Raw genomic sequence first — 80845 nt, forward strand, 5'->3', positions numbered from 1 at the left:
TCCCGTTTTAGGACTTTCGGTATACACCAAAGGAAGAGTAACAAATCTTCCACCGTCTTTGGGCCAGGACATCAACGTAGGAAGTTCATACAAAGAATCTAATGTGTTTTCAAGAACGGGAGCCGAACTAACTCTTTTGAGGCCCACCTTCAAGGCTTGAAACGCCACGTTTCTCAAGTCCCAAATTTTTGCTGGTGTAGGAGGAAGAATGTGTTGGATTGTAGTTGCAATTTTTTGAATGAATCGCACTGGGTCTTCTCCGAATGCAATCTTCATTCTTTTTTCAGAACCGTAAAGATTGGTTACTACACTAAAACGAGAACCTTTTACGTTTTTAAAAAGAATCGCCGGACCTCTTTTAGCGACAACCCTTCTTTGAATTTCAGCCAATTCTAATATTGGATCTACTTCTTCTTCAATAATTAGAAGTTCATTTTGTATTTGTAATTCTTTTACAAACTCCGAAGTAGATCTAATTTTCATAATTTAAGTTCCGGTTGTTTTTTATTTTTATTTCTGAGTTTAATTAATTTACCAGAAATGGAAGAAGGAAATTCTTCTTTGAGTTCCGACTCGGGCACCCATTTAAATTCTATGTGTTTCTTTTTTCTCAGACTTCTTTCAACTTTAGAAACGTTTTTCTCATCTAGGTCTGAGAATTTCAATCGAATCCTATGATTGGTGATCGAATGTTTTGTTTGAAGAGAATTTGAAACAATTCTGGAATTATCAAATAATTCCTCCACCCATTCGTCCTTTTCATAGGGATGTTTTCCTTCTAATCGAAAAGGCAAAGAATAGATCGTTTTAAAAAATCTTCGAGTTGTATATTTCACTAAAAGAACTTTATCCTCCGATTTTAAAAAAAGAAAATTGAGATCTAAATCTATCCAATTGTCCACGGACTTAGAAACAGGGATTTCTTTTTCTTTTCCTGCAGCTCTTGCTTCACAATGATTTTGTAATGGACAAGCGGAACAATTTGGAATCGGAACACAAACGAGCGCTCCTAATTCCATCACGGCTTCGTTATGATCACCTGGAGATTGTGGAGTTAAAAATTCTTTCGCTAAATCCGCAAGAGTTTGATTAGTCGAAGTTAAACCAGGATCGGACTCGATCAAAAACAATCTAGATAAAACTCGTTTTACGTTTCCGTCTAGAACTGCGTGAGGTTTTCCATAAGCGATCGATAAAACGGCGGAAGCGGTATAACTTCCTACTCCCGGAATTAAAAGTGCCTCTTCATAATTTTCAGGAAAACGGCTTTCGTATTTTTCTACAAGAAGTCTCGCTCCTTTTTTTAAATTTTTAGCCCTAGAATAATATCCAAGCCCCTTCCAATATTTCATCACCTCTTCTTCTGAAGCTTCGCTCAACGAATTCGGATCTGGAAATCTTTTTAAAAAGGTTTCATAAATCGGAAGCATTGCGGTGACTCTAGTTTGTTGAAGCATGATCTCGCTCACCCAAATTCTATATGCGTTTTTATTAATTCGAAATGGTAGTTCTCTTTTATTTTTATGAAACCAAGAAAGTAAATTTTTTCTAAGTTCTATGATCCGTTTAGGATCGATTGAGTTCGTATTGAATTCCACTGTAACCCTAATTTAAAAAAAGAATCATTTTGAAAAAGCCAATCTTCAACAACTCCAAAATACGATTTCTTCAGGCGTTGATTCTAAAATAGATCACGTCTCCGTCCTGAACGATATATTCTTTTCCTTCAATTCTAAGTTTTCCCTCTTCTTTTACTTTTGTTTGAGTGCCTGCCTTGTTCAGATCTTCGTAACTCATCACTTCGGCTCGGATAAAACCTTTTTCAAAATCGGAATGAATCACAGAAGCTGCCTTAGGACCAGTGCTGTTGAAAGTAGTTGTCCAGGCCCTGACTTCCACTTCTCCGGCGGTAAAAAAAGTGATCAGGCCTAGAAGTTTATATGCAGTTTTGATCATACGATCTAGACCACTTTCTGTTTCTCCAATTTCTTTGAGAAATTCGATTTGTTCGTTTCGATCTAAACCGGAGATTTCTTCTTCAAAACGACCACAAAGAATTACAAGCTCTGCGTTTTCTTCTTTTGCCATTTGTCTGATCTGATTTAGTAAAGGTGTATCTTTTTTGGCAGCGTCCTTGTCCGCAATGTTCGCCACATACATAACTGGTTTTAACGTAATCAATTGAAAAGACTTGGCGATCTTTTTTTCCTCGTCTTTTAATTCGGCGAGTCTTGCCGGTTTTCCCGCTTTTAAAAGTGTTAAGATTTTTTCAAGAACGGAAGTTTGCTCCTGCGCTTCTTTATTTCCGTTCTTGGCGTTTTTTGAAACCCTTTGAAACTGTTTATCCGCACTGTCTAAATCCGCAAAAATTAATTCCATGTTTACGATGGAAGCGTCCTCTACTGGATTCACTTTTCCGTGAACGTGAGTAACATTTTCATCTTCGAAAGCGCGCACAACGTGACAAATCGCATCTACTTCTCGGATATGGGAAAGAAATTTATTTCCAAGGCCTTCTCCTTGACTGGCACCTTTGACAAGTCCGGCAATGTCTACAAATTCAATGATTGCAGGAACTACCTTTTGAGGTTTTGCAATTTCGGCCAGTCGATTCAGACGTAAATCCGGAACTTCTACAATTCCTTTGTTGGGTTCGATGGTACAAAAAGGATAGTTTTCCATCTGTGCACCCGCTTTTGTAAGGGCGTTAAAAATAGTGGATTTACCAACGTTGGGAAGACCTACAATGCCGCAATTCAGACTCATGCGATCCAGATTTTCCGGAATAGGCGAAAAGTAAAATCGTTATTCCAGTTCCCAGGATTTACCGGAACCGTCGCTATTGAGAGAAAAACTTTCTTGTCTGAGACGAATCAATCTGTCCCCTCGAAAGAAAAAATGTAAAACCGAAATTCCATTTGGAATCTTAGCAGACGTACAACCAATAGAATAAATTCCATCATTAAATCTTAAATCCTGTGGAAAATCCAAGAATTGAATCCAAGTATCTTCTTCCTTTTTTCGTGTAAGTAAATCTTCAGGAGTTTTTTCTGTGATGAAAAATAGAATTGGACTCGATTCCGGAAAAATCGCCAAATTGACGTTTGTTGAAAACCAAAACTTTAAGGAATCAAAATTTAATTCAAAAAAATCGTGTTTAGCCGGATCGTTTACAATTGTTTTTTGAATTCCTTGTGTTTGAAAAGTTTTGTTGGAAATCGAAGGTTCTACTTTTTTTTTCTCGGAGTTGTTAATTGTAGAAATTGATTCTTTTTTAGCAGAACCGGATTGTTTTCTTTTACCCTTGTTTTTTTTAGAACCTTTGGAAGATTTTATTTTTGGATTTTTATTCGATTTAGAGAAATCGTTATTAGAAACTAAGTTTTCTTGAGAAGATTCATTCTTTATTTTGGATTCTGTTTTTGATACATCTTCATGTTCAGAAACGGTATTTTCCTTTTTAGGTCGATCTTGTATTTTAGAAGATTCGGTTTTTAAAACATCCGAAGATGGAACAACTGATTTTGAAGTTGAAGAAGAATTTGGAGAAATATTTTTCTTTGTTATATTCAAAAAACGTTTTTTGTTTTTTGTCGACTTTACGGCTTTAGATTTCTTTTGAGAATTTGTCTTTTTTTCAGATTTTTCGATTTCTTTTTTCTCTTCTACAAAGCCGATCCAAGGAACCGTATCGTTTGAAAAATTCTCCGGCATTTTTTTGGGAAAAATATATAGATCGTATCCGTTTTCTCCGGCGAGTTTCAATTGTTCCGTAGAAGTTTCTGAAGAAAAAGCGCCGTAACCTACAAAATACGCGGTTCCGTTTTCTTGAATTCTTTTGTTTTTGAGTCTTTTAAAAAATAAAGAAGTGGATTTATAATAACGCGGTTTGTCCGTTTGAGAAGAAGGTTTACAAACGAATACAACACTGATAGGACGATCTTTAAGCCCGCCCCCTTCCGAAAATACATTCTGAAAATAGAATATACTTACCACCAAAAAGATCGTAAAAACTTTTGTGAAAACGTTTTGAAACATCCTAAGTCAATCGATTCCTACGGATTTCAATAGAGTTTGCTCAAATTTCAGATAATTTTTTTCTTCTTTTTCTTGAAATAACGCATAACGTGTTTTGTATTCAGAATCTTCTTGATAAAGGGCATCTTTCATTTCCGAGAGATGAGATTCTTCTTCTTTCAGAATCGCTTTTAAACTAACCGGAATTCCGTTCTCTTCTAGAATTTGATCGTATTCTTGGTATAAAAAATCCGCTCTTTCTTCAACGAGGTGGGTCACGTAAAGATAGGAAAGAAAGGATCGTTTTTTACCTTTAAAACCAGATGAATTTAAGTTTTTTAAAACCATTCCGTCCAGTCTTTGAAAGTATAAGAATGCGGAAAAACCGCAGTGTAGGTTTCCCATTTGATAATCAGGACAAGTACCTGGAGAAATTCTTTCGCTCATTCTTTTAAAAAAATGGGCGTGTCTAGTTTCTTCAGACGCGTGTCTAAGAATCATTTCTCCTACTGCAAATCCGCTTTGGGTCGCAAGAATTTTCCTAGAGCCGATATGTTCCAAAAAGGAAATGGTATTTAACCATCTGGAATGTATTTTCTGGTCTTGTATAATTTTTTTAAGAAAGAAACGGATGTTTTTTGTAGATAGAGAAAGATTTGTCAAAGCGGCTGTCATAGACGTATCCTTTTTTAAAGGTCGGAAAAAATCATCGCTTTTTAGACTTTCTTTCCGATTTTATGCAGGAAAAGAACTTTGGAATTTTAAAGGTCATGAATCAAACTCTAACATCTCTGAAGCAATATGGAAGTCTTATTAAGTTTTCTCATACATTATTCGCGCTCCCTTTTGCGGGAATTGCGTTTGTTCTATCTTTTCTAAAAACACAGGGGCGATCCTTATCGGACTGGGTTATTCTTTCGATTCTAATTTTGATTTCCATGATATTCGCAAGATCTGCAGCCATGGGTTTTAATCGAATTGTAGATACGGACATAGACTCAAAAAATGAGCGTACTCAAGATAGAGAAATTCCAGCAGGTAAAATTTCAAAACGTTCTGCTATTTTGTTCGTTGTTTTATCTTCTTGCGGATTTTTAATCGTGAGTTGGTTTATCAATCCTATGGCGTTTCTACTTTCTTTTCCTACCTTGATTATTCTTTTAGGATATTCTTTGGCAAAAAGATTCACTTGGTTTTGTCATTTCATTTTAGGTTTTTCGATCGGACTTGCACCACTTGCAACTTGGGTAGCAGTCCGAGAAGAAATCGTTTGGGAACCAATTCTTTGGACAATTGGTCTTGCATTCAATCTGGCTGGATTTGATATTCTTTACGCCCTACAAGACCAGGAGTTCGATCAAAAAGAAGGACTTTATTCCATACCTGCAAAATTCGGAAGAAAAACTTCTCTTAGAATTGCAATCGCGAGTCATATCCTTTGTATCTGGTTCTTATTTATGGCCGGATTTGTTTCCGGACTTGGATTTATATTTATAATATTTTTAGCAGTTACCTCGTATTTTCTTTTTCAAGAACATAAAATTGTTAGAGCCTCTGGAAATAATTTTTTTCCTCCTAAATTTTATCAAATTCATTCTTACATTTCTTTAATACTATTCGTAGGATTATTGTTTGATCGATTTTTCTATTTTTTATTTTTAGGAAATAAGATTTTATGAACTTCTCGATTAGACTTGAACTTATTTCAAAACTCTAAAAACGACAAAAGATCGTTTGTTATATTAGAAATCTCTATAAAATGCAAAGATAATAATCCTACTCGGAACTACATAATAAGGTACCTATTTAATAGTTAACACTTTAATCATGTGAATTTAGAGAAAGAAAATCGGGGCGAATAAAAAACTCAATGTTGCTTCTTAAACGTAAGCAAACCACTTTCCAAACTAAAGCGTCTCACTCTCTGAACTCAATAGATTGATTTCTAATATGTGGGAACTACCGCAAATCACGATTTTACGAATCAATTTTTAAATTGTAAGAACTCATACTCTTAGAAAATTTTTTCTCGTTTTCTTATGTCGAACTCATTTGAATTAGAAGTAGAATTTTAAGTATTCTAATAGCCCTGAATAAGCTCCTTTAGATGCTTTGGGTTGATAAATTTTGTAGGAATTTTGGTAAAATGTAGGAACTCATACAAAAAAGTAGATCAAAAAGGACACAGGTAAAATCTAAAATCGTAGGAACTACCACGTTTTCGTAAAAATCCCCCCTCAATTTTCAGTACCATTTTTACATGCCTTTATAGTTAACGATCGTCCAATCAAATTTTTGTATAAAAACCATAATTTTGCGATCATCAAATAAAAATTCATTTTATAGAGGTTCCAATAATTTTTTAATAAAAGATGTAATAGTTCCTACATTTATTCAAAATAGATCCATCAGTTCTTTTTAAAACCGAATCTAACAAACCACTCATGTAAAAAGGATTTACAATAATTTTATACTTCTAGAAACTTTAATCTTAGTTTGTAATAGTTCCTACATTGGATGATTTTACTGAGAATCATATAAAAGAATACCCGATCTTTTTACACTGAATACGATAAGAAATCAAGGTATTACTAGTAAGATAAACTTGTTTCAAAAGTTAGAATATGAAGATCTACTTCAAAAAAACCAACAATCCCGAATTAGAAGTAATTTTTGAGAACTCTATATCTTTAGTAAAATCAACCGTTAATTTTTACTACTATTTTTATACATCCGAGTATTCAATTTTATAAAGATCAGTATTACAAATTCTAAAAATTGAAAATCAAAAAAATTAAAAATGTAGACCAAAGAATTTTAAAATTTCTGCATATAATGAAGAGATAAAATGAAACTTGTTTTAGGAATAGCGGGAGCCAGCGGCTCCATTTACGCGGAAAGATTTATCAAAGCACTTTTTACGATCGAAGGAACTACTTTTTTAGTCTGCAGCAATGCGTCTCTTAGGGTTTTCCGAGAGGAAATGAGATGTAAGGTTTCTTCTTCAAAAGAATTATTAGATTTTATCGTTTCCAAATATAAGATTCAAACCACTCGTCATAAATTTGAAATCCGTAGTTTTACGGACATAGGAGCGGACATAGCCTCCGGTTCCAATTTTTGGAAGGCGATGGTAATCCTTCCCTGCTCTATGAAAATGATTGCTTCAATTAACGCCGGTTTGACGGAAAACTTAATCGAAAGAGCCGCCGACGTCACTTTAAAAGAAAGAAGAAACCTTATAGTAGTTCCAAGAGAAACTCCCTACAATCGAATTCATCTGAAAAATATGTTGGAACTTCACGACGCAGGTGGAATCATTCTACCTGCTTCTCCGGGATTTTATCAATTGCCTAAAACTCTGGAAGACTTAGGTGATTTTATCAGCGAAAAAATTTTCAAACTTTTAGGTATGGAACTGAATCTATATCCGCCATGGACTCCTAAAAACACAGAAGAATAACTCTTATTAGGCGAAGTATTCTATGTCGTGAATTTTCTTCTTAAGTGTGGATGCGTCTTCGTAGTTTTCTTTTGAAATCGCATTGAACTTTTGAAGATAAAGTCCGATCAATTCCTCTCCGGTTTGTCCTGGTAAAGAAAGTGCCTTTTTGAAATTATCTAAGTCGAACTCTGGATGTTTCGTCGAAAAGTTTTCCACTAGCTGATCCATTTTAATGAGAGATGCTTCTCTCGCAATTCCAGTAGATCTTCTAATTTTAAGAGAAAGATTTGCGAGTACATCTAAATATTCTCGAACACCACTTTCTTCTTCCGGAAAATTGACCTGTCCTCCGCCAACTTCCCGATTCTTACAAATTTCTACGTATTTGATCACTACACTATTGAACTGATCCATTCTTTCCTGAATGTAATCGTTAGAAGCTTCTTTAGATGCAGGCATCTCGAAGTCTTTAATTTTGATCACGTCGTATTTCTCTATATTTTCCGATATGACCTTTTTTAATTCCTCATAACTTTCCAACGACACAGGAGGAAATGTTACGACAGGAAAATTTTCCCCAATTTTTAGAAAGCTCACAACCACGTTAGACGCGATTATCTTTCCTCCGGGGCTGAGAGGGTTTTCACCAAATACATTACAATATACGATTAAATTACCTGTTGGGTTTTTCTCGGATCCCTTTTCAAATTTCAAGGTCCACCTCCCGTCTCTCTATGTACAACAGACTCCAAAGCGTGTATTATTCCCACTTTTTTATTTCTTCATTTAATTTATCGAATATGATTCTATAAGCTTGATACACAGGTCCGTTTTTATCCTTGAGTATTATAGGCTTACCATCTTCTCCTGCATTCATAATTTCCATCGTAAGAGGAATGCCACCAAGAAAACTTGTTTCGGATGATTCTGCCAACTTCTGACCACCACCTTTACTAAATATGGCAGAAGAGTGGCCACACTTAGGACAAATGAATTCACTCATGTTTTCAACGATTCCAAGAATAGGAACTTTTACTTGAGAAAACATTGCGGAAGCTCTGGTCGCGTCTAACAGAGCAACGGATTGAGGTGTAGTTACGATCACGGCTCCGTTCAAATCAATCAACTGTGCAAGAGAAAGTTGAACGTCTCCGGTCCCAGGTGGAAGATCTATAAATAAATAATCCAGTTCATCCCAAACGATGTCGTATAAAAATTGTTCCACTGCTTTTCCAAGCATAGGCCCTCTCCAGACCACCGGTTGTTTTTCATCGATTAAAAAAGAAAACGAAATCAGTTTGAGTCCGTCTTTTTCCAAAGGATAAATTTTATCTTCTTCTGCTTTTAATGCAACTCTTCCGTTGATTCCAAACATCTTTCCAACGGATGGCCCATAAATGTCCGCGTCTAAGATTCCAACTTTGTATCCGAGAGAAGCCGCCATTGTAGCGATATTTACGGTCACGGTAGATTTACCTACTCCACCTTTACCCGAGCCGATCGCGATCACATTCTTAACTCCAGGAATTTTATTGGAATCGTCCAGAACGAGTTTAGGATCTACTTCAAATTTAATCTTTACTTTTCCGACTCCTTCCAGTTTGGCCAGGGTCTGACGAATCTGTGCTTCCAGACCAATTTGAATTCTTCTATCTTGGTTTGGAGTTTTAAGAAGTATATTCGTCTCTCCTTCTTGTATGTCGAGAGAACCGATCATACCTAAAGATACAATATCCTTCTTTAGTTCGGGATGTTTGATTTTAGTTAATTCTCTTTGAATTTTAATCGTTTCAATTGTTGCCATTCTATTCCTTTTCCGAATAGGAAACCAGAGGGGCTTCCGTAAACTTAGACCTTTTTAAATTGTAAGTATATCTTTGAATTTTAACTTTCTGTTTTTGAATTTCGATAAGATGAAAACCACTTTCGTGTTTTGCATCCGGAAGACGAGTACTAGATGCGGAATTGATCACGTAATAAGGCAATTCTTTCCCGGGAAATTTTACCCAGTTCGTATGAACGTGACCGTGTAGATAAAGAATAGGTGGTCGTTCTTTCAATAAAGAAGCTACTTCTTCCCTATTTAGCAATTTATGATGTACTGTTTCTTGTTTATCGATCGGATTCCAGATCGGATGATGACAGACTAGAATATAGTTTGTGATTTTTTTTTCGGAAAGAAATTTTTTTGTTTGTAGAACAACTTCCGGGTGAATTCGGCCATGAGCATTTAAAACTGAAAGAGGAATGCTTGAATCCCAACCCACAAAGTGAAGATTTTGAATCTTCTTGATTCGAATATAACTTTTGTTATACGAAATAGATTCTCCAGAAAGTTCGGAGAAATATTTTTCATATAAGGCATTTTCTCCCGAAGATTGTTTTACATAACGATCGTGGTTTCCAGGAATATAAAAAACTTTTTTTAAAGGGAGTTCGTTTAATATTTTTTTGGCTATTTTAAATTCTTCTTCGTGAGATACGTTAGTGAGATCTCCAGATACTACGATCGCATCCGGATTGATCTCTTGAACAAAAGTCAAGATAGAATCCCAAACTTTTCTAGGATATTTATTCTTTCTTCTAAGATTATAATTTAAATATCCCACAAACATCTTACCCTTAAGCTGAAAGAATGGGAGCGAAGTCGGAAAGTGTAAGTCTGATAGATGAAGAATTTTCATTCGGATTCAGAAAGTTCCAAAATTCCCAACACTTCACCTTTGCGAACAATAGATCCTTTCTCTTTTATAATTTGCGTTAGTGTACCTTTCACCGGGGACTCCATTGGAAAACACGCTTTATCGGTAACTAGCTCCAAAACCTCTTGACCTTGTTCTACCAAGTCACCGATCTTCGAATTCCAGTGAACCAGTTCTATCTTATCGGTATCTCCTAGATCCGGTGTGATCAATTCAAAAATGTAGGATTTTGATTTCATAGTTAAAACAAACTTGCGTAAAAGACTTTGTACATCAATGATACCTAAAAAACTCGGCGGGGATATATGGCAAACCAGAAAACGGCGCTTAAAGGCAACGAGATTCTGAAAAATATCGAGGTTCTTAAAAAGAAAAAATTCTTTCATCTTGAACTCAAAGGTCTTACCAAATCCACTCGAGACATTTTATCCGAGCTTGTAAACGGAATTTTATCGGAGATAGAAGCCAATCCGTTAGCAGGTTTTCATCTATTCAGCGGACTTATGGAAGCTTTACTCAATGCAATTAAAGCTAATATTCGACATATCATTTTTAGAGATGAACTTCTTAAAAAATTAGAACAAGGAGAATCCAGTCGTCAAGACGCGGAGGCACTTCTAGAAATCATCATGGAAACTTCTTTACTTAGGGACGCAATGCATCGTTATATCGTTCCAGAAAAAGTAAAAAAACAAGTACAAAGTGTTTTATTTTTAGAAGATAAAATTCGTACCAAAAAGAAAGATCTTACAGAAACAGAAAAGGCTTTTCTAACCGATGTTAGAACGAAAATCGAAAAGTACAACATGAATATTTCTTTGAAAATTCGTATTACCTCGGAAGATTTGAGTTTTCGTATTCGAAACGATTCTCCTATTCATCACTTAGACTTTCAAAGAATCCAAGAATCCAGACTCAAACACAAAGAACTTTTTGATCGTGGAAATTCTGCAGATTTCTTCCGTCCCGAATTTCTAAATGAAAAAGAAAGTGCAGGTTTTGGAATTGCAATGATAGACGAAGGTTTTTATTCCATCGGTCTCAATCCTCTTGATTTACTTACAATTACTTCTGGTGCAAGAACTACTACGGTTTATATGAAATATCCAATAACCGGATTGAAAATGGAGTTTTGATTTTATTATAAAATCGTTATTTATTTTTACTAAAAGTTTATCCCAAAACCTATTTTGTACATATTAGCCGCGAGATAAAAATAACACATGAAATTAGAATCAGATCTCCCCTAGATATAGAAACTTTTTCATCCGTTATTATCGAAAGACGGATAACCACGCCAATTGATAGAATCATATTAGAGTTTTTGAAGTGGAGTTTAGTTGTTCTTGAAAAATTGCCAAAGAAGTGTTGATTTAAAACAAAAAAGATGGAAATAAATAGATTTTAAAAGATTAACTCGAATATCCCCCATTGTTTCTTTTGTAGCTTAAATTCTCGTAAAACTCTCTTCACTAATCATATGATCTATTTCGAAATAGGTTCATTTTCGTTTTTCAGTTATTTTTTTATTTTTCACCGGGTTTTCTGATTCTTACCGGTGATTTTGTTTTTTAATATTTCTCATTGGATAGCATTTTATTTACATTATTCGGCATTTCGAACCTTTTTCAGGAACGACTAATTAACGTTATACGCCATTTTATCATTTTCTTCTCAGAAATAACTAATTAAAACCTGACGTTAATAGACAAGTTCTTTAAAACCGCCTAACAACCGTTAATTTTAGATTCGTGAGGTTTTCGAAAGAAAAACGAACCTATTTAAAGTACCTTCCGAACTTTTTGGAAAGTATTCGTGCTCTTTTTTCCAACGATAGTTCTCCGGCATTGGAAGCAAGATTGTAGTCCTGGATTAAAATCTGTTTGGTAATTGCGGTTTTTGCTTTTAAGTTTTTTTGTATGAATCTCATCGGATCCATTTTTGCTAAAAGTCTCAAAAAACCTACCGATGCCACCCTGTTGATCCAGGGAACGTATTCGCCTTTGATAATATCGGATTTGATTTCGAACGCGTCGAAATGTAAGATCCCGATTCCCCAAAGTATGCAAGAAACTAAAAGACCTATAGAGGAAAGGGAAGGTTTAAAAATTCCTAAAAGTGGTAAGAAGTAGGTGAATATAACAGTACTGTGTAAAGATAATACCGCGCCTATTAGTACGAAGAATAATCTTACCTTAAAATCCCCTCTACAAACGAGCATCTTGCGAGTAACCGCGCGGATGGATAAAACCATCCAAAAAACTAAATACAAAACAAAAAAATGATAGTTTGCGTTGATGTCATATATGAAATTCTCAGGGTCTTTCAGAGTCGCCATTCGTTCCGATATACAGTTAAAGGAAAAATAACACAAACCAATGAATGCTATACAATACGCCCAAAATGGTATCGGTTTTTCCGAATATTCAAATTTTGTACATAGGACATACAAAGTAAAAGGAGCAAATGACATCGGGATAAAATTAAGGTTAAGCGCTAAGTTTCTGTACTCAATGGGTAATAACGTACGAAATCCCTGTATCAATAACCATAACGACAAATGTAGACTTAGAAATAAAAAATATTTCTGGGCTTTTTGATAAGACTTTAACCTGAATACATATATTCCAAATATTAGATGCAATATTCCCGTCGATACAGATAACAACATATTGAAATTTACCCCTAATTTAATTTCCATTTCAACTTAGATTTCTTGGTTCTTTGAACTGAAATACGAACTTCATAGAAATGGATAAACCTCTTAGTGCAATCATTTTTTTGATCATTTATATTTAAGGCTTATCTCAAGACCTGTCCCAATAGAAACGAGAGACTGAGTTTTACAAATACTCACGCAACTCTTACTACTCGGACGCATAAAAATGGCAGCAAAAACTAAGAGGGTGATTTTACAAATACGCGGAAGTCTTCGTAAAATTACGCCGAATCTGAAATTGTTGAGTTTTTTGAAGAAGATATAATATTCTAATTTTTGAAATAAACTCTTCATAGTATTATTTTTATACATCCAAGTAGTCAACAATAGAAAACGACATAAACTGCCAAACGAAGTTTTCCGGGGAATTCTATTTTTTATAAAAACGTATAAAAAAATTTGTTTTGCAATTTTAAAACAAATTCTCTCAGAGTTAGATTTTACATTGATACATTCCCAAATTTTATGAAAAACAAATTTCACAGATCCATTTTCTTTTTAGTTATATTTCAAATTACATGCAATTTGTATGTAGGTGGTGCACATATAGACGAATCCGGAATCGATTCTTCTAAAACCGTTACGAAATACGAATGGACACAACGTATGGTTGAAGCTTATTCAAGCCGATATACTTCTTGCGGATTTGACGTTTTTAAAATGGAAGAAAATGAATTTTATACGCTCGTTAGTTTGTTAATTTTAGGGAGTAACGAAGAATATAATGGAATCTCGTTTTTTGACATGGGAAAAAATCTTGATGATTTATATCTATCTTTTAGTTCATCTAAAATACATTATTTCTATAAAGATTCTTTAGAATATTGTACCCAAACTATATTGACTAGCCCATGTCAATCAAATCCGCAAGACCAAGCTAGTTCTTTATATCTTGCGGTAATTCGAAGTTGTTTACTAAATCCGGGCAATTCTGCAAACTTCTGGGAAAAAGGATATGGAAATTGGTGATTCTTCCTATTTCTGAAACGCAGCAAAATGTAGTAATTTTTCTTAGAACAATTTACCTTTTTTTAATACATCTTGATTATTAAATTCTTATAATATTTTTCCATATCAAAAACATTACTTAAATATATAATAAAATACCAATTTTTTGTACTCAAATGAGTTTTCTAGACAAAGGCTCTGGTATCTTCACTATATGGTTTTTAAGTAAAATTTTAATTTTTAGAACGATCAATTCTATAAATTTTACCGCTGCCGAAATCACTTAGATAAACTTTTCCAGCCGCGTCTTTTCCAAAAGAAGAAATGAGCAAAGGCCATTTTCCTAGACTATAGACCTTTTTTGCAGGTTGTGTGGGATCGTCCGGAAGATCCAAGGCCCAGATTCTACCAGACACAAAGTCTGCAAAAATATATTTTCCATTTAGATCCGATATTAGAGAATTAGAATATACGTAACCGCCGGTGATCGATTGACCTTCTTCTCGACCATATTCGTAAATCGGATCGACCAGTCCCTCTTGTTTACAATTCCGCTTGGGATCAAAACAATGTGAAGCTTCTTTAATATTCCACCCATAGTTTTTTCCTCGTTCTACGATACTAACCTCTTCCCAAAGATCCTGACCCACATCTGCAACGATCAGCCTTCCCTTAGGATCAAAACTATACCTCCAAGGATTTCTAAAACCGTATGCAAACGTTTCCGGGGCACAGCAAGAATCATTTATAAAAGGATTGTCTTCCGGAATTTTATAACCTTTTCCATTTTCCGAGGAATTAACATCGATACGGAGCATACTTCCCAGTAAAGTTTTAGGATTTTGTCCGTTTTTTTTCGGATCATCCTTCCAACCTCCGTCTCCCCAAGCTACATATAAATAATGATCCGGACCGAAGGCGAGTTGTCCCGCATTATGATTCGAATACGGCTGGGCTACTTCCATGATAATTCGTTCCGAAGTAATTTTAGATTTATCTAATTCTTTAGGAGAAGAAGCGATCCATTCGCTTACACGACTTGTATCTTTTCCGTTTACTTTTAGAACATAGTTAAGATAAAATTTACCGTTCTTTAAAAAATCGGGATGAAACGCCAAACCTAAAAGCCCTTGTTCAGACTCGGAAAGAACATTCAAAGTCAATAATATTCCGGTTTCATTTTTACGAACCTTTCCCCAACGAAGGATACCTTTTTTTTCCGTAACTAAAAAAGTTTCCGTTTGGCCGGGAGGGAACTGAATATCTGTAGGTTGTTGAAATCCTGAAGAAACTTCTTCGAGTGAAATGGAAATTTTTTCTTTGGTTACGTCTTTACCGGAATAAATCGACTGTAAAAGATTAGAATTCCCTTCCGCCTTATATTTGTCAGGTGCTCCTAAAACTTCGACAAGAGTTTTTTGAACCCATTCACAACCGTTTGAAAAAACAAAAAATGTAAATAAAAAAAAGTATATAGAGCTTTTTTTCCAGCCAAAAGAAATTCTATGACTCAGTTTAAAAATTTGAGTCGTTTGGTGAATATTTATCTGCAAAGATTTCAAACTTTTATTGAATGATTCAAAGAAGAATAGAAATTCTTGAAACATTTTTTGGATCACACTTCTCAATCGTTTTAGACCAAATGGAAACCGCTGAAATGACAGGTTCGAAATTTTACTTGCCTTGATTCTAATAAACCAACAAACAGAAAATTGAATTTTAAAAAACATAACGTCATAGAATTTTATTTTTCAAAGAAGAGTCAAATCAAATTAAGAAACTTTTGTATTCTTAGAAATCGGGGAAGTATTAAAATTCAAAAGGTTTAGAAATAAACTTTAAAAACCTCTTTGTAAGTCGGGAAATCTTGATAGTAAGTTATTCTAAAAAACATTCATAATAAAAAATTAGTTTCATAAAAGCTTGCTTTATTGCAAAAAAATGAATATGAGAACTATCTTATTTTTAAGAAACTAATTGGATTTCATAAAAATTCTCAAAAACAAAGATCAAATTTTTTATATGATCGCTACTCTGAAATTATAAAATTAAAAATTCAGTATATTAGAAAAATTTGTTTAAAGAATATACTGACTCAGGTCTTTATTTTGAATCACACCTTGTAGGCGATCGGTAACGTATTTACCGTCAATCCTTACCTTTCTCTGATTTTCCGGAAGATCAGGGCCTTCAAAGCTCACTTCTTCAAGAAGGCGTTCTAAAATTGTATTGAGTCTTCTGGCGCCGATATTTTCGTGTTTTTCGTTCATATCATAAGCGATTCTTGCAATTTCCTGAATTCCTTCCGAAGAAAATTCCAACTGAATTCCATCGGTAGAAAGTAGTGCCTCGTATTGTCTTGTAAGAGAAGAACGAGGTGCGGTAAGAATTTTTTCAAAATCCTCTCTGGAAAGTTTTTCGAGTTCCACTCGAATCGGAAATCTTCCCTGCAATTCAGGAATGAGATCAGAAGGTTTTGTCATGTGAAACACTCCCGCCGCGATAAATAAAATATGATCCGTTTTTACCGGACCGATCTTTGTGTTTACCGTAGCCCCTTCTACAATTGGAAGAAGATCTCTTTGAACTCCTTCTCTGGAAACGTCTGCTCCACTCTTTCCTTCTCTTCCAGCAATCTTATCGATCTCATCTAAAAAGATGATTCCCATTTCTTCTACTCTTCGAAGTGCTTCTCTTTGTACTTTATCAGGATCGAGAAGTTTTTCCGCTTCGGATTCCTCTAAAGCTTTGAGGGCTTCGGGAATTTTAAGTTTCCTTTTTTTATTTTTTTTAGGAAGTATATCTCCTAAAACGTTTTGAAGCTGGTTGTCAAGATCGTCCAAATTTCCCGCACCAAAAACTTGAAGCATAGGAACCTGAGATACACTCGGATTTGGAAGATCTAATTCTACTTCCTGATCATCCAACTTTCCGGCTTTTAATTTTTTTCTCATAAATTCCCTGGTTTCTAGAAAATGAGTCTTTCTATCCTCTTCTTCCGTAAACTGAGAAGAACCTGTAATTTGATGAGTAGAACCGTGTTTATTTTCTCCCGGAAACGGAAGTAAAATATCCAACAAAACTTCTTCCGCTTTTTGCTTTGCAGTTTCTTCCACTTTAGTTCTAAATTCTTGTTTTACAAGATTCATAGAAATTATGGCAAGATCACGAATCATAGATTCTACGTCTCTTCCAACATAACCTACTTCCGTATATTTGGTAGCTTCTACTTTTAAAAAGGGAGCGCCACAGAGTTTGGAAAGTCTTCTTGCAATTTCAGTCTTTCCGACTCCAGTGGGCCCTATCATGATGATGTTTTTAGGATAAATTTCCTCTCTCATTTCCGGATCCAGTTTTTTACGTCTGGTTCTGTTTCTAAGAGCAATAGCCACTGCCTTCTTTGCATTTTTCTGACTGATAATATGTTCGTCTAGTTTTGCTACGATTTCTCTAGGCGTGAGCTCCTCTTCCGTTGATGATATAAGTTCCTGGTCTGTTAGATAATTTGTCATGTTTTTATTTTAAAAAATTTCTTCTAAGGTGATATGATCGTTCGTATAAATACAAATATCCGCCGCGATCTTCATTGAAGACTCCACAATTTCTCTGGGAGAAAGATTGGTATGATCGTAAAGCGCACGAGCAGCGGCTAACGCGTAATTTCCACCCGAACCAATCGCGATCACTCCTTCATCTGGAGAAATCACGTCTCCCGTTCCGGAAATCAAAAAAGATTCCTCCTTATCGGCTACGATGAGAAGCGCTTCTAGTCTTCGAAGCATTCTATCCGTTCTCCATTCTCTTGCAAGTTCTACAGCGCTTCTAGAAAGACTTCCTCCAAATTCCTGGACCTTCTTTTCAAAAAGTTCGAAAAGTGTAAACGCGTCTGCGGCTGATCCCGCAAAACCGGAAAGAATTTTTCCGTCATAAAGTCTTCTGATTTTTTTAGCCGTGTTTTTCATAACGGTGTTTCCCATAGAAACCTGACCGTCTCCTCCGATGGCTACTTTTCCGTTTTTTCGTACACAGAGAATGGTTGTAGAACGAATTTTATTTTCTGGCATGTGGATGGGCCTTTCTATAAACCTCTTTGATTTTTTCCTTACTCACACTTAAATAAATTTGAGTTGTGGAAAGAGAAGAATGTCCGAGCAATTCTTGCACCGCTCTAATCTCCGCACCGGCATCTAGAAGATCGGTCGCAAAAGTATGTCTAAATTTATGGGGTGTGATCGTTTTTTCCCAACCCATTTTTTTTCTTCTTTCATTCAAAATATATCGAACCCCTCGAGTCGTCAGTTTCTTTCCTCTATGATTCAGAAAAATTTCCTCTACATCCGGAAAAGAAACGTTTCTATATTCCAAATATTTTTGTAAGGAATTTACTGCTTCCTTGCCAAAATATACAAACCTTTCCTTTCGTCCTTTCCCGAGAACTTTAAGAACCGTTAAGTCCTTAGAAAGAGAATTCAGTTTTGCATTTACAAGTTCAAATACCCTAAGGCCGGAAGAATATAAAACTTCGATCATCGCCCTATCTCTGATCTCCGAAATTTCGGAAGCATTTTCTGACTCAAATTCCAGGATTTCTTCCGTTTCGTTAATTCTGAAATTTTTAGGAACTTCTTTTCTAACTTTAGGAAAACTGAGTTGAGTGGCCGGATTGGATTTTACTAGATCCTCTCTCAAAAGTACTTTGTAAAAGGTTCTAAGTGAAGATAATTTTCTACTTTGAGATCTGCGGTCTATCTCATGTTTTTTGGCGAGATGTGCAAAGTAAGATCGGATGTCCACCGGTTCGATCTGAAAAATATCCAGTTGTTCTTTTTCACAAAATTCAAAAAAAAATTTCAAATCAATACTATAAGCGTTGATTGTGTTTTGTGAATAGTTCTTTTCGATCTTTAAATAGTTTATGAATTTCTTAGCCGTTTCATTTAAAGATTCGGAAGAAAATTCTGGAAATAGGAAAGGATAGTCACCCAATGGAATTCTCCATATAATCATTTCTACAAAAGAACCGAACCACTTTACAACTTCATGAGATTCAAAACGATAAAGATTTTTTTAAAAATCCTAAAACAATGATCTTACAACCAAATTTCATCATAAAATCGCCGTTTTACGACCATCGTATTAAAAATCCATTTTATAGAAGTACAAATCTCTAATCTCATACCCAGTTTTACAAAAGTAAAAACGATTCCTTCTTACTGATTATCGGAGAGTTTTTGAAATCCGTTTTTTCTTTCTCGAATCCAATCCGAGATTTTTTGCAAAGAAGTTTTAACAAGTTCTGGAATTTTTTCTTTTTCGTTCGGAAGAAAATTGGAAAGCACGTAATCCGGCACTTCTGAAGTGATGGAAGGTTTTCCGACCCCAAACCTAAGCCGAAAGAATGTATTGGTACCCAATTTTTCTACTATGTTTCTAAGTCCGTTATGACCAGCGTGTCCGCCTCCGCCTTTCAATTTCAATTTACCGAACTCAAAATCGATTTCATCATGAATGACTAAAATGTTTTCGGGGAGGATTCCGTTTTTTTTAGCGATTTCCGCAACTGCCTTTCCGGAAAGATTCATAAATTCTAAGGGTTTTAGATAAAAAATCGTAACTCCATCTTCGTCGGTTCTAGCTAAAGAATATTTGGAATTGGTTTGATAACTTCCGGAAAAAGAATCCAAAAGAGAATCCAAGATCACAAAACCGATGTTATGCCGGTTGTGAACATATTTTTGGCCTGGATTTCCAATCCCTACCAATAATAGTTTTAGATTTGCCATGGTTGCAGAATTTGATTGAGCATCTTTTCAGTTGCATGAACCGCTGCAACCGTTTGATCCGGATGAACTCCCATCGTTTTGAAAGTCTGATCTTCATCCAAATTGCTCCAAGTGATCCTAGTTTCTACCAGCGCGTCCGTTTTTCCACCGGGTGGAATCCTTACTTCGTAATCTATCAACTTAGGAATGCTAATACCGAGGCGATTTGTAATTTTAGTAAGTGCGTTCATAAACGCATCATACCCTCCGTCTCCTTCGGAAATTTCCTTATGAATCTTTCCTTGATATTCTAATTCGATCTGTGCGTGAGGACGAATTCCGATTCCGGAATGAATATTACAAGATTTGATTGTAAGTACTTTTTCTCCGGTTCTTCCAGAAACGTCTGCGATGATAAATGGAAGATCTTCAGGAGTTACCAGTTTATTTTGATCTCCTAATTCGATCACTCTTTCTAAAACCTTTTGTAAAACCACATCGCTTAAAACCATTCCGAGCTGTTTTACATTTTCGGAAATACTTGCTTTACCTGCGAGTTTGCCTAACGCGTAACTTCTTTTCCGGCCGAACCGTTCAGGCAGAATAGGGTTTGCGTATAAATTCCCTTTTTTGTCGCCGTCTGCGTGTACTCCAGCAGTTTGAGTAAACACGTCTTCTCCTACGATCGGTCTATTTGCAGAAATTCTTTTTCCGCTGAATACTTCTACAAGACGACTTGCTTCTGTAATTGCAATTTCGTTTATGTTCGTTTTAGAGTTAGATTTATCATGAATCGCGGTTACGAGTGCTTCCAGCGGAGTATTTCCGGCTCTTTCTCCTAGACCGTTCATAGAAGCGTGAAGACCTTTGACTCCGGCACAAATCGCCTGAAGACTATTTGCTACGGAAAGATCGTAGTCGTTATGTCCGTGAAATTCAAAATGAATATCCGGATATTTTTGAACGAGTGAGTCCACTCCTTGAAACGTCTCTTCTGGTGAAAGAACACCTAACGTGTCCGGAAGAAAAATTCTTTCTATGTGTTCTTTACTTAGATGTTCTACAAGTGTTTTGACGTAATCTGGACTGTTTCTAAAACCGTTGGACCAATCTTCTAAATATACGTTTATTTTAAGTCCGTTTTTGATCGCATATTCTATTACAAAAGAAACGTCCGTAAAAAATTCCTTCGGAGTTTTGCCCAGTTGTTTTTCTAAATGATGAAGAGATCCCTTGGTCAAAAGATTCAAAACCTTAGCTCCGCTGTTTTTCATCCAATCCACAGTTTTATTCCCGTCTACAAAACCTAAGATTTCGATTCTTTCCGTGAGCTGTTCCGTTTCGGCCCATTCCATGATTTTTTGGACCGTTTCAAATTCTCCTTTAGAAACTCTTGCAGACGCAATCTCTACCCGATCTACATTTAGTTTTTGTAATAGAAATTTTGCGATATTTAGTTTTTCGGAAGTGGAAAAACTGACCCCTCTGGTCTGTTCTCCGTCTCTCAAAGTTACGTCTAAAATTTCCAATCGAGTTTCTACTTTTGTCATCTGAGATACCTTTTGAGAACGTCCTTATCGGGACCTAATATTTCGACCAACGTGGAACCCGGATTAGAAATCCCAAACCGAGAATAATCTACTTCCTTGAGAAAATCGTGTGATCGAATCGTATCCAAGGTTAGTTTTTTGAGAATTCCTTCTCCGATACCGTGAACGATTTCGATCAGAGTTTCTCCGGCTAAAAAAGCTTCTTGGATTTCCTTTTCTAATTTCCATTGTGCTTCTTCAAATCGAAGCTTTCGAATATAAATCGTTTTCGCTCCTGAATATCCAAATTTGACGGATTTTTTTTTCATACAATCCGAGACTCTTCTTCAGTACCAGTGTTTTTTGTTTAGAAGTACAGAAAACAAAGAATTTCATTTTTTATGCTTTCACTCTCCGAACGTTTCGGTACAATTTTCAATCGATCCATTCTATAAAAAGAGGTAGGTTTTAAGACCTTGAACGAACAGGCAGAATCCAAACCGGAAACGACGAAGTTAGTAGATAAAAAAAGGATCGCAATCTGCGGTGGGACCTTAGGGCGTGAAAATCGGTATTACGTTCGTGGTCAGGTCGTAGACGTAGGAATCACCGAAGAAATGAGAGATGATTCTCGTTGGGATTTGTTAAACGGTCTGTTTGAAGGTCAGGAAAAAGAAATCACTCCATTTTTAGATTATGGATTAGAACCAGTTCGAAAACCAATCTTAGTCGCAGAAATCTGGGACGAATCCGATGTTTTAGTTCATCAATCTCCCGAAATCAAGGGAGACGAAGGTGGATTTTTTTTTCACGAATTCACAAAACCACTTCTTCCCGGAAAGTATATCTTTCAGATTCATTTTAGAAAATTAGATTCTTATAGACAGTTTACAAAAGACATAGCTTACTTAAATCAAAAAGGAAAAAGCGAAATTTCCGGACAATCCTTAATCGGAAAAGGAAAACTCAGAATTCTTCCCGAAGATTTTAAAGGTTACGTCACTACTTCGGATATAGACCAAACCTATCTTGCCACGGACATTCATTCTAACAAAGGAAAACTTTCCACGTTATTCGAAACACCACAACAAAAGCTTCCTCTTCCTGGAATGCCCGCTCTTTATAGGGAAATTCGATTGGCTACAGAAGATTCTCCTCTTTGTTTTATATCTGCTAGTCCTCATTTTTTTAGAAGGACTTTACTGAGTACGATTCAAAGCCATTCTATCATAACTGAATCTTTACATCTTAAATATTTAGAAGGAACGATCAAAGGGATCGTCGAAAAATTTTGGGACTCGGTGACCCATCCAGCCAAATTTATAACGGACGGAATTTTAGGTTCGATGGAAAGAATTCGAAAATTTGCAGGAGCCTCCTTTCAAAGTCTTTTCGATCAGATGAGTTATAAACTTACGATTCTACTTAGAGACAGATTGTATCTTCCTACAAACGCAAAAGAAATTCTAATCGGAGACAATACCGAAAGCGATTATTTAATCTTTATTCTTTATCAATATATTCTCTGCGGTAAAATGCAAGGGAAAGAACTGGAAGACTATCTCTATCGTTTAAACTTTTTAGGAAGGGACGCAATTACAAGAGACGCCGCGCGAACAATCCGAGAACTAGGAGAAGAAAATAGAAACATTCACGGAGATTTAAATTCAGTTTCCTTGGTTCTAATCAATAAAACCGTTCATGGACCGGATCACGAGGAAATGCACTGGAACATTCAAAGCGCACTCCCCGCCGGAATCGATCCCTTTAAACAAAAGGAGATTCATCCGTATATTCTAACCGAAGGCGCTCCCGGTTTTGCGGTAGTACTTCAAGATAATGGAATATTAGATACTTCTGCTGTATTTAGAATTGTAGCAGAAATGGCAGGAGAATGGATGGAAGGTAAAGTAATTGATCCTACTGCATTGATGGAATGGATTCAAAATTTGACTCTACCGGGAGATTATCAAAACGAAAAAGATCTGATTTTAGAAGGTTTAAAAAAGGCTCTGAAAAAAGAAGAAATTTCTTAAAACTTAGAGACGTTGTCTTTTTTATCGATTTTAAATGTAGAAACTCACACAAAATCTAAGTTTTACTTTTAAATGTAGAACTCACATGAAAGTCTAAGAATTTATTTTAGCAGTTTTTTGTCTTCGACGCCAAAAAAATAGAATCACCGCAAGGATCGCTAAAGTAATAATAACTTTATTATAAATTTCTAAAAAAGCTAAAACGTTTTCCCAATTAGAACCTAGAAAAAAACCGGAAATAATTAAGATCCCGCACCAAAGAACTACGGCGACACTAAAACATCCGAAAAAAAGAATCGGACTCATCTTTACCATTCCAGCAACAATAGAAACAAAAAATCGAATCCCCGCCGAAAATCGACTGAATAAAACGACTAAGATAGAATTCTTTCGAAACCAAGTTAATGTCTTTTCTAGGGACTGCTCATCGTAAATAGAATCCTTAAAAGGAAATTCTTTTTCTTTAGCCCAATCCAGAAAAATTTGACCGAAACGATACATCACCCAGGCCCCCAGAAGGTTCCCCACCAATGTACTCGTAATCAATTCTATCCAGCCGAATGTAGGTAAATTTCTTGCCACTAAAAATCCTCCAAAAGCAGTAACCGTATCTCCAGGCCAGGGAGGAAAAACGTTTTCCGCAAAATTAGAAAAGGCAAAAAAGAGCCAGAGAAAAATAGGATTCGTTTCCGAAAAACGATTGAGAATTTGGAGCAGAGTTTCGTGAAAAGTCATGAAGTTAGAATAAAAGAATTGTCAGTGATCAAGCGTAAGGTTCAAGTAAAAAAAGTGAATCCTATTTGTTTACAATTCTTAAACCATTCGGACTTAGATCAAAAATTTACTTTTCCAAAGTTTGGTCCAGTGTCCCTATCCATTTGGAAAATCATAGTTTTTTGGTTTTTCTTTTTCACAACACCCACGTTTGGCGAAACTAAAGATTCTAAAAAAACGGAACTCTATCGTTATAATAAACTCACGGTACAGAATCATCCAGTTCGAAATCCTAGATCTCTTCCAATCGAATTTGTTCCCGAAGGTTCCGATCTAATTTATTCTACGGAACTCAAATCCGAAAGAGGTTATTTTGAAACGAGAGAATCTTTTCTTTTATTCACACATACATTTAAGAAAAAACAAATGGAAGTTTATTATGAATCCATTTTCCAATCTCTCTATTGGAAAATTTTACAGGAAGAAATCACCGAAAACAAAACGGTGATCATGGTAGAAAGTCAAAATAAAAAAGTAGTAACGATTCAAATCGAAACTTTGGAGAACGGAAGTAAAATCAAACTTTTTTATAAAAATTCAGGAAGCTAAAAATCTATGATCGAACCAATTCACATCAACCCTGAACCTGGAAAATACACCTTCCTCATTTTTTTTTCTATCTTATTTTTATTTGCAATCGGTGTTTTCTTTTTAGTATTTCGGCCTTATTTATATTCTTCGCTGATGGCATTGATTTTGTACCTCGCAACTAGAAGACCTCATAAACTTTTAAAAGGATATTTAGGAGAAAAACTTCAATGGCTCGTACCTTGGATCATGATCACACTCGTATCTATGATCGTATTACTTCCATCCTATTTTGTAATCCGTACCTTGATCAGCGAGGCTCTTTCAATTCTTTTTAAATTAAGAATTTCATTAAGCGAAGACAAGATAATAGAAACTTTAATGAATTTTGCACTGCTTACAGACTTTATCACGGACAACGAATTTTTCTGGGTTAAGGTTCCCGAAATCTACGGAGAATTTGCCGAAAATTACGTGGATATTCTGAACCTGGACAGTATCTATGGAATTTTAAGTAACGCTTCCTCTTTTATTTTAGGAAACATAGAATTACCTACAGGAATTCTAATGAATCTTTTCTTTGCTTTGTTAGTTTTATTCTTCCTCTATCAAGACGGAAAAAAAGTAGAACGATTCATCTTGGACAACCTTCCCTTTTCTAAACAATTGGAAGAACAAGTCGGAAGAAAATTAACTGCAGCGGTTCAAACTGTAATACGAGGAAATCTAATCATATCAATTCTACAAGGAGCGGCGATTTATATTCTTCTATGGATTGCCGGAATTTCTAGCCCGTTTTTATACGCAAGTTTAGCTGCTTTTTTTTCCATTATTCCAGTTGTAGGTACTTCTGCAGTTTGGCTTCCGATCGGTCTTTACATTCTCTTTTTAGAAAACAATCCTATGATGGCCATTTTTTTTATGGGAAGCGGATTGTTCTTTTACATAGTTCTAGAAAATTTCGTAAAACCTAGAATGCTCGATAAAAAACTACAGGCACATCCACTTTTAATCTTTTTATCTTTGATCGGAGGAATCAAAGAATTTGGAATTATGGGGCTGGTTGTGGGACCGGTCACGGTCACGTTAGTCGTTATTCTCTGGGATTTTTGGAAATTGTATCGCCGAGAATTGATTTTGAATAAAGGACATAGATAAACATTGGAAGACTCCAAACCTCTTTCCGTTTCGGAAGTCACTAGAATTATTAAAAATCTGATTTCCGGTTCCAAGGATTTAAAAAATATCTGGGTCCGAGGGGAAATTTCCAATTATAGCAAGGCAAGTTCAGGACATATTTACTTTTCTCTCAAAGACGCCGGATCTCTAATTCGATGTACTTTTTTCAATTACTCCAATAAAAATTATTCTGGAAAACCATTATCCGATGGAAAAGAAATCCAGGTCTACGGAACAATCACTCTCTATGAAGCGGGGGGTTCTTATAATCTAAACGTAACCAGAGTAGAAGAATTGGGGCAAGGAGATATTTTACTCCAAATCGAAAAACTCAAACAAAAACTCGCAGTAGAAGGAATCTTTGATCCGGAAAGAAAAAGAAGAATTCCATCCTTTCCAAAAACGTTAGGAATCGCCACTTCTCCTACGGGAGCCGCAATCGAAGATATTATCAAAATTTCCCGTTCCCGTTTTCCAGGAATCAATATACTCATCGCTCCCTGTATTGTTCAAGGAGAAGACGCTCCCGATTCAATTGTCGCTGCCATAGAGGAATTAAATCATCCGAACTGGAAAGTAGACGTGATCATCGCAGGGAGAGGGGGAGGAAGTTTCGAAGATCTAATGGCGTTTAACGACGAAAAGGTGGTCAGAGCTTACGCAAATTCCAGAGTTCCGATCATATCGGCTGTAGGTCATCAAACCGACGTTTTATTAAGCGACTTTGCCGCTGACTATTTTACTCCTACTCCCACCGCCGCCGCAGAATATGCAATTCCCAAAGAAGAAGACGTACTTCAATTTTTATCCCAGTTAGAAGGAAGAATTAAAAGCTCTTTAGTAACAAAAATTTCCTCCAACAAAGACAGACTCAGACTTTTATCCGGAAAGTTCATCTTTAAAGAACCGATGCAACTTCTCAATCAAAGAAGTCAAAGAGTGGACGAAATTGGAATTCGATTACAAAAGGCTTTATCCAACAAACTGGGTCTAGCCAGAGTTCGGTTGGAAAGATACCAAAATCTTACTTCCAGAATTCAAAACATTCTTTTTCATAAAAAACAAAAGGCTGAATTTTGGACTAGCAAAGTGGAAGATCTTTCTCCCGCTGCTACGATGAAACGTGGATATTCGATTCTTAGAAACAAAAATGGAAAAATCATACGATCTCCGGAAGAAACAAAACCGGAAGAAGAATTGCAAGTTTTACTTTCAGGTGGAACGATGCAAGTGATCAGAAAAGGAAAATAAAAATGGCGGAGACAAAATCTAAAATTTCATTTGAAGACGCTCTCATGGAACTGGAACAAATTGCGGAAAAACTAGAACGACAAGATTTCAGTTTAGAAGAATCCTTAAAAGCATATGAAAGAGGGATGGAACTTAAAAAAATCTGTCAGGGAATTTTAGATACTGCAGAAGGAAAGATAGAAGCTCTTACTAAAGACGAATCTAAAAAAACGAATAAAACCGGTTTTAGAGGAGAATCTAAAACGACAGAAACCAAAAACAACACCACACAAGAAGAAGACTTATTTTAATGTGCGTTCGGCGTAAGAAAATCTTGGCGAATAAAAAACTCAGGTACAACGACTCCCTAAATACCGATCCGTAGAGAAGGTATTCGCTGAGTTTTCCAAGTTGTCGTAGCTGCTCGCAAATTCCATAGCGAACTGGCTCAACGGCTGCGCTTTCAGCTCCAGTCAATAATTGCATGAAAGAAATTTAATATAACTTTTCGTCTTAAGTTTCAATTTAATCGACTACACTTCAATCACTTTCCATTGTTATATAGAATTCACGTTACTTTAATGCAGATTTCAACTTCAGAAATCGGTTCTAAGATTTAACTTTTGTTTATATTTTTTTAACGTAAGTTCGGCCTAAAGTTTCAGGACTCATTTCTGAAAAAAGTTAGAATCTAAACTTTGCAAATCAATTCCTAAAATGTAGGAACTATTACAAACTACGGTGTTACGAGCAAAATCTAAAATTGTAAGAGTTCCCACAATTTCACTTGAAAACGGGAAATATTGAAAATCGGATTCTACTGATTTTTTTTTAAAACACTATACAAAAATTGAGTTTTTTATCAATTAGAAGTGTCTAACAAGAACCCAAATGAAAAAACAGCTTTTAAATTAAAGAGATAAAAAGAATTGGCTCCCCCTGCTGGGCTCGAACCAGCGACCCAGTGATTAACAGTCACTTGCTCTACCGACTGAGCTAAAGGGGAGTATCCTCGGTAGTGAGCCCATATTTTCAAAAAGGGGTAAGGAAGCAATCTCAATTTGTCTCATTAGCATGTGTTTTTCTAGCTTTTTAAAGGAAAAATTTTAAATCGAGGAAGTGATTCAGTTCAAAAAACGCTTTGGGTCATTTTTCCTCTTCATTAGAGTGACATAATCCCTTCTAAGAGTGTTATGGAGTTAAAAAAAATTTATGAAGATGAATCGCCATTTTACGGTTCCTCAAAACGGTGGGTCGCCCACAATTCAATGGACAAAACGAAATTCCAAAATTACCAATCCAGACGGATCAAAAGTTTTTGAAGCAAACAATATCCTCGTTCCAGAAGATTGGTCTCAAGTTGCAGTCGATATTTTGGCACAAAAATATTTCCGGAGAAAAGGAGTCCCAAAATATCTCAAAAAAGTACAAGAGGATGGAATTCCGGAATGGCTACAAAAATCGATTCCTGATACCGAAAAATTAGAATCCCTAAAACCGGAAGATCGTTTCGGTGGAGAAACCAGTGCATTAGAAGTTTTTCATAGACTTGCAGGCTGTTGGACATATTGGGGGTACAAATACAAATACTTTTCCGACGAAGAAAGCGCCAAAATTTTCTATGATGAAATTGTATATATGCTCGCGACTCAAATGGCGGCTCCAAATTCTCCTCAATGGTTTAACACCGGTCTAAATTGGGCTTATGGAATTGATGGAAAATCTCAAGGTCATTATTACGTGGACCCTTCCACGGGTAAACTGATCAAGTCCACTTCTGCTTACGAACATCCTCAACCTCACGCTTGTTTTATTCAAAGTGTAGATGATGATCTAGTCAACGAAGGTGGAATCATGGACCTTTGGGTACGGGAAGCCCGTCTATTTAAATACGGCTCTGGTACTGGTACCAACTTCTCTAATTTAAGAGGAGAAAACGAACCTCTTTCGGGAGGAGGAAAAAGCTCTGGTCTCATGAGCTTTTTAAAAATTGGAGATAGAGCCGCAGGTGCAATCAAATCTGGTGGCACTACCCGTCGTGCAGCAAAGATGGTTTGCCTAGACGTAGATCACCCCGACATAGAAAATTTTATCGATTGGAAAGTAACGGAAGAGAAAAAAGTAGCCTCTCTTGTAACCGGTTCGATGTTAAATAACCGTCATCTCAATGCGATTATGTCAGCCTGTTACGAAATGGAAGGAGAAGATCGTTTTAATCCGAAAAAAAACTCCTCTCTGAAAAAAACCATTCAGGATGCAAAGAAAGTTCTCATTCCAGATAATTATATCAAACGTGTAATCGATCTTGCCAGACAAGGATATAAAGAAATTCTTTTTGAAGAATTGACCACAGACTGGCAGTCAGACGCCTACAACACGGTTTCCGGTCAGAACAGTAATAACTCAATCCGTCTTACAAACGAGTTTATGACTGCGGTAGAACAAGACCAACCTTGGAATCTTTATTTTAGAACCGAAAAGGAAAAGGCAAAAACGGAAGGACGTAAGGCGAAACCTTCTCAAACTCTTCGGGCTAGAGAACTTTGGGAAAAAATTTCCTACGCGGCTTGGGCGAGTGCAGATCCCGGAACTCAATATCATACTACGATCAACGAATGGCATACTTGTCCGGAAGACGGTCCGATCAATGCATCTAACCCCTGCTCCGAATATATGTTCTTAGATAATACTGCTTGCAACTTAGCGTCTGCAAATTTACAAAAATTTGTAAATTTAGAAACTCTAAACTTCGACGTGGAAGGTTTTCGTTATCTTTGTAAACTTTGGACGATCATCCTTGAAATTTCAGTGACCATGGCTCAATTCCCTTCTAAAGAAATTGCGGAACTTTCTTATAAATTCCGTACATTAGGTCTTGGTTATGCGAATTTAGGTTCCGTTCTTATGGTTCTTGGAATTCCTTACGATTCTCAAGAAGCGATGGCAATCACAGGCGCCATTTCTTCCATTATGCACATGACCGCCTATGCTACTTCTGCAGAGATGGCAAAAGAACAAGGCCCATTTGCAGGTTATGCTAAAAACCAAGAACATATGCTTCGTGTTATTCGAAACCATAGAAGAGCTGCTTATAACGCTCCTTCTAGCGATTATGAAGGTTTGACCATTACTCCTATAGGAATCAATCCAGCCTTCTGCCCTTCTTATATGCTCAAAGCGGCACAAGAAGACGCAGATCTAGCTCTTTCTCTCGGTGAAAAATACGGATTTAGAAACGCACAAGTCACTGTAATTGCACCTACCGGAACCATTGGTCTTGTGATGGACTGCGATACCACTGGAATAGAACCGGACTTTGCTCTTGTGAAGTTTAAGAAACTTGCGGGTGGTGGTTATTTTAAAATTATTAACCAATCCGTTCCCTATGGTTTAAAGAAGTTAGGTTATTCACCTTCCGAAATAGAAGCGATCGTAAATTATTGTAAAGGACACGCCACCTTAAACGGTGCACCCGTGATCAATACACAAACTCTGAAAGAAAAAGGTTTCACAAACGAAATTTTAGAAAAAGTAGAAACGTCTCTTCCTCTTGCATTTGACATCAATTTTGCATTCAATAAGTTTAACTTAGGGGAAAACTTTTTAACTAAAAACTTAGGAATCTCAAAAGAAGTTTTTGACTCTCCCGGCTTTTCTCTTTTAGAACATCTTGGTTTTACCAAAGAAGACATCAACAAAGCAAACGATTACGTCTGTGGAACGATGACAATCGAAAACGCTCCCTTTTTAAAGGAAAAAGATTATCCTGTATTTGATTGTGCCAATAAATGTGGAAAGTATGGAAAGAGATTTCTTTCTTACGAGTCTCATATTCGAATTATGGCCGCAGCTCAGCCCTTTATCAGCGGAGCAATCTCTAAAACGATCAATCTACCGGAAGAAGCCGTAATCGAAGATATTAAAAACGCTTATTTTCTTTCTTGGAAGATGATGATCAAAGCGAATGCACTTTACAGAGACGGTTCTAAACTTTCTCAACCCCTGAATTCTGTATTAGAACTTTTGAATGGAATTGAAATAGACGATCAAGAAGAAATCAGAGAAGCTACAATCTCTAAAGACCCGGTTCAAATCGCGGAAAAAATAGTTACGAAATATATTTCTCACCGCAGAAAACTTCCGAGCAGAAGAGCCGGTTATACCCAGAAGGCAATCGTAGGCGGTCATAAGGTTTATTTAAGAACCGGAGAATATGAAGACGGCCAAATCGGAGAAATTTTCATCGATATGCACAAAGAAGGAGCCGCGTTTAGAAGTTTGATGAACGCGTTTGCAATCTCAGTTTCACTTGGATTACAACACGGAGTTCCTTTAGAAGAATACGTGGATGCATTCACTTTCTTTAAGTTTGAACCAAACGGCATCGTCTCCGGCAACAAACACATCAAGATGAGCACCTCCGTAATCGACTATATCTTTCGAGAATTAGCAATTACTTATCTAGGAAGATACGATCTAGGAAGATACGATCTAGGACAAGTAGCTCCGGAAGATTTGAGAGGAGACGAAATCGGCTCTAAACGCGCCACTGCTGAGTCAAACGGTCAGGAAAAAGAAACGTTCGGCTCAACAGCAACAGTTGTAGAACCCACTCCTAAGAAAGAAGTAGAAACCATTTCTTATTCTCAAATGATTTCCAAAGAAAAACCATCTTTGTCTCCTTCTGGAATTTCTCTTTTAGAAGAAGTCAAGCTCGCAAAAATCAAAGGTTATACTGGAGATTCTTGTTCCGAGTGTGGTTCTTTTGAAATGGTACGTAATGGTTCTTGTTTGAAATGTATGTCCTGCGGTGCAACCACCGGATGTTCTTGATCAGGAAAGTTTACTCAATTGTAGTTTTTATGTTATGAATTGATTATATATAGATCTTATATCGATAACCAATCATTTATATAAAACGAGTCTAAAGGCCCGGGTAATTTAAACTCGGGCTTTTTTTATTATTGAGAATTACATAAAATTAGTTTTTTATTATATTTCACCATTTTCTTTTTCATAACGAATCAAAGCACGATGCAATTTCGTTTAAATACAAAAAGTAAATTCCTATGATAAGAGGTAGAATCTTTTTCCAATCAGTGAAAATATGATTTGAATACCCTTTTCAGAAAATTTTATTTTTTCGAAAACCGTTCGTCTCGATATGAAACTTTGTTCCGGGATATAGATTCACTTTTATATGCAAGTTTTCTATAATTTTCGCGCACTCAATTCGAACAGAACCAAAATTCAAATGTAACCGTAAACAATCAACTCCAGTTGTCTTCATTTTTAGCAAGCTGACTGTACTCAAATAGGGTTTCAATAGAATTGTTGAAAAATTAATTCTTTATTGATTTCTATTTCATGGGAACCGTCGATTGAAAAAGTTTTGTTAATCTGAACTATGGAATTTTTCAACAACCCTAATTTTAAAAACGTTTTGCTTCAACTTTTGAGGCTCTAAAATTTTCGTCCTCATTTCCCATTCAGCTGGAAATTCAATCCAATGAATTTTCTTTAAATGCCAACGGGCCACCGGTTAAAACGTCTCGAATCCATTTATCGTAAAAGCTGTGAGAAAATTCTTGAATTAGAAGAATATTAATTTTATAGAATCTACCGCCGTAAACGTCTTTGATGAGACAATTTTTTAAGATGTCTCTATTAATAAATAATATTCGAAAAAATTTCATCCATTTAGAATCACTCATCAATTTAGAAGAAAATTTGTTGATTCGATTCTTCAGTCATATTTAGTATTTATCAACTTCGGGATTCATAAAAATTCTTATAAAAATCTGTCCCAAAACTGAAACAGATTCTTGCAGCTTAACCTTTTTGATAAAACAAAATGAAACTCTAAAGTGCCTTCTCTCACTAAGATATCGCTCGGTAAGTTTTAGGGCGCGCTGTAAACAAAAATCTACTACAACTTCGAATATTAAAGACTTCCAGAAATTGGCGGTGGCCCAGTCAGTCCTGGAATCTTTACATCCGGTTTGTTAATAGTCCCCATCACAGGAATACATTTACTTCCGCTCTGTTTTTCTAAAAGAGTCAATATATCTGCTATATCTTGTCTTTCCAAAGCAAAGTTGCGATCGAGTTCTAGACAAATTCTAAGATTTAGTTGAGAAAAGGACATATTTTCCGATAATCGAATATTTCCAGTAATATCAAAACGTGCAATCGATGTGTCTAACGTAAAATCGTTGAAAATTAAATTTCCACCTTGAAGATTCACTTTAGTAAGAAATTTTTTAACCGTTATATTTTTCAATTCACCTAAAAGCGGAATTTCCGGAAGTTCCTGAATCATTCCTGAAGACTGTCCTGCAGGTATTTCCAAATCTAAAGTTCCGTTTATTCTGGAAATACCTTGGTCTAAATTATCAAATTTTCCTTTACCTTCAAAATTACGTATTTTTGCCAAAGGTCCGTTTTCGGTATCAATTTTTAAGGAAACCAATTTAAACTTACCATCGAATTTTTTCTTAATCAAACCCAACAAAGAAGTTTTTAGAACCGCCTCTTCCGCTTTGATTTTAAGATTGGAAGAAGTTGTGACTTCGAGAGAATCCAAAGTTACATTTCCTAAAACGGAAATACTCAAATCTCTAAAATTAATAATCGTTCCGGTTTTTGCGGATGAAGAATACAAAGAACTACGTACAATTTCATCCAAAGGAAAAAGCCAAACCGTAAAAATGAGAAATGAAAAAATCCCAGTTCCGATCAGTATTAATTTTTGTTTAAACGTAAAACGAGAGACAACTTCTTCCTCCTGGAGTTCGAGAGTCAAAAACTCCTCTTCTTCGGGAGTCAGAGCGATTTCTTCCGGAAACTCTTTTTCTTTTTTCATCGTTTTGCGCCCGCCACTCGACTGTAGGTAGAAAGTTTTAGATTTACATCATATACTTCTTTACCTTGAAACGGTTTTTTAAAATTTAAATATTCCACTCTGGCGTTAATCATCTTATTTTTTTCTATATCGTAGATCAGCCGAAAAATATTATCCAAGGTTACAGATCGAAAATTAATATCAATCGTGATCCGATTGTATTTCTTATCTTCGATCGAGTTGAAGTCCTTCATTGTGGAAATTTTTTCTTTTAGACTGTATCTTATAAAAATTTCGTCTAACTTCGCGTAAACGGCACTTACGTCAGTTTCCCCGCCAGAAGAATCTAAAGATCTGAATTCATTGAACTCTTGGATAATTTTGTCGAGTTTTACGGGTGCGGTTCTGGAATCCTGTACTTTTTCCGTCAGTCCTTGACGAAGGGTCACCACCTTCCTGATCGCCAAAAACACAATCAGTAAAAGAATCAATCCGATTCCTCCCAATACGATCAGCCTTTCTCTTGGTTCTAATTTATCAAACATGGCGATCTTAAAAAGACTCCTCAGCGGTTGACTTATTGGTGACTTTCATCTTAATAATAAAAGAGACTTTATAATTTTTGACACCCTGCATCAATTTTTTATCCACAATCTCTATGTCTTTGAACATAGTAGATTTTTCCAAAGATCTTTGTACTACACCGATCTCACTGAATTCGTTCACTCTTCCTCCGATCTTGACCAAGTCCTGATCATAATCAAACTGATCCAGTTGAAACGGCTGCATGTCCGCAGAGGGAAAATTCATAGAAAGTTCAAATAAAATATCTAAAATGCTAGGTTTACTTAAGTAAAGTCTGTAGATCTCCGTTTTTTTCTTCTCTTCGTTTTTAAGTTTAGCAGCATATTCTAATATATCCTCGTCTTCGGGAGCAGGTCTACCAAAACCTTTTTGAAATTTTTCCGCGAGCATTTTATCACTCGCACTGAGTTTACGTTTATCTACTACGATTCCTACAAAAAAAACGGTAATTAAAATGAATAAAGAAATTCCGGAGAAAATCAAATGATGTCTGAACTGATCTAAGTTTAGAATATTCTTATTAATTCTCTTTACGTGAGGTGTATCGATAAAATCTACTTTATCTTTTTTAGAAAAACCAAAATGATACCCCATTCCTAAACAAGTGGCAAAGGAATCTCCGTTCAAAGGAAGAAAATCATATCTATGAGCAATCAAACCAATGGAATCGGTAAAAAAAGATTCAATTCCGCGGATTTTGCTCCCACCGCCCGAAAGATATAAAACTTCTGGTCTTTCGGTTTCATTCATAGATACAATACTTCTTTGAATTTCGGAAGAAAGTTTTTCTAAAAATTTTTCTGTACTTTGAAATGCCTTTTTAATATCCGCCTCTTTGAGTTTGAATTCTTTCGCGAATAAATTGAGATCGTCGTCTTCTTCCGAAAAAGGTTCGAATTGAAGTGAAAGTTTAATCGCTTCCGCTTTTTCAAAAGGGATTTTGAGATCGGAAGAAATCTGATCCGTCAGAGTGTCCCCTCCCATTGAAATGTATCTTGTATGTGCAACTTTTCCATCGCTCAAAATATTCAAGATAGTAACTCTTCCGCCTATATCTACTTGAGTGCAGTTCTTACTTTGAATTTCTTTATTAGAATGTTGTGTAATAACGGAAGAAAGACTAACTGAATCTACAAACAAACCTCGAAATACGATGTTACTATCTAAAAACGGTGCGGTAATAAAATCCAATTCGCTATGATGCGCAGAATACGCGATCACGTCCGATTTTTCCTGATCGATTCTCCAGATATTTCCAGTTACTTCCACTGTTTCCATGGGAAATGGAATTCTACTTTCTACTTCAAATGGAATTACTTCTCGAATTGCTTTTACAGTCGTTAGAGGAATATGAAGTTCCCTCACAAAAAGACGGTCCAAAGGAAGATTTAAAAGAATACTGGTCTCACCTGGAAAATAGGAATTGATAAAACGAAGAACATTATGCCTATACTCTTCTTCTTCTCCATGAGAAATACTCATGATTTCAGAACGAAGAATGGTCAACTTTCCTAGAACTTTTTGAAAGAGAACACCTTTGATTGTATTCGTTCCATAATCGACTGCGAGAAATTGATCATAAATAAACATCTGATTTAGTCTTCCATGTAATAGAGCATTTGATTGTTAGTAAGATCAAAAATCCCAGTAATTCTTCGAATCGTTTTCCCTACTTGACCAACTGCTACGATTCTAAAAATTTCCCCTTTGGTCTTGACTCTTCCTCCGGAAACTTCGGTTCCTTCTCCGGCAAGTTCTTTATAAAGAGTCAATCCACCTGACGTAGGAATTTGAAATTCCTGAAATTTTTCCAGATCCTTTAGTTCTTTGATAAAACCACCCTGCTCCAATTTGAATTTTAGAATTCTCATGGCGGCTTGTTTGGTCATAAAATCGGATAAAGACATCAAAACAAAATATGGTGCACCGTTCAAGTTGATTCTATCATCCGAGTTTTGTCCCGAAGGAATGTATGCGGTTACGTTATTTGCCAATACAAAATCACTGTCTCCGATCAATGCCCTTTCTTCTTCCGATTGAAACGCTTTGGAATATTTTTGATCAAAATCCGCTGGTTTTAAAGAACCGTAAACTGTAGCTCTGTCAAAACCCTTTACGGAAACCAATTCCGAAATAGAATACATAAAAGAATTCTTATTTTTCCTAGGAGGCTTTAAAGAAGAATAATATCCGTCCTCCGCTCCTCCTCCTGTTTCCTGAAGGTCCGTATCCATCCAATCAAAAATTGGAAAAATCTTTTCCCGTTTGATACCAAAGTGATCAAAAAGTCTGGAAAGCATTTCGACGGAGCGAAGATTTTGCTGATTATCATCTTGATTCAAAAGAGAATTCAAATTGATCTTTCCGTCTTCTGAACTGATCTTATAATAAATCGTTCCACCTCCCAAGGGTAGAGGTGGAGGATTGAGTGCAATTCCACTTTTGTAAAGGTATTCTTCTGGTATCTTTTTAAGCGCACCCAAAGCACCTTGAAAACCAGCCTTGGCCAGTAAGAGCGCCCTAAATCCATCTGCGTCCGCTTGTGCAATTCTTCTTTCACCTAAGGAACGTTCTCCGAATTCAGTAGCGGTATAAAACGAAGCGGTTCCGATCGCCATTACTAAAATTACGACCATAAAACCTTCTCTGGATTTTCTAAACTGATAAGAATATAGAATTCGCCAAGAGTTCTCTTTTGTTTTGAAAGTGAAATTCTTTTGGACCCAATTGAGAATTCGTTCTAAAAATTGAAACTGTGGGAACTCACACAGCCAGTTATAAAAACGAAAAATCTGTAAACGAACAAAGTGATGGAAACCAATTAAAAAACGGGAAACTACCTCAAATTTGTGGGAACTCTTACACTTTGTTAAAAATTTACCAGTTATAATTTCTTTTGAGATTTTGGGTTTTGTTTTTAATAAAATTTGAATATTACTTAAAAAGAATTCCAGGAAACGCAAGAGTTTCATAGCGGACCTCCTTTTTCCCTGAATTTACGATCAACTCGATTCGAATCAGCCTAGGAATTGCTTTAGTAAGTTTAGAATCCCACTCGTCTTCCCATTTCGTTCCGGTTCTAGAATACTTAAGTTGAAAACTTTTTACGTGAGTCAATAAAGTGTACTCCGTTCCTCCCGATTTAGGATAACGATCCACCATCTCGTCCTCTCTGCGTATTAAAAGATTATAATTAGAATCGTCCGGCATAGGTTTTAAGTAAAAAGAAACTTCACGCACCTCCGGTAAGGAAACTTCCTCGGAATTAGGATGAGTAGCCGCAAAATCCAATCGATCCTTACGGACCACACCTCTGCCTTCATTTTTACCGATAAAAATCAATCTTCTTTGATTTTGATGAAAATACGTCATGGAAATCGTACTTCGTACATTTTCCATTGCGAGTAAAATATCCCTTTTAGCTGCACCTCCGGGAGAAGAAGATTCTCTGGAAATTCTAAGAGCGGTATAATAGGTGGAAAAAATTCCAGTGAAGATCACGCCTAAAATCATTACTACAATCGAGATTTCGATCAAAGTAAAACCGTTTCGTTTGGATTTGGCGTTTTTTAAGTGCATTCAAAACTCTTAATATTGTGCAGACTTAAACGTCTCCGCTGTGTAAGATTCGGTTCCACTGCCAGTGGGATATTTGATCGTAACTTTGATTCTAAAAACCCGGATAATCCCCGCAGTAGCTGCTCCTTGACTAGCTTGACCAGACCTTCTCATGATCAATTTATTCATCTCCGAATCTCTACCTCCAAGTAAATCTTCCGGCTTTTGACTGTCCTTTCCAGAAAGTTTCAAAAGGTCCATGTCTTCCTCATTGATCGAGGTTTCAAAACCGTAACCCGGATAACCAGGAATATCCCCCGAGGTTTTATCGGACTGAAGTACAGATACAGAATCAATCTGAGCCATTTTAATTTTAGCTAAATGAACCGCGTTTGAGATCACCGTAGCCATTCTTTGCTGTTTGATCCCGTTTGAAATCACCATGTAAGTGTATGTCATTGCAATTCCGGCTAATGCAAGTGCGATAGAAACCTCGATTAAATTAAAACCTCTTCGAATCGAAAGTCTAGAAACAAAAATTTTAAGGCTGCTGTTGTTCGTTATCATCTTGTTCTTTCCAATTCTTATCGGTTGCCAAATTTGAAGAAGTATGAAACTGTTCGCCTTCCACAACGGAAACCTTTCCACCGTATCTATAAAGAATCAAGGTTCTATAAATGGAAGGATCACTTCCTAAATGTACGCTGTAATCCGCCGAGATCCCGAGATAGGTATATGGAACTTTAATAATTCCTTTCGTATATCTAAAACCTCTAATATCGGTTATATCTATAATTTCGGAAGTATAAGGAAGTTTCTGAGGTTTAAAAACCAAAACCTCTTTAATTCCGCTTTCGTCTCGAACCAACTTTTTGATGGAATAAGTATCATTGTCTATATCCAATTCTAAAACCATCGTGGTGTTCGTAAGAATGGATTTTCGATAGCAGAACTCGGCGGCTTGTTTTAAGGTTTGCGCCGCGTCATTTCCCGAAGGGATAATAAAATTTGCAGCGGTACTTGCAAGAATACTAATTAACCCCGCGAGGATCGCGATAACCACGATCAACTCGATCAGAGTAAATCCTTTCCGGATATTTCTAACTTTCATAACCGGAAAGGAGAGAAAAAGTTATTTTCTACGGAAATCGGAAGGATATTCGTCTTCGTTGAGGATGTTAAAATCGGCATTCTTACCCTCTCCGCCTTCTTTTTTGTCCTTACCCATGGTTACGATTTGAATTTCTCCGTTTACGTCTCTCTTAAGCTTATAGGTAGTTCCCCAAGGATCGTTGATTGCGGCTTTTTTAGTCAAGATAGGTTTCCAATCTTCAGGAACGTCTCCCGTAGTAGGCTTTTCCACCAAGGCTTCAAGTCCCTGTTCATCGGAAGGATAAGTTCCATAACGTTGTGCGTATCTTTCTAAATGTGACTGAAGTTCATAGGCGTCTTTTTTTAGTTTGAGAGCGGCGGTATCGTCGCTGATTTCACCCGGACGAAAATTGGAATAAACAAGAGCGATCAAAGCGCCTAAGATGATCACCACAACTGCGAGTTCGATCAGCGTTAGACCTTTTCTGTATTTTCTTTTTAATTTGGACAGATTCAATTGAATTCTCCTTAATCTTAACTATATATTTTGAAGTTGTTGCGTCAAGTTGTACATTGGGACCATGATCGAAGCCATAATCGTTCCAATCAAAAGACCCATAACCACAATCATTAGAGGTTCCATCGATTGGGTCATCGTTTTAATTGCGGTATCCACTTCCGAATCGTAAATATCCGCGAGTTTGTTCATCATCTCCGGAACCCGATCCGAAACCTCTCCGGCGGCGATCATACCTAAAACCATCTGAGGTAGAATCACGGACCCACTAAAAGAAGAGGAAAGTTTTTCCCCTTCTTTGATTTTTTCCACTGCGTTTTTGATTTCTTCACCAAAGATAGAATGATCTACTATCTTTTCTACGATGACAAGAGTAGTGATCAGAGGAACCCGGTTGCTTAAAAGAATTCCTATGTTTCTCGCAAAACTACTTACAAGAACCTTACGCGCAAGAGATCCTAATATTGGAATTTTCAAAACGAACTCGTCCCAGTTTCGTTTTCCCTTGGAAGTGTTTTTATAATAGATAAAACCTACAATTCCTCCAAAACCCAAAGCAAGAATTAACCACCAAAACCCAATGAGAAAGTCAGAAACTCCGATCACAATTCTGGTTATCAGAGGAAGTTTTGCGTCGAATTGTAAAAACAATTCCTGAATCTGAGGAATGACTACAGTTAATAAAAAAATCGTCACAAAAATAGATAAGGAACCCATAATAAACGGATATACCATTGCCACCTGAACTTTCGCTTTCAGTTCGCTGGATTTCTCTTCTAGCTCCGCAAGTCGAGTGAGGGTAGCTTCATAATCTCCCGTTTTTTCACCAACTGCAACGAGCGACGGAAACTGACTCGGAAATACATCTGGATGTTTTTTCATCGCTTCGGATAAGGAAGAACCTTCCGTAATGTTTGCTTGCATTCCGGTAATTACTTTTCTGAAATTCTGATTTTCAGTCTGTTCCACGATACTCGACAAAGATTTATCGAGTGGAATTCCCGCACCAAGTAATGTGGCAAGTTGTCTTGAAAAAAGACCTACTTCTTTACGCGGAATTCTATAAAGATACTTTGCTAAAAACGGAAATAATTCCCGGTCCTTTCTTTCAGAATCTTCGGAAATACTACGTACATAAAGGCCTTTGTTTTTTAGTTTAGATCTTGCAGCTTGAAGAGAAGCGGCGTCTATAATTCCTTTTTCTTCTTTACCCTTTTTATTGAAAGCAACGTAAGAATAAATCGCCATAACGCTTAAGTTACCCTGAGAACTTCATCGATTGTAGTTACACCATCAACTACCTTTCTAATTCCGTAATCTTTAAGAGTTCGAAACCCATGCTCGAGAGCGATTTCGTTTAACTGTCCGGCGTCTTTACCATGAAGAATCGCTTGTTTGAGAGGAGAATTGACAAGTAAAAGTTCATAAATTCCGATTCTACCTTTAAAACCGGTTCCCATACAATGAGAACAACCCTTACCCCGATGTAAGTTACCGTTCTTTAAAGATTTCTTAGAGATGCCAATGGACTCCAGTTCCGAAGCGGTAGGTTTATATGTTTCTTTACATTGAGTACAGATAACTCTCACAAGTCGTTGAGCCATGAATCCCAACACTGTGGAAGTAATCAGATAAGGTTCGATTCCCATATCGACTAAACGAGTCGCGGCACTTGCCGCGTCATTTGTATGAAGTGTAGAAAAAACAAGGTGACCGGTCAAAGAAGCTTGGATCGCAATTCTTGCGGTTTCTTCGTCTCGAATTTCACCTACCATGATAACGTCCGGGTCTTGTCGAAGAATGGCTCGAAGCCCGGTCGCAAACGTAAGACCGATTTTTTCCTGCATTTGCATCTGAGAAATTCCTTCGATCTGATATTCCACAGGATCTTCACAGGTAATGATGTTTCTTTCTTCTGTGTTGAGTTCGCTTAACGCGGAATAAAGGGTGGTAGATTTACCCGATCCGGTCGGCCCCGTTACTAAAATGATTCCATGAGGTTCGTAAATTAATGAACGTAAAGACTGTATAAGTTCGGGATAAAAACCCATCGTATCCAAAGAATATTTTTGATCCGTCTTATTCAAAAGCCTCATTACGATCCGTTCGCCAAACTGACAAGGAATGGTAGAAACCCGAATGTCTATGTCTTTACCAGCAAGTCTAAGTTTGATCCTACCATCCTGAGGAAGTCTATTTTCGGCAATGTTCAAATTAGACATGATTTTGATTCTGGAGGAAATCCCCGCGTGATAAGACTTAGGAGGACTAAGCACGTTATGCAAAATACCATCCACACGATAACGAACCACTAAAGACTTTTCGTAAGGCTCAATGTGAATATCCGAAGCCCTTTCGTTGACCGCTTGGGACAGAATCACGTTGACCATCTTGATGATTGGAGCGTCATCGCTTAGATCTAGAGTTTCATTTTCAAAGGCTTCAGCAAGTTCAGAAAAACTTCCCTCCATCTCATTTAACATCTCTTTGGCGGTAGAAGACGTATTATCAAAATGAGAATGAATGATTTTCATGATCTCCGGTTCCGGAGCGAGAATAAATTCTACGTTGTAACCTTTTAAAAAATTACGAGCGTCGTCCATCGGATGCAGATCGGAAGGATCGGACACTGCAATTCGAATCGTTTTTTTAGAAAGGGAAAACGGAACGATTCTACTTTTCTGAATGAGTTTCAAAGGAACTTGTAAAAATATATCTTCCATACCCGTAAACTCTAGTTTTTCTCGGAACTCGAGCTGATAGAGTTTGGATAGGGCGCGGAGAATATCTGCTTCTCCGGCAATTCCTTTTTTCTGAATGATATGACTCAGAGAAAGGTTATTTTTTTTCTGAACCTTAAGGGAATCTTCCAGATCTTTTTCGGATATGATCCCCTCTTCGATTAGGATATCTCCGAGAGTTTTCAAATTTTAATCCCCTCTTTCTCTGATTTCTCTTTCTTTGTTGAGGATTCTTTCTCTTTCGAGTTCGTAACGTTCCTGTTGCATTTTTTTCTTCACGGTCATCTTATCCGCAGTTTCTCTGCTATCGAGTATATGCGGAGTAATAAAAACCATCAAGTTGGTCTTTTTAATTTTTTCAGTGGTTCTTTTAAAAAGATGACCTAAATACGGAATGTCCCCTAAAAAAGGAATTTTAATGATTCTTTTTTGTTTATCATTCGAGATCAATCCACCGATCACGATAGACTGAGTGTTTTCAATTGAAATAGAAGTTTTAATTTCTCTTCGATTGAAAGTAGGATTTCCTCCGGAAAGTGCAATCTCTGCGATATTTTTAATCTCCTGAAAGAGTTCCAGAGTGATCTTATTATTTTTATTCACGTGAGGAGTGAACTTAAGTTTAATCCCCGTAGGACGATATTCGTAATTGTCTACGGTCACAGCGTTCGTTCCACCAGTACCTGCGTTTCTACTCTGAGTTCGAACAGGCACGTCTTGGCCCACACTGATTTCTGCTTCTTGGTTATCTACCGTAAGCACTTGAGGAGCGGATAACACGTTGAAGTTTTCATTTCCTTGATTGGCGCTTAAAATTCCTATGATTTGTTCCGAACCAGCTTTTAAAAATCCTAAAGAGAAACCGCTCAAAGTGTTTATGTTCGGATTGACCTGACCGTTCGAATTGATGATATTTGCTTCTTTAGAAAGACCGGAATTAAACTGACCGAAAGCTTCTCCCTTATATCTCCAATCGATCCCGAAATCGTTTAAATCACTGGAAGTAAGTTCCACGATCAAAACTTCTAATAAAACCTGTTTTCTAGACGAGTCTAAAACCTTAATGATTTTACGAATTTCGGCCCATTCCGCATTCGTGGCCGTAACAATCACAGAATTGGATTCTTTATGACCGACCGCCTTGATCTTATCTACCTTAGGCATCGGCTGACCCGGTGGTGGAGGTTTTCTTTCGGAACTCAGATCTTCAGACTGAATCACAGGATTGTCTAACTTTACTAAAGTCGCCGCGATCTTTTCAGCCTCACTATATTCTAAAGTATAAATATGAATATCACCCGCCGATGAAATCGCCCCCGGAGTCGCCTCTTCGACTTTAACGTCAAATTCGCTTACAAGTACTAACAATTTATTGATGTCTGCAGCGGAACCTGAAAGTACAATCGTATTTGTATTTCTATAAACGATCACATCCGTATTGGGAGAAGTAAGACGTTTTAAAATAGGTTCTAATTCTTCCGGTTTTACATTTTCAATAGGAATGACCTGAGTGATCGTTCTATAATCCCCAACCTCCTCTTCGGGAATCAATTCCTTACCGACTCGTACGATAGGAGATCTGGCAAGTGCATCTTTAATTTTAACAATCGAAATCAGATCCGGTTCTTCTACTACGCCAAAACCGAGAGACTCTAAAACAGATTTCATAAAAATGAATCCATTTTTGATCGGAATTTCTTTTTGAGAAATGATCGTAATTTTTTTACCTTTTAAACTTTCATCTAAAAGAATATTTTTCTTTAAAATGGCGCTCATTCCTTTGAGAAAGTCGTTTAGTTCTGTATCTCTCCAATTTGCATAAAAAGTTTTTTCCGAAGGTTCTTCTTGAGTAACCGATTTTGTCTTTGCGGAAATTTTTTTCTTACTTTGAGGAAAGATTGGTTTATCCCATACTAAAAACAAAAGTATGAGAAAGGAGAATATTCTAAAGATTGAAAGTTGACTGATTGTTCCGAACATCTTTTTAGTTTCTGATAATAAATTCGTAGGTGAGAATCTGGCTACCTCTTTCCACATCTACTGTAATCTTATCGGCAGTTTTTACGGCTCCCCAGATTTCTAACATTTTTTCGGTTTCGGTCAACGGCATTCCATTCACTCGTTTGATAATATCTCCATTTCTAGCTCCTAAGGAATAAAAGATATGTTCCGGAGTAACACTGTAGATTTTATAACCGGAAATTTTACCGTTGATCAATGCAGGACCAAATCTAGCGTTTTTAAAGATCGCCGCTTGGTCTTTCAATTTACGATTTACATCTTGTCTAGAAAGAACTTTACGAACCGTATCACCCGCCGGAGGCCCACCTTCCGCTTTTGGACCCGCGTCTAAATTCAACTTGGCCCTTGCTTCCCCCGGAGTCTGACCGATTTCTACTTTGAGGGAAATTCCACCTTTTTCCAAAACTACATAGTTGAGAGAAATAGAACGAATTTTATATCCACCTACCGTTTCTCCGATCGCAAATTCCTGAGCTTCTGCTTTTCCTTTTTCTATAATCGTGGCACGAGCAAAGGACCAATGACCGCTTAAGGTTCCAGTAATTTTCATTTCTTCTCCTTCTCCCGTATCCGGAGGAGCAGAAGCTGCAGAAATTTCTCCTTCTGTAGAAATTTCTCCTTCTTTAGGAATCACTCCGCGAATTAAATTCCCTTGAACCATTTCCTCATAAGAAGAAAGAGATCGATTTGAAGTTTCTAGTCCCACTTTGCGAATCGGATTTGTTCCGGAACTAGCGGCCTGAACACTCGGATTTAAAAAGGCAAGAATCACCGCTCTTAAAAGATAAGAAAGTGAATAAGAAAAAAATAAAATAACCGGAATGAGAGTATAAAATGTATTTTTCCTGAGTTCTAAAAAAATCGCGTTCATAGGAGTCCGATCAGAAAATTTCTTTCTAAGAAGTCAGAAAATCTCCGACTACTCACAATCTGGCAAATTTACCAGGGTCTAAAGGAGTCACAATCTTTAACGCTTTTTTCAAAGCGGCGTCTGGATTTACCCTATTTCCGTTTAAAAAGACTTCAAAATGAAGATGAGGTCCCGTAGCCGACCCGGTTCTACCAATTGCACCTATGACCGTTCCAGTGCTCACTCTAGTTCCCTGTTCAATTGTAATTTTAGAACAGTGGGCGTACATTGTTTTATAGCCGTTGTCATGATCTATGACTACAGTATTTCCGTATCCTCCGTTTACTCCGGCAAAGGATACGATTCCATCCGCAGATGCAAGGATCGGAGCACCTTGAGCCCCCGCAAAATCCAAACCGGTATGAAAACCACCCGAACCAGTATGAAACGGATCTTTTCTTCTTCCATAACGGGAAGTGATTCTTGCATTTAAAACAGGATGTACAAACAATTTATGAAATTCTACTTTCTCCCGGCTCGCGTTACGAACCTGCACCGGAATGGAAAGATTCTGACCCACTTGAAGAGTAGAATTCTTTTTCAAGCCGTTGGCAGAAATAATTTTTTGAATCGAAGTTTTCATTTCTCTTGCGATTTTAGAAAGAGAATCTTTGGATTTGACTACGTAATTTTTGTAGATAGTTCCGCTGTGATTAACGATCTTAGAAGAAATAATCCTATTGACGTTGATAAAGCTAGGAAGTTCTAAGTTAGATTTGTCTTTGTGATAATTGAGAGAATATTTTTCTTCCTGCCAATTTTCAGGAGACTGAGAGAATAGTTGTTTAATTTTACGTTCTTCTTTATCCGAAAAAAAGGAAGAATCCTTGTTGGTATATTCTGAGATCTCCGCGTCGTAATTTTTCAGAGGATCTGCAAAAATAGAACCAAACACCAAGTAGGAAATCAAAAAAATAAAAAAAAGTTTCCCATTCACTTTTTTAGTATCGGACTTAGATATGTCCGATCTTGATCCTCCATTTCCCGAGGATTCATTTTTTCTTTTTGTATTCCACAAGTTCATTGGCTATAAGTTTATCCAAATCTTCTACAGTAATTTTTTTACCGCCGTATTCGTCGTTCAGTTGATAAAGTATCATTCTTCCGATGGCGTATTCTCTTTTATGATCCGCAGGGTAACATTTGATTTTCACCATCGAAGGAGTGGATTCTATATAAATCCGAACAAGCATTCCTTTCTTAAAGGTTTCTGTATTGGAAACTTTTTTATCTTTCGTTAGGTAATAAATTTTTTCCGAATAATGCTCGTTAATCTGAGCCACCGCGTCTTTACGAATCAATCTGTTACCGCAACCTGCCAGAAAAATAAAAATTGAGGGAAGCAGGAAAACGGCGATACGAAACATTTCAGAGCAAAATTACAGAAGCTAAACGTATTTGAAAGGAGTTTTTTTGAAAAAGCCGAATTACGTTTTCAATTTTTCGAATAAAAAACACAAAATCCATATCACAAACGTTCCCCAAGTAAAAGAATAGGAACCGTACTTCCTATAGGAGGGAAGTATGAAAAATTCTTGGATCTGTCTCACCGGAGCGAATTTAGAAGGTCTGGATGCGTTTACGGTCGATGTAGAAATCAATCTCAAACGAGGATTACCTCGTTTTGCAATTACTGGACTGGCTGCCCAGTCCATCCGTGAATCTTCGGAAAGGGTAAGAATCGCTTTAGAAAACAGCGGCTACTCTTGTCCTCTTCAAAATATATTAGTAAATCTAGCTCCTGCAGGAAGAAAAAAAGAAGGAACTCTTTTAGATCTTTCCATTGCATGTGGAATTCTTGCATTAACCGAACAAATTTTTCCTTCCGGAAAATTACGAAAAACTCTATTCTTAGGAGAGTTAGGTCTAGACGGAAGCCTGAAACCTCTCAAAGGAGTGTTGCCAATTCTATCTGGAATTTCTTCCGAAAAATACGACATTGCAATCGTTCCATTTGAAAATAGAGAAGAAGCGGCCCTTTTACGAAAATTCGAAGTTTATGGAATTTCTCATTTGAAAGAATTAGAAGAAGTTTTAGAAAATCGAAGAAACCCCGAAACAAAATCAAAAATCCAAATTCAAGAAGTAAACGTCTCAAAAAATTTAGAATTGTATAAAGACCAGATGGTCGCATTTAGAGCGATTGAAATCGCCGCCGCGGGATGGCATCATATACTTTTATCCGGGCCGCCTGGAATTGGTAAAAGCCTTTTAGCAAGAATAACAGGTATTTTACTTCCTACTCCCGAAGAAAACGAAGCATTAGATATATTGAAGATTCGATCTGCAATTTCTCCATTGAAAGAATTGATCGCACAAAGACCTTATCGAGCTCCCCATCATACAACTTCGGACATCACTTTGGTGGGAGGTTCTAGAGATTTAAGAATGGGAGAAGTCACTTTAGCAAATCGAGGAATTTTATTTTTAGATGAACTCGCGGAATATAAATCAGGGATTTTGCAAGCACTTAGAGAACCTATGGAGGAAGGGAGCATAACGGTTTCTAGAATCAGCGGAACCATCGTATATCCCGCCAACTTCTTGTTAGTTGCTGCAACCAACCCATGTCCGTGCGGATTTTATGGAAGCAAAGAGGTTCCTTGTGCCTGCAATCTACAAAAGATCAAAAAATATCAATCTACTTATTCCGGACCGTTTAGAGATAGAATCGATTTAGAAGTGGAAATTTTTCCAGATCCAGAAAAAGAAAGAAAACGAATTTTAATCTCTCTGGAAGAATCTAGAAAAAAAATTCAAAAAGCGGCAACCATTCAATGGGAAAGGTATAGAGGAAGTGGATTTTACTTTAATGGACAACTTAGAGGAGAATACGTAAATTTTTATCTACAATTTGATTCCGCTTGTGAAGAAATTTTAGAAAACGAAGTAAAAAAAAGAAAAACGAGCATTCGTAAACTCAACCAGATTCGAAAGGTGGCTAGAACAATTGCAGATTTAGAGGACAGTACGATCGTAAAAGAAAAACATCTTCTAGAAGCCCTGAATTTCCAGAATGCCGGAAGATACGTAGAAAACAGGGCCAGCGCTTAATTCCCGTTAAGCGAGAAGTTTATTTTGCAAGAAAGTGAGAGATCTCCATAGCGATTTTATCGATCGCAAAATCGATATAACTAGGATCCTCCAATTTCTTTTTATAATCTTCAAATTTTCGCTTTTTTACCGGCATTCCCCTCTTTCGGAGAATGACCGGATCCGGACCGAAATCGTCAGATTCGGCCAGATTTCCCAAAATCGTGATGCTCTTCATAGTTACTTCCTTGTAACGATTTAAGGCTCTCTTCCTTGAGAACCCGCAGACAGTTTAAAAATTCGGTGCTTGTTGGAAGTACCTAAACCAATATTTCAAAAAAGATCGGGATAATATTCACATCCCTTTTTTTCATTTATGGAGACAAGACAGAATGAGACAAAATGGTTTTGAAAGGAAAGATTTTCGGCGAGAAAACCCTTAGCCGCCTTTCTCATCCTAGTTTGTTTTGCGAAATTGAATGTAAACCTAGGATCAAAGAACTCAAACTCTTTCCAAAATTTCACTTCGGAAAAATACAAAACTTCCTCTTTCACAGAGATTATGTCGATCTCACAATGAAGAAAACGATAATTTCGTTTTAGAATTTCATGATCTAGGTTGATTAAAAAGTTCGATGCGATAGATTCTCCTTCGTCACCTTTTCTTTTTTTGAATTTACTCAAAGATACCTCTTTAAAATAAATTTTCCATTTTACGAAGATCAACAAGAGAATATTATACAGATTTTATAATAAATAAAATTATAATTTATAAATATAACTATTACTCGGACGTATGAAAAAAAATACTCAAGATTACGAGTATTTTTTTAAAGATATAGAAGTTCTCGCGAAATTGCGCCAAACCTAGAATTATTAGCTTTTTTAAAAGGACCACACATTCTAAGTTTTGAAACAAGCACAACATAGTATTCTTTTTAGACGTCCGAGTAGTAATACAACGAAAACAGATTTAAAATTATTTTTTCAAAAATTCTAATATACTAAATTCCTCTCATCACATTTTTTATTTGCAATTATAGAGATTACAGCTGGTTACAAAACTTTTTTAAAAAGAACGATTAACCGATCCGCTAAAAAATCTGTATTGTTTTAATTAACGCGAGTTTTACGCAAAGCATCTATTTCTTAAAAGTCTGCTTTATAATGAAAATAAAAATGAGTATGAGCACTGATTTCTATAAAATAGAGAATCTTAAGTTTTTTATTGCAAAATCACATTCCAAAATAAAAAGTTGAGTATTTTATTATATATTTAGAAACCAGAAAATTAAACATAAAGTATCTTCACATTCCTATTTTAAGAAAATAGTTTCCCAATTTTCTTAAATCGAATTCACGTTCATTAACTTCACAAGATTCTTTTAAGCGGAAATTTCCTGTAAATCTACGGGACGAGAAATAAAAAGATTCGTTTCTTTTAAAAGATCCACTAGAATCAAATTCCGAACCATTTTACCATATTCGTCTTTTATAATGCGAATAAAAGGACGAATTGGTTTATCCAGATTTGGTCCTAAAACGACACCTATTCTTTTATCTGATAATTCTATACAAGAACCTACAGGATATAAAGAAAGATGATTGAGAAGAGTTCTAACCAATTTCAAATCGAACTTTCCTACGTCCATACTGATCATGGATTTGATTGCTTCGTGGGGTAAAATTTTCTTTCTATGAGGACGATTGGTTACAAGTGCGGAAAAGTTGTCCGAAATCGAATAAATTCTGGCTTGTTCCTCAATGGCGGTACCAGCTAATTTTTGAGGATAACCGTTTCCATCGTAACGTTCATGATGTTGAAGGGCGACGATTGCAAGGTTATTTTTCAGTTTCATTTTTTGGGAAAGAATTTGATATCCTAAGATCGTATGTTTCATGATCGTCTTAAATTCCTCATCGGTGAGTTGTTCGTTTTTTTCCGAAATCACAGCGGGAACCTTTGACATTCCTATATCCGCGAGTAAACAGGAAATTCCTAGATCGATCATTTTTGGTCTAGAATATTCTAAAAGTTTTCCTAAAATTAAAGAATAGAAAGTCGAATTTGCAATCTGATTGTATAAATAATATCCGGGAGGATTGTGCGCTAAAATTAAATAGGATATATTTTGATTAGAACGTACAAAATCGGTCAGTCTTTCCGCAATTTCTCGAACGGGAGTAACCTCTAAAGGTTTTTCCTCTATCGTTTTTTTAAACACGTCTTGGATGACTTGAGTAGATTCCCTAAATAAATTTCCAAAAGTAATTTTGATTCGATTTAGATTATCGTAAACTGCTTTGAGAGGTTGTAGTTCATCTTCTACGACAGTATTTACGATCATATCGTCTAAACTCGTTTCTAAAACGTTCGGATCATATTGGGATTCTAACTGTAGAAGTTCTCCAGCAGTCATCACTTCTTGAATTCCAAACCGATTCAACCGATCTAAATCGCTGTCTGTAACTGGAGTATTAGAAGTAATAAATAAATTTTCCTTATCTAAATAAACGGGTTTGGAAAATCTCATTCCCGGTTTTAGTTCGGATACGGCAAATTTTTTCATTGTAACTTTTCCCTTTTTCTGGAATCAGAATCCATAATCATCGAAAAAATTGCACCAACTGCTCTATATAGATTTTCTGGGATTTCTGAACCGACAGGCAATTCAGAGAGGGATTCTGCCAGAATCGGATTTTTTACCGTCGGAATCGAATTTTTTTCCGCAATGTTACGGATAACGTCACCTAAAAAGCCGGAAGCGGCAGCCGTAATTACAGGCGCATTGTCTTTCTTAGGAATGAATTTAAGAGCCACGCTGATCATCTAAGCATTCCATTCTTTTCTAGTCAGAGATGGTTTATAAGATAAATTGTATCCCTGAAAACTCACCAAAGATTCGGCTAAAATCTGCTTAAATTTTTCTTTGTTTTGACAAGCGTGCAAGTACATTTTCAAATTATCGAAAGCGAGGTTGATTTGCAAATCTTCTCCCGAGTTTTCCTTCCAAAGAAATAGAACAATTGTCCTTCCAGTATTCTTCGTTTGAATCCGAAATAAAAATTTTTTAGATTCTTTTTTTGATTCATAAATTCCTTCCGCATTTCCTCCGTCAAATTCCCAGCGAAAATACGGTAAATCCGAGGCCCATTCTAGAAAAGGATAATACGATTTCAAAACCTTGAATATAGAGTTCTCGGTAGAAAACTCTTGAAAATTGGAATCTACAACTTTTTCAGAAAGTTCCTGAACACTCATCCCCATACTCTCCAGTTTATAAGGAATATCTTCTTTACTTTTCAATTCCCGATCTACAATACGCAACTCTATTCCTTTTGTGCTAGACTTTGCTACTAATGTAAGAGCCTCTCCTATAAACAAAATATTAGACTGGGAAGATGTTTTCAGTCTTTTACTTCCAATGGAAAGCCACGCCCCACCCGGAAAAACGTCCAACACTCTACTTTTAAAATTTTGGTTCAAAGTCAGGTCCGCAAAATTAAAACCTTCTACTTGTTTTTCCAAAATAAGACTCAAATTTCGTGCAGAAAAATCGGCTGAAAGTTTCATAAGCGTCCGCATTTAAACTACTATCTTATTAAAACACCACTCTAACTCGAAAACATTCCGTTTATTTTGTATCTCTTAAGAATTAGACTCTGAGATCTGTTCCAGAAACTTTCCAGTAAAACTTCTTCTATGAATATCGGAAAGACCATGTAGAAGAATCAGTTCTTCGTGAAGTTTTGTACCGTATCCTTTGTGCTGATCAAAACGATAAATAGGATATTTTTTAGAAACGGAAATCATATAACGATCTCTGCTAACTTTAGCAAGAATAGAAGCGGCAGCGATACTTACAATTCTGAGATCCCCTTTTGTATAAAAAGTGGAACAATCTTTGAGATCAGTCCATTCCGGGTAGCGATTAAAGTTATAATTTCCGTCAATTAGTAGTTTTAGTGAAGATTTGGACTGAATAGATCGATTTACTAATTTTGCACATTTTAAAATTCCTTCTAAAACGGCTCGATTGATACCTTCCCGATCGATATAATTCGGACTTATAAAAGTTCGATATGAAAATTGTGCAGTCTTTAGAATTTCCGGATAAAGAGATTCTCTTTTTTTTTCGGAAAGTTTTTTGGAATCGGTTAATCCCTTGAGAATTTTTCCTTTTAGGATTTGATTAATAGAATTTTGAGAAAAAGAAACTAAAGCTACAGAAAGAGGCCCAGCATAAGGACCTCTTCCCGCCTCATCGATTCCACATGGAATCGACTCCGAATAAAATCGATGTTCTTCTGGTTCAAAAAAACTGGAAAGTTTTGACTCCGGCAAAACCGGATTATTCCGTAGTAGTAGATTTTGCAACCGCCGCAGCTTGTTGTCTTTTTCTATCTTCACTTACAAGAGCTTTACCACCTTTGAGTTCTTTGATACGTGCCGCTTTTCCGGCAAGATTTCTCAAATAGTAAAGTTTCGCTCTTCTTACTTTACCTTTGCGAATTAATTCTATCTTTGCAATTCTAGGAGAGAACAAAGGGAAAATTCTTTCTACACCTACGTCGTAGGAAACTCTACGAACGGTAAAAGTTTTTCCGTTCGCTTCGTTTGCAACGGAGATTACAACTCCTTCGTAAATCTGAACCCTTTCTTTTCCGGACTCAACAATTTTATAATGTACTTTAACGGTATCTCCTACCGTAAAATTTTGTTTTCTTTCAGCATCCGGAGTCAGCACTTCTCTTAAAAGTTGATTCATAATTTCCTCTTTCGATCTTCTTTCTATTTTGTTCTCTCCACGCTAAAATGGAAGCGTGATTGCCGCTGAGTAGTACGTCAGGAACTTTCCATCCATTGTATTCCGAAGGTTTCGTAAACTGTGGATATTCTAAAATATCCGGATGGTTATGAGATTCATCCAGGAGACTTTCGTCTGCTCCTAAAAACCCAGGTAGAAGCCTGGACACCGCATCTGCGATACAAATACTGGCCAAATCCCCGGCAGATAATACATAATTTCCAAGGGACATTTCTATGTCAACCAGATGTTCCGTAACACGATGATCCACACCTTCATAATAGCCGGAAATAAACGTCAAAGGTTTTCCGCTCTCTTTCAAATCCATAGCAATACTCTGGTTAAATGGAATTCCGGATGGAGAAGTTAAAACTACGATCCCCTTCTCTTCTCCTAAAGATAAAATCGCTTTATGAATCGGTTCGACCCGGAGAAGCATTCCTGGACCACCGCCGTAAATCGTATCATCGACTCGGTTATGTTTATTTCCGGAAAAGTTTCTAAGTTGAATTATATTTACCGAAAACACTCCGGACTCGATTGCTTTTTGTTGAAGTCCTTCCGAGAAATACGATTGAATTTTGTCCGGAAAAAGAGTGATAAAATTAAATCTCATTCCAAATCTCCGGTCGTATCAAAATGATTGTATTCTTTTCTAGATCTATATCACCTACAAAAACTTTTAAAAACGGAATGAGAATTTCTTCTCCATTTTCTTTTACAAAAACTAGAATAGGATGTGCCGGATTGTCTTGGACGTCTTCTAATTTCCAATCCAGTTTTTTTCCGGATTCGTCGATCGCTTGTAAGCCGATGAGATCCGTAATATAAAACTCATCCTTAGTTTTGATTTTAGGGAGAAGTTTTTGGGGTAAAAAAAGAAAACCTCCGATCCATTTTGCAGCTTCCTCTGGTGTGGAAATCCCTTCAAAACGAACGATAAATTTTCCACCATGAGGACGAATTTCTAAAAGAGTGATTTCCTTTTCTGGAAAATGTAAATCCGGTTTATTGAGTTTGAGTGAAATCGGAGTTTTGAGTTCGCAAAGTACAGTTTCCCGGACATTTAAACGCAACCAACCTTTAATTCCGAACGGTTTGCCTAACTGCCCGAGTGAAATCCACTCTTTAGTCAATGATTTCTAAGGAGAAGTTTTTTCCTGCTTTTACAGAGGCCGCAGTAAGAATCGCGCGCAGGGATTTTGCAATACGACCGTTCTTACCGATTACTTTTCCCACGTCTTTCGGGGATACTCGTAGTTCGATGATATTTTGTTCTTCTCCTTCAATTTCACGAATTACAATTTCTTCGGGAAATTCAACAAGAGAAGCAACTATATACTTCAGTAATTCTTCCATTACTTTTTGAGAGTAGTTTTATATTCCGCCCAAATTCCTGCATTTTTAAACAGGTTTAAAACGGTTCCGGTGGGTTGGGCTCCGTTCTTTAGCCAAGTAAGAATTTTTTCTTTATTAAAAGTAGTCTGTTCTTTGATCTGCGCCGGATGATAATGACCTACGATATCTACAAACTTTCCATCTCTAGGGGCTCTGCTATCAGCAGCAACAATTCTATAATGAGGATCGTGTTTGGTTCCGGTTCTTTGCAATCTAAGTTTTACCAAGGGATATTTTCCTTTTAAACCATTCTGACCTTTCGGATTTTATAACCCCCGAAAAAAGAATGTATGATTTTTACCAATATCTTGCCATATGTCCCACTGTCAAGAAAACATCGATTTAAAACCGATATTACAAAGGTTTGATATGGATCTATTTGTATTACTTAAACTTTTGTAATAGTTCCTACATTTGAGTCTGTCTCAAACTATAGAATGCCTAAAACACGATCTTTCGAACGACCAAACGCTTACGTTTAAGAAAAACATTTTGCCGAGCTTGAACACGATCCGCGTAAAGAGTATTTTGCTTTAGTTTGGAACAACTGTAGAAAAGCGAGACGCTTTCGTTTCACAAAAATATGGAAACTATACAGAAAAACACATTACAAAAGAAAAATTCTTTAAATACTTGCCGCTAAATACTTTAGATTTTTTGCATTTTCTACCGGATTTCCGGTTTTATAAAGTCCGGCTCCAACTACTACGATATCTACTCCGTTTTTCTTTAGTTCTTGAATATTGGTATCGTTGACTCCCCCATCTACTTCGAGTTCAACCGGTCTAGAACCAATCAGTTCTTTTACCTTACGAATTTTATCCATTCCATTTACGATGAATTTTTGTCCGTAAAAACCAGGTTCTACCGTCATTAATAGAATTAAATCCACATAGGGTAAAACGTTTTCCAAAGAAGAAACTGGAGTTCCTGGATTTAAAGAAACTCCTACTTTTGTTCCATGACTCTTGATTTCTTGCGCAAGACGAATCGGAAAATCAGTCGTTTCAATATGAAACGTAATACAATAAGGATTGAATTCATAATATTTAAAAACATGATTTTCCGGTTTAGTAACCATTAAATGAACGTCTAACGGAATCGATGTGAGTGATTTTACTTCCTTAGTGAGAGCTTCTCCGAAACTAATTTGTGGAACGAAGTTACCGTCCATAACGTCCATGTGTATAAGATCTATCGCAGTCGGATCGTAATCGGAAACTGTTTTTGCAAGTTCCGTGAGTTTAGTCGCAAGTATGGATGCAGAAATTTTCAAAGCTCACTCTCATAAGACTTGGATTTTACTTTGGAATCGGACGCATCTAAAAGAGTAAGTTTTACATTTCCTTTTCGATAAAATACGGTTTGGAATTTTTCTCCGTCTTTAAGTGAAATAGGAAGAGTTAAAATATCCGTTTCTACTTGATTGGAAGATTTTAAAACCGCTTTATAATTTCCATCGTTTCCGACTTCATAAGAAAATAATTCGTAACCGCTTTCTACTGCAAGTTCCGGTTCAAAGTATGATACTTTAAAACGAACTTCATCTCCTTCTAGTCTTGCGGAAGATATAAGTCCGTTTTCGGAACGAACTCTAGTGTTCACAATTTCTTCCACTCTACTTTTGATTCCGGAACGAATTAAACTTTTTTGAACGAGTGGAAAAGACGCACCTTGAAAAGAAGTAGGGGAAAATTCTTCCTTAGTTTTACTCGGAACCTTAGTTACGAGTAAGAATATTTTTTCTCTTGCAGAAGTATTTTTTCCAGGTTCTGGAATTTGATCGATAACAGTATTCGGAAGTTGGTCTGCTTGTGGTTCAATGTAAGTAATTCCACCGATTTGCATTTCCACATAAGTTTCTTCAGAAAGAACTTTCTGCAAATTTGCTTTTGCGGAATCTATCGACTGCCCTCTTACATCCGGAACAATAACTCGATCTAGTCCAGTATTTACGGTAAGTACAATTTTACTTCCTGCTTCTATTTCTCTTCCAGGTCGTATGGATTGATATAAAATGATTCCATCTGTCTTATCCGGATAACGTTTATTTTCCAGACGTACTTTCAATTGAAGACGGCCTAATTCGTTATGAACTTCTGGATAAGATTTTCCGATTAGATCGGGAACGATTACCTTTGCGGTACTTTTGGTTCTTACGAATACTACTAAGAAAGCCGCACTAAAAAATAATAGAAGGCCCGCCGCTAAGAATAAAACATAACCTCCAATTGGAAGATACTTTTCTCTGATTTGTTCCTGATTCACCCGAATGTTTCCCCTTCTTGAATTCTGAAACCGTTGATAAAATCGGATGCAGTCATCCTGTTTTTATTTTCCGGTTGTAATTCCAGAATCTCCAGAAATCTACCATCACCACACTGTGTAAGAAGGCATTTTTTGTCCAACCGTTTCAATTTGCCCGGTGTAGGATTGGTTTCTATCGATAAAGAAGAAGGTTTTGCTTTTAGAATGTTCATTCTTTTTTCTCGAAAGGTAGTAGTCGCAATCATATCCGGATATAAGGCTCGGATTCGATTGTGTAATTCCTCCGCTTTCAAAGACCAATCTAAAATTCTATCTTCCGATTTGATTTTTCCGCAATAGGTCGCTTTATCGTGAGCTTGTGGAATTGAAGGAAAAAGTTTTCCATCGTATGTTTTCAATAATTGAAGAATGGATTCGATTCCTGCTTCCGTGATTTTATCCATCAAAGTTCCTGTGTTGTCTTCCGGAACGATTTCAATTTCTTTCGTTAAAAGAATATCTCCTTCGTCCATTTTTTCTCCAATGTATTGAATCGTGATTCCGGTTTTAGTATAACCTTTCCAAAGCGCGGTTTGCACGGGAGACGCTCCACGTAGATCCGGCAATAAAGATCCGTGTAAGTTGATCGAAGTCAAAGTAGAATGTGCATATACTTCTTTGGGAAGAATGGATCCATAAGCAAAAACCACATAGAGATCTGCGGGAAATAAACCAAAATCGGAGAGAGCTTTTTCTTTTTCTTTTTTGATAGATTCGTATTGAAATACTGGAAGGTTATATTCGAGAGCTTTCTTTTTTACTGGACCGGCTTCGGGAATTTTACTCCTGCCCTTGGGACGATCCGGATTGGTAACTACAAATAATACTTCTGCAAGTTTAGAATTGATGATAGCTTCTAAAAGTTTTGCGGAATGCTCCGGGGTTCCAAAATATCCGATTTTCATGTTACAGAGTTTCCTAAAAAATATATTTTATTTTCTCCAAAAAAATAAGCTGTAAGATTTCTGTCCCTATCGAGCTATCAGAGAAATAACCGCAGAGAGACTCTTTGTGAAACAAAGATAGGGCAGATTCTTATACCAAATCCAAAGGATCAAAGTCTATTTCTAAATACACTTTTTTAGATAGTTTCAAAGGGCGAATTTCTTTTTTAAAAATTTCTCTCCAAACGTTCGGCGAAGAAGTTTTGAGAATAATATGATTTCTAAAATTAGAATCGATTCTGTAAAAAGGACAAGGAGCCGGTCCGAGTAGAATCGTATCTTTGGAAGGGAAGAATTTTTTTAGAATCCCGAATACTAACTCGATTGTTTCGAGTGAAATCTGTTCGTCCTTAGAACGGGAAACGACCCGAACCAGTCTAGAAAATGGAGGATAAAAAAGTTCCTTTCGAACTGGAATTTCAGATTCATAAAATTGAATATAGTTTTGGTTCATTGCCATTTGAATGACCGGATGGTTAGGTGCGTTAGTTTCTATCAACACTTCCCCTTTTAATTTAGAACGTCCCGCCCTTCCGGCCACTTGAGTCAAAAGAGAAAATACTCTTTCGTTGGCTCTAAAATCCGGAAGTCCAAGTCCGATTCCCGCGTTTAAAACACCGACTAACGTAACCCTAGAAGCGTCCAATCCTTTTGCAATCATCTGAGTTCCGGTAAGAATGTCTATTTCTCCTTCTAGAAGACGAGATATGACTTCGTTTAATAAACTACGATCTTGAATAGAATCTTGATCGAGTCTTTCTACCCTAGTTTGTGGAAACGCTTCCAAAAGATTTTCTTCTAGTTTCTGCGTTCCGGTTCCTTTGAGTGTTAGATTTTCCCCCATTTTTTTTTCCAAGGAATCTAAAGTTTCCGTATGTCCACAGAGATGACAAATTGTGGTTCCCTTTTTATGATAACAAAGATTAGTCGTACAGTTTGGACAAGGCACATAAGAAGAAGTAGACGGAGAATAGATCAGAGGGCTATAACCTCTTCTGTTTAAAAGTAGAATGATCTGTTCTTTTTTCTCCAATCTTCGTTTGATCGCAAAGGAAAGTTCTGAGCTAAGAACGTTAGACTCCTTTTGATTCTCCACAATTCGAACCGTAGGTGGTAACACTCCTTGAGGCCTTTTAGTCAAAGTATGAAGGTGAATTTTCTCCTCTTTGGCGAGATGATAAATTTCTAAGGAAGGCGTCGCCGTTCCCATCACAAGAACCGCCTCGTTAGTCCTACATCTCTGTAAGGCGATTTGCCTTGCGTGGTAACGTGGACTAGAATGTTCTTTAAAAGAAGAATCATGATCCTCGTCTATAATCACAAGTCCTAAGTTAGAAACAGGCGCAAATACAGCGCTTCTAGTTCCAACGGCGATTCTTTTTTTACCTGTGAGAAGTTCATTATATGCCTTGAATTTTTCGGAAACCTTTAGAGCCGAATGAAGCACCGCCAGTTGTCCCGGAAAGATAAGTTCTAACTTTCGAATAATATGAAATGTTAAACTGATTTCGGGCACAAGTAGAATCACGGAACGATTTGGAGTTTCTAGAACCTTTTGTATGAGATGGATGTAAACTTCCGTTTTTCCAGAACCTGTAATTCCAAATAACAAATGAACTGCGGCGGTACCGAAAGTAGAAAGTATATTTTGAGTTGCGACTTGTTGTTCTTCGTTTAAAATAACCGGTTTACCTTCTGCGTCCGAAGGAAAAGTTTCGAGTTTTACCTGTCTTCTCCCTGCAGGAATCATTTTATATATACATTCTCCGAGAGAAGCAATGTATTGATCTTTCATCCAATGGGCTAAATCGATTTGTTCTTGAAGAACGATCGGAGTTTTATCTATAATTTTTTCTATTTGAAAAACTTTATAGTTTGGTTCGTTTTGATGAATCGAAACGATAATCCCTTCTTCTTCCCGATTACGTAGTTTTACCAAAACACGAACACCTATTTGAGTGTTAGGTGGAGCCTCGTATGTAAAAGTGTCTTCTTCGATTGGAAGATCGAACGCAACTTCTGCGTAATAAATCAAAGTACGTCCTTGAGTCTATTTTGAAAAATTGTTAATTGAGAAAGAATACTTTCTTTGATAGAAATTTCTTCTTTTTTGATCGTCTCGAATTCAAAAGAATCTTTGGCTCCTTTAAAATTCATTCTTTTGTTTTCTATCGCGGAGATCGCTTCTGGAGATCTAAGAATGATCATAGGTACACCGGGAAGAAAATCTAACGTTCTTCCCATCATTTCGAGAGCTTTTTCTTTTCCATAGACCGCAATTGCACTCGTTCCCAACAGAATAATTCCTTTGATTTTTTCCGATTCGATTGTTTCTTTTACTTGAGTTTCACATTTTTCGGTTCTAATTTTCCAATCCACTGCGTTCGACTTGGAATGAGCGAAAATACAAGCAGGATATTCTTGATAATAAAATTCTCTATGACTAAACCCGAATTGTTTTTGGATCATTCTGTCAAAAAGTTCTTCTGCCTCCTTGGTTCTAAAAATCTGATCCGGAGAGGTTTTAGAAAACGCCGGCCTTCCAGGAGCGATTTCACCAGTATAATGAAGTACTAATACAGGCTTTCTACCTTTGATTAGAAAATTACGAACAGCGCTGATTCGATCGTTACAGAGTTTACAGAGAAAATTTCTTTCTGCTACCTTCGCGGATCTTCGAACTTGAATTCCTTCTGCTTCGAGTTCTAAATCGTCTGATTGCCCCCAATCTTCCTTCCAAATAAGTTCAGTTGTCTCAGGAGGTTTTTCTCCAGAAAATTGTAAAATAGGGATCTGTTTTTTTTGGATCAAAAAACGGAGATCGCCCAATACTCTTCCAAGTTCGGATAGATTTTTTTTATCCATCTGTGTACTGATCCGAAGAAATGTTAAGCGACTTCATTTTTCTATATAAGTGAGAACGTTCAATTCCTAAAACTCGGGAAGTCCTAGTCACATTTCCCTCGTTTGTTTGTAATGTTTTTATAATATACTGTCTTTCAAATTCTTCTTTAGCTTTTCTAAAATCTCCCAACTCCACCATTTCATTTGCGGTTTTAAAACCTTTGAGCGCGTCTCTTGCGTCGTTTGCAGTAATCACGGAACCTACAGTCATAATACAAAGTCTTTCCATTACGTTTTTTAGTTCCCGAATATTTCCTGGCCAAAAATGATTTTGTAAGATAGAAACTGCTTCGGATTCTATTTTTTTAGGAGGTAGATTATTTTCTTCTAAAGTTTTGGAAATATAATAATCCACGAGTAACGGAATATCGGAAGTTCTTTCTCTAAGAGGTGGAATTGTAATCGGAATCACGTTCAATCTATAATATAAGTCTTCTCTAAACTTTCCGTCTCGAATCGCCTCCTCTACTGGAATATTTGTAGCGGCAATAATTCTGACGTCTACCGTGATCGTTTCTGTACTTCCCAATTTTTCAAATCTTTGTTCTTGAAGAATCCGTAAAACTTTCGCCTGGGTGGAAAGTGACATGTCACAAATTTCGTCCAAAAACAAAGTGCCTCCGTTGGCGGCTTCGAATTTCCCGATTCTAGAATCGGTCGCTCCAGTAAAAGCTCCTTTTGTAAATCCGAACAACTCAGACTCTATAAGTTCTTCCGGAATAGCTGCACAGTTCATCTCTACAAAAGTGGAATCTTTTCGTTTAGAATTTTTGAATATAGTTTTTGCAACGAGTTCTTTTCCGGTTCCGTTTTCACCGTAGATAAAAACCCGAGCGTTTGTAGACGCAGCTTGAGCGATCGCGAACTTTACTTTTTGAATGGCGGGAGAGTTTCCAAGAATTTCATCATATTCTAATTTAATATCGGAAGTCGAATTTTTTTGATCGGACTTGAATAGATCATCTATCGCTTGTAAAACTTTTTCGATCGAAAGAGGTTTTTCTAAAAAATCCACCGCTCCTTTTTTTGTAGCAGCCACAGCAATTTCTATCGTTCCGTGACCCGAAATCATAAGTATGGGAAGAGTTGGATAGATTTTTTTACACTCTTCTAAAATGGCAATTCCGTCTTCTTTGCCTAACCATACGTCCAGAAGAATTAGAGAAGGTCTTTCGTTTTTGAGTTGTTTAAGTAAGGTTCTGCCAGTAGCGAAAGTTTCTACTTCAAAATTTTCGTCCTCTAAAATTTCTTTAAGAGACTTTCTGATTTCTGGTTCATCGTCTGCGATAAAAATTTTCATGATCGTTTAAGACACTGGAAGTTCTATTTGAAAACTACATCCTCCCATACTAGAAGAATCTACAGAGATATGCCCGTTGTGGTCAATCACACTTTTTTGAACGATCGCCAAACCGATCCCGGAAGTATTGTTGTTCTTAGTGGAATAATACGGTTCGAAAACTTTTTGTTTTAGTTCGGGTGAAATCCCGATTCCGTTATCCTCTATAGAAATCACCGCGACCTTTCTTATGATCTTTCTTGAAAGAACCGCTGAGATTCGAATTGAACCTTCGTATTCGGGTGTTTCCTCTTTTTCTCTTTTTCTTTCTATGGCTTCGATTGAATTTTTTAATAGATTTGTAAAAACTCTAGAAATGATTTTTTGATCTAGAAATAGTTGTGGAAATCCCTTTGAGATGTTCATCGTAATTTTAAGTTTAGGAGTATGTTCAAATAACTTCACCACTTCGAGAAGAATGGGTTCTAGATTCTGATTGATAAGTTTAGGAGCAGGCATACGAGCAAAATCCGAAAACTCGTTTACAAGATGTTCAAGCACGCGAACTTGTTTGATAATCGTATCGGTACCATTAGATACGATTTCATGAAACTGCTCCTTATTTTCAGAATTCATCTTTCTGCGAATTCTCTCAGCGGAAAGTTGAATCGGAGTGAGTGGATTTTTAATTTCATGAGCCATCCTTTGCGCCACTTCTTTCCAAGCTGCAATCCTCTGGCTTTGCATGAGTTCTGCATCCTTCGATTTTAAATCTTTCACCATTTGATTAAAAGAATCTATAAGCGCGCCTATCTCTCCGGCCTCTCTAATTTCAAGATTGATGTCGGTATCTCCCATAGAAATTTTTTGAGCCGCATTCGCTAATTCTATAATCGGTCTAGAAATTTTTCTGGCAAAAAGAAGAGAAAAATAAATGGCGAGTAGAAAGATAGAAACGGTGATAATACTGAACGTTAGGCGAATTCGATAAGGAAGTTTTTCTTTGGTTAGATCCGCGCGATCGTAATTTCTTCTTGTGGAAATTACTGAATATACGTTCCTCTCGGCGTCTTTATGAATTCGAATTCCAGTTTGAAGGTTATAATTCCCTGTTGGAAAGGGAATTCGAATAAAATACATACAATAATCGGGACGATAACTTGCAAATTCCTTCCAATTAGAAGTTTTTGAAAAAACTTTAAAATTTTTTTCTAAGGGTCTATATTTCAAAGCTCTATTTTCTAAAATCGGTTTTTCCTTTTCATAAATTCCTACATAAAACTCGTCACTTTGAATCAAATTGAGCTTAGACGCACCTGCAACCAAAGATTCTAAATGAAGAGGTTGTATTCTTAAAAAACTTTCCAAAAGTCTGGTCTTCTCGACGAGTAATCGTTTTTTAGGTTTTTCCTCATTTAAGATCAAAGTTTCTCCGGAAGAAAGCGCTTCTTCAATATCAATTCCGTAGAACCTTTCGTAGAGTTTTCCGGTTACGTTGGAAGAAAGAAATAAAATCGGTAAAGAAGGTAAAAACGCCACAAATATAAAAGATAACGTTAGACGATACCTAATAGAACTTTTGAGTCTTCCAGTTTCTAAGTTGCGTTTGTTTCTATAAAAGTAAGAAATAAGAAGTGAAAGAGAAAAAAGCGGAATAAAAAAGAAAATATAAACTACAATTCTATCTAAAAAACTAATATCATCCGGAATCGTTTTTTGATCCGAGAACTGAATCGCCTCGGCGAGAACCACCGAAAGTAAAATGATTAGACCTAAGATGAGTAAGTCTCTTAGATAATATCTGGTTTCGTCGTTCATGTTTCGAATTTATTAAACGAAATCGTTGTTTACGATATTGCTTAGCGCCTCCAGTGCCTCGTCTTCCTTTTCACCTTCTACTTGAATTTTAAATTCGTTTCCGGGTGCAAGTGCGAGCATCATAAGTCCCATAATACTTTTTCCGTTTACTACGACGTCGTCTTTGACTACAGTGATTTCACAGGGAAATTTAGATGCACAATTCACAAATACGGATGCGGGCCTTGCATGCATTCCGGTTCCATTTTCATTGATTTTGAGTAGGATTTCTTTCAACTTTACCCTGCTGTAAATACTGACTTAACTTTTGATTGAATTCTTGCGCTGCGTTTTTGCCCAATTTACGAAGACGTTGATTCATCGCCGCGGTTTCCACAATAATCGGAATATTTCTTCCAGGCCGCACCGGAACTCGAATCAGTGGGATTTGAACTCCTAAAAGTTCTTCTGTGGGATTTTCAAGCCCCGTTCTGTCAAAATCCTTATTTTCTGTCCATTCTTCTAAATGAATAATCAGTTCTATGAGTTTATGATCTCTTACAGATCCAATCCCGAATATATCTTTAATATTCAAAATTCCTAATCCTCTGATTTCCATATGATGCCTTAGTAGATCAGAACAAGTTCCGATTAAATAACTTTCAGAAAGTCTTCTGATTTCCACCATATCGTCGGCGACAAGACGGTGTCCTCTTTCTATCAGTTCGAGAGCGGTTTCACTTTTACCTACTCCACTTTTTCCAGAAAGTAGAATTCCAATCCCAAAAACCTCGATCAAAACTCCGTGTCTCATCGTTCTTGGCGCAAGGCTTCGATCTAAAATACCGGAAATCAGAGTGATAAATTTATGAGTGGAAACTTCCGAGATCATCAGTGGAATTCCTAATTTCTCACAATTCTCCATAAAAATAGGAGGAGGCATATTTCCATGAGTGAATATAATACAATTGAGATGAAATCCGAAAAACTCCGCGGCAATATTTTCCAAATTCTCCGGAGTCCGGGAAGTGATATAAGCCCATTCTCCCTTACCAAAAATTTGAATTCTGTCGTGTGCAAAACTTTCGTAAAATCCGGTAAGAGAAAGTCCAGGACGATTGATCTCCGACATATTGATCCGATTGGTAAGACCTTTTTGACCCGCGAGTAAACGTAGACCTAACTCTTCGTGTTCGTTGAGAAGATTAGAAACGTTGATACCAGGCATAGACATAAACTATCTGGACTCCAAAGACTTGACTTTTTTTCTTTGGCTGGAAGGTAGAATTTTCAAAATTTTTCTGTATTTAGCGACCGTTCTTCTCGCAATTTCAATTCCTTGTTTCCCGATCTCTTCTACTATTTCTTGATCAGAAAGAGGATTTTCGGATCGTTCTTCTCGGATTAAATTTCGAATGAGATCGTGTATTTTTTTAGAAGATTCGATCCCACCTTCCGTAGAACGAACCCCGGAAGAAAAAAACCATTTTAGTTCCATAATTCCGCGCGAGGTCTGAATGTATTTATTGGAAGTGATCCTGGAAATTGTGGACTCGTGCATTTCCAACTTTTCTGCAATGTCTTTAAGAGTCAGTGGTCTAATATGCTGAATTCCTTTTTTAAAAAATGCAATTTGCATTTCTATGATCGCCGAAGTGACCTTAAACAAAGTTTGTCTTCTTTGATTTACAGAACGGATCAGCCACTCCGCCGAACTTAGTTTTGTGACGATATATTCCTTGTCCGACTCTTTTGCGTTTTTTAGAATATTCTTATATTCTTTATTGACCTTAAGTCTGGGAATCCATTCGTCGTTGATATAAATGTCAAATTCTCCGTCCACTTCCCTTACGATCACGTCCGGAATTATATAGTCCGGTTTGTTTGGAGTGTACAACGTGGCGGGATAAGGTTCTAACTTTTTGATTTCGGACGCCAAAGATTCAACCGACTCCAAATGGATTTCCATTTTTTTGGAAATAGATTTATAATCTAATTTTTCTAAATCCTTGATATGATCCCGAATTAAAGTATGTAGATTTGAATCTTCCGGTTTTAAAATCTTGGCTTGTATGAGAAGAGTTTCCTGAACATCCTTGGCCCCGATTCCGATAGGGTCCAATCTATGAATCTGGTCCAGAACCTTACGAACTTTTTTCTCGTTCAACTTCATTTCGACGCATAGATCCGGAATTGGAATCGGAATAAATCCATGATCATCCAACATGGAAATCAGAATTTCTCCGATGGAAATTTCATCAGGTTTTAGATTGGAAAGCCTAAGCTGCCAAAGAAGGTGTTCGGATAAGGAACTTTTTTCCGGAGAAGATTCTATGTATTTTTGATTTCGATCGGAAGCGTCAGTTCCCGTACTTCCGGCCTTGTCTAGCGAGAAATGATCCTGCCAGCTTACATCGGAGTTTTTGAGGAAATCATTCTTTTCTTTTCTTTTTAAATCGTCTCTACTGTATAAATCGGGGGTTCTATTTCTTTCCGATGTATATTCCTCTTCCAACATAGGATTTTCTACAAGTTCGGAATTGATTCTATCAGAAAGTTCTAATGTAGATAAAGGTAAAAGTTCTATGGACTGTCTTAGATCCTGAGTCATCACGAGTTTTTGGGTTTGTTTTTGAACCAGTGACTGACTTAGATTCACAGTGTAAAATCCTCGCCTAGATAGATTCTTCTTGTTTCTGGATCGTTCACAAGATCATGGGTGGAACCGGAAATCAAAATTCTACCGCTATACATAATATAGGCACGATCCGTAATTTTTAAAGTTTCTCTTACATTATGATCCGTGATCAAAATTCCAAGTCCCCTTTCCTTCAAAGAGCCGATTACAGTCTGAATATCTTTTACAGCAATCGGATCCACACCGGCAAAAGGTTCGTCTAACAAGATAAAGTCGGGGTTGGTAACAAGTGCTCTTGCAATTTCACAACGTCTTCTTTCTCCTCCCGAAAGAGTATAACCTTTTTGATTGGCGACCCTCATAATTTGAAGTTCGATCAGCAAATCATCTCTTCGTTTGATAACTTCTGCTCTGGAAAGATTCATCGTTTCTAAAATTGCTTCTAAATTTTCAGCAACCGTCAACTTACGAAAGATAGACGCTTCTTGGGCGAGATAACCGACTCCGAGCCTTGCGCGTATATGCATGGGAGAATCGGTAACATCTTGTCCGTCTATAAAAACTTTTCCGGAATCTGGTCTTACAAAACCTACGGACATATAAAAAGAAGTAGTCTTTCCCGCACCGTTCGGACCTAGAAGTCCTACCACTTCCCCCTTTTTGATATTAAAACTAGCTCCGTCTACTACCTTTCTTTTATTATAGACCTTGATCAGGTTGTCCATTCGGAAGGTTTTACTCATATTCTTAATTGTTTATTTTCCAGGAAGAATTCCATCAGTCAAAAGAGCTCTACCTTCTCTCGGAAAGAATATTATCTTTCCTGCATGAATGTCTCTTCCATTTTTTCTCAGAGTAGGATTTCCCTCAAGATACACTTTTTCCTCTTTTTCAAAATAAGTGGCGTATTCTCCCGTTGCGGAAGAATCCTTACCTTCTATAAAAACGTTTCCTCGGATAACGGTTTCATTTTTATCCATAAACCGCTCAAACTCTACGGCGGTCATTGTACTTGTGACAGCTTCCGTTTTTTTATCTAAAAAATCAATTTTTCCCGAATCGGTCAAATGAATGTACTCATCGTTTTTAAAGTAGTCAAGGACATTCCCAGAGAGGATCAATGCGTTTTCACGATCGTGAACCGTAATCTGATTTCTGGCTTCAATCTTAGAAGAATTTTTTCCGTAGCTTATCAATTTTTCAGCGTTCATTTTCAATTTGTGTCTGTAAATGGTTGCGTTTCCATACAGACCCACTCTAGCTTCTCCGTTTTCATCTTTGTCGCTTACTACTTTGTCTCCTTTAAAAATTGCAACCCTAGTCACTTCCTTTTTAATCGTTTCCTGAGTTTTTTGAGAATCTTTTTTATCCTTATTTTCTACCGCTTCTTTATCGGTATAGTTTTGAAAAAGAATACTATCTCCGACTAACTCCACTTTGTTGATATTTGTATAAAACGTAAGTTGTTTTCCCGTCAGATAACGATCTTTTGCAATTAAGATTGGATCTGGATCGGTGGTGATCTTGTCAGAATCTTCTTCAAAAACCGCATCTTTACAAAGAATTGTAATTTGAGGATGTGCGATAATTACGTTTTCTTTTAAAAGAGTAATTTTACTAGAAAGATTTCTTTCGATAAATTTTGCGGATATGACCGTTTTTAATCCACTTTTATCCGTATGAAAGAGTCTAGGACGGTCTTTGATAGTAACTTTTTCTTCAAACTTATCGTATTCTCCTACTCCAGCTCGTAAAGTAACTCCATTGTCTCCATCTTGCACAAAAACTCCACCTCGTAAAAATCCTTTAAACGCGTCTTTTCCATAAACTTCAATTTGATTTGCCGAAAGTTTTACCTTTTTGTGTTGAATCCAAGCTCCTCCCTCCAAAGTAAAAGAAGTGATTTTCAAACCGGAAACCGTTTTATCTTCTTGAGTTAAAGAAGATCCTCCCCAAAAGGTTGGAAAATTTGGAGTTGAATTTTTCTTTTCCGTATTTTCAGGAACGACGTTTACGAACTTTCTGTCCGCAGTTTCACTTCCTACAAGAAGAGGAGGTTTTACATTTCCATAATATGCAATCAATGGAATACATATAAAAACAAATATTAGAACTTTATGGATCATGGAGAACCTACCGACTTCAAGGGATTTGTGCCACCCTGAGTAATAGCGGTAGGTTTTAGAATCGTAAATTTATTTAGATCCTTATCCGCTCTGAGCCCAATTCCTCTAATCGTAGTCCCGTCCGCGCTTACAGTCACTTCCGAATCAGATACCAATTTTTTAGTATCCATATTGTATTCCATAGTCTTGGCGGTCAGAATTTTATTATCATCTGTTTTTAGTAGAATTTTACCTTCCAGGAGCATCAATCTTGTCTTATGGTTGATTTCCCCTTTTTCGGCTAAAAGTTTAGATTTAAATTTTCCTCCCTCGTACTGATCAAAATCGATGTCATAAAAGGTGGTTTTATTCTCGTTTACATAAACAAAAGATTCATTGGCTCGCAGTTCCCACTGCAGTTGTCCGCTTGAATCATAAGCCTCTCTTTTAAAGTTTCGGATCGAAATCGAAGAGCCACTTTCCCGCTCCTTTTCTACTCTTTCATAATTTACTTTTTTACAATTTACGAATGTGATTAGAAAAAATCCGCAAACAACCGAAATCAAAAAAATAAGAATCCGATTGTTGCTTCTGTTTTTCATAATTATGATTCGCTTCTGGAAACTAAAATCTCTTTTTTAATATAACGATCTAAACCGATCATCTCTTTCAAAAGACTTTTAATCCGAGAAAGTGGATACTGAGTAGTCGCATCCGAAAGGGCGTTTTGTGGATCCGGATGTACTTCCATAAAAATACCTTCAATACCAAGAGAAACAGCAGAACGAAGAATACTTGGAATGAATTCTCTCTGTCCACCCGTACTATTTCCGGCGGCTCCGGGAAGTTGTGCGGAATGGGTCGCATCAAATACAAGAGGTATATCGAATCCGTGAATGATCGGAATTGTCCTTCCATCAAATATTAAATTTCCGTAACCAAAGGAAGTTCCTCTTTCAGTTACGAGTAACTTATCGTTTCCAGATTCGTTCATTTTAACCGCAATATGGCGAGTGTCCGCAGGTGCAAGAAATTGACCTTTTTTTACATTTACCCATTTACCTGTTTGAGCGGATTGTGAAATTAGATCCGTCTGTCTGCACAAGAACGCTGGAATCTGATATACGTCTATCACGTCTTTTAGAGGGGAAATCTGAGAGGTTTCGTGAATGTCAGTCAAAACAGGAACGTTGTACTTATTTTTAATATATTCTAAATTTTTAATACCTTCCGCAAGCCCTGGTCCACGATAGGAATTTACGAAAGAACGATTAGCCTTATCGAAACTACTTTTAAAAATATAAGGAATTTTTAATTCTCCACAAATTTCTATCATCTCGGCGCAGACCCGATCCAATAGATCCTTGTTTTCCATAACACAGGGGCCGGAAATTAGAAAAAAAGGTTCGTCTCCTCCAATTTTAGTTCCGTTTAAAAAATCTCTTTTTGTACAGGTATTGTCTTTCATGTTCATCCTTTTTTAGAGTATTTCACGGCGGCGCGGATAAATCCAGCGAATAAGGGATGAGGCAAAGTAGGTTTGGACTGAAATTCAGGATGAAACTGAACTCCTATAAACCAATTATGTTTTGGAATTTCCACGATTTCGACGAGGTTATCGTCCGGAGAAGTGCCCGCAATGATCATTCCATTTTCTTCATATTGTTTTCTATAACGATTTGTAAATTCAAATCTGTGTCTATGACGTTCGTGAATAAAAGTCGATTTATATTCAGAATAAGAGAGAGTATTTTCTTTAACCTTACAAGGATAAGAACCTAACCTCATCGTTCCGCCCATTTGTTCTATATCGTTTTGTTCTTCTAAAAGAGAAATCACCGGATGTTCTGTGTCAGGTCTGATTTCGGTGGAATTTGCGTCCTTAAGTCCCAAGACGTTTCTTCCGTATTCCACAACCGCACATTGCATCCCGAGACAAATTCCTAAAAAAGGAATTCCATTCGTCCTTGCATATTGGATCGCAAGAATTTTTCCTTCGATTCCTCTATCTCCAAAACCACCTGGAACTAAAATACCGTGTACGTTTTTTAGAATCTCTACATAAGAATCCTTGTTTAAATTCTCCGGATCCACTTTGACAAACTCTACTTTTGTATCGTGTGCAATACCTCCGTGAGAAAGACTTTCATAAATGGAACGATATGCATCTTGTAGAGAAATATATTTTCCAACAACGGCGATTTGAACGGTTTGTTTGGTGGTTAACAAACCTTTCACCATTTTATCCCATTCGGAAAAATTAGATTCTCTAAGTTCCATTCCCATGGTTTTCAGAACTACTTCGTCCAATCTTTCTTCCTTATACATTTTAGGAATTTCGTATATAGAAGTGGAAATATCACTTGCTGAGATCACATTTTCTTCTTTCACATTACAAAAAAGGGAAAGTTTGTTTTTCATCTCTTTTGTCATCGGTTGAGAAACTCTACAGACTAGAATATCCGGCTGGATTCCAAGTCCGAGTAATTCTTTGACAGAATGTTGAGTCGGTTTTGTCTTTGCTTCTCCTGCGGCGGTGATGGTTGGAACCAGTGTTAGGTGAACAAACAATACATTAGAACTTCCATGTTCATAACGCATTTGACGGATCGCCTCTAAAAACGGAATCGATTCGATGTCGCCTACGGTTCCGCCAATTTCAACGATGATAAAATCCGGATTTTCTTCTCTGGCAACGATATACATCCGATTCCGGATTTCGTTTGTGATATGAGGAACAACTTGGACTGTACGACCTAAGTAATCCCCTTTTCTTTCTCTTTGAATGACCGTATTGTAAATCTGGCCGGTGGATACTGAATTTTTTCGGGTCAATTTAGAATGAGTAAAACGTTCGTAATAACCTAAATCGAGATCGGTTTCAGCTCCGTCAGCGGTTACGTAGACTTCTCCATGTTGATAAGGGCTCATGGTTCCAGGATCTATATTGATGTAAGGATCCATTTTTAGGAGGGAAACAGTGTACCCTCTACTTTCCAACAAACCACCTAGAGCCGCGACAGTAACTCCTTTTCCAAGCGAGGAACTCACTCCTCCGGTTACAAAGATAAACTTAGTTCTCGACAACGTATATTCCACCTTCTAAGAACAGAGTTTCGAGTGTTTCTTAGAAATTCAAACCGGAATTCTGTTTCTAAAAAGTAGAATATCGATTTCTATTTGTAAACCGGGGCTCTAAGTATTTTCTTACAAAACGAGGACGTATGTAGCCCATATCAAAGCTAGATTACAAAAAAGAGGAAGTTTAGAGTTTCAAAATTTTTTCGATGATGGAAGAGGTGGACTTTCCAGGAACAAAGGGTAAAATTTGAACGTCTCCTCCTAGTTCTCTGATTACTTTCGTTTCAGGCAATTCTTCTACTTTGTAGTCTCCTCCCTTTACGTGAATCTTAGGTTTGATCAGACGAATCAAATCCAAAGGAGTATCCTGAGTAAAAATTGTAACCGCATCCACAAATCTCAGATTAGAAAGAAGAATCGCTCTGTCGTCTTCACAAATGAGAGGTCTTTGTTCCCCTTTTAGACGTTTTACAGAAGAATCCGAGTTGAGTCCTATCCAAAGAAAATCACCTAACTCTCGCGCCTGAGAAAGATACGTTATGTGACCTTTATGTACTAAATCGAAACAACCGTTCGTAAAAACGATTTTTTTATTTTTCCGAATCCGATCCGCAAAAGCCGCGACGTTTTCCCAAGAAACGACGTGATTTTTTAAGTCCATTTAATTTTCAAAACTCCCCATGGATTGTAAAGAAAATTCTAATTCCTCCGGAGTTACCGTTTCTGCACTTAACTTTCCAACTACGACTCCAGCGGCCGCATTGGAAACGATACTTGCTTCCAATTCGTTCAATCCAGCAGCGTGATAGGCGGTGTAAGTACTGATAACGGTATCACCGGCACCGGTAACATCGAATACCTCTTTTGCAACTGTTGGAATATGAAACATTTCTTTATTAGAAGAAAGATATAAACTCATCCCTTTTTCTCCTCTTGTAATCATAAGAGAAGGACAAGAAAGTTTTTCGGAAATTTCTTCCGCTGCATTTAAAATTTCAGAATCGTTCTCCAATTTTTTTCCGATGGCCTTACCAGCTTCGTGATGATTTGGAGTCAGAATACTAACTCCTTTGTATAGAAAAAAATGACTGACTTGTGGGTCCACTGTCACAATCTTTTTTTTATCCAGACAAATTTTAGAAACCTCTCTGATAACCCTAGGAGTTAAGGTTCCTTTATCGTAATCAGAAAGAATCACTGCATCCGCAGAATCGATTCTTTCTAAGAAAGCTTTAAGAAGTTCGTTTTCTTCGTTTGAATTGATCGGTTTTAATTCCTCTTTATCGATCCTACAGACTTGTTGATGTCCCGCGATCACCCTCGTTTTTACAATCGTAGGAACACCTTCGGATGCGATCAGAAAGTTACGGTCCTTATCTGTGTTTTCATGAAGTAAAAGACCAGCAAGATTTTTCGCTCTTTCATCTTTTCCGGTTCTTCCAAGAACGACTGACTTTACGCCTAAACTTGATAAATTTTTAACTACGTTTCCCGCCCCGCCTAAAGTAATCTTTTCTGTACGGACCCAGACAACTGGAACGGGAGCTTCCGGAGAAATTCGACTTACTTCTCCAATAAGATATTCATCCAAGATAAAATCTCCGATCACGATCACTTTTAAATTTTTAAGATTGGCCGTTGAAGTTTGAAAGCGATTTCTATTTAGATAATACAAATTCTACCGATCCTTGGGATTTTGATTTACGGTTTCTGTCTAAGCAGTTATAGTATGCTTCCTGTGTCAATCACTACTGTCCCAATCTTTCCGTTACCGGAAATCATTCTGTTTCCAGGGACATACTTACCTCTCCATATTTTCGAACCTAGATATAGATTGATGTTAGACTATTGTATGGAATCAAGCGAAGAACTAGCCATTGCTCCCTTACTCAGCAAATCTAAAATGTTATCTTTACATCCTGAAATTGAAACCGTATTCGGTTGGGGAAAAATCGTACGAAGAGATCCTCTACCGGATGGGAGATCCAATATTCTTTTAGAAGGAAAAGGGATCGCTAAATTGATCGATTACGAAACAATGGAACCTTTTCGAGTAGGAAAAGTCGAAAAGATTGAACCCGATTTCGAATATCTAAAACATGAAAACTTTAAAAAGGGTTTTGAAAGACTTTTGTTCCTTACCAAAAGAATACTACTTTCAGAAGGTGCCGGCGAAGATTTGATTCTTAGAATGAACGAACTAATGACGCACCCTTTTCCAATCGATTTTATCGCTTCTATTCTTAACTTTGAATTTTCTAAAAAACAGGAAATTCTAGTAGATCCAAATCCAATGGAAAAGATGAAAATTTTAATGCGAATTGCGGAGGAACTTAACTTAAGAGAATAAAAGTTATCTTAAATGATTTAGAATAACGGATGTTTGATTACTAAATAAAATACCGATCAATAACGTAAATTCGACGTAAGAAAATCCAAACAAATAAAAAACTCAGGTGCAACTACTTCCTGAACTCAACAAATCGTTTACTATGAATCAAGTTTTGGAACGTAACTGCAACTCGTATATTTCGAAGCTAAAATGACTCACGACCTAAAACGCTTTCGTAAAAAGCGTTTTGCTGAGTTTCAAACGCGACCCGTCGAACGACCCATGGAAGTGAGACGCTGAGTTACTTCGAGCGACCGTAGAAGCGAGACGCTGAGTTCAGGAGAGAGTTTTGCTTTAGTTTCAAACGCTTTCGTAAAAAACATTTCATTGAATTCTTTTTTTTATTCCAATTCCTATGGAATTTCCGAAAACGATCCCACTACACAAACAATGACAAATTAAAAATTCATTTTATACAGTTTTTCTTATAATACTTTTTTAAACAACCTTCTCGATGTCACGTAACGATCGATCCACCACTTCATAGAAATTTTATCGATCACAACACCCCTCGTAGAAGAAGCATGTGCAAATTCTTTCTCGTTGATTACAAGACCAACGTGAGTGATTTTACTTTGATTGGGAGACGCAGAGAAAAAAATCAAATCCCCCGCTCTTAAATTCTGATGAGAAATTTTACTTCCAGAACTAGCCTGTTCCCTTCCAAGACGGGGAAGTATTTTTACGGGAACTCCCACACGTTTATCCGTCAAAGAACTAAAAGTGAATCCGGAACAATCCACACCTTTTTTAGAAGTCCCTCCCCAATAATAAGGAGTTCCCAACCATTCCTTAACGACTGAAACTAAATTAGAAGAAGTTAATGTCTCCCATTCTATTTTACCGGGTTGAATTGGAGTTTCCGGTTCTACTTCCGGAACCAGAGGAGGTTCTGGAATATTTTCCTCAAATCCGAATTTCGGTCTATCTCCAATTACGATTTCAGCGGCAGAATCTAAACTTCTATCCAAGGTTCGAGCCTGAGAGATTAACTCGGTCCAAGAATCCAAAGACCTACTTTTAGTTCCTTCATGTAATGATTTAAGTTGAGATAAAAGATCCGAAGCAAACGTATAACGATCGTTTGTCGGATTAAAAAAAATCGCTTGTCTAAAAGCGGAATCAGTCTTTTCAAAAGGAACCTTTGCTCCTCTGTTTGGAAAAGAACCCAATATTCTAGACGCGAGTCTGTTTTCAGGAATCCCTACAAATTTTCCGGCGACGAGAGCTCTACCGCCCGCTAAAATCGCAAATCCGTCCCAACGAGACTTCAACGCAGTAGATAAAAAAACGTTTCTGATTTCTTCTCTAATTCCAGCCTGAGTCGTTTCTTTTACAAACAAAGAAATCAAAACGAAATCCTTTTCGGAAAGTTTTTGTTTGGAAAGAATCGGAATTGCGTCTTCTGCCTCCGTAAAACGTAAGCCGGAAAGAGACACATAGTATTGATTTACGATCAAATCCGCAATGGTGTCCGGAGCCAAACCCTCCATGATGGCCCAAGGGATCGTGTTTTTAGTGATTTCAATCACTTTCGGATCCTTAGATTTACCACCTAACTTTTGAAAGACAGAATTTCGGATTAAAAGAGTCTGCCCCGCTTCAAAATCTTCCTTAAGAAGATCTGAAAACGGGTCCGCAAAAACAGAAACGGGTATCCAAACCAAAAGAAAAAAAATTCCTATAATTCTAAACATACAAATCCTCTAATATATAAATTTTAGAATATATAAAAAATTGCACACTCTACTGATCCGCACCGTGCATCCAGGCTTGAAGTTTTTTTCTTGTAATATAAAGAATCATTCCGCCTACAAATGCAAGTATTGCAAACATCCCAAAAAAAGTAGGAAAATTATCCGTTTTCATCAGACCAGCCAATTCTCCGGCGAGAATATTACCAAAAAAACTAGAAAGAAGCCAAACCCCCATCATAAAACCACCCAGTTGTTTAGGAGACAACTTGGTAACTAAAGCCAAACCTCCAGGAGATGTAAATAACTCTCCTACTGTAATACAAAGAACCATTAACAAAAGCCAAACCGCCGAAATTTTATGACCAGGTCTAAAATCAAGAGTGACTAATGTTAAAACTGAAAAACCCAAAGCTAAAATGAAAAAACCGGTTGCAAATCTCGTAGAAGTATCTGGTTTCCAATTATTTTTTGCAAGTGTAGTCCAAAAAGAAGCGATAATAGGGGCAAAAATTAAAATCAAAAGCGGATTTAAAGATTGAAAAAAAGGCGTAGGAATATCGTATCCGAACCAATTCCGGTTCACGTGACGATCTATAAAAAGATTTATAGAAGAACCAATCTGTTCAAAGGCAGCCCAAAAAATGATCACAAATAAGGTAAAAATAAAAATCACTGCGAGTTTTTGTTTTTCCTCTTTTTTTAAAGTAGAATGTTTTTGTCCTTCGAAAATATGATTTTTTTTACCCGGTTCAAAAACTTTGTCCGGAAATTGTTTTTGGCCCAAAAGAAGAATTAAAATTCCGAATAACACTCCAAAGGCGGCCACTCCAAATCCGTATCCCCAGCCCCAGGATTTACTAAAGTAACCACAAAATAAAGGTCCTAAAAAACCTCCTAAATTAATTCCCATATAAAAAATCGTAAAACCAGAATCTTTCATTCGAGTTTTATTATCTTCATCGTAGATTCTTCCTAAAACCGTAGCGATATTTGGTTTAAAAAAACCAACTCCTAGGATGAGTAATCCTAAACCTAAAAAGAAAAATGGTTTTGTTTCAAAGGCAAGACTCAAATGCCCGAACATCATCAATGTGGCTCCTAGAAAAATACATTTTTTAAAACCTAAATAACGATCTGCAAGATAACCTCCTAGAAGAGGAGTCAAATAAACGAGACCTGTATAAATTCCATAGATTCGATTTGCTTCCACATCGGAAAAATGAAAAACCTTAGTAAGAAATAACACGAGTAAGGCGCGCATTCCATAAAAGCTGAACCTTTCCCAAGTCTCTGTAAAAAATAAAATCGTAAGACCTTTGGGATGAGAATTCACGTCTTTGTTCTGGACGTCCATAATGGTTCCTGAATATTCTCTTCCAAATTTGCAAAACGAGCGGCCACAAAAAAATAATCCGAAAGACGATTCATAAAAATCATAGGAGAAGAAAGAATTTCAAGACCCTCTTCCTTAAACTTCACCATTTCTCTTTCTAATCTTCTGGAAACGGTTCTAGAAATATGTAAAAATGCAGCCGCCTTAGTTCCGCCGGGAAGAATAAATTTTTTCAACGGTTCTAATTTTTCCTGCATTTGATCAATTTGATTTTCTAAAAACGTAATGTCTTCTTCCAAGATACAGGATTCTTGTTTAGACCGAAAACCAGCCAATTCCGCGCCTAATTCAAAAAGAAGATTTTGGATTGTTTCCAAAGAAGAATGAAGTATGGATTCCTTCTGTAAAAACGATTTCACAACTCCAACAGTAGAATTGAGTTCGTCAGCAGTTCCATATAACTCTACTCTACGATCCGACTTAGAAACCTTTACACCAGTCGCTAAAGAAGTCTGTCCAAAATCGCCTTTTTTGGTATAGATTTTCATAATTTACTAACTCACAATCCGTCTACTTTTTCACTTTTTGAAAAAAAGAGACAAAATAAGATCAAAACAATGAGAATGAAGTATGGAAAGAAAAGGACTTTTTTTATAAACTGAAGGAAAAGAGTTGCTTTCAAAAACGTTTTTAGTTAATATTTTGACAAAAGTTTCCTAAACTAAGTGTCGGCTCCCTCCGCATTATACTTTAGGAAAAAAAATATAAAACTTTCACCTTCGTCCTAAAAACAGAGTGAAAGTTCGCAGTGGAAAAACAAAGGCAGTTTACTGCCCCAAAAAACTTCGACCCGGACGGATCCGGGTAACATAAACAGGGAGGTTGTGACAATGATCATCAATCACAACATTAGCGCTCTCAGAACGAATAACGTACTGAAAAGTGTAAATAAAGAATTAGATAAAACCATGGAGAAACTTTCCACCGGCCTGCGGATCAATCGCGCCGGGGACGACGCTCTAGGTTTTGCAATGTCGGAAAAAATGCGAACTCAAATCCGGGGACTTGCTCAAGCAGAGCGAAATGTAATGGATGGGGTTTCTTTTATTCAAGTCACGGAAGGTACTCTTGAACAGGTAAACAACATACTTCAAAGATTGAGAGAACTTTCCATCCAGACTTCCAACGGAATCTATTCCAACGAAGATCGCAAACTGGTTCAGTTGGAAGTGGATCAATTGATAGAGGAAGTGGACCGAATCGGAAAATCTGCAGAGTTCAATCATATTAAGCCTCTTTCGGGAGATCACTCTAAACAATCGAACAAACCAATCCAACTTCAAGTAGGACCCAACCAAAACGAGAAGTTAGATATTTTTATAGATTCTATGAACGCTACTGGTTTACAACTAGTTGCCAATGGAAAAAAACAAGCCCTCTCTTCTCCCGCAAGCGCCAATGCAATGATTGGGATTTTAGATACGGCCATTTCCAAAGTGAATCAACAAAGAGCCGATCTAGGAGCGTATTACAATCGTTTAGAAATCACTTCTCAAGGATTGCAGTCTAGCTACGTAAACATGGTCGCCGCAGAAAGCCGTGTAAGGGACGCGGATATGGCGGAACAGATTGTGGATTATACTAGGAATCAAATTCTCACCAAAAGCGGATCGGCGATGCTTGCTCAAGCGAACATGAGACCTGATCAAGTGGTGAAATTGTTAAGCGACAGATTCGGTTAAATTTTTTAATCTAAGATTCAAATTTTTACGAAGCCGTTTTCGAAAATTTCGAGGCGGCTTGTTTTTGTTTCTACTACTCTAAAAAACCTCACGTGAACACGACGGCTGGGCTTGCTTGCTCTATGATTCTTTTTGATCAACTTGAAGATAAAAACGGAGAAGATTAGAATTTATAAAAGGCAAAAAGTAAATTTTGAATTTCGCCTTCGCATTTTAAAAACAAAAACTCTAACTGTAAAAAATAAGCCCGAAGATTCTTCTTAAGAATACTCGGGCTTCAGAGTCGTACGGCGATTTATAACGGGAATTATAAATCCATTTTAGGTATCGTCGTTTCCGGCATTTGCTTTAACTCTTCTGACTGAAATTAAATCCTTTCAGCCAGTAGAAACGGTTACTTCAACAGCTGTAGAACCGTTTGTGGTTTCATATTGGCCTGAGCTAACATTGCGGTCGCAGCCTGAGTTAGGATTTGATAACGCGTAAAGCTAGTCATTTGTTCTGCCATATCGGTATCGCGAATTCTAGATTCAGCCGCTTGGATGTTCTCATATGCGTTCATGAGACCTTTTGCTGCGTGTTCCAGACGATTATAATACGCTCCTAAATCAGCTCTCTGTTTAGAGATACTACGAAGCGCATCATCTGCCAATCCGATCACAGAGTTTGCCTTGCCGGCTGTAGAAAGAGAGATAAACGTCAAAACAGTCGGGTTTCTTAGTCCCAATGCCGCAGTGTTCATCGTTTCAATATAAACTCTTTCTCTTTGGTGCATATTTGCACCCATGTGAAACCACATACTCGCAGTCGGATTCAATCTTGCGAAAGCTCCGGTAAGGAGTTTCATTTTGTTGAATTCGGCTTGAGAAGCGATCCGGTCGATCTCGTCAACTAACTGAGAAACTTCTACTTGGATCTGTTGTCTATCTTCTTCGGTATAAATACCGTTGGCAGCTTGGACAGCCAGAACCCGGATTCTCTGAACGATCTCATGAGTTTCCTGGAGATATCCTTCAGTAGTCTGGATTAGAGACATACCATCTTCAGTGTTCATTTCCGCTCTTCTGAGACCCAGAATCTGAGTTCTCATCTTTTCGGACACTGCAAGACCGGAAGCATCATCGCCTGCGCGGTTGATTCTCATTCCGGAGGACAATTTCTCAATGTCCTTACCCATGTTTTCGCTGTTGAACTTCAACGTTCTGTGCGCGAAAATGGCACTGATATTATGGTTGATAATCATTCGGTTCCTCCTTGAATCCGATTCCCTGAAATTAGGGGATTATGATTTTTCAAAGGTCTTCCTTGACCTTTTCAGAGAATGCATCGACGATTGCATACATTCCGATAATGAACTTTTTTAGAAATTCAGAGATAAAAATCGTCTTCCTAAACTAGAATATCTATGTCCCTTCTTAGATATTTCTTTTTTATCATAGGTTCGACTTAAGGACCCAGGATCCATTTTTCTGTAAAAAGTTGGAATCTGAGCTTTACAGTTCGATTCCTTAAACGTAGGAATTCATACTTTTAGAAAATTCTTTCTTACATCGAAACTCATGTTTTTTAAAAAGTTAGAATGTTTGTCTGACTGCTCTAATTGAGTTCTTGAATTTTTATCTTCAAACACTGTTTCTACGTGAAATAGCACAGTATTTCTGTTCTATAATTGTTAGGATTTTATAACGTTTTCCTTTAAAAATTTTTTTCTATAAATCGTTCCGGTTGGAAAGTTCGAAGAACCGTTTTCTAGTATGGATATTCTTTTGTTGGATGACGGTCAAAAAATTGAATCTGCTTTGGTAGAAGATTCGTTTGGAACGGATTCTCTTTTGGTTCCAGATGTTTATTGGAATCGTTTGAATTTTCAAGAAAGAAAAACTCTTCGGGGTAAACTTCCTTTTTTATTGAGGAAATATTCGAAGCAGATCGCATCTATGAAACGCTTCATGATCGGGCGGGTAAAATCAAATACAATCGGTGCGTTGGTAAAATGAAAAAGTTTAGTATTCGGGTTCATACTGGTGTTTGGGCGACTTTAGGTGTTTTAGCGGCGGCTCATGGTGTTTCGAGATGTTATCTTTTTAATTATATGCTTTGGCTGGAGGACCTGGGTGGAAAGGAGGATTTCTTTGTGAAAAGTTTAAACCCAGGAGTTCCTAGCTTTCACTGGACTTACAAAATGATCTGGAAAATTGACAGGAGACAAAATCTCATTTCGAGAGAATTACAATTTGAACCAAACCCAA

Annotated in this window: 78 protein-coding genes, 1 tRNA gene and 2 pseudogenes (1 of these 81 running past the window's edge); 14 read left to right on the forward strand and 67 right to left on the reverse strand. The window is 36.9% G+C overall.

The features are described 5' to 3' along the window. From LEP1GSC049_RS220440 to LEP1GSC049_RS220420, 5 genes are all read right to left on the reverse strand, one after another. Positions 1-483: the 5' end (the start) of a UbiD family decarboxylase gene (locus LEP1GSC049_RS220440; protein ID WP_016560369.1), read on the reverse strand. Its footprint begins 1275 nt before the window's first position; 483 of the gene's 1758 nt are visible here — the first part of the coding sequence; the start codon lies at positions 481-483; its stop codon lies beyond the left edge, outside the window. Beyond that, positions 480-1598: an A/G-specific adenine glycosylase gene (gene mutY, locus LEP1GSC049_RS220435; protein ID WP_016560490.1), complete on the reverse strand. Its 1119-nt coding sequence runs from the start codon at positions 1596-1598 to the stop codon at positions 480-482. Before mutY ends, LEP1GSC049_RS220440 begins: the two co-directional genes overlap by 4 nt. Before the next feature lie 70 nt (positions 1599-1668). Further along, complete coding sequence (ychF, locus tag LEP1GSC049_RS220430; protein ID WP_004752553.1) at positions 1669-2766, reverse strand: redox-regulated ATPase YchF; 1098 nt, start codon at positions 2764-2766, stop codon at positions 1669-1671. Positions 2767-2805: 39 nt separating this feature from the next. Beyond that, positions 2806-4038, reverse strand: coding sequence for a hypothetical protein (locus tag LEP1GSC049_RS220425; RefSeq protein ID WP_016560469.1), 1233 nt, complete (start codon positions 4036-4038; stop codon positions 2806-2808). Positions 4039-4044: 6 nt separating this feature from the next. Continuing rightward, positions 4045-4692 (reverse strand): hypothetical protein, encoded by a 648-nt coding sequence (locus LEP1GSC049_RS220420; RefSeq protein WP_004758732.1) that lies wholly within the window; start codon positions 4690-4692, stop codon positions 4045-4047. A 62-nt stretch (positions 4693-4754) separates the two neighbouring features. Between LEP1GSC049_RS220420 and LEP1GSC049_RS0205090 the strand changes: the two genes are divergently transcribed. Beyond that, positions 4755-5696: a 4-hydroxybenzoate octaprenyltransferase gene (locus LEP1GSC049_RS0205090; RefSeq protein WP_004758799.1), complete on the forward strand. Its 942-nt coding sequence runs from the start codon at positions 4755-4757 to the stop codon at positions 5694-5696. Between the two features lie 1169 nt (positions 5697-6865). Next, entirely contained in the window at positions 6866-7480 is a 615-nt protein-coding gene (locus LEP1GSC049_RS220415) for a UbiX family flavin prenyltransferase (RefSeq protein WP_004752735.1), read from the forward strand. A gap of 6 nt (positions 7481-7486) precedes the next feature. On the opposite strand, the gene LEP1GSC049_RS220410 is transcribed toward LEP1GSC049_RS220415, so the two are convergent. Genes LEP1GSC049_RS220410 through LEP1GSC049_RS220395 form a run of 4 tightly spaced genes read right to left on the reverse strand, consistent with a single transcriptional unit; the run spans position 7487 to position 10403 of the window. Continuing rightward, positions 7487-8176, reverse strand: coding sequence for a hypothetical protein (locus LEP1GSC049_RS220410; protein ID WP_002176576.1), 690 nt, complete (start codon positions 8174-8176; stop codon positions 7487-7489). A gap of 46 nt (positions 8177-8222) precedes the next feature. Beyond that, complete coding sequence (locus LEP1GSC049_RS220405) at positions 8223-9266, reverse strand: Mrp/NBP35 family ATP-binding protein (RefSeq protein ID WP_004769903.1); 1044 nt, start codon at positions 9264-9266, stop codon at positions 8223-8225. A 1-nt stretch (position 9267) separates the two neighbouring features. Then, positions 9268-10146, reverse strand: coding sequence for a metallophosphoesterase family protein (locus LEP1GSC049_RS220400; RefSeq protein WP_004760760.1), 879 nt, complete (start codon positions 10144-10146; stop codon positions 9268-9270). After that, positions 10143-10403: a lipoyl domain-containing protein gene (locus LEP1GSC049_RS220395; protein WP_004751970.1), complete on the reverse strand. Its 261-nt coding sequence runs from the start codon at positions 10401-10403 to the stop codon at positions 10143-10145. Before LEP1GSC049_RS220395 ends, LEP1GSC049_RS220400 begins: the two co-directional genes overlap by 4 nt. Before the next feature lie 66 nt (positions 10404-10469). Here LEP1GSC049_RS220395 and LEP1GSC049_RS220390 point away from each other — a divergent pair, with 66 nt between their 5' ends. Continuing rightward, positions 10470-11300, forward strand: a complete 831-nt coding sequence (locus LEP1GSC049_RS220390) for a hypothetical protein (protein ID WP_004751813.1) — start codon at positions 10470-10472, stop codon at positions 11298-11300. A 641-nt stretch (positions 11301-11941) separates the two neighbouring features. Here LEP1GSC049_RS220390 and LEP1GSC049_RS220385 read toward each other — a convergent pair. Beyond that, the gene (locus LEP1GSC049_RS220385; RefSeq protein ID WP_004762525.1) at positions 11942-12865 is read right to left on the reverse strand and encodes an LIC10906 family membrane protein; all 924 of its coding nucleotides are present in this window, start codon (positions 12863-12865) and stop codon (positions 11942-11944) included. Between the two features lie 483 nt (positions 12866-13348). Here LEP1GSC049_RS220385 and LEP1GSC049_RS220380 point away from each other — a divergent pair, with 483 nt between their 5' ends. Further along, positions 13349-13852, forward strand: a complete 504-nt coding sequence (locus LEP1GSC049_RS220380; RefSeq protein WP_016560502.1) for a hypothetical protein — start codon at positions 13349-13351, stop codon at positions 13850-13852. Positions 13853-14064: 212 nt separating this feature from the next. Here LEP1GSC049_RS220380 and LEP1GSC049_RS220375 read toward each other — a convergent pair whose 3' ends face one another. The 7 genes from LEP1GSC049_RS220375 to LEP1GSC049_RS220345 all read right to left on the reverse strand — a co-directional run bounded on the left by LEP1GSC049_RS220375 (position 14065) and on the right by LEP1GSC049_RS220345 (position 21451). Next, on the reverse strand, positions 14065-15438 hold the full coding sequence (locus tag LEP1GSC049_RS220375) for a PQQ-dependent sugar dehydrogenase (RefSeq protein ID WP_016560481.1): 1374 nt from the start codon (positions 15436-15438) through the stop codon (positions 14065-14067). 471 nt (positions 15439-15909) lie between these two features. Next, positions 15910-17343: an ATP-dependent protease ATPase subunit HslU gene (gene hslU, locus LEP1GSC049_RS220370; protein ID WP_016560388.1), complete on the reverse strand. Its 1434-nt coding sequence runs from the start codon at positions 17341-17343 to the stop codon at positions 15910-15912. A 9-nt stretch (positions 17344-17352) separates the two neighbouring features. Continuing rightward, positions 17353-17895, reverse strand: a complete 543-nt coding sequence (gene hslV / locus LEP1GSC049_RS220365; protein WP_004751695.1) for an ATP-dependent protease subunit HslV — start codon at positions 17893-17895, stop codon at positions 17353-17355. Continuing rightward, a complete protein-coding gene (gene xerC / locus LEP1GSC049_RS220360; protein ID WP_016560473.1) occupies positions 17882-18817 on the reverse strand; it encodes a tyrosine recombinase XerC in 936 nt (311 codons plus the stop codon). The genes hslV and xerC overlap by 14 nt, the downstream gene beginning before the upstream one ends. 224 nt (positions 18818-19041) lie before the next feature. Next, the gene (gene pth, locus LEP1GSC049_RS220355) at positions 19042-19614 is read right to left on the reverse strand and encodes an aminoacyl-tRNA hydrolase (protein ID WP_004752365.1); all 573 of its coding nucleotides are present in this window, start codon (positions 19612-19614) and stop codon (positions 19042-19044) included. Continuing rightward, a complete protein-coding gene (gene cimA, locus LEP1GSC049_RS220350; RefSeq protein ID WP_004752568.1) occupies positions 19602-21143 on the reverse strand; it encodes a (R)-citramalate synthase CimA in 1542 nt (513 codons plus the stop codon). Before cimA ends, pth begins: the two co-directional genes overlap by 13 nt. Continuing rightward, positions 21140-21451, reverse strand: coding sequence for a Smr/MutS family protein (locus LEP1GSC049_RS220345; RefSeq protein WP_004752297.1), 312 nt, complete (start codon positions 21449-21451; stop codon positions 21140-21142). Before LEP1GSC049_RS220345 ends, cimA begins: the two co-directional genes overlap by 4 nt. A gap of 147 nt (positions 21452-21598) precedes the next feature. Here LEP1GSC049_RS220345 and LEP1GSC049_RS220340 point away from each other — a divergent pair, with 147 nt between their 5' ends. Continuing rightward, positions 21599-23158: a phosphatase domain-containing protein gene (locus LEP1GSC049_RS220340; RefSeq protein WP_004752374.1), complete on the forward strand. Its 1560-nt coding sequence runs from the start codon at positions 21599-21601 to the stop codon at positions 23156-23158. 93 nt (positions 23159-23251) lie between these two features. Here LEP1GSC049_RS220340 and LEP1GSC049_RS220335 read toward each other — a convergent pair whose 3' ends face one another. Then, positions 23252-23893 (reverse strand): DedA family protein, encoded by a 642-nt coding sequence (locus tag LEP1GSC049_RS220335; protein ID WP_004760739.1) that lies wholly within the window; start codon positions 23891-23893, stop codon positions 23252-23254. Here LEP1GSC049_RS220335 and LEP1GSC049_RS220330 point away from each other — a divergent pair. The 4 genes from LEP1GSC049_RS220330 to LEP1GSC049_RS220315 are packed head-to-tail and all read left to right on the forward strand — an operon-like array spanning position 23882 to position 27180. Then, positions 23882-24481, forward strand: a complete 600-nt coding sequence (locus tag LEP1GSC049_RS220330; protein ID WP_004752641.1) for a hypothetical protein — start codon at positions 23882-23884, stop codon at positions 24479-24481. The two genes, LEP1GSC049_RS220335 and LEP1GSC049_RS220330, sit on opposite strands and share 12 nt — an antisense overlap. A 6-nt stretch (positions 24482-24487) precedes the next feature. Continuing rightward, entirely contained in the window at positions 24488-25618 is a 1131-nt protein-coding gene (locus LEP1GSC049_RS220325) for an AI-2E family transporter (protein ID WP_004751904.1), read from the forward strand. 3 nt (positions 25619-25621) lie between these two features. Continuing rightward, complete coding sequence (xseA, locus tag LEP1GSC049_RS220320; RefSeq protein ID WP_004751712.1) at positions 25622-26890, forward strand: exodeoxyribonuclease VII large subunit; 1269 nt, start codon at positions 25622-25624, stop codon at positions 26888-26890. A 2-nt stretch (positions 26891-26892) separates the two neighbouring features. Beyond that, positions 26893-27180, forward strand: a complete 288-nt coding sequence (locus LEP1GSC049_RS220315; RefSeq protein ID WP_004752134.1) for an exodeoxyribonuclease VII small subunit — start codon at positions 26893-26895, stop codon at positions 27178-27180. Between the two features lie 619 nt (positions 27181-27799). On the opposite strand, the gene LEP1GSC049_RS220310 is transcribed toward LEP1GSC049_RS220315, so the two are convergent. Beyond that, positions 27800-27875: transfer RNA gene (locus LEP1GSC049_RS220310), tRNA-Asn, on the reverse strand. A 206-nt stretch (positions 27876-28081) separates the two neighbouring features. Between LEP1GSC049_RS220310 and LEP1GSC049_RS220305 the strand changes: the two genes are divergently transcribed. After that, positions 28082-31702: a vitamin B12-dependent ribonucleotide reductase gene (locus LEP1GSC049_RS220305; RefSeq protein WP_016560421.1), complete on the forward strand. Its 3621-nt coding sequence runs from the start codon at positions 28082-28084 to the stop codon at positions 31700-31702. A gap of 668 nt (positions 31703-32370) precedes the next feature. Here LEP1GSC049_RS220305 and LEP1GSC049_RS220300 read toward each other — a convergent pair. The 15 genes from LEP1GSC049_RS220300 to LEP1GSC049_RS220230 all read right to left on the reverse strand — a co-directional run bounded on the left by LEP1GSC049_RS220300 (position 32371) and on the right by LEP1GSC049_RS220230 (position 46505). Then, on the reverse strand, positions 32371-32583 hold the full coding sequence (locus tag LEP1GSC049_RS220300; protein WP_004752077.1) for a hypothetical protein: 213 nt from the start codon (positions 32581-32583) through the stop codon (positions 32371-32373). Between the two features lie 230 nt (positions 32584-32813). Next, positions 32814-33734: a type II secretion system protein GspN gene (gene gspN, locus LEP1GSC049_RS220295; protein ID WP_004752648.1), complete on the reverse strand. Its 921-nt coding sequence runs from the start codon at positions 33732-33734 to the stop codon at positions 32814-32816. After that, on the reverse strand, positions 33731-34258 hold the full coding sequence (locus LEP1GSC049_RS220290; RefSeq protein ID WP_004752678.1) for a hypothetical protein: 528 nt from the start codon (positions 34256-34258) through the stop codon (positions 33731-33733). Before LEP1GSC049_RS220290 ends, gspN begins: the two co-directional genes overlap by 4 nt. 7 nt (positions 34259-34265) lie before the next feature. Further along, entirely contained in the window at positions 34266-35888 is a 1623-nt protein-coding gene (locus LEP1GSC049_RS220285) for a cell division protein FtsA (protein WP_004751826.1), read from the reverse strand. A gap of 5 nt (positions 35889-35893) precedes the next feature. Beyond that, a complete protein-coding gene (locus LEP1GSC049_RS220280; RefSeq protein WP_004780453.1) occupies positions 35894-37270 on the reverse strand; it encodes a type II secretion system minor pseudopilin in 1377 nt (458 codons plus the stop codon). Further along, a complete protein-coding gene (locus LEP1GSC049_RS220275) occupies positions 37233-37826 on the reverse strand; it encodes a type II secretion system protein GspJ (RefSeq protein WP_338092194.1) in 594 nt (197 codons plus the stop codon). The genes LEP1GSC049_RS220280 and LEP1GSC049_RS220275 overlap by 38 nt, the downstream gene beginning before the upstream one ends. A 60-nt stretch (positions 37827-37886) precedes the next feature. Next, a complete protein-coding gene (locus tag LEP1GSC049_RS220270; protein WP_004751782.1) occupies positions 37887-38423 on the reverse strand; it encodes a type II secretion system protein in 537 nt (178 codons plus the stop codon). Further along, positions 38398-38967 carry a prepilin-type N-terminal cleavage/methylation domain-containing protein gene (locus LEP1GSC049_RS220265; RefSeq protein ID WP_004752456.1) on the reverse strand — a complete coding sequence of 190 codons (570 nt, stop codon included), beginning with the start codon at positions 38965-38967 and terminating at the stop codon, positions 38398-38400. Before LEP1GSC049_RS220265 ends, LEP1GSC049_RS220270 begins: the two co-directional genes overlap by 26 nt. Before the next feature lie 21 nt (positions 38968-38988). Beyond that, positions 38989-39465 carry a type II secretion system major pseudopilin GspG gene (gene gspG / locus LEP1GSC049_RS220260; RefSeq protein ID WP_004752106.1) on the reverse strand — a complete coding sequence of 159 codons (477 nt, stop codon included), beginning with the start codon at positions 39463-39465 and terminating at the stop codon, positions 38989-38991. 21 nt (positions 39466-39486) lie between these two features. Continuing rightward, positions 39487-40713, reverse strand: a complete 1227-nt coding sequence (locus tag LEP1GSC049_RS220255; protein ID WP_004752518.1) for a type II secretion system F family protein — start codon at positions 40711-40713, stop codon at positions 39487-39489. Between the two features lie 5 nt (positions 40714-40718). Next, positions 40719-42392 (reverse strand): type II secretion system ATPase GspE, encoded by a 1674-nt coding sequence (gspE, locus tag LEP1GSC049_RS220250; RefSeq protein ID WP_004758842.1) that lies wholly within the window; start codon positions 42390-42392, stop codon positions 40719-40721. A gap of 3 nt (positions 42393-42395) precedes the next feature. After that, positions 42396-44186 (reverse strand): type II secretion system secretin GspD, encoded by a 1791-nt coding sequence (gene gspD / locus LEP1GSC049_RS220245; RefSeq protein ID WP_004751684.1) that lies wholly within the window; start codon positions 44184-44186, stop codon positions 42396-42398. 4 nt (positions 44187-44190) lie between these two features. Further along, positions 44191-45099: a hypothetical protein gene (locus LEP1GSC049_RS220240; protein WP_004769938.1), complete on the reverse strand. Its 909-nt coding sequence runs from the start codon at positions 45097-45099 to the stop codon at positions 44191-44193. Between the two features lie 52 nt (positions 45100-45151). Further along, positions 45152-46156, reverse strand: coding sequence for a LysM peptidoglycan-binding domain-containing M23 family metallopeptidase (locus tag LEP1GSC049_RS220235; protein ID WP_016748769.1), 1005 nt, complete (start codon positions 46154-46156; stop codon positions 45152-45154). Continuing rightward, entirely contained in the window at positions 46131-46505 is a 375-nt protein-coding gene (locus LEP1GSC049_RS220230; protein WP_004758673.1) for a type II secretion system-associated lipoprotein, read from the reverse strand. Before LEP1GSC049_RS220230 ends, LEP1GSC049_RS220235 begins: the two co-directional genes overlap by 26 nt. Before the next feature lie 157 nt (positions 46506-46662). On the opposite strand from LEP1GSC049_RS220230, the gene LEP1GSC049_RS220225 reads away from it, so the two are divergent. Beyond that, on the forward strand, positions 46663-48192 hold the full coding sequence (locus LEP1GSC049_RS220225; RefSeq protein ID WP_004760688.1) for a YifB family Mg chelatase-like AAA ATPase: 1530 nt from the start codon (positions 46663-46665) through the stop codon (positions 48190-48192). Between the two features lie 19 nt (positions 48193-48211). Here the strand turns inward: LEP1GSC049_RS220225 and LEP1GSC049_RS220220 are convergent, their stop codons facing one another. From LEP1GSC049_RS220220 to rfaE1, 28 genes are all read right to left on the reverse strand, one after another. Next, positions 48212-48409 (reverse strand): hypothetical protein, encoded by a 198-nt coding sequence (locus LEP1GSC049_RS220220; RefSeq protein ID WP_000836436.1) that lies wholly within the window; start codon positions 48407-48409, stop codon positions 48212-48214. Between the two features lie 95 nt (positions 48410-48504). Continuing rightward, positions 48505-48855 carry a YraN family protein gene (locus tag LEP1GSC049_RS220215; protein ID WP_004766285.1) on the reverse strand — a complete coding sequence of 117 codons (351 nt, stop codon included), beginning with the start codon at positions 48853-48855 and terminating at the stop codon, positions 48505-48507. A gap of 701 nt (positions 48856-49556) precedes the next feature. Then, positions 49557-50741, reverse strand: a complete 1185-nt coding sequence (locus LEP1GSC049_RS220210; protein WP_004751784.1) for a cyclic di-GMP phosphodiesterase — start codon at positions 50739-50741, stop codon at positions 49557-49559. After that, on the reverse strand, positions 50738-51001 hold the full coding sequence (locus LEP1GSC049_RS220205; protein ID WP_004752602.1) for an EscU/YscU/HrcU family type III secretion system export apparatus switch protein: 264 nt from the start codon (positions 50999-51001) through the stop codon (positions 50738-50740). Before LEP1GSC049_RS220205 ends, LEP1GSC049_RS220210 begins: the two co-directional genes overlap by 4 nt. Next, a complete protein-coding gene (locus LEP1GSC049_RS220200) occupies positions 51002-51745 on the reverse strand; it encodes a hypothetical protein (protein ID WP_004752731.1) in 744 nt (247 codons plus the stop codon). A 75-nt stretch (positions 51746-51820) separates the two neighbouring features. Further along, a complete protein-coding gene (locus LEP1GSC049_RS220195; RefSeq protein WP_004752343.1) occupies positions 51821-52516 on the reverse strand; it encodes a ribonuclease HII in 696 nt (231 codons plus the stop codon). Positions 52517-52523: 7 nt separating this feature from the next. Then, entirely contained in the window at positions 52524-52940 is a 417-nt protein-coding gene (gene rplS / locus LEP1GSC049_RS220190) for a 50S ribosomal protein L19 (protein WP_004752447.1), read from the reverse strand. Next, positions 52900-53595 (reverse strand): tRNA (guanosine(37)-N1)-methyltransferase TrmD, encoded by a 696-nt coding sequence (trmD, locus tag LEP1GSC049_RS220185; protein ID WP_004758785.1) that lies wholly within the window; start codon positions 53593-53595, stop codon positions 52900-52902. Before trmD ends, rplS begins: the two co-directional genes overlap by 41 nt. Next, on the reverse strand, positions 53585-54115 hold the full coding sequence (gene rimM, locus LEP1GSC049_RS220180) for a ribosome maturation factor RimM (protein ID WP_004751999.1): 531 nt from the start codon (positions 54113-54115) through the stop codon (positions 53585-53587). Before rimM ends, trmD begins: the two co-directional genes overlap by 11 nt. Continuing rightward, complete coding sequence (locus LEP1GSC049_RS220175) at positions 54108-54338, reverse strand: KH domain-containing protein (protein ID WP_000391865.1); 231 nt, start codon at positions 54336-54338, stop codon at positions 54108-54110. The genes rimM and LEP1GSC049_RS220175 overlap by 8 nt, the downstream gene beginning before the upstream one ends. After that, positions 54338-54604, reverse strand: a complete 267-nt coding sequence (gene rpsP, locus LEP1GSC049_RS220170; RefSeq protein WP_002176633.1) for a 30S ribosomal protein S16 — start codon at positions 54602-54604, stop codon at positions 54338-54340. Before rpsP ends, LEP1GSC049_RS220175 begins: the two co-directional genes overlap by 1 nt. A gap of 398 nt (positions 54605-55002) precedes the next feature. Further along, positions 55003-55653: a ribulose-phosphate 3-epimerase gene (gene rpe / locus LEP1GSC049_RS220165; protein WP_004752355.1), complete on the reverse strand. Its 651-nt coding sequence runs from the start codon at positions 55651-55653 to the stop codon at positions 55003-55005. Further along, positions 55650-56645 carry a PASTA domain-containing protein gene (locus LEP1GSC049_RS220160; RefSeq protein WP_004758679.1) on the reverse strand — a complete coding sequence of 332 codons (996 nt, stop codon included), beginning with the start codon at positions 56643-56645 and terminating at the stop codon, positions 55650-55652. Before LEP1GSC049_RS220160 ends, rpe begins: the two co-directional genes overlap by 4 nt. Then, entirely contained in the window at positions 56642-57589 is a 948-nt protein-coding gene (fmt, locus tag LEP1GSC049_RS220155; RefSeq protein WP_004758812.1) for a methionyl-tRNA formyltransferase, read from the reverse strand. The genes LEP1GSC049_RS220160 and fmt overlap by 4 nt, the downstream gene beginning before the upstream one ends. A gap of 130 nt (positions 57590-57719) precedes the next feature. Continuing rightward, entirely contained in the window at positions 57720-59663 is a 1944-nt protein-coding gene (gene priA, locus LEP1GSC049_RS220150; protein WP_016560511.1) for a replication restart helicase PriA, read from the reverse strand. Continuing rightward, complete coding sequence (locus LEP1GSC049_RS220145) at positions 59660-60493, reverse strand: hypothetical protein (RefSeq protein WP_004752218.1); 834 nt, start codon at positions 60491-60493, stop codon at positions 59660-59662. The genes priA and LEP1GSC049_RS220145 overlap by 4 nt, the downstream gene beginning before the upstream one ends. Continuing rightward, positions 60486-61832, reverse strand: coding sequence for a sigma-54-dependent transcriptional regulator (locus LEP1GSC049_RS220140; RefSeq protein WP_004752082.1), 1347 nt, complete (start codon positions 61830-61832; stop codon positions 60486-60488). Before LEP1GSC049_RS220140 ends, LEP1GSC049_RS220145 begins: the two co-directional genes overlap by 8 nt. 6 nt (positions 61833-61838) lie before the next feature. After that, entirely contained in the window at positions 61839-63629 is a 1791-nt protein-coding gene (locus LEP1GSC049_RS220135) for an LIC_11548 family sensor histidine kinase (protein ID WP_016560366.1), read from the reverse strand. A 12-nt stretch (positions 63630-63641) separates the two neighbouring features. Beyond that, positions 63642-63905: an HPr family phosphocarrier protein gene (locus LEP1GSC049_RS220130; RefSeq protein ID WP_000658909.1), complete on the reverse strand. Its 264-nt coding sequence runs from the start codon at positions 63903-63905 to the stop codon at positions 63642-63644. Then, the gene (hprK, locus tag LEP1GSC049_RS220125; protein ID WP_002079185.1) at positions 63877-64842 is read right to left on the reverse strand and encodes an HPr(Ser) kinase/phosphatase; all 966 of its coding nucleotides are present in this window, start codon (positions 64840-64842) and stop codon (positions 63877-63879) included. The genes LEP1GSC049_RS220130 and hprK overlap by 29 nt, the downstream gene beginning before the upstream one ends. A gap of 3 nt (positions 64843-64845) precedes the next feature. Further along, entirely contained in the window at positions 64846-66267 is a 1422-nt protein-coding gene (gene rpoN / locus LEP1GSC049_RS220120) for an RNA polymerase factor sigma-54 (RefSeq protein ID WP_004752318.1), read from the reverse strand. Next, positions 66264-66989, reverse strand: coding sequence for an LPS export ABC transporter ATP-binding protein (gene lptB / locus LEP1GSC049_RS220115; protein ID WP_016749953.1), 726 nt, complete (start codon positions 66987-66989; stop codon positions 66264-66266). The genes rpoN and lptB overlap by 4 nt, the downstream gene beginning before the upstream one ends. A gap of 12 nt (positions 66990-67001) precedes the next feature. Further along, the gene (locus tag LEP1GSC049_RS220110; RefSeq protein ID WP_004777635.1) at positions 67002-68372 is read right to left on the reverse strand and encodes an LptA/OstA family protein; all 1371 of its coding nucleotides are present in this window, start codon (positions 68370-68372) and stop codon (positions 67002-67004) included. Beyond that, entirely contained in the window at positions 68369-68953 is a 585-nt protein-coding gene (lptC, locus tag LEP1GSC049_RS220105) for an LPS export ABC transporter periplasmic protein LptC (RefSeq protein ID WP_004752748.1), read from the reverse strand. Before lptC ends, LEP1GSC049_RS220110 begins: the two co-directional genes overlap by 4 nt. A 2-nt stretch (positions 68954-68955) precedes the next feature. Further along, positions 68956-69825, reverse strand: coding sequence for a 3-deoxy-8-phosphooctulonate synthase (kdsA, locus tag LEP1GSC049_RS220100; protein WP_016748771.1), 870 nt, complete (start codon positions 69823-69825; stop codon positions 68956-68958). Continuing rightward, positions 69822-71438 (reverse strand): CTP synthase, encoded by a 1617-nt coding sequence (locus LEP1GSC049_RS220095; protein ID WP_004752572.1) that lies wholly within the window; start codon positions 71436-71438, stop codon positions 69822-69824. The genes kdsA and LEP1GSC049_RS220095 overlap by 4 nt, the downstream gene beginning before the upstream one ends. A 178-nt stretch (positions 71439-71616) precedes the next feature. After that, positions 71617-72093, reverse strand: a complete 477-nt coding sequence (rfaE2, locus tag LEP1GSC049_RS220090; RefSeq protein WP_004752264.1) for a D-glycero-beta-D-manno-heptose 1-phosphate adenylyltransferase — start codon at positions 72091-72093, stop codon at positions 71617-71619. Continuing rightward, a complete protein-coding gene (rfaE1, locus tag LEP1GSC049_RS220085; RefSeq protein WP_016560495.1) occupies positions 72094-73107 on the reverse strand; it encodes a D-glycero-beta-D-manno-heptose-7-phosphate kinase in 1014 nt (337 codons plus the stop codon). Between the two features lie 54 nt (positions 73108-73161). Between rfaE1 and LEP1GSC049_RS220080 the strand changes: the two genes are divergently transcribed. Beyond that, positions 73162-73782: an LON peptidase substrate-binding domain-containing protein gene (locus LEP1GSC049_RS220080; protein WP_016748772.1), complete on the forward strand. Its 621-nt coding sequence runs from the start codon at positions 73162-73164 to the stop codon at positions 73780-73782. A 467-nt stretch (positions 73783-74249) separates the two neighbouring features. On the opposite strand, the gene LEP1GSC049_RS220075 is transcribed toward LEP1GSC049_RS220080, so the two are convergent. The 4 genes and pseudogenes from LEP1GSC049_RS220075 to LEP1GSC049_RS2000000228470 all read right to left on the reverse strand — a co-directional run bounded on the left by LEP1GSC049_RS220075 (position 74250) and on the right by LEP1GSC049_RS2000000228470 (position 77725). After that, positions 74250-75521 (reverse strand): C40 family peptidase, encoded by a 1272-nt coding sequence (locus LEP1GSC049_RS220075; RefSeq protein ID WP_016560415.1) that lies wholly within the window; start codon positions 75519-75521, stop codon positions 74250-74252. Between the two features lie 49 nt (positions 75522-75570). Further along, on the reverse strand, positions 75571-76875 hold the full coding sequence (locus tag LEP1GSC049_RS220070; RefSeq protein WP_004760733.1) for a peptide MFS transporter: 1305 nt from the start codon (positions 76873-76875) through the stop codon (positions 75571-75573). Next, the gene (locus tag LEP1GSC049_RS220065) at positions 76851-77402 is read right to left on the reverse strand and encodes a cob(I)yrinic acid a,c-diamide adenosyltransferase (protein ID WP_004751800.1); all 552 of its coding nucleotides are present in this window, start codon (positions 77400-77402) and stop codon (positions 76851-76853) included. Before LEP1GSC049_RS220065 ends, LEP1GSC049_RS220070 begins: the two co-directional genes overlap by 25 nt. Next, positions 77335-77725, reverse strand: a pseudogene (locus LEP1GSC049_RS2000000228470) (hypothetical protein). The gene LEP1GSC049_RS220065 and the pseudogene LEP1GSC049_RS2000000228470 overlap by 68 nt, the downstream one beginning before the upstream one ends. Before the next feature lie 19 nt (positions 77726-77744). Here LEP1GSC049_RS2000000228470 and LEP1GSC049_RS220060 point away from each other — a divergent pair. Next, entirely contained in the window at positions 77745-78596 is an 852-nt protein-coding gene (locus LEP1GSC049_RS220060) for a flagellin N-terminal helical domain-containing protein (protein WP_000586161.1), read from the forward strand. A gap of 394 nt (positions 78597-78990) precedes the next feature. Here LEP1GSC049_RS220060 and LEP1GSC049_RS220055 read toward each other — a convergent pair whose 3' ends face one another. Further along, the gene (locus LEP1GSC049_RS220055; protein WP_002176528.1) at positions 78991-79839 is read right to left on the reverse strand and encodes a flagellin N-terminal helical domain-containing protein; all 849 of its coding nucleotides are present in this window, start codon (positions 79837-79839) and stop codon (positions 78991-78993) included. 511 nt (positions 79840-80350) lie between these two features. Here LEP1GSC049_RS220055 and LEP1GSC049_RS02000000224500 point away from each other — a divergent pair. Beyond that, a pseudogene (locus LEP1GSC049_RS02000000224500) lies at positions 80351-80845 on the forward strand (DUF1564 domain-containing protein); the annotation flags it as partial.

The organism is Leptospira kirschneri serovar Cynopteri str. 3522 CT (genome assembly GCF_000243695.2).
GTDB lineage: Bacteria > Spirochaetota > Leptospiria > Leptospirales > Leptospiraceae > Leptospira > Leptospira kirschneri.

Excerpts from the sequence above, each read along its gene's own strand:
- LEP1GSC049_RS220265 (WP_004752456.1), bottom strand. The coding sequence starts at position 38,967 with ATGAAAGTTAGAAATATCCGGAAAGGATTTACTCTGATCGAGTTGATC.
- LEP1GSC049_RS220140 (WP_004752082.1), bottom strand. The coding sequence starts at position 61,832 with ATGAAAATTTTTATCGCAGACGATGAACCAGAAATCAGAAAGTCTCTT.
- LEP1GSC049_RS220255 (WP_004752518.1), bottom strand. The coding sequence starts at position 40,713 with ATGGCGATTTATTCTTACGTTGCTTTCAATAAAAAGGGTAAAGAAGAA.
- gspD (WP_004751684.1), bottom strand. The coding sequence starts at position 44,186 with ATGTTCGGAACAATCAGTCAACTTTCAATCTTTAGAATATTCTCCTTT.
- LEP1GSC049_RS220405 (WP_004769903.1), bottom strand. The coding sequence starts at position 9,266 with ATGGCAACAATTGAAACGATTAAAATTCAAAGAGAATTAACTAAAATC.
- LEP1GSC049_RS220220 (WP_000836436.1), bottom strand. The coding sequence starts at position 48,409 with ATGAAGAGCATCACGATTTTGGGAAATCTGGCCGAATCTGACGATTTC.
- LEP1GSC049_RS220230 (WP_004758673.1), bottom strand. The coding sequence starts at position 46,505 with ATGTTTCGTATCGCCGTTTTCCTGCTTCCCTCAATTTTTATTTTTCTG.
- LEP1GSC049_RS220270 (WP_004751782.1), bottom strand. The coding sequence starts at position 38,423 with ATGATAACGAACAACAGCAGCCTTAAAATTTTTGTTTCTAGACTTTCG.
- LEP1GSC049_RS220390 (WP_004751813.1), top strand. The coding sequence starts at position 10,470 with ATGGCAAACCAGAAAACGGCGCTTAAAGGCAACGAGATTCTGAAAAAT.
- LEP1GSC049_RS220380 (WP_016560502.1), top strand. The coding sequence starts at position 13,349 with ATGAAAAACAAATTTCACAGATCCATTTTCTTTTTAGTTATATTTCAA.
- LEP1GSC049_RS220325 (WP_004751904.1), top strand. The coding sequence starts at position 24,488 with ATGATCGAACCAATTCACATCAACCCTGAACCTGGAAAATACACCTTC.
- LEP1GSC049_RS220315 (WP_004752134.1), top strand. The coding sequence starts at position 26,893 with ATGGCGGAGACAAAATCTAAAATTTCATTTGAAGACGCTCTCATGGAA.
- trmD (WP_004758785.1), bottom strand. The coding sequence starts at position 53,595 with ATGAGATTTAATTTTATCACTCTTTTTCCGGACAAAATTCAATCGTAT.
- LEP1GSC049_RS220375 (WP_016560481.1), bottom strand. The coding sequence starts at position 15,438 with ATGTTTCAAGAATTTCTATTCTTCTTTGAATCATTCAATAAAAGTTTG.
- fmt (WP_004758812.1), bottom strand. The coding sequence starts at position 57,589 with ATGAAAATCGGATATTTTGGAACCCCGGAGCATTCCGCAAAACTTTTA.
- pth (WP_004752365.1), bottom strand. The coding sequence starts at position 19,614 with ATGGCAAATCTAAAACTATTATTGGTAGGGATTGGAAATCCAGGCCAA.
- LEP1GSC049_RS220055 (WP_002176528.1), bottom strand. The coding sequence starts at position 79,839 with ATGATTATCAACCATAATATCAGTGCCATTTTCGCGCACAGAACGTTG.
- LEP1GSC049_RS220400 (WP_004760760.1), bottom strand. The coding sequence starts at position 10,146 with ATGAAAATTCTTCATCTATCAGACTTACACTTTCCGACTTCGCTCCCA.
- LEP1GSC049_RS220300 (WP_004752077.1), bottom strand. The coding sequence starts at position 32,583 with ATGAGTGATTCTAAATGGATGAAATTTTTTCGAATATTATTTATTAAT.
- hslU (WP_016560388.1), bottom strand. The coding sequence starts at position 17,343 with ATGACAAATTATCTAACAGACCAGGAACTTATATCATCAACGGAAGAG.
- hslV (WP_004751695.1), bottom strand. The coding sequence starts at position 17,895 with ATGCCAGAAAATAAAATTCGTTCTACAACCATTCTCTGTGTACGAAAA.
- LEP1GSC049_RS220205 (WP_004752602.1), bottom strand. The coding sequence starts at position 51,001 with ATGATCAGCGTGGCTCTTAAATTCATTCCTAAGAAAGACAATGCGCCT.
- LEP1GSC049_RS220200 (WP_004752731.1), bottom strand. The coding sequence starts at position 51,745 with ATGAAACTTTCAGCCGATTTTTCTGCACGAAATTTGAGTCTTATTTTG.
- LEP1GSC049_RS220425 (WP_016560469.1), bottom strand. The coding sequence starts at position 4,038 with ATGTTTCAAAACGTTTTCACAAAAGTTTTTACGATCTTTTTGGTGGTA.
- LEP1GSC049_RS220225 (WP_004760688.1), top strand. The coding sequence starts at position 46,663 with ATGAAAAATTCTTGGATCTGTCTCACCGGAGCGAATTTAGAAGGTCTG.
- LEP1GSC049_RS220305 (WP_016560421.1), top strand. The coding sequence starts at position 28,082 with ATGAAGATGAATCGCCATTTTACGGTTCCTCAAAACGGTGGGTCGCCC.
- kdsA (WP_016748771.1), bottom strand. The coding sequence starts at position 69,825 with ATGAACATGAAAGACAATACCTGTACAAAAAGAGATTTTTTAAACGGA.
- LEP1GSC049_RS220175 (WP_000391865.1), bottom strand. The coding sequence starts at position 54,338 with ATGGAAGAATTACTGAAGTATATAGTTGCTTCTCTTGTTGAATTTCCC.
- LEP1GSC049_RS220420 (WP_004758732.1), bottom strand. The coding sequence starts at position 4,692 with ATGACAGCCGCTTTGACAAATCTTTCTCTATCTACAAAAAACATCCGT.
- LEP1GSC049_RS220285 (WP_004751826.1), bottom strand. The coding sequence starts at position 35,888 with ATGTTTATTTATGATCAATTTCTCGCAGTCGATTATGGAACGAATACA.
- LEP1GSC049_RS220345 (WP_004752297.1), bottom strand. The coding sequence starts at position 21,451 with ATGAAAAAAAAATCCGTCAAATTTGGATATTCAGGAGCGAAAACGATT.
- LEP1GSC049_RS220240 (WP_004769938.1), bottom strand. The coding sequence starts at position 45,099 with ATGAACGCGATTTTTTTAGAACTCAGGAAAAATACATTTTATACTCTC.
- rplS (WP_004752447.1), bottom strand. The coding sequence starts at position 52,940 with ATGAATCAACTTTTAAGAGAAGTGCTGACTCCGGATGCTGAAAGAAAA.
- lptB (WP_016749953.1), bottom strand. The coding sequence starts at position 66,989 with ATGAGTAAAACCTTCCGAATGGACAACCTGATCAAGGTCTATAATAAA.
- LEP1GSC049_RS220075 (WP_016560415.1), bottom strand. The coding sequence starts at position 75,521 with ATGTTTAGAATTATAGGAATTTTTTTTCTTTTGGTTTGGATACCCGTT.
- LEP1GSC049_RS220135 (WP_016560366.1), bottom strand. The coding sequence starts at position 63,629 with ATGAACGACGAAACCAGATATTATCTAAGAGACTTACTCATCTTAGGT.
- LEP1GSC049_RS220415 (WP_004752735.1), top strand. The coding sequence starts at position 6,866 with ATGAAACTTGTTTTAGGAATAGCGGGAGCCAGCGGCTCCATTTACGCG.
- LEP1GSC049_RS220280 (WP_004780453.1), bottom strand. The coding sequence starts at position 37,270 with ATGAAACTCTTGCGTTTCCTGGAATTCTTTTTAAGTAATATTCAAATT.
- lptC (WP_004752748.1), bottom strand. The coding sequence starts at position 68,953 with ATGAAAAACAGAAGCAACAATCGGATTCTTATTTTTTTGATTTCGGTT.
- rfaE2 (WP_004752264.1), bottom strand. The coding sequence starts at position 72,093 with ATGGACTTAAAAAATCACGTCGTTTCTTGGGAAAACGTCGCGGCTTTT.
- LEP1GSC049_RS220210 (WP_004751784.1), bottom strand. The coding sequence starts at position 50,741 with ATGAAAAAATTTGCCGTATCCGAACTAAAACCGGGAATGAGATTTTCC.
- LEP1GSC049_RS220065 (WP_004751800.1), bottom strand. The coding sequence starts at position 77,402 with ATGAAAATCTATACCAAAAAAGGCGATTTTGGACAGACTTCTTTAGCG.
- LEP1GSC049_RS220070 (WP_004760733.1), bottom strand. The coding sequence starts at position 76,875 with ATGGACGTCCAGAACAAAGACGTGAATTCTCATCCCAAAGGTCTTACG.
- gspN (WP_004752648.1), bottom strand. The coding sequence starts at position 33,734 with ATGAAAAAAGAAAAAGAGTTTCCGGAAGAAATCGCTCTGACTCCCGAA.
- LEP1GSC049_RS220290 (WP_004752678.1), bottom strand. The coding sequence starts at position 34,258 with ATGTTTGATAAATTAGAACCAAGAGAAAGGCTGATCGTATTGGGAGGA.
- cimA (WP_004752568.1), bottom strand. The coding sequence starts at position 21,143 with ATGACAAAAGTAGAAACTCGATTGGAAATTTTAGACGTAACTTTGAGA.
- LEP1GSC049_RS220335 (WP_004760739.1), bottom strand. The coding sequence starts at position 23,893 with ATGACTTTTCACGAAACTCTGCTCCAAATTCTCAATCGTTTTTCGGAA.
- LEP1GSC049_RS220110 (WP_004777635.1), bottom strand. The coding sequence starts at position 68,372 with ATGATCCATAAAGTTCTAATATTTGTTTTTATATGTATTCCATTGATT.
- hprK (WP_002079185.1), bottom strand. The coding sequence starts at position 64,842 with ATGTCTATGCCTGGTATCAACGTTTCTAATCTTCTCAACGAACACGAA.
- LEP1GSC049_RS220385 (WP_004762525.1), bottom strand. The coding sequence starts at position 12,865 with ATGGAAATTAAATTAGGGGTAAATTTCAATATGTTGTTATCTGTATCG.
- LEP1GSC049_RS220395 (WP_004751970.1), bottom strand. The coding sequence starts at position 10,403 with ATGAAATCAAAATCCTACATTTTTGAATTGATCACACCGGATCTAGGA.
- LEP1GSC049_RS0205090 (WP_004758799.1), top strand. The coding sequence starts at position 4,755 with ATGCAGGAAAAGAACTTTGGAATTTTAAAGGTCATGAATCAAACTCTA.
- LEP1GSC049_RS220080 (WP_016748772.1), top strand. The coding sequence starts at position 73,162 with ATGCTTCCTGTGTCAATCACTACTGTCCCAATCTTTCCGTTACCGGAA.
- ychF (WP_004752553.1), bottom strand. The coding sequence starts at position 2,766 with ATGAGTCTGAATTGCGGCATTGTAGGTCTTCCCAACGTTGGTAAATCC.
- LEP1GSC049_RS220060 (WP_000586161.1), top strand. The coding sequence starts at position 77,745 with ATGATCATCAATCACAACATTAGCGCTCTCAGAACGAATAACGTACTG.
- LEP1GSC049_RS220145 (WP_004752218.1), bottom strand. The coding sequence starts at position 60,493 with ATGGATAAAAAAAATCTATCCGAACTTGGAAGAGTATTGGGCGATCTC.